This is a genomic window from Sphingobium sp. TomTYG73, assembly GCF_055394245.1.
This window is the reverse complement of the sequence record NZ_AP027339.1, coordinates 1060790-1174075: the sequence shown is the minus strand read 5'-3', so window position 1 is coordinate 1174075 and position 113286 is coordinate 1060790. Positions and strand designations below refer to the sequence as shown.

Here is a 113286-nt window from a genome sequence, read left to right as displayed (position 1 = left end):
GAAGCCCGCAAGCGCGGCAACAGCGTCTATTTCCCCGACCTCGTCGTCCCCATGCTGCCGCACCAGCTGTCCTCGGACATGTGCTCGCTACGCGCCGGACAGGACCGCGCAGCCATGGCCTGCCACCTCACCATCGACGCATCCGGCAAGGTCACCAATTGGCATTTCGCCCGCGCCATAATCCGCGTCGTCGCCGTCCTGGCCTATGAAGACGCCCAAGCGGCTATAGACGGCACATCTCCCCTCCCGCAGGCGGGAGGGGCCGGGGGTGGGCAAGGCGACACCTCACCAAATCAGCCCGACCTCCTGGAAGCCGCCCTAAAACCCCTCTGGTCCTGCTGGAAACTCCTACGCAAAGCCCGCGACAAGCGCGACCCGCTAGCCCTCGACCTCCCCGAACGCCGCGTCGTCCTCGATGAAAATGGCAAGATCGTCAGCGTCGCCGTCCGCGAACGGCTCGACGCGCATATGCTGATCGAAGATTATATGATCGCCGCCAACGTCGCCGCCGCCAAGGCGCTGGAAGGCAAGAAGGCCCCCGTCATGTATCGCGTCCACGAACCGCCCAGTCGTGACAAGCTGGTTGCGCTCAAGGAATATCTCGCGACCTTCGACATCGACTTCGCGCTGGGGCAGGTCATCAAGCCCTCAACCTTCAACCGCCTGATCGACCGCATCGGCGAGGCGGAGGAAAAGCCCCAGATCATGGAGCAAATCCTGCGCAGCCAGACCCAGGCCTATTACAGCCCCGCGAATATGGGCCATTTCGGCCTCGCGCTTGGCTCCTATGCGCATTTCACCTCGCCCATCCGCCGCTACGCCGACTTGCTGGTCCACCGCGCGCTCGTCGGCGGCTACAAGCTCGAACTCCCCGCGCCCAAGGGTGGCGTGCTGCCGGACCGCACCTCGCTCAGCGCCGACGATCATGAAAATATGGGCCGCGTCGGCGAGATGATCAGCCAGCATGAACGCCGCGCGATGGAGGCGGAGCGGGAGACGATCGACCGCTATGTCGCTGCCTTTCTCGCCGCTCATGTCGGCGAAATGGTCAACGCACGCATCACGGGCGTGCAGAATTTCGGCTTCTTCGCGACCGTCGAGGGGCTTGGCGGCGATGGCCTCGTCCCGGTGTCCACTATGGGCGACGAACGCTTCTTCTTCGACGAAGCAGGCCGCGCGCTGGAAGGCGTGGAGAGCGGCGACCGCTACACTGTCGGCCAGCATCTCCAGCTACGCCTTGCCGAAGCCGACCCGATCAACGGCTCCCTCCGCTTCGAACTCCCCGACGCCCCGCCGCAACGCCCCAGCTTCAAGAAGGACAGGACACGTCCCGGCGCGAAACGCGGCCGCCCCGCAAACATCCGGCACATGGGCGCAAAACGCGGCAAGCACCGCCGCTGAGACTTATTCCAATCCCTCTTCTGCGCACCACCTAACCCCGTTCGCCCTGAGCCTGTCGAAGGGCTTTCCTTTCTAAAAAGAAGTAGAACCGTTGGCTATCGCCGCCCTTCGGGTCGACAGGCTCAGGGCGAACGGAAATAGGAGGCGGTGCCAATCTCTAAAGCATAAACTTTAACTCAGCCGATCGATCGCCTCCGCACTCAACCCGCCCGGAATGACCATGATAGGGCAGGGCAACTTCCCCGCGTCCGCCCCCGCAAAGTGCGACACCAGCGCGCCCGGATGCCCGCTCGCCGCCGCCCCCAGCACCAATGCCGCGACATCGGGCATCTCATCCAGCGTCTCGCGCACCAGCGCCACCGCGTCACCCTGTCGCACGGTAATGCTCGGGCGAATACCGGACTCCTCGGTCAGCGTACCCGCCGCGCTGGTAACGAGCGCCTCGGCCCGCTGCCGCGCTTCATCCTCCATCGTCGCCTGTACCCCGCCCCACTGCACGAACTCGGCGGGCGGCACGAGCGCGAGGATGCGGATAGACCCCGCCGTCTTCGCCGCGCGCCGGGCCGCGAAACGCAGCGCCGTCTCCGCCTCCGGCGATTCGTCCACTACAACCAGATAAGTCCGCATAGCTGCCGCACCCCACGCCAAAATGGGCAGCTCGGTCTCCCGCTGCCTTCCTGTCTGAACCCATCTGGTAAATTATGAACCAGTCTGGTGAAATGTGGCGGATTATCGCCCAAGGCGCAAGGCGCACCCTTGACCCTCCCGCCCAAAGGGTCAAAACGGCTTCCAACGCTTACCCGCTCGCCCGGGAAAAGAAGAGAGGCCTTCACGCATGAGCAAGAAAATCCAGATGCCCGCCTTGTCTCCCACGATGGAAGAGGGGACGCTGGCTAAATGGCTGGTGAAGGAAGGCGACACCGTGTCGTCGGGCGATCTGCTCGCTGAGATCGAAACCGACAAGGCGACAATGGAATTTGAAGCCGTGGACGAGGGTAAGATCGCCAAGATCCTGGTCTCCGAAGGTTCCGAAGGCGTGAAGGTAGGCACGGTCATCGCTATCATCGCCGAAGAAGGCGAAGACCTCGCCCAGGCAGCCGAAGGCGACTCCGCTCCCGCCCCCAAACCAGCCGCCGCCGCGCCAAAGGCCGACCCCGTGCCCGCCAAGGCAGAAGCTCCCGCCCCCAAGGCGGAGACTGCACCCCAGTCCGGCGACCGCGTAAAGGCCAGCCCCCTGGCGCGCCGCATCGCCGAGGAAAAGGGCCTCGACCTCTCCAGCCTCACCGGCACCGGCCCCAACGGCCGCATCGTGAAGGCCGATCTGGAAGGCGCTTCGGCCAAGGCTCCCACCGCCGCCCCGGCTCCCACCGCCGCAGCCCCGGCCCCTGCACCGGCCGCAGCCGCGCAGGACTTCGGCATCCCGCACGAAGTCATCAAGCTCAGCGGCATGCGCAAGACCATCGCCCGCCGCCTCACCGAATCCAAGCAGCAGGTCCCGCACATCTACCTCACCGTCGATATTCAGCTCGACAAGCTGCTGAAGCTGCGCGGCGAACTCAACGCCGGTCTCGCCAGCCGCAATGTCAAGCTGTCCGTCAACGACCTCCTCATCAAGGCGCTTGGCGTCGCGCTCATCCAGGTGCCCGAATGCAACGTCCAGTTCGCAGGCGACCAGATGCTACAATTCAGCCGCGCCGACATCAGCGTTGCGGTATCGATCCCCGGTGGCCTCATCACCCCGATCGTGACCGGCGCGGACAGCAAGGGCGTCGCCGCCATCTCGAACGAGATGAAGGATCTCGCCACCCGCGCCAAGGACGGCAAGCTCAAGCCGGAAGAATATCAGGGCGGCACCGCCTCGCTGTCCAACATGGGCATGTTCGGCATCAAGCAGTTCGAAGCCGTCATCAACCCGCCCCAGGCCATGATCATGGCGATCGGCGCAGGCGAAAAGCGGCCCTTCGTCGTCGATGACTCGCTCCAGATCGCGACCGTCATGTCCGCCACTGGCAGCTTCGACCACCGCGCCATCGACGGCTCGGACGGTGCGCGCTTGATGAAGGTGTTCCGCGAACTGATCGAAAACCCCCTCGGCATGCTCGCCTGATGCGCGCCGCCGACGAGCCGCCGCCGGAGGAAAGCCCGGCGGTACGCGTCATCGCCATGCCCGCCGACACCAATCCCTATGGGGATATTTTCGGCGGCTGGCTGATGAGCCTCATGGACTCGGCAGCAGGCTCCGTCGCCGCGCGCCACAGCAAGGGCCGCGCCGTGACCATCGCCGTCGAAGGCATGACCTTCCTCCGCCCGGTAGTCGTCGGCGACGAAGTTTCGGTCTTCGCCAAGCTCGCTTCGGTCGGCCGCACGTCGATGAAGATCGATGTCGAAGCATGGCGCCGTACCCGCCACGACGACCGATCCTACCGCGTGACCCGCGCCACCTTCACCTTCGTGGCGATCGGAGAGGATCGCCAGCCCCGCACCGTCCCGCCCATGACGGCGGCTTCAGACAAGAGAGACTGAAATCCATGGCTGAAAATTACGACGTCATCGTTCTGGGCTCCGGCCCCGGCGGCTATGTCGCCGCGATCCGCGCGGCGCAGCTGGGCCTCAAGACCGCCATTGTCGAGCGTGAGAATCTCGGCGGCATCTGCCTCAACTGGGGCTGCATCCCGACCAAGGCGCTGCTGCGCTCGGCCGAAATCTTCCACTATATGCAACATGCGGGCGACTATGGTCTGGCCGCAGAAAAGATCAGCGCGGACATCGCCGCCGTCGTCAAACGCTCGCGCGGCGTCGCCAAGCAACTCAATCAGGGCGTCACGCACCTGATGAAAAAGAACAAGATCACCGTCCACATGGGCGACGGCAAGCTCACCGGAAAAGGCAAGCTCTCTGTCACCAAGGACGGCAAGACCGAGGAACTGACGGCGAAGAACATTATCCTCGCCACCGGCGCCCGCGCCCGCGACCTGCCCGGCACCCCTGCCGATGGCAAGCGCGTCTGGACCTACCGTCACGCTATGACCCCGCCCGAAATGCCGACCAAGCTGCTCGTCATCGGCTCCGGCGCGATCGGCATCGAATTTGCGAGCTTCTACAACGACATGGGCGCGGACGTCACCGTGGTCGAAATGATGGACCGCGTCGTGCCCGTAGAGGATGCGGACGTCTCCGCCTTCCTCGAAAAGGCCCTCAAAAAGCAGGGCATGACCATCCTGACCGGCGCAGGCGTCAGCGATATTCAGGTCGGCGCCAACGGCATCAAGGCGAAGCTGAAGGACAAGGCGGGCAAGGAAAGCGCCGCAGAATTCAGCCACATGATCGTCGCCATCGGTATCGTCCCCAACACCGAAAATATCGGCCTAAAGGAACTGGGCGTCGCCATCGACGATCGCGGCTTCCTCAAAACCGACGAGATGTGCCGCACCAACATCGAAGGCCTCTGGGCAATCGGCGACATCACCGCCCCACCATGGCTCGCGCACAAAGCCAGCCATGAAGGCGTGATCACCGCCGAAGCCATTGCGGGCAAGCATCCCCACGCGATGGACCCGCGCAACATCCCCGGATGCACCTATTGTCACCCGCAGATCGCCTCGGTCGGCCTCACCGAAGCCAAGGCGAAGGAAGCAGGCTATGAGGTAAAGGTCGGCATGTTCCCCTTCATCGGCAATGGCAAGGCGATCGCGCTCGGCGAAGCGGAAGGCTTCACCAAGACCGTGTTCGACGCCAAAACCGGCGAACTGCTGGGCGCCCACATGATCGGCGCCGAAGTCACGGAAATGATCCAGGGCTTCACCATCGGCAAGACGCTGGAAACGACCGAAGCGGAACTGATGCACACCGTCTTCCCGCATCCGACCATCTCGGAATCGATGCACGAAAGCGTGCTCGCCGCTTATGGACGCGCGCTCCATATCTGACCGCCGCTCGTGGCAAAGGGGCGCGGGGATATTTCTCCTCGCGCTCCTCGCCGTTCTGGCAATCGCGCTGCTCCAGCGATCCGGCTGGTTCGATCCACTGAACGTTGCTGCGATGAAGGCGGCGGGGGCGGGCAGGGCGGCCGCTCCGTGGGTCACGCCAGTCATGGTCGCGGCCTCGGTCATCGGCGACACGGTTGGGCGACTGCTCATCATGGCCGTCGTGGCGATCGCATTGCTCTACCGCCGACAACGCCATGCCGCCCAATGGCTAGCCCTCGTCACGGTCGGCGGCACCTTCCTCAACACCGGCCTCAAGCAGATTTTCGCCGCTCCGCGCCCCGACCTGCTGCCGCACATCGACATCGTGCATAGCTACAGCTTTCCCAGCGGCCATTCCGCCGGGACCATGATCCTGTTCGGCGCGCTGGCGATGCTGAGGCGTTTGGAACCCGGCGCCCCACCACCACCGTTCGCCCTGAGCTTGTCGAAGGGCTTTCCTTCCTCTTTAAGTAAGAAGAGGGCTTCGACAAGCTCAGCCCGAACGGGATCGTGGGTTTCACATGGAAGACACGACGCGTTACCCTACCTCACCGCCGCCCTCATCATCGCCCTAATCGGCACCAGCCGCGTCTGGCTAGGCGTGCACTGGCCGACCGACGTCCTCGCCGGCTGGATCGAGGGCCTGGGCTGGCTATGCCTCTGCCGCTACTGGCTACCAGCGGGGCGAGGGCAGGAGCAGCGCGTCGCTTAATCGCTCATGCGGCGGCATCCCATCGGCAGTGACGAAGCCATGCACCCAGAAGCTGTCATAGGCACTGCCCAGCGCAATCAGCAGCAACAGCAGCGCCGACCCTGCAAAGACCGGCCGCGCGGCTCGCAACCCCGCTTCCGGCATCATCGCCAGCAACACCAAAGGCAGCAGCGGCAGGAAATAGCGCCCCTGCGTCCCCTGCACATAATCGGCCCCCAGCGGCGTGCCCGTCAGATACATCGCCGTTTCGATCAGCAAAGCAGTGCCGCCCGCCACGGCCAGCCACCACAGCCTCTGCCCCGCACCGACCCGGGCGCCCGATCCACTCAAAACAGCCGCCGCCAACATAACACTCGCCAGCAGATAGGCGCCGAGCGGCAGCAATATCGCATTCCACCCGAAGCGCCCGACGATCTGCAACGCATAAACCGGCGACCGCTCGACAATGCTGGCCGCTAGAACATGGGCATAGGCAACAGGATCAGCCAGAATGACCGCCAGTTGCGCCCCAAGCGGCGCAGTCATGACATTCTCGCCGGTCTTGCGCGACACGATATGATAAAGCGCCTGACTGCCGCCGGACATCTTCATCCACAGAATGAAGGCCGCCGCTCCCAGCGCCATCGCGCCCAGCAGCAGCCAAGGTCGCATGTCCCGCCGATGCTGCGGCCATTGCAGCCCCACCGCCATCAGGGGCAGATACACCCCCTTCGCCAGCGCGAGCAGAGGCGCGGTAATCAGCAGCCCAGTTGACCGGCCCGAACTGCTACCCATTGCGGCAAGGCGCAAGGACAGCGCCAATCCCACAAAGCCCATCCCGTTGATGACGGCGTCGGGAGAGAGCGACCCCGTCTGATAGCAGAATGTCGGGAGCAATGCCGTCCCAAGCAACGCGCTTCGACCAAAGGGCATCAGGCCGAACGCCCCTACCAACAGCATGAGGCCGCCAAGCGCGTTGATCATCCGCCCCGCGTAGAAGCTCCCCATGCGCGGCAGGCCCAGCGCGTTACCCATCCTCAACCCGGCCGCCGAAGGCGCATAAAGCGTCGGTGCATAATTGGCGACGTTGGGAAAATCGGCAAAGGCAGTGCCCGGCCGCCCTGCGTCAGCCCTCCACGCCCGCTCCATCATCCCGCGATCAAAGCGCCGCGCCTCGCCCGTAACTTCGGTGGGAAAGTCGATCCCGTGCAGATCCAGCGCGGATCGCGGCAGCTCAGCCCCGATCTCCTCGCTCCGCTGCTCGGTCATGACCCGCCCATCCGCCAGCAGCAGCGCTTTCATATAATGCTGATTTTCGTCGGGTGCCTGAAAGGGGGGCGTAATCACCGCAAACGACAATGTAACGGCGCAGACCAGCGCCAGCAGCCAGCGCTCCAATCTCGTCACCGGCACGGCAATAGGCGAAAGCATCGCCCGCTCCGAAGAAATCGATAGTCTTTCGTGCCGCACAAGCCGCTCCACCACAAAACCCTCTCCCTCGGGGGAGAGGGCAGGGAGAGGGGGTGGCGCAACCCTCGTTGGACTCACACCCTCACCGAATTACTTCCACCGGAAAGCAACAAGGCGGGCGCAACCCTAACGGTCAGCTCTTAACATTTCCCAGCATTGCCCGCGCTTTTCCCAAGTTGCGCAGGCATCCCGCTCATTCGGCTTCATTTTCTTTTTCAACCGGAGGATGGAGCCGCAGCCGTGTCACCCGGCGTCCATCGCTGCTCACGATTTCCAGCTTCCAGCCGCTCTGTTCATGATCCAATATTTCGCCAGCTTCGGGCACTCGCCCCGCGATGACGAACGCCAAACCGCCTAGGGTGTCGACATCTTCCTCGACATCGGCCAGCCGCTCGTCAATCTCCTCGGCGACATCATCCAGCTCGGCGCGGGCGTCCGCTTCCCACAATCCGCCTTCCAGCGGAACGAGCAGGGCCTCGGGCGCATCATCATGCTCATCCTCGACATCGCCGACGATTTCCTCGACCAGATCCTCGAACGTCAGCAGGCCCTCGGTCCCGGAATATTCGTCTAGCACGATGGCCAGATGGGTCCGCTTGGCCCGCATCTCCGCCAGCAGGTCGAGCGCGCCCATGCTCTCGGGCACATAAAGCGGCTGACGGATCAACGGCTCCAGCGTATCCGGCACTGGGGACTTGCCCGCCAATATCGCAAAGGCGTCGCGAATGTGGACCATGCCGACGATGGTATCCAGTGTTTCGCGATAGACCGGAATGCGGCTGTGCCCCGCTTCGGCGAACAGCGCCGCCAGTTCGGCAAAGCTCGCCCGCTCCTCGATCGCGACGATGTCAGCGCGCGGCACGGCCACGTCATCGACCGTATGCTCGGAAAAATGCAGCAGGTTGCGAACCATCTGCCGCTCTATCGCGGACAGGTCCCCCTTTGCGGGTGCTGACGAGTCCTTGTCCTGCGCATCCTCATCATAATCGTCGAGCGCCTCTTCCAGCTCGCGCCGCAGGCTGGGGCTCTCCTCCTCACCGAACAGCAGCGACTTCAGGCCGCTCCATAAACCGCCCTCGTGACTACTACTGTCCGATTCCTTTGAACCGTTGCCGTCCTTCGGACTGCCTTCAGCCATCGTTCTTCCTATTGTCCTGTCAGGCGATCCCCATAGGGATCGGAAATGCCAAGGCTCAGCAACGACTGCGTCTCCAACGCCTCCATCGCCTCTGCCTCGGCATCCTCCATATGATCATATCCCAGCAAATGGAAAGTCCCATGGATGATCAGATGGGTGGCATGTTCGGACACCGATATGCCTTTTTCCGCCGCCTCGCTGGCACACACGCCCTCCGCCAGCACGATATCGCCCAGCAGAACCTCGCCATCGTCGGTGTTGCCGGTCCCTTCCAGCAGGTCGGACTGCACCATCGGGAATGACAGGACGTTGGTCGGCTTGTCCTTGTCCCGATAGGCGCGGTTTAGCTGATGCACCTCCTCGTCGCTGGTCAGCTTGACGGCGACCTCATACAGCGCCTGGTCCGTGGCGAAGGCCGCATAAGGGCTGTGGGTGATCGCCGCCACGACCGCCCGCTGCGCCAGCAACTCCCAATCCTCACCCGGCCAGCCTTCATCATGAAGGACCGCAACTTCAATCATCTATGTGCGCTCCACTACCCATTCACGCATCCGGCCCCTCATAAGCCTGCACGATCCGCCCCACGACCGGATGGCGCACGACGTCGCCGATCCCGAACGGCACGACGGAGATGCCATCCACTCCCTCCAGCCGGGCTACAGCGTCAGCCAGCCCCGAAATCCCCGGCTGAGGCAGATCGACCTGACGTGGATCGCCGCAGATCACCATCCGGCTCCCTTCGCCAAAGCGGGTGAGGAACATCTTCATCTGCGCGATGGTCGTGTTCTGCGCCTCGTCCAGCACGATGAAGGCGTTAGCCAGCGTCCGCCCGCGCATGAAGGCCAGTGGCGCGATTTCTATCTCCCCGCTAGCGATCCGCCGCTCCACCTGTTCGGCGGGCAGCGTGTCGTAGAGCGCGTCATAGATCGGCCGCAGATAAGGATCGACCTTCTCCTTCATGTCGCCGGGCAGGAAGCCCAGCCGCTCGCCCGCCTCGACCGCAGGGCGCGACAGGATCAGCCGGTCGACGCTGCCCGTGATCAGCTGGCTCACCGCCTGCGCGACCGCGAGGTAGGTCTTGCCGGTGCCTGCCGGACCCAGCGCGAAGATGATGTCGTTCCGCGTCAGCGCCTCCATATAGGTGACCTGCGTCGCGGAGCGCGGCACGATCGTCTTCTTGCGCGTGCGGATCATCACCTTCGGCGGTTCGGCGACATCGTGCCGGATGATGCCGTCCAGCATCGGTTCGGCCGACATGGCGATGACGGCCTCCACCGCGCCGCTGTCGATCTCCTGCCCAGCCACGATCCGGTTGTAGAGGCCCGTCATCACGTCCCGCGCCCGCGCCGCCGCTTCGGCATCGCCCTCGATCTGAAGCTTGTTGCCCCGCGCCGCGATATAGACGCCCAGCCGGTTTTCGATCGCCACCAGATTCTGGTCATATTGCCCGAACAGCGCGCCCAACAGGTGCGGCTTCTCGAAAGTCACTTCCAACCGCGCGCGTTCAGCAACGTCCACGCGATGATTTTGGTTCGGTTTCTTGGACATTCAGCAGCCTCCCTTTCCATCCGTCACAACCGCGCTGGCGGTTATCCATCTCCTGGTCTTCGATCCCGGTGGACAGGGTCGGAGATGGGTTCCTGCAGAAGCGGGAACGACGGGTTTTGGGTTCAAGCGGCTTTCCTCCTGCTGAGTTCGCCGGCCAGACTATTCGGACCGGCACTGATGATATCGACTTCGACCATGTCGCCGATGACAAGTTCGGGCGCTGTGACATGGACAGATTGCAACCACGGCGTCTTCCCGATCAACTGCCCGGCATGGCGCCCCTTGCGCTCCAGCAATATCTCGGTCTGCCGCCCAACGGTGGCGGCGTTGAAGTCCACCTGATGCCGGTTGATCACCGCCTGTAGCCGCGCCAGCCGCTCGTCCATCACCGCTGCGGCAATCTGCCCGCCCATGTCCGCCGCAGGCGTGCCGGGGCGGGGGCTGTATTTGAACGAATAGCATTGCGCATAGCGCACCTGCTCGACGATCTTCAACGTATCCTCAAACTCCGCATCCGTCTCGCCGGGGAAGCCCACGATGAAGTCGCCCGACAGCGCGATGTCGGGGCGCACCTGCCGCACCCGCTCGATGATCCGCAAATAGCTTTCCGCATCATGGCTGCGGTTCATCGCCTTCAATATGCGGTTGTTCCCCGACTGCACCGGCAGATGCAGGAAGGGCATCAGCTTCGCCTCTTCGCCATGCGCAGCGATCAGCCCATCACTCATGTCATTGGGATGGCTGGTCGTGTAGCGGATGCGCGCCAGCCCGCCAATCTTCGCCAATTCGCGCACAAGGCCATCCATGCCCTGCACCCGGCCCTTGTCATCCTCGCCAGCCCAGGCATTCACATTCTGCCCCAGCAGCGTGATTTCCCGCACGCCGCCATCCACCAGCGCCTTGGCTTCGTCCAGGATCGCGCCCCAAGTCCGGCTGATCTCCGCCCCGCGCGTATAGGGCACCACGCAATAGGTGCAGAACTTGTCGCACCCCTCCATGATCGTCAGGAAAGCGGTGGGCCGCGATTGCTTGGTACGACCGGGCAGGGCAGAGAATTTCGACGCCAGCGGCATGTCGGTATCGACCGCCTCTTCGCCCCGGCCAGCCTTTTCGATGAGGTCGGGCAGTCGATGATAGGCCTGAGGCCCCACCACAATATCGACAGTCTTCGCCCGGCGGCTGATCTCGCCGCCTTCCGCCTGCGCGACACAGCCAGCGACCGCGATCATCGGCCGCGTCCCATCCTCGCGGTTCAAGCGGCCAATGTCCGAATAGACCTTATCCACCGCCTTTTCGCGGATGTGGCAGGTGTTGAGGATGACCAGATCCGCCTCGGCTCCATCGGCCGCTGCGGTCATGCCCCGTTCGCCCAGCATCTCGGCCATGCGCTCGCCATCATAGACGTTCATCTGGCAGCCGAAGGATTTGACGTGGAATGTCGCTGGAGTCTTTGGGGCGTCGTTACGATTCATGCCGTCCACCTATACAGGGGCCACGACCGGAGTGAAAGGCGGCAGGTGCATCGCAATGCTCGCGGCGATCCTTTCGCGCGCCACTGCCGCTAACTGCTTGCGATCGGGGTAAAGCGCGGGGTCGAACGGCTCCAGAAAACGCAACGTGACGTTCAGCCTGCCGCGCCGTTCCAGCAGTCGCCGCACATTCTGTCCCGCCGGTTCGTCACTATGCCACGCAATCTCCGCCGTGGCCGCGCCATAGTCGATATGCACCGGCTGGATCATCACCGCCCGCGGTGGCGGCAGCAGAACCGCCAGCAGCGACGGCTTGAACGGCAGCAGGCCCTGCCCATCGCTGGTCGTCCCCTCTGGAAACAGCGCAACCGGCTGATGCCCCGCCAGGGCCGTGCGCAGCGCCTCAATCTGTCCGCCCAGCGCGCCCCGCCGATTCCGCGCCACGAACAGCGTATTATTCTGCGCCGCCAGCCACCCGACGATCGGCCAGCCCGCAATCCCGTCATGCGCGACGAAGGCAGCGCCGGTCGCACCGCCTAGCGCCAATATATCGACCCAGCTGACATGATTGGCGATGATGAAGCTGTCGCCGTGAAAGGGATGCCCCTCTACCCGCACCCGCGCGCCGACGGCCCTTGCCGCCATTCCCAGAAAACGGGGAGGCCAGGGGGAACGGGCACCAACGGCCCGCCATAACAGATGCGGGATCAGGCAAAGCAGCAGGCATGCCGCCAGAGCGCTCAGCCGATAGAGAAAGCGCAGCCGCCGCAAGGCTGTCAGTTCTTGCGATCCAACGATACGCCGTACAATTCCATGCGATGATCGACCAGCCGGAAACCCAGCTTTTCGGCGATCTGCTTCTGCAACTGTTCCAGTTCGGGATCGACGAACTCAATGACATTGCCGGTTTCAACATCGATCAGATGGTCGTGATGCGCCTCAGGCGCCGCCTCATAACGGGCGCGTCCATCGCCAAAGTCGTGCCGCTCCAAAATGCCGGCCTCTTCGAACAGGCGAACCGTGCGGTACACGGTCGCGATCGAAATGCCCGGATCGATGGCGGACGATCGCTTGTGCAGTTCCTCCACATCGGGATGGTCCACCGCGTCACTCAGCACCTGAGCGATCACGCGGCGCTGTTCGGTGATGCGCAGGCCCTTCTCATGGCAAAGGGCTTCTACATCGATCTTGCGGTTCATGCGGGCTCGCTCATTCAGGTGTGTCGGATAATCAGCGGAAATCTAGCGGCATAACCACCATTATAAAAGGGGCGCATGGCAAATGCGCCCCTCTCATCGCGGATCGGCCGCAGTTGCTGCTTATTTCGCGCGGGTGCGGCGGCGCTTTGTCCCAAGGCCGATCTTCTTCGCCAGCGAACGACGCTGTTCGGCATAGTTGGGTGCGACCATCGGATAGTCGGCGGGAAGGCCCCACTTTGCGCGATAATCGTCCGGCGTCATCTGATAATGGGTCATCAGGTGGCGCTTCAGCATCTTCAACTTCTTGCCGTCTTCCAGGCAGATAATATAGTCGGGCTTGATCGAAGAACGCACCGACACCGCTGGTTCCGGCTTCACTTCCGGGACGGCAACGGGCTTGGTCAGACCAGAAAGGGCGGCGTGAACGTTCTGGATGAGCGTCGAAACGTCAGACACGGCGACACTGTTGTTTGAAACATGTGCTGCAACAATGTCCGAAGTCAAAGTAATGAGCAGCTCGCTCTGGGCTGATTCGATTTCCATTTCTTTTATCCCGCGAATGCTGAATTGAGTGCGACCCGCCCAGGTGAATTCGTTTCAGGAGCGGTATGTCGGCGTTATACCCGGATACGCCGATTAGCAAGGGCGATCCAGTCTATCCCAGCATTTCTATACGAAAACTCAGGGCATCGTGAAGTTGTCCGTCGGCACCCCGGTAGTAACCGGGACGCCTATGCACATATTCGAACCCTGCTTTTTCATATAGTTTGATCGCTGTATTTGACGAACGGACTTCGAGATTCATCGACTTGATGCCTCGCCGTCGCGCCGTCTTCAAACTATCGACCAACAGTTCCCGGCCAATGCCCCGTCCGCGCCACGCCGGATGGACGGCCAGCAGCAGCAGTTCGCATTCGTCCAGCACCGACCGGACCAGCGCGAAACCCATCGCCGCCGCATCCACCCGCGCGATTGTCAGCCAGGTGCCCGGCATCATCATGACGCCGGAAAGCTGTGGCAGCGTCCATGCCTCGCCATAAGCGGGGTCGAATGCCTCCGCCATGACATCCATTGCGTCGGCCAGCGCGTTGCGCTCGCCATCCTCATATATGTCCAGCGTCAGGCCGGGGGTCATGAACGGCCCTGCTGCGGGGTAGGCTGCATCATGGGCTGCGCGTCGGCATCGCGGCAGTAAATGGGGGAGGGCGGAAGCGATGGTAGCGCCGCGATCAAAGGATAATCGGCGGAGTTGGGATAAAGGCTGACGGCCGTTCCATGGCCACGCGCGGTCACCAATGCTTCGGCGCCCGTGCCATATATCACCGGCTGCTCCAGCATCGTGGCAAGCGTCGCGATCGGGGTGGACGCGGGCTGGGTGATGGCGGTCAGGCCATCGGCTTCAAAACATTGCCAGAACAGTTCGCCATGCCCCCCCGTAATGGTGACCGCGATCGGCCCGCCATCCTGATGCTGATCCTGACCTTGGGCCGCCTTGGCCGCGATCAGCGACAGCGCGCAATAACCCTGTATGGGCAGCGACCATGCGAGGGCAAGCGCTCTAGCCGCCGCTATGCCGATGCGTACGCCAGTGAAGCTTCCGGGGCCAAGGTCCACCGCAATTGCGTTCGCCCGGCCGCCGTCGGGCAGGGCGGCTATCGCGGGCACCAGCGCTTCGGCATGGCCCCGGCCGACTATCTCATGGAAATGGCCTATTGCCTTGCCGTCCTCCATCAGCGCCACGGACAGCGCCTGCGTAGCGGTGTCGATGACGAGAGTGCGCAAGAAAATCCCCTGTGAAAACCGGCGTGGAAGCGGGCGGCCTAAGGCAAGCGGTTAGTCGATCGCGATCGTTTTGCCAAACGCCGCCGCGGCTATTTCAGACGGCGCGCACTTCCGTCACTTCCGGGACATAATGTTTGAGCAGTTGCTCAATCCCGTTCTTCAACGTGGCGCTTGAGGACGGGCAACCGGAACAGGCGCCCTGCATCCGCAGATAGACCGTCCCGCGATCAAAGCCGCGATAAACGATGTCGCCGCCGTCATTGGCGACGGCGGGGCGAACGCGTGTGTCGATCAGGTCGCGGATCTGCGCGACGATCTCCGCGTCGGCGGGATCATCGGTGAACTGCTCTTCCTCTTCGGGGATGAAGATTTCGCCCGCCGATCCGGGGGTGAACAGCGGCATGTTCGCCGAAAAATGCTCCAGCAGGATCGAAAGGATATCGGGCTTCACATCGCTCCACTGAGCGCCCGGCGCTATGGTGACGGAAATGAAGTCGCCGCCGAAAAACACGCCGGTCACGTCGCCAAGGCCAAAAAGGGCGTCGGCGAGCGGAGAGGCTTCCGCTTCCTCGGGCGTCGCGAAATCGCGCGTGCCCATGCCCATGACGACCCGGCCGGGGATGAACTTGACGGTTGCCGGATTTGGCGTTGGTTCGGTCTCAATCAGCATGGCCGCTATGTGGAGAGAAGCTTGCTCAAGATCAAGCTTCCTGACGGGCTTTTGGGGAACTTCGCCAGATGCTGGCGATTAAATGCATATCAGCATGAGCAGGAGACAGAGGGATGAGCACCGAATCCGATATCCGCCACCGTTTCTGGACCGAATTGTCGCAGAGCCCTTTTCTGATGATCGGTTTGCAGGGATCGCACGAACATAGTCTGCCGATGACGGCGCAGCTCGACCCCGGTGCCAACCATTGCTTCTGGTTCTACACCACCCGGGACAATCGTCTGGCGAAGGGCGGCCCGGCCATGGCGCAGTTTGCGGGGAAGGGCCATTATCTATTCGCCTGCATCGACGGCACTCTTGTGGAGGAAACCGACCCGGCGGTGATCGACCGCTACTGGACCCACGAAGTCGCGGCCTGGTATCCCGGCGGGCGGCAGGACCCCAATCTGCTCATGCTCCGCTTTGACCTCGGCCATGCGGAAATCTGGCGCGCGGACATGTCGCTGGGCGGCGTCTTCAAGCAATTGTTCGGCGGCGACGTGCGCGACGAAATGCGCGGCAAACATGTGGAAGTGTCGCTCTGAAATCTTCCTAAGGGCTTCGTTTCGGCGAAGCCCTTGCTTTTTTGCATGAATGAAAGCATATGCGGCGCAACGCAGCGGGCGGCCTTCATGGCCCATCAGCGATTGGCAGCGTGATCGTCCCGACCCTTGAGGGGTGACGGGGCCGGCCAATGAAAGTCTGCGCCAAGCTTTTGAGGCTTCCCTATTCACGCGGGTCGTTTCGCAACCCGCTTTGCGTCCAGTTGCGATTCGCAACCTATGGCGCCTGAGCCTTTTTAATTCGAGAGTTCATTCATGCAATTCACCGACCTTGGTCTCGCCGAGCCCATCCTGAAGGCGCTCGCCGCCAAGAATTACGCCAATCCCACGCCCATCCAGACGCAGGCGATTCCCGTCCTGCTTCAAGGCAAGGACCTGTGCGGCATCGCCCAGACCGGCACTGGCAAAACCGCCGCCTTCGCGCTGCCCAGCCTCGACCATTTCGCCCGCAATCCCAAGCCGACGCCGCTTCAGGGTTGCCGGATGCTGGTCCTGTCCCCCACCCGCGAACTCGCAGCCCAGATCGCGCAGAGCTTCCGCGACTATGGCCGCTTCCTTAAGCTGTCGGTCGAAGTCGTCTTCGGCGGCGTCCCCATCAACCGTCAGATCCGCGCGCTCGGCCGGGGTGTCGACATCGTCGTCGCCACGCCGGGCCGTCTCCTCGACCTGATCGACCAGCGCGCCTTCACCATCAAGGACACGGAAATCTTCGTCCTCGACGAAGCCGACCAGATGATGGACATGGGCTTCATCCACCCCTTGAAGCGCATCGCCAAGCTGCTTCCCAAGGAACGGCAGAACCTCTTCTTCTCCGCCACCATGCCCGGCGAGATCGAGGCGCTCGCCGCGCAATTCCTGAACAATCCGGTAAAGGTCAGCGTCGCACCGCAGTCCACCACGGCAGAGCGCGTCCGGCAGCAGGCGACCTTCGTCAATCAGGCGGAAAAGCAGGCGCTCCTCACTCTCACGGTTCGCAACGAGCCGATCGACCGCGCGCTGATCTTCACCCGCACCAAGCACGGCGCCGACCGCGTCGTCCGCTTCCTGGAAGGCGCGGGCATCCAGGCCGTCGCGATCCATGGCAATAAGAGCCAGGGCCAGCGCACGACAGCCCTTCAGGCATTCCGTCATGGCCATGTTAAGCTGCTCGTCGCCACCGACATCGCTGCGCGCGGCATTGACGTGTCGGGCGTGAGCCACGTCATCAATTTCGAGCTTCCCAATGTCCCCGAACAATATGTCCATCGCATCGGCCGCACCGCGCGGGCGGGCGCGGAAGGTATCGCGATCAGCTTCGTGGCTGATGATGAACGGCCCTATCTCAAGGCGATCGAGCGCACCGCAAAGGTGAAGCTCGAGATCGTGCCCTTGCCTGACAATTTCGTAGAAGCCGTCCGCAACCTCCCGAAGGCGGCGCCTCAGCGTAAAGGCCGCGAGCAAACGCCGGAACAGAAGACGCGCCGGGCCGATGGCCAGCGCCGCTATCAGGACCAGCAGAAGCAACAGCGCGGCACGGCCGAACGGGCTCACCGCCCCGATGGAGAGGCAAAGCCCGCGAAGAAGAACTTCCGTCGCAACCGGAGCGGAGTAGGCGCGCACAAGGGTGCTGTGCAAAAAACCAGCGGCCGTTAAATTTTCAGGCAGGATGGTGCCAGGTGGCGCCATCCTGCCCTCCTTCGTGAAACATGGCTGCTCTTTGTCAGTAGCCATTCAGAATTTTGGCTCTAGGCTACGGCGCCATGAGCTTTTTCCTCCGGCGTCCTGCCGTTTCGCTGTCCGTCATTGCGTTACTGCTTTCGGGCATTCCTGCTTCCCTGTCAGCCAGAACTGGCCCGGCCCCGGCAAAGTCGGCGTCGGCTACCAATGATACGCAGGCGCAGGTCAGGCCGTGGCTCTATGAAAATAGCGACGTGCCTATCGATCCGGCATGGCACTTCGGCACCTTGCCCAATGGCCTTCGCTATGCCGTTCGCCGCAATGGCGTTCCGCCGGGACAGGTTTCCGTCCGCTTGCGCATGGATGTCGGCGCCCTGATGGAGCAGCCCGATGAACAGGGCTATGCGCACTTCATGGAGCATCTGACCTTTCGCGGATCGCGCCATGTGCCCGATGGCGAGTCCAAACGAATATGGCAGCGGCTGGGCGTAACCTTCGGCAGCGACAGCAACGCCCAGACGACGCCCACCGGCACCACCTATGCGCTCGACCTTCCTCAGGCGACACCGGCGAGCCTTGGCGAGAGCATGAAAATTCTCGCGGGCATGATGGTCGACCCCAACATCGTGGACAGTGCCATTGAAGCGGAGCGGGCGGTAGTGCTGGCCGAACGGCGGGAAGGGGACGGGCCACAGATGCGCATCTCCGACGCAAGCCGCCGCCACTTCTTCGCTGGTCAGCTTCTGGCGGAGCGCAGTCCCATTGGCACGGTCGCCAGCCTCAATGCTGCCACTGCCGCGCGGATGGGGGCGTTTCATCAGCGCTGGTATCGCCCGGAAAATGCAGTGATCTCGATAGCGGGCGACATCGATCCCGCTGTAGCCGAGCAGATCATCAAGGATAATTTCGCATCATGGTCGGTGCCGGGGCAGGGGGCTGCGCTCCCGGATTTCGGTGAGCCGGATGCCCAAGCGCCTGCCACCAGCGTCGCGGTCGAGCCGGGCGCGCCAACGGGCCTGACCATGGCCTGGCTCCGTCCATGGAAGCCGCATGCCGATACCATCGTCTATAATCAGGACAAGCTGACCGACATGCTGGCGCTGCAGATCATCAGCCGCCGCCTCGAACAAGCAGCCCGCAGCGGCGGCAGTTTCATTCAGGCCAGCGTCGATCAGCAGGATGTCAGCCGATCGGCCGACGGGACCTTCGTCACCCTGGTCCCCACCGGCGAGAATTGGGAAAAGGCCTTGGGCGATGTCCGCGCGATTATCGAAGACGCGAAGGCGACCGCGCCGAGCCAGCTCGAAATTGACCGGGAATATGCCCAGATCGACACGGCACTCGCCATTCAGGTGGAGAATGCCGACACGGAAGCGGGCGCCAAGCAGGCAAGCGATCTGGTAAGCGCCGTCGATATCCGTGAGACAACCGTCAGCCCTCAAGCTGCGCTGGAGATATTCCGATCCGGCAAACCGGCGATGACGCCGCAGAAGATACTGGACTCCACGCGCCGCCTGTTTTCTGCCGGTGTGTTCCGAGCCCTCCTGATCACGGGCAAGCCGGTGCCGGGGATCGACGCCCGCCTGTCCGCTGCCCTTGCCGCGCCGGTGAAGGCTGCCACCAACGCCCGGTTGGCGGACAAGGCGATCACGATGGCGGACCTTCCCAAGCTCGGTCCTCCCGGGAAAGTGGTGTCGCGCGCACAGGTCGGATTGCCCGGCATGGAGAGCGTAACTTTTGCCAACGGGGTGAAACTCACCCTGTTCGCCAATAATGCTGAAACGGAAAAGGTGCGGATCAACGTCCGCTTCGGCCATGGACAGCTGGCATTTTCGCCTACGAAGGCAGCACCGGGCTGGGCCGCCAATTATGCTTTGGTGGCCAGCGGCATCGGCAAGCTGGGTCAGCGTGAGCTGGATGACCTGACGAATGGCCGCCGCATGGGAATGGATTTCTCAATCGACGATGATGCCTTCGAAATGCAGGCCGTCACTCGCCCGGCTGATTATCGGGATCAGCTGCAACTCTTCGCGACCAAATTGGCCGCGCCTGGCTGGGACCCCGCGCCGATCGCGCGGGTGAAGACAGGCACCGCCGTTGCTTATGACGCGATGGCACGGGCGCCGGATTCTGTGCTGGCACGCGATCTCAACTGGTTGTTGCATGACAAGGACGTTCGGTTTCGCACCCCTTCACGAAATGAGATAGAGGCGCTGACCCCGCAGGCGTTTCGCTCCACTTGGGAACCGCTGCTGGCTTCCGGCCCAATTGAAGTGCAGATTTTTGGGCAGGTGAAGCCCGAAGAGGCGATAGAGGCGGTGGCAGCCACTTTCGGAGCCATGCCCGCACGGCCGGATGTTCCGGTGCCCAACGCAAACAAGCTGATGCGCTTCCCCGCCCATGTCGCGACGCCGGTCATCCTACGGCACAAGGGCGACAAGGAGCAAGCTGCGGCGGTCATGGCCTGGCCAACCTCCGGGGGTTTCGGACTCATGAAGGAAGCGCGCCAGCTCGAAATCCTCACGCAAATCTTCAATGATCGCTTATTCGACCGGCTCCGATCGACGGAAGGGGCCGCCTATTCGCCGAGTGTGCAGAATAACTGGCCATTTTCATACGAAAGCGGCGGCTACATTCTGGTTACCAGCCAGGTGCGCCCCGACCGCATCAATTATTTCTACGGCGTCGTTAAGGATACGGCGGCTGACCTCGCCAAAAACCCGGTCAGCGAGGATGAGCTTCAGCGCGCTGTCGCGCCAATGCGCCAGCTGCTGATGCGGGCGAGCACAGGCAATGCCTTTTGGATGAACCAGATGGAGGGCGCGACCCAGAACCCCCAATATGTGCAGGCCATGCATACCATGGCGAAGGACATGCTGTCAGTGACTCCCGATCAGCTTCAGGCGCTTGCCGCCAAATATCTGATTCCGGGGAAGAGCTGGTCAGCTGTGGTGCTGCCAGAGGGGGTGGAGGCTCGCTGACGGCACGTCGTTTTTGAAGGCAAGCGGCAGGAAGCGAACATCGCGAAGGCGCATTATTCTTCAGCCTTTCCGAAGTTGGAAGGATAGGTCGTGACATTCGCCTTTGATATATTCCCGTCGCCGGTGGGCGATCTTACCATGGTCGCCAGCGGCGGGGGTTTGGCTGCCCTGTTATGGGAAAATGACGATCCCGTGCGCGTACGGGTGAGACCTGAGGCGAAGACCCCGGATCACCCACTGCTCCAGAAAACGTCGAAGCAATTGCGCGCCTATTTTTCAGGCAAACTCACCCGTTTCGACCTTCCGCTCGATTTTCAGGGAACGGATTTTCAGAAGCAGGTCTGGGCGGCCCTGCTTCGCATTCCGTTCGGGCAAGTGCGCAGCTATGGTCAGGTGGCAGCGGATATCGGCCGTCCCTCAGCCTCCCGCGCGGTCGGTGCCGCTAACGGCCGCAACCCGCTCTCCATCATTGCGCCCTGCCACAGGGTGATCGGATCGGCGGGGGCGCTGACCGGCTTCGCTGGCGGGTTGGAAGCCAAGCGATACCTGCTGGATCATGAGCAGGCTGTGCTGCGAACCGGAAGAGAATGGTGCACCCAAGTGGATTCGAACCACTGGCCTTTGCCTTCGGAGGGCAACGCTCTATCCAGCTGAGCTATGGGTGCGTGTCGCTTGGTGCGAAGCGCCGCTTAGCAAAGGGCAACTGCCGACGCCAGCACCAAAATCGCGACGCGCCGACTATTTGACCTTCTTCATGGGCTGGAACTTGCCAAGCCCGCAACTGGCACCGCGCATCAGATCGGGCGAACTGTACAGAACCGTGATGATATCCACGGAGCAGAGCTGCGACAGGCTCGTCTTATACATGAAACGCTTTTCGGAACCCAGGCTTGGGCAACTGTTCGGCAGCGTGTTCCGGTACACCTTATTGCCGTTGAGAATAAAATCGATCGTCTGATCATCGCGCACATCGGTCTGGCGGATCGAATTTATCTGGACGCAATCAACGGGCTTGCCAGCTGCGACCAGATTGTCGGGCCGCGTCTTGGCCGTTGCCGGGGCAACCAGGGACATGAGCGCCACGGCGACACCCAGACGAAGCGCCGGGGAAACAGGGACGAACATGATTGTCTCTCCTTATTGTCGTCACGGGTAACACGTCATCGAATGACGCGTTCCGTCTTTGCCCTAGCACAGCTTGACTGAACCGCATGATAATGGCGACCGTTCAGGTGATCGGCGTGGCTCCTTTGGGGGCAGGGGTCTTCGGCTTGTAGCGACAGAGGTCGGCGACGATGCAGCGCCAACATTCCGGCCGCCGCGCCTTACACACATAACGGCCATGAAGGATGAGCCAGTGGTGCGCATCGCGCCGAAACGGCCCGGGCACGCGCTTCTCCAGTTTCTGTTCAACCGCAAGCGGCGTCTTGCCGGGCGCGAGGCCAGTGCGATTGCCGACACGAAAAATATGGGTATCGACGGCGAAAGTCTCATGCCCGAAGGCCGTGTTCATCACTACATTTGCCGTTTTCCTGCCCACCCCCGGCAGCGTCGTGAGTATGTCACGATGCTGCGGGACTTCGCCGCCAAAATCGCGCACCAATATTTCGGACAGGGCGATAACATTCTTCGCCTTGGCATTGAACAAGCCGATCGTCTTGATGTGCTGCTTCAGGCCCTCTTCGCCAAGCTCCACCATCTCGGCGGGCGTTTCCACCTGCATGAAAAGCGCGCGCGTGGCCTTGTTGACGCCGACATCGGTTGCTTGGGCAGACAGGACAACCGCGACCAGAAGCTGATAGTCGTTGCCATATTCCAGTTCCGTTCGCGGCGCCGGATTGGCTTCCGCGAGACGGCTGAAGAAGTCGAAGATCTGCGCCTTGTTCATCGCAGGATCAAAGGCCGAGCACTGCCTTCATGTCATAGCGCCCGGCAGGCTGGCCGATCAGCCAGGCCGCACCCTTTACGGCGCCGCGTGCGAATATGACGCGGCTCTCCGCGCGATGGCTGAGTTCAATGCGCTCGCCATCGGTGGCGAAGATCACCTGATGATCGCCCGCAACCGACCCGCCCCGCAGTGCCGCGAACCCGATCGCACCCTGAGCCCGCGCCCCGGTAATGCCGTCGCGGCCCCTTTCGCTGCTGCTGGAAAGCTCGATGCCGCGGCCACGTGCCGCCGCCTCACCCAACAGAAGCGCGGTGCCCGACGGCGCATCAACCTTGTGCCGATGATGCATCTCGACGATTTCGATGTCCCAATCATCCCCGAGCCGGGCGGCAGCCTGTTCGACCAACGCCGATAACAGGTTTACGCCGAGGGAGGTGTTGCCCGTCTGGAGCACGGGGATCATCCGGGCCGCCTCATCGATGAGATTGTGATGAACCTGCTCGAGGCCGGTGGTGCCGATGAGGACCGGCTTCCTCGCCGCCACGCACGCATCAAGATGGGAGGAAAGAGCAGCCGGAACCGAAAAGTCGATCAGCACATCACTCCGTTCGGCCAGCGCCAGCGGATCGGATGTGATCGCAAGTCCCGGCAGAAGCTCTCCACTGCCTTCGCGATCGGTACCGCCACTGACGTTCAGCCCTGCTTCGATCGCGACCTGGGCGATCGTGCGTCCCATGCGGCCCGCTGCTCCAAAAAGTCCGATCTTCGTCATGATGGTGCTTGTCCCCGGAAATCCGCCCGTCCGATGCCAGAATGACCCCGACTTGTCATCTGGAAGCTGTAGCTTTTGGATTGAGCAGCAGACATGATGACAAGATGGACGACATCTTCGACATCGTCATTCTGACGGGCGCGGGAATCTCTGCCGAAAGCGGCCTTGCGACATTTCGGGGGCCTGATGGCTTGTGGGAAGGTCATCATGTGGAGGATGTCTGCACGCCAGAGGCGCTTGAGCGCAATGCGGCACTGGTGCATCGCTTCTATGACGAACGGCGCGCGAAGCTGCATGAAGTGGAGCCCAATGCGGCGCATCAGGCTTTGGCAGCCTTGGACGCGCAATGGCGAGGCGAGCTGCTCATCGTCACGCAGAATGTCGATGATCTTCACGAAAGGGCAGGTGCCCGCCGCCTGATACACATGCACGGCGAACTTCGATCGGCCCTCTGTGCCGCTTGTGGCAAGGGGGTGCCCTGGTCTGATCCCTTGCCTCCGGGCGCGCCGTGCGGAGCGTGCCGCAGTGCCAGCCTGCGTCCAGACATCGTGTTCTTCGGTGAAATGCCGTACCAGATGGATGTGATCGACGCGGCGCTGCGCCGGGCTGACCTATTCGTGTCGATCGGCACCTCCGGCGCGGTCTATCCGGCCGCAGGGTTTGTCCAGACGGCGCGGCATGCAGGCGCCCGGACGTTAGAGTTGAATCTGGAGCCTTCGGCGGGCAGCTTCTATTTCGAGGAAACTCGCATCGGTCTGGCCAGCGATCTCGTGCCTGATCTGGTACGGGAATTACTGGCCTAGATTCCGCAAGTGATGCCTCGGCGTCAGGCGGAGCGAAAGCGGAGCTCTCCGATTCGCGTTTCCTGATGATCGGCGTCATCGACTGTACAGACCGAGAAGATTGCGGCGATGATAAACAGGATTACGGCAACTCCAGCCGTGATCATGATATTGCGCGACAAGCGGCGCTGCGGCTCGCTAGCGATGAGCGCGATAGTCGGCAAATCGTTGTCAGCCGTCGCGCTCTTCAGCACTTCAGCGGATTCCCAAGCGGCCTCTGCCCTTGCGTAAGCTATTGCGTGCTGCGGGTCCGCTTCGATCCACGCGGAAAGTTCGGCTTCATCCTGAGCAGCCGGGTCGGTGTTAAGCCTTACCAACAGACGCGCAGCTTCCGCCTCGATTTCGTTCCTGCTGCTTGACCCTCGCCCCGACGCTTGCACGTTCGAAATCCGTTTCCTGACGTTCCGACCATGCCCGCATAACTATCGCGATGGCTTTGGCCAGATGTTTTTCAACCGTAGAAACGGACAAGGACATTTCTGCCGCTATTTCGATCATCGATCTTTCATGGATACGGCGCAGGACAAATACCCTCCGGCATTGCGGCGGAAGCGTTTCGACGATCGCTTCGATCTGCCGCAGGGCCTCGCGAGCATGAAGTTGAGCCTCGACACTGTTTTCGGCTTGCAGCAGTTCCAGGTCAGCGATCGTTTCGAAGCTGACCACCTTGTCGCGGCGGGCATTGTCGATGATCAGATTGCGGGCGATCGTGAACAGATAGGCGCGGCCTGTCGTCACATTGTTCCAATTGTCCGTGGCATAGGCACGGGCCATGACCTCGGCGACTATGTCGTCAAGCTCCAGGAAGGAAGGCAAAATCCTCCGAAGCCGACCCCGAAGTGCGGCCTCCTGTGGTAATATAACTGCCTTGAACCAATCTAATTTGGCGCGAACCCGATGCACGATGACCCCCTTGATGTCAGCCGCGCCTCTCCCGCTTTTCTTCTATCCGTCGTGGTTCAATCATGCTTGCAAGGGCCTGTCCAGCATAGGAGAGGGAGAAAATTTCTCGCCACTGCAAGAATAGACGCTGCTGATACACTCAATCCGGCGGCAATTCCGGGATGGACCGATCCGGCTGGTCAAAATCAGGCTGCGTCGGCACGAATTCGGGCGGTTCGCCCGCAGGAGTTTCATCAGGGGTAGAGGGGGGAGGCGACTCCGGGGGTGACTGCGGCTGAATCGTGTCAGGCGGGGGTACGCCGATCGGTTCCGGATCAGGCTGAGTGGCCATGTTTCTCTCCTTGTTTAAACGTTACGCCTGAGGCCCTGCGTGAGTTCCGGGCAAGTTATCCACAATTGCTTGCCTCCCCGGATGCTTTTCTCTATGCCGCGCCGACCGGCGGCCGATGCGGGCGTGGCGAAACTGGTAGACGCGCCAGATTTAGGTTCTGGTATCGCAAGATGTGGGGGTTCGAGTCCCTTCGCCCGCACCAGTGCGCCCGGCTTGTATCATGTCAGGCGCCACCTGAATTCAGCTGAAGAAAGCGTTTGAGAGAAGAGATGCAGACTGTCGAGACGTTGAACGAGGGCCTGAAGCGCGCCTACACCGTGACCATCACGTCGAAGGACATCGACGCCCGCGTGGAAAAGGAAGTGGCGGCGATCGCACCGCAGGTTCGTATGCCCGGCTTCCGCCCTGGCAAGGTGCCTGCCAACCTCGTCAAGAAAATGCATGGTGAATCGCTTCAGCGCGACGCCCTTAACAATTCGATCCAGGAAGGCATTCAGAAGCTGATCGCGGACAACAAGCTGCGTCCGGCGATGCAGCCTTCCGTGGAACTGGACGAACGCTTTGAATTCGGCAAGGACGCCGAGGTGAAGGTCGCGCTGGAAGTGCTTCCTGAAATCGCCGCGCCCAGCATCGAAGGTCTGAAGCTGGAGCGTCTGACCGTCGAAGTCGCTGATTCGCAGGTTGATGAAGCCGCTGGCCGCATCGCGACCCAGCAGGGCGCGCTGGAAGAGCATGCCGCTTCGCACAAGGCGAGGGACGGCGACACGCTGACCATCGATTTCGTCGGCAAGATCGACGGCGAAGCCTTTGAAGGCGGTTCGGCCGAAGATGTGAAGCTCAAGATTGGCTCCGGCCAGTTCATCCCCGGCTTCGAAGAGCAGCTGACCGGCGTCAAGAAGGGCGACGAAAAGACCATCACCGTCCCCTTCCCGGAGGATTATGGCGCGGCCCATCTCGCTGGCAAGGAAGCGACCTTTGACATCACCGTCAAGGCGATCCTGAACGCCGACAAGCCCAAGCTGGACGATGATTTCGCCAAGTCGCTGGGTCTGGAAGGTCTCGACAAGCTCAAGGAGCTGTTGAAGGGCCAGATCGAGCAGGAACATAATGGCCTCACCCGCACGCACATGAAGCGTAAGCTGCTCGACCAGCTTGCCGCTGCCCATGATTTCGACGTGCCGCCGAGCATGGTGGAAGCCGAGTTCGAACAGATCTGGGCGCAGCTTCAGCACGAAGCCAGCCATGAGGCGGACCCGGAAGCTGCTCTGAAGGAAATGGAAGCCGAGAAGGAAGACTATCGCGCGATCGCCGTTCGCCGCGTTCGCCTTGGTCTCCTCCTGTCCGAAATCGGTCAGGCAAATGGCGTGGCGGTTTCCGATCAGGAAATGAACCGCCTGATCATGCAGGCCGCTCAGCAGTACGGCCCACAGGATCGTGAGCGGTTCGTTCAATATGTCCGCCAGGACCCGATGGCCGCCGCTCAACTCCGCGCGCCGCTTTATGAAGACAAGGTCGTAGACTTCCTGTTCGGCAAGGCCGAAGTCACCGATCGCGCCGTCAGCCGCGAAGAGTTGGAAGCCGCGATCGAAGCAGAAGATGGCGATCTGAAGCCCCACGTGCACGGCCCGGGTTGCGGCCATGATCATCATGATCATGACGAAAAGCCCAAGGCGAAGAAGGCTGCTCCCAAGAAGAAGGCTGCGGACGCTGACGAAGCCGCGCCTGCGGCCGATGAAGCTCCGGCGAAAAAGGCTCCGGCCAAGAAGGCTGCCGCCAAGAAGGACGAGGCCGTGGCTGAAGAAGCTGCCGCTGAGGAAAAGCCAAAGGCCAAGAAGGCTCCGGCCAAGAAGGCTGCTGCCAAGGCTGAATAAGGATTGGGGTTGCCCGGCTGAGCGCTGATGTGCGCCGGGCCACTACCAAAACATGAAAAGCGTCCGTCTCCAGATGGAAGACGGGCGCTTTTCATTTAGCACTCGGCATGGCAGACGAAATGTTAATCCCGGCACGTCATGCCGCGATAAGTTCGGGTGAGGTTTGGGGCAGATGAAGGAATTTCCGGCAGTGGCAAGCGGGCAGGGGGCGGCAGGTCCGCGCATTGCCGTAATCCTGCCCTGCTATAATGAAGCAGGCGCGATCGTGAAGACGGTGCAGGATTTCCGCCGCGCACTGCCCGCCGCCGACATCTACGTCTTCGATAATAACAGCAGCGACGGCAGCGCTGAACTCGCCGCTGGAGCTGGCGCGATCGTTCGCCGCGTGACACAGCAGGGCAAGGGCCATGTCGTGCGCCGCATGTTCGCCGATGTGGATGCTGACATTTACGTCATGGCCGACGGTGATGCGACCTATGATGCCGCCGCCGCGCCCAGTCTCGTGGCCGCCATGTTGGAAGATAATCTCGACATGGTCGTTGGCGCACGCAAGAGCGAGGTGGAAGAAGCCTATCGCCGTGGCCATCGCTTCGGAAATTGGGCGCTCACCAGCCTGCTCAAGCAACTTTTCGGCCGTAGCTTCACCGATATATTGTCGGGCTATCGCGTCTTTTCACGCCGTTTCGTCAAGAGCTTCCCGGTCCTGTCCGCAGGCTTCGAGATCGAAACGGAAATCAGCGTTCATGCGCTGGAACTGGCGATGCCGGTTTCCGAAATCATGACTGCCTATGGCGCCCGGTTGGAAGGTTCGGTCAGCAAGCTGTCGACCTATCGCGACGGGTGGCGCATACTGCGAACGATCTTCACGCTCTACCGGATCGAGAAGCCGATCCTTTTCTTCGGCCTCATCGCCGCGTTGCTGGCGGCCGCCGCCGTCATTCTGGCGACGCCGTTGATCCTTACCTATCTCGATACCGGGCTTGTGCCACGCTTTCCGACCGCGATCCTCGTCACGGGGCTCATGATACTCGCCACGCTATCGGGCATGTGTGGGCTGATCCTCGACACCGTAGTGCGCGGACGCCGGGAAGTGCGGCGCCTTGCTTATCTGGCATTCCGTGCGCCTTCCGATTTCGAACCGCGCCGCTGAACTCGCGACCGGCGATCACAGGACCCCTTGAACCTGCCCGCTTTTGTGCCGATGTAGAGAGCGGGCAAAAATCACCCTGAAAGAGCAAAATGACCAATATCATGTCTGATCCCATGGCCGCGCTTGTTCCTATCGTCATCGAACAATCCAATCGCGGCGAACGCAGTTTTGACATTTTCTCCCGCCTGCTGCGTGAACGGATCATCTTCGTGACCGGTCAGGTTGAGGATCATATGGCCTCGCTCATCGTCGCTCAGCTCCTGTTCCTCGAGTCGGAAAATCCGAAGAAGGACATCTGGATGTACATCAATTCCCCCGGCGGCGTGGTGACCGCGGGCATGGCGATCCATGACACGATGAAATATATCCGGCCCCAGGTCGGCACTGTCTGCATCGGCCAGGCAGCATCCATGGGCAGCTTCTTGCTGGCAGCAGGTGAGCCGGGGAAGCGCATCGCGCTTTCCAACGCACGGATCATGGTGCATCAGCCGTCCGGCGGCGCCCAGGGCATGGCTTCGGACATCGAAATCCAGGCGAAGGAAATCCTCCGGATTCGCCGCCGTCTCAATGACCTGTATGTGCAATACACCGGCAAGTCGCTGGACGAGGTTGAGCGCGCGATGGACCGCGATACCTTCCTTGAGGCCGATGAGGCGAAGGCGTTCGGGCTGGTGGACGAGGTATTTGATCGCCGTCCAGCCGCACCCGAAACGACTGACAGCTAACATGGATCTTAATCGCGCGCGCCGTTTTCTCCCCTTGTGAAATCAGCGTGACGCGGTCTAGGATGATCCTAGGACCAGAATATCCCTCGCCGTCGCGGCTTTTCGCTTGGGGCAGGGAGGAAAGATTGGCGAATGACTAAGCTTACAGGCTCCGATTCCAAAAGCACGCTTTACTGCTCCTTCTGCGGCAAGTCGCAGCATGAGGTGCGTAAGCTGATCGCGGGGCCGACCGTCTTCATCTGCGACGAGTGCGTGGAACTGTGCAACGACATCATCCGCGAGGAGACCAAGGGCGGTCTCGTCGGCAAGAAGGATGGCGGTGTGCCGACCCCGCAGGAAATCTGCGATGTGCTGGACGATTATGTGATCGGCCAGAACCGGGCGAAGCGTGTCCTGTCGGTCGCCGTCCACAACCATTACAAGCGCCTCAATCACGGCACCAAGCCGGGTGAGGTCGAACTTGCCAAGTCGAACATCCTGCTCGTTGGCCCCACTGGCTGCGGCAAGACGCTGCTTGCCCAGACGCTGGCCAAGACGTTCGACGTGCCCTTCACCATGGCTGATGCTACGACCCTGACCGAGGCGGGTTATGTTGGTGAGGATGTGGAAAACATCATCCTTAAGCTGCTCCAATCGTCCGATTATAATGTCGAAAAAGCTCAGCGCGGCATCGTCTATATCGACGAGATCGACAAGATCAGCCGCAAGGCTGAAAACCCCTCGATCACTCGCGACGTATCGGGCGAGGGCGTTCAGCAGGCACTGCTGAAGCTGATGGAAGGCACCACTGCTTCGGTTCCTCCGCAGGGCGGTCGCAAACATCCGCAGCAGGAATTCCTTCAGGTCGATACGACCAACATCCTGTTCATCTGCGGCGGCGCCTTTGCCGGGCTGGAGCGGATCATTGGCGACCGTCTGGAAGCCAAGTCGATCGGGTTTGGCGCCTATGTCGCGGCCCCCGAAGAGCGCAAGACCGGCGAGCTGCTGCGTCAGTCTGAGCCGGAAGATTTGCTGAAATTCGGCCTGATTCCCGAGTTCGTCGGCCGTCTGCCGGTGATCGCGACACTGGAAGATCTCGACGTGACCGCATTGGTCAAGATTCTGGTCGAACCGAAGAACGCGCTGGTGAAGCAATATGGCAAGCTGTTCGACATGGAAAATGTCGAACTGAGCTTCACCGACGATGCCCTTACGGCGATCGCCAAGAAGGCGATCGAGCGGAAGACCGGCGCGCGCGGTCTGCGGTCAATCCTGGAATCGATCCTGCTCGACACGATGTTCGATCTGCCGTCGATGGAAGGCGTGGGCGAAGTCGTCGTCGACAAGGATGTCGTGGCTGGAACCAAGGAACCTATCCGGGTCTTCAGCGAAAAGGACAAACGCGCCGAAGACGCCGCCTGATCGCGGCGTTCTCTTAGGCGTTCAAAAGCCCCGCTGGATCGCTCCAGCGGGGCTTTTTGGTGGGTCGCGAAACAGGACGCCCTCTAGCCGTTTCGGTTATTCGCTGAATGGACTGTCGGCTATGACCAGAAGCTGACGTCGCTAGAATGGGCATTAGACCTATTGGATGAGCAGGGGCTCTGTTTCGGCTATCATGATTGCTCCCAATGCCATTTGCCCTTCACGCCTCCTGCAATTACCTCATCGATTACCTGCGCCTTCCAAACGATCCCAAGTTGAACGCCTAACGGATCTTCACCGATTCTACCCGAATATATGCCAAGAAAACCTGTGGCCTCGCCGATTATAGAATCGTCTCCAAACGCACCCGAGGGATTTGTTAAACCCCTCCGGACGTGAAGCACTGGCGAACCAGACATCCCCTTCCGTGTAGCAGTATCGAGCAACAGCTTCGGCAATCCTTCTAGATCGATGTCGCGTTCGGTTGCTATCGATGCCCTCTTCCAGATAGGAAAGTGACCGCCAGACATGTTGAAGGGAAAGCCCAGAACGAAGGCATCATCGCCTGCCGAGACATCAAAGCGATCCCAACGATGAAGATTTATCGGTGTAGTCGCGAACCCGTCGATCGAGAGAACTCGCAATGCTTCATCGTCCGGTACGGCACACAGCTGAAGCGCAGCTACATCGACCAATTCACGGTGTATGGGATGCACCAGCCAATTGGGTCCATTGTCAGAAGAAAGTGGCAGGCTCCATCCTCGTCGATACCACCTTCGCGCGCCTTGGGGATCGAGCGCCCAAACCCCAAGATTGAAGTCGATGTTTGTCGGCGTGAACGCCATATCCGAAAGGGCACAGTTCGCCGTGTAGTTCCAGCCTGTGAGATTGTGCATATTCGTTATTAGATACCAAACTCCACTGCTCTCCCAGATAAAGCCAGTGCCGTGAGCTTCAGCGGTTCGTGCGCCGCGCCCTCATCAGCACGAAACATGGTGATCGGTATCGACTGGTATGATTCATTGCGCGAAATTCGAACCCGCTTCATTCAGCCCCGCACCCCCAACGTTCCATTTGATCAGCACGCCAAATGCGAGGCAGCTACCATCGGATTTCTGGCGCGGCTTGAATCAATTAGCCGCCAATCATTACATAATGCGAGCGCAAGCTGGAAGTTAGGAGGATGCGCGACAGGCATGACACCCACTTCCGCCGAACTGACGTTTCTATGCGGAACGCCTGCTTTCCACCCAAGCACGACGCCCTCATTCACCGCACGCAACTATCCAAACCGTCCCGCTGCACCACCCCGATCCGGCTTGTGATGCTGTTGCCATATCGCCGGGTAAAGCCTTGCGGCGCAATCGCGCCCCTTTTCTTGGGCAATGGCAGCACGGCAGCAAGACGGGCCGCTTCCCCGCGCGTCAGCTTGCCCGCCCCATGGTGGAAATAGCGCATGGCACCAGCCTGCACGCCATAAGTCCCAATCCCCGTCTCCGCGACGTTCAGATACACCTCCATGATCCGCCGCTTGCCCCAAATCGCCTCGATCAAGACAGTAAACCAGGCTTCAAATCCCTTGCGGATGAAACCGCCACCCTGAAACAGGAACACGTTCTTCGCGGTTTGCTGGCTGATAGTCGATCCGCCGCGAATCCGTCCGCCACTGACATTGTGACGGAGGGCTTGCGCGATCGCGACCGCGTCGAAACCATGATGACTGCAAAAGCGGCTGTCTTCGCCCGCAATGGCCGCGCGCGCCATGTTCGGATCGATATCGTCCAGACCCACCCAATCCTTGGTGATGCCATTCGGATCGGCCAGCATCGTCAACGTCACGGGGGGCGGCACGAAGCGATAGAGCAGCACCAACAGCAATGAGAGCGCGACAAAGCCGCCCAATATCCGGATGACGAAGCCGGCCCAACGGAAGCGGCGGCGAGACGAAGCGGCGATGGTGGCACTCATTTGCTCGTTCGTAGCGCGATCCGTCGAGCATTCAAGTTGGCACGCACCGCCGAGCCAATCCGCCATAAATCGGTCGCTGCTAACGCCACAAAAAAAGCCCCGGATCACTCCGGGGCTTCCTAACTCATTGTAATGAGCGTCAGGCCAGTGCCAACCGCATCTTGCCCAGCTTGTCGCCAGCAATCCGCATCATGGCCTTTTGCAGCTTTTCAAAGGCGCGCACCTCGATCTGGCGAACACGCTCACGCGACACGCCGTAGACCTGGCTCAGTTCCTCGAGCGTCTTGGGCTCTTCGGCCAGACGCCGCTCGGCAAGGATATGCTTTTCACGATCGTTCAGATCATCCATCGCCTCGACCAGCATATCGTGACGCAGCGTCTTTTCCTGCTCATCCGCGACCAGCTCGTCTTGCAACGGGTCGGTGTCGGCCAGCCAATCCTGCCATTGCCCTTCGCCGTCCTCGCGCATCGGCACGTTGAGCGACGTGTCGCCGCCCATCGCCATGCGACGGTTCATGGAGACCACGTCTTCCTCGGTCACGCCCAGGTCGGTAGCGATCTTTTTGACGTCGTCGGGGTGAAGGTCGCCATCCTCGAACGCTTCGATGTTGTTCTTCATCCGGCGAAGGTTGAAGAACAGCTTCTTTTGCGCCGCAGTGGTGCCCATCTTCACCAGCGACCAGCTGCGAAGAATGAATTCCTGGATCGACGCGCGAATCCACCACATGGCGTAAGTGGCCAGGCGGAAACCGCGTTCCGGCTCAAACTTCTTCACGCCCTGCATCAGGCCGATATTGCCTTCGCTGATCAACTCGCTGACCGGCAGGCCATAGCCGCGATAACCCATGGCGATCTTCGCAACCAGGCGCAGGTGGGACGTCACCAGTTGCGCCGCCGCTTCGGGATCCTGATGTTCCGCGTAACGCTTGGCGAGCATATATTCCTGCTCAGGCGTCAGCAGCGGAAACTTGCGGATTTCCGACAGATAGCGGTTGAGGCTGGCTTCACCGCCCAGCGCTGGAACCGCGGGGACATTGCTTTTTGCAGCCATGTCGCTTCACCTTTCCCTTTCGTGCGCGGCGGGACCCAGAAGAGGCATCCGATGCGCCGTCGCAAACTTGTCAAAACCTATACGTGGAGCTCGCTTAACAGTTCCTGCATGTCGGCAGGCAGTGCGCTGTCAAAGCTAAGTTTTTGCCCCGTCACCGGATGTATGAACCCCAGCTGTTTCGCGTGCAATGCCTGCCTTCTGAAACGCATCGTTTCCAGTATCGTTTTGAAACCTTTTCTCTCTCTACTGTAAACCGGGTCGCCGATCAAGGGGTGACCCAGATGTGCCATATGAACGCGCACCTGATGGGTCCGTCCGGTTTCCAGCTTGCATTCCACCAATGCCGCGCCGCTCAGGCGCTCGATCGTACGATAATGGGTGACAGCATGCTTGCCACGTCCTTCGCGATGGACCGCCATTTTCTTGCGGTCCGTATCCGACCTTCCGATCCAAGTGTCGATCGTTCCAGCTGCCGGTTGGGGAAGCCCGTAGACGATCGCTGCATATAGCCGGTCGATGCTGTGCGCCTTGAACTGCTGTGCCAGCCCTTCATGCGCCCGGTCGGACTTCGCCACGACCAGAAGGCCGGACGTGTCCTTGTCGATCCGATGGACGATGCCGGGCCGAGCCACACCGCCAATGCCGGATAATTGCCCGCGACAATGATGCAGCAGTGCGTTGACCAGCGTCCCGTCCAGATTGCCAGCCGCCGGGTGGACCACCAGACCCGCTGGCTTGTCGACGACGATCAGGTGGGCATCCTCATGCACGATGGTCAGCGGAATATCCTGGGCGATCGCTTCGGCATCGGCGGGCGTTGGAATGCTGATCTTAAAAGTCTGACCATCGGCTACCTTCGCCGACGGGCTCAGCGTTCTTCCCGCGAGTGTCACTTGACCATCGACGATCAGGCTCTTCAATCGTTCGCGTGAAAGTTCCGGAACCAGTTCGGCAAGCGCCTTGTCCAGGCGAAGGCCATGCTGCGCTTCGCCTATCGTCGTCTCGATGATAGAATCCCCCGAACCCATTGGTTAAGCATGTAAGAATGATGGTCCGCATTTCAAGATTGCTGCTGGAACAGATCATGTCTCACGCGGCCAGCAGCGCTGACGAAGTCTGCGGGTTGCTGCTGGGGCATTTCGGCTGCATCACGCAAGCGCGTCCGGCAGAAAATGTCGCGCCTGATCCGGCACGGCATTTCGAACTTGATCCAGCGGCGCTCCTTGCCGCTCACAAGGCCGCGAGGGCGGGTGGGCCAGCCGTAATGGGCCATTATCACTCGCACCCTGGCGGTTGCCCTGAACCATCCGCCACGGATGCGGCCTGTGCGGCCCCCGATGGTAGCCTGTGGCTTATCATAGGCGGTGGGGAGGCGCGGCTTTGGATCGCAAGCATGGGGCGGTCGGAAAAGGTGACATTTTCCGAGGCAATGCTCGACATCATGTGAGGCAAAGGCGGCAGGCCGGGGTTGCATCATCTGGCCCGGCAGCGCATTAGCCTGTCATTCCTTCCAGTTATTTCCGGCGGCAGAACCCTTCATGACCAACCCGACCGACAGCATCGAATTTGCCAGCTTGCTTTGTTCGCGCCTGTGCCATGATCTGCTGAGCCCGGTCGGCGCCCTAAACAACGGTCTGGAGTTGATGGCGGATGAAACCGACCCGGAAATGCGCCAGCGTTGCCTCGATCTTCTGGCCGACAGCGCGAAAACTTCGGCCAATAAGCTGAAATTCTTCCGGCTTGCCTTCGGGTCGGCGGGCGGATTCGGCGACGCGGTGCCCACGCACGAAGCCCGCGTGGCGATTGAGGGCATGTTCGCGGCGGGCCGGGTCAAGGTCGGCTGGCTTGTAGACGACGACATGCTCGACAAGCTACCGGTCAAGGTGTTGCTGAACCTCGCCCTCATCGCGGGCGACGCACTGGTGCGCGGTGGCCAACTGGACATCGGCGCTGAAAAGCGGCCTGGCGTCACGGAAATCGTGGTCCGTGCCGAAGGTCCCAAGCTGGTGCTGGACCCCGATCTTCGCGCCGCTCTGGCAGGAACGCTCCCGGAAGACAGCCTCGCGTCACGCACAGCAGCCGCGTGGATGATCCGCAGCCTGGTGACGAGCGTGGGAGGGGAGGTCGCGCTATCCCCTGCCGGAGAGCCCGTGCTGCTCTTCGGGGCCTCTATCCCTGGATGAAGCTGTCCTGATCCGGCGCCGCCTGTTTAGGTGCGGATACTTCCCGACTGTTCTTCGGGTATGAAGAAGCGGTTCGGTCCTTGGTCTGCATCCGGGCCGAAGGGCTTCAGGCGGTTATCGAACGCCTTGTAACCCGCTGCCGCCATCAGCTGCATCACGGCGTCTTCCTGATTGGTCACTTCCACCATCAACTTGGGCCGATCGCGGGCCAGGCATTCGGTCATGCCGCTCAACGCCATCAGTTCCGCGCCCTCGATATCGATTTTCAGGAAGTCGGGCCTGATCATCCTCGACGCCACGAAGCTGTCGATGGTGGTCACATTCACTTGCATCTGGTTGTAATGCTGGTTTGAAAAGGCGTTCTGGTTATTCCTTTCCAGATTTTCATAATCCTGGATCAGGGACGAGTTCTGGCCCGACAGATTTTCGACGTAGAATGACGCCTGTCCTACCGTATCCCCGACAGCTTCCGGGATGATTTCCACCTGCGGGAATGACGCCACGTTGGCGGTCAGATAGCGGAGATTGTCGCGGCTGGGCTCGAAGACGAAGACATTGCCCTCACGACCGGTCAACTTCGCCAGGTAGATGCTGATATATCCGATGTGGGCGCCAGCTTCGATCACGGTGTCACCGGGCTGGATGAGCCGCGCAAGGCTGGACATCACACCACTTTCGCGCCCCCGGCCATGATACCAGTAGCCGCGGTGACGAAACAGATTGAGGCGTAGTTTCGCGCCGTCGACCCAATGATGAGAGATGGTTATATCTCGGGACGCGAGCCGCGGCAGGATCGCGAAAGCCGCACGCCGTAAGAAGCGATGGCGATGCAGGCCCATGGATCTAAGTGTGGGGATACCCGCCGACGGTTGCATGTTGGTCACGGCCTGCCTCCATTTTGGGTACGTTGATATCCCACATGGACGGCGCGGCAATCATCAATGAAGGCTTACTCATCATGGCTATCAGGTTGCGCAAATGTTTCTGATTTCGTTGGCCCAACCCAAAGAAAAAGCCCGGCCACTTGCGTGACCGAGCTTCTTTCTTGCCGGCAACCCGAAAAAATCAGGCGCTGTAGTACATGTCGAATTCGACCGGCGAGGGAGCCATTTCCCAGCGGTACACTTCGGGCCACTTCAGCTCGATATAGGCTTCGATCTGGTCCTTGGTGAACACGTCACCCTTCAGCAGGAACTCATAGTCGGCTTCCAGGCTGTTCAGCGCTTCACGCAGCGAACCGCAGACGGTCGGCACCTGGCTCAGTTCTTCCGGCGGCAGGTCATAGAGGTTCTTGTCCATCGCGGAACCCGGATGGATCTTGTTCTCGATGCCGTCCAGACCAGCCATCAGCAGCGCTGCGTAGCAGAGATAGGGGTTCGCCATCGCGTCGGGGAAGCGGAACTCAACGCGCTTTGCCTTCGAACCCGCGCCGTACGGAATACGGCAGGAGGCCGAGCGGTTGCGCGCCGAATAGGCCAGCAGAACCGGCGCTTCGAAGCCCGGCACCAGACGCTTGTAGCTATTGGTGGTCGGGTTGGTGAAGGCGTTCAGCGCCTTCGCGTGCTTGATGACGCCGCCGATGAAGTAGAGGCACATGTCGCTCAGGCCGGCATAGCCTTCGCCCGCGAACAGCGGCTTGCCGCCGTCCCAGATGGACATGTGCGTGTGCATGCCCGAACCATTATCCTGAGCGATCGGCTTGGGCATGAACGTCGCGGTCTTGCCATAGGCCTGGGCGACCATCTGCACGACATACTTGTAGATCTGCATGCGGTCGGCGGTCTGGACCAGCGTGCCGAAGGTCAGGCCGAGTTCGTGCTGGGCAGCGGCCACTTCATGGTGGTGCTTGTCGCAGGGCAGACCCATTTCGAGCATGGTGGTGACCATCTCGGCGCGGATGTCGGTGGCCGGATCGACCGGAGCGACGGGGAAATAGCCGCCCTTCGCGCGCGGACGGTGAGCAAGGTTGCCGCCCTCATATTCGCGGCCGGTGTTGGTCGGCAGTTCGATGTCGTCGATCTTGTAGAAGGACTCGTTATAGTCGTTGTTGAAGCGGACGTCGTCGAACATGAAGAATTCGGCTTCCGGGCCGACATAGACGGTGTCGCCGAAACCAGCCGACTTCACGAAGGCTTCCGCGCGCTTCGCGGTTGAGCGCGGGTCACGGGTGTAAAGTTCGCCGGTGTCGGGCTCGACGATGTCGCAGAACAGGATCAGCATCGGGGTGGCGCTGAAGGGATCGACATAGACGGCGTCTAGGTCCGGCTTCAGGATCATGTCCGACTCGTTGATCGCCTTCCAGCCTTCGATCGACGAACCGTCGAACATCAGGCCTTCGTTCAGCTCATCTTCGCCCAGGACCGAAGACACCATGGTCAGGTGCTGCCACTTGCCCTTGGGATCGGTGAAGCGCAGATCGACCCACTCGATCTCCTTCTCTTCGATCATCTTCAGGATGTCTTTTGGCGTGTTGGCCATGTGCGCTTGCCCTTCTTTCATATTTGCCCCCCCGAAGGGGTAGTGGATGTTGCAGTTCGTCAGCTCCTTTACGAAGCTGACGCGAAATCAAAATTGGTGGAGAATCAGATAGCGTCGCTGTCCCGCTCGCCGGTGCGGATGCGAACCGCGCCTTCGATCGCCGAGATGAATATCTTGCCATCGCCGATCCGCCCGGTTTGCGCGGCGGCGGAGATCGCCTCCACCACGCGGTCTGCCAAGGCGTCGTCCACGACCACCTCCAGCTTCACCTTGGGCAGGAAATCGACGACATATTCAGCGCCACGATACAGTTCGGTATGGCCCTTTTGACGGCCAAAGCCCTTGGCCTCCGTAACCGTGATGCCGGACACGCCCACTTCGTGGAGCGCTTCCTTCACCTCGTCGAGCTTGAACGGCTTGATGATCGCCTCGATCTTTTTCATCACTCTAATCCCAACTCAAACGCGCGCGCGATGACGAAGTGATCTTCGCCCTCATCATTTAAAAGCGACGATCTTCATGTCCCCGAGACATGCGCCGTGCCCTTCAACAATCAATTACCGTGCCAAACGGCGAATCGCTACGCCACGCTTTCGGCGATGCCGCAATCTTTGTCCATATTGCCTGATTTCAGGGCAATATTGTCCCACTGTGCCCGATTTTTAGGCAGTGTTTTTCAGCTCAATAGGGCGGTGTGTCGAGCCCGGCCGGGCTCTTCGTGAAAATCTCGCAGCCAGTTTCGGTAATCCCGATGCTATGTTCGAACTGCGCGGACAGCGTGCGATCACGCGTGACGGCGGTCCATCCGTCTTCCAGCATCTTCACGCCGGGCTTTCCGATGTTGATCATAGGTTCGATGGTGAAGAACATGCCGGGGCGCAGTTCCGGCCCAGCGCCCGGTCGGCCGATATGGACGACTTCGGGACTGTCGTGAAAAACGCGGCCCAAACCATGGCCGCAAAAATCGCGGACCACGCCATAGCGATGTTTTTCGGCGTGCTTCTGAATAGCATGGCCGATGTCGCCCAGATGGTTGCCGGGCTTTGCCTGTTCGATGCCCAGCATCAGGCATTCATAGGTCACTTCTACCAGCCGCCGTGCCTTGATGCTGGTCTCGCCGACAATGAACATCCGGCTGGTATCGCCGTGCCACCCATCGACCAGCGGCGTCACGTCGATATTCAGGATATCGCCATCCTTCAGCTTCATGTCGCCCGGGATGCCATGGCAAATGACATTGTTGAGCGAGATGCAGCAGCTGTGCGTATAGCCGCGATAGCCAAGGGTGGCTGGCACGCCGCCGCCGTCGAGTGTCATGCGCCGGACGATGTCGTCCAGTTCGCCCGTGGTCACGCCCGGCACCACATGCGGCACCAGCGCATCAAGGATTTCGGCAGCGAGCCGTCCCGCCTTGCGCATGCCTTCGAAACCAGCGGCGTCATACAATTTGATCGCGGTCGATCGCGAAATCGGCGCATCGGCCGTCATCGTCATATATTCGGTCATGTCCCGGTTATAGTCGGCGCAGCACGATATTGCGAGGCCCCGATCGTGTCGGGCTAGGCAGCCGACGCGTCAAACGCTATGGCCAGCCTCATGCCCGTAACCGAACGTATCTGGACCGCCGCGCTGATCGTGATCGGAGACGAGATTCTGTCCGGCCGAACCCAGGACAAGAATATCGCGCAGATCGCGTCCTGGCTGAATGTACAGGGAATCAGGCTGCGGGAAGTACGCGTGATCGCGGACGACAGCGACTCCATCGTTGAAGCGGTAAATGCGCTTCGGGTGCGCCACGATTATCTGTTCACCACCGGAGGCATCGGACCCACGCACGATGACATCACTGTCGATGCGATCGCTCGCGCCCTTGATGTCGATGTCGAAATTCATCCGCAGGCCCGCGCCATGCTCCAGGGCTATTATGAAACGCGGGGCGGGCTGACCGACGCCCGGCTGCGCATGGCCAGGGTGCCTGCCGGTTCCGATCTTATCGAAAACCGCATGTCCGGCGCGCCTGGCATTCGACATGGCAATATCTTCATCATGGCGGGTGTGCCGCACATCACGGCTGGCATGCTCGACATGCTGACCGGCACGTTGGAGGGCGGCCAACCCTTGCTGTCGGCGCAGATTGGCTGCTGGGTTGCTGAAAGCGAAATAGCCGACCTTCTCGCCGCGACGGAGCGCACGCATGAAGGCTGCCAGATCGGCAGCTATCCCTTCTTCCGGGATGGCCGGACGGGGGCAAACTTCGTCATCCGCTCAACCCGGGCCGCAGTGCTGGAGCAGTGCATTGCCGATTTGAGCGCTCGACTGGAGCAAGGCGGCTGGCCGGTCTTCGCTGGCGGCATCTGACACGGTTTCCTACCAGCAACTGGCTGGTTCCACGCCCATATGTGTCTGCTTAGCGGCAGGTTGCGTTGCATCAACTCAGTGCGAGACGCTATGCTGCGCTGCATCAATAGCTGGCTGGTTCCAGCTTTTGGATGTCGGGCTTCACGCTTGGGCATCCGATCCATGGCGAAAGGCTAAGCCCATCAGTCCCGCGCTCGCGGGATCGGCTTTTTGCGCCTTTTTCTCCGGATCGCTGCGCAAGGGGGAGCCGCTTGTTAAGGAGAATAGGTGATGCGGATCGTGATGACCGGATCGGGCTATGTTGGGCTGGTTTCGGGCGCATGCCTTGCCGACTTTGGGCATGATGTCGTCTGCGTAGACAAGGACGTAGCCAAGATCGAAGTGCTACGCGACGGCGGCGTGCCGATATACGAACCGGGGCTCGCCGACCTGATCGCGCGCAATGTGAAGGGAGGGCGCCTTACCTTCACCACGGACCTGGCGGCTTCGGTGGCGGAGGCGGACGTCGTCTTCATCGCCGTTGGCACGCCTGCGCGCCGGGGCGATGGTCACGCCGACCTTAGCTACGTCTATGATGCCGCTCGCGAAATCGCGTCCGCATTGCGTGGCTTTACGGTCGTCGTCACCAAATCGACTGTTCCCGTCGGAACAGGCGATGAAGTGGATCGCATCATCCGCGAAGCCAACCCGGCTGCGGAGTTTGCTGTCGCCTCCAACCCTGAATTCCTACGCGAAGGCGCGGCGATCCAGGATTTCAAGCGGCCTGATCGCATCGTCATCGGCATCGAGGATGATCGCGCCCGGCCTTTGATGGAGGAGGTGTATCGCCCGCTTTATCTGAACCAGGCACCGATTCAGTTTACCGGCCGACGCACCAGCGAGCTTATCAAATATGCCGCGAACGCCTTCCTTGCGATGAAGATCACCTACATCAACGAGATCGCGGAACTGTGCGAACATGTCGGCGCGGACGTTCAGCAGGTTGCGCGCGGCATCGGCCTCGACAACCGCATCGGCAGCAAGTTCCTCCATGCTGGTCCCGGCTATGGCGGCTCCTGCTTCCCGAAAGATACGCTGGCGCTGGTGAAAACGGCTGAAGACGCGGGCGCGCCGATCCGCCTCATCGAAACAACCGTTGCGATCAACGAAAGCCGCAAGCGTGCCATGGCCCGCAAAGTGGTCGCTGTGTGCAACGGTTCCGTTCGCGGCAAGACGATCGGCGTGCTGGGCTTGACCTTCAAGCCGAACACGGACGACATGCGGGACGCGCCATCACTCTCGATCATCCAGGCGTTGCAGGATGCGGGTGCCCAGGTCCGCGCCTATGATCCGGAAGGAATGGAGGCCGCTCGATCCATGCTGCGCGGTGTCGATTTCTGCGCCAATCCCTATGAGGCCGCCCAGGGCGCTGCGGCGGTGGTGATCGTCACCGAATGGGACGCGCTCCGTGCGCTCGACCTGCCGCGCCTGCGATGCGTGATGAGCGGTGAGGGCCTTGTCGATCTTCGCAACATCTACCGGGCCGCCGACGCGGAAGCGGCGGGCTTCTCCTATGTCAGCGTAGGCAGGGGCGCAGAACCGGAGCTTGAAACGCTCATCCAGGCAGCGGAATAAAGCTCACCTGTATCGGCTCATCGCAAATGCTCCAGCTTTGCGATGAGCCGTGCTTGACCGGAAGTTTTTGTTAATCTTCGTATAGGACCCTCAAGGGGCTAATAAGCGGGGGTTGCAAAAATGAATATCAAACTGACCGGCTCCATGTGTGGAGCCGGATTATCGCTTCTATGCGTCATGGCGGCGGGGGCCGCAACGATGTTATCGAGTGGATCGACATCGACTAACTTGCAGATGGGGTCAACCACGACTCTGCTCAGCAGTGGATCGACATCGACAACCACTTCGACAACTTCGCTATCGACCGATACCACTTCGACCGTTTCATCCAGCTTTTCCACATTCGATTTTGCCAATGGTACAAAGCTGCCGGACAAGTCGACCCTGTCGCTAGGCAATGCGACCGTCCATCCAGGCAGCGGCACTGCCTATGTGCCGGTAACGCTGGATCGTCCGACGCCAAACACCGTCATCGCGCGGGTCATTACCGTGAACGGGTCAGGCACGCTGCGCGCGCTGTCCGGCTACAACTACCAGACGGTAGATACTGTAGTGATCTTCCGCCCCGGCGATCCGCTCGTCCAAACGGTCGGTGTACCGATCAGCGGCCTCGCGGAGGGACAGCAGTTCCAGTTAAAGCTGCGGGAAGCGCCCTGGGGCGGCCTCCAGGGGCAGTCGCTCGCAACCATCACCGCGACCAGCGCCGTCGCGCCGACACCCAAGGCAACCGGCACTTTCCGCCAGCCCCGGACTTTCGCGGCAACAGGCACGCTCCAGTTCGAGCTGAAAAAGGAAACGCACAAGCGCTCGCCCGACGGCGGCTGGAATCGCTGGGCGACCTCGCTGTCTCATGGCCGTACCCAGGTTGCGAATGGCGAGACCGGCCTTTATCTCGATTCATCGCTGTTCCCCGGCATTGAAGGCCCGGTATATTGGGGCACACAGGGCCTTGTCCTGCACAGCCAGAAGCTGAAGTCGCCCATCTGGTATGAAGGCCAAAACTGGTATTATGGCGCATCGGTGCTGGATGGCCGCAACTTCACCGCTTCGCAGATCGGCTACGGCCAATATGAATGGGTGGCCCGGATGCCCAACCGCCGTGGGTCATGGCCCGCATTCTGGCTGATCTCCACCAGCGGATGGCCGCCCGAAATCGATATCTATGAAGGCTTCGGCTATCAAAGCTACTGGGACTTCGATCGTCATATCGCCCAGACCATTCATGGCGGCAAGGACGGCGTCCGCAGCTTCCAGCGGGGCGTCACGATCCAGGCTGAGCAGGCTTACGGCCTCAATGGCTTCGCCCAAGACTTCCACCGCTTCGCCGTCGATATTCAACGCGATTATATCACCTGGTTCGTGGACGGGGTCGAAACATATCAGTCGGTCAATCCCTTCCAGGGGCACCGCTGGTATCCGATCATGGACGTCGCGGTGAAGACCAGCGGCGCCTATGATGATGGCTCAGGAGACATGATTATCAAGAGCCTGCGCATCTACAGCGCGCCATAATGGCTATGGGCGCCGCCTGACAGGGCATAGAGGCGCCCCCAGCATTTGACCCACTGCCCGGCAACGTCCACGCGGCGGACGCCGGGCAGGATCAGTCCTGCAAGCCCTGCGGTGCGCAGCGTCAGTATGCCCAGCGTCCTACCCAACAGGGCAACCTGCGCAATGCGCCCTGGCCGCCGCTTCCGCCGCGCCAGCGTCTCGGTAAATCCGATCCGCCACATCCGTTTCAACACCCAGCTCAGCTTCGCCCGTTCCGGCGGCACCCATTCGCTGACGCGCGCATCGGGTGCCCAGGCGAACCGCGCGGCCGCTTCTCGCAACCGCGCAAGGAAATCCAGATCTTCACCCCCGCTGCTGTTGAAGCGCATATCGAACCACGGCCGTTGCACCATCTCCAGCGCCCTGCGGTTCACCAGCAGGTTATTGCTCGCCCACAACATGCCCGTCGCCCCCCATGCACGCTGCTCCGGCCGGAACACCAAAGTCTGATGCGCCCATCGTGGCGGCCCATCCTTGAAGTGAAAATCAACAGGCCCCGCGACCACATCGGCGCCCACCTGCGCCTGACAGGCAAGCAGCGCGTCGAGCCAGCCCGGCTGCGGCCACTCATCATCATCGATCATCGCAATGAACCGCATAGCGGGATCGGCCATCGCAGCATCACATATCGCATTGCGAACCGAGCAAAGCCCCGGCTCGACTACCGGCAATAGCGTGAGGGGCAAGGGATAGCCGCTATTCCGCAAAGCCTCCACGACAGCCGCGCCCTCTGCCGCGTTCCCGTCATTGTCGGCGACCAGCACCATGACATCCTGCCGCTGCACCATCTTTGCCAGCGTCTCCAGCAAGTGCCGCAATTCGGCTGGGCGCCGGAACGTCGGAACCGCAATCCATATCGGCTTGCCCATCATGGCGCCGCCGGTTCCAGCGCTGTGGGACGTTGCGGACGCCCCTTTTGCAGCCATTTGATGAACTGATGCCCTCGCACCTCGATCAGCAAATAGCTGACCCAGCAGATCAGCCAGGTGACGACCAGCATCCCAAGCACGAACAGCCAGTCCACCCCGACGATTCCATGCCGCTGCGCCACGCCCATTGCGCGCGCGGCGACGTCGCGCACCAGTGGATGCCAAAGATAGATGGAATAGCTGATCAGGCCTAGGTGAAAGCTTAGCCGATTAGCCATTACCGCGCGCGCGGCTGGCCCGTCATAATAGCAGCTCAGCACCAGCGCGGGCATCAGGCACACAACCAGCACGTCAGCTCCCGGCAACAGTAGCGCCAGCGCGATCAGACCGCAAACCGCCGCAAAGCCGCCTTTGCGACCAATCACGGCCTTGGACAAAGGATGATCCGCAACACGATATGTCAGCACGCCCAGCGAAAAGCCCGCAAGGCAGCGCAGCAGCGTCAGCACGCTGTCACTGTCATTGACGTCGAGCGGCCCGCTGGCCCCCAGTCCCGATGATGCCACGAACAGCAGCAATCCAATGCAGATCGCCGCCTGTGCCCATGCCCAGCGCGAAAAGGCAAGGATCGCGATCAGCGGATAGATGAGGTAGGCGGCGACTTCCGTGCTGACAGACCAGCTATTGCCTGCGATGGGCTGCGTTCCCCAACCCCAGCTCTGCACCATGAACAGGTTGCTGAGGATATTGGCCGGGTTCAACTCGATCGACTGATTGCCCGACACGTTGAGCAGGATGCGCAGCCCAAAGACCAATGTGACGATCAGGTGCAGCGGCCAGACCCGCGCCATGCGATTGATCAGGAAATCTACATAGCTCGCTCGGCTCAGATGCTTCACCACCCGGTCATGATAGCCATAGGAAATGACGAAGCCGCTCAGGATGAAGAACAGGTCGACCGCCAGATAGGCCCGCGAGAAAAGCGGGATCGCAAACTGCGAAAAGGCCGGTTGATGCGGGATGTGATAAAACAGGACGGAAACGGCTGCGACCCCGCGCAGGCCGGTGAGTGAGGCGACCCTCATGCCCGGTTCCTCCTTGCAGGCGGCGCCGCATCGAAGGCGCCAGCAATTGCGTCCCAAAATGGCTTCCGGGCCATTTTACCGTCAAAGGGTAGACCACGGGATAGCTGCCCGTCAGGCCATTTATATTCGGGATATTTGGACAGCCATGAATCTCTGTCCGACACACCCCAGCACAGGACTGATCCCATCGCCGGATTATCCAGCGCTACGTCGAGGAAAGCCTTGGCAAAGGCCGCAACCTCACGGTCGCGCTTGTCCGGATTGGGTGGCCCGCCCCGGTCGGCGATATCCAGTTCGGTGATCGCCAGCTTCAAACCATATCCGCTTAGCGTTTCCAGAAAATCGGCAAATTGCCGCTGATTGAACGGCTCCCTATAGGGTTTCAGATGCCCCTGAATGCCGATGGCATCCACAGGCACACCCCGGCTCATCAAACGATCGAGCAGCTTCAGCATGGCGGTTCGCCGCCGTTCGCAGCGCGGGGAGTTATGCTCCAGCCCATAGTCGCCTAGAAACAGCGTGGCCTCGCCATCGACTTCCCGCGCACGATGAAAGGCAAGGTCGATATATTGCTCGCCCATGGCTTTCATCCATAGATTCTCGGCGCGCATCCCGTCGGCTCGGCCCTGATTGGGCTCAAGTGTTTCATTGACCACGTCCCATTCGGAAATCCGGCCCGCGTAGCGCCGCATGGCAACGTCGATATAGCCGGTCATCAACTGTCGTTGCTGCGTATCGCTTGCCTGTTGCACCGCCGGTTCCAGCCAGGGCGGATTGGCCGTGTACCAGACCAATGTGTGTCCGCGCGCCCGCATCCCATGCGCTTGCGCAAAGTCGATGATCTGGTCAGCGCCGCTAAAGTCATATTTGCCGGGCTTGGGTTCGGTGGTTCCGCGCTTCAGTTCATATTCCTGCACCAGAATGTCGCATTCCCGCGCCACTGTTGCGCGATACGCGCTGTCTTCGCGCAGCAATCGCGATTTCACGGCCGCGCCGAAATAGCGCCTGGAAGCCTTGGCATGATCGGCCAATCCTTCGCGCGACACGACGCGCGCGGCGCCGGGCGGCATGGGAGAGCAGGCCGCCAGCGTCGCTGCCCCCGCCAGAAAATCCCGGCGCCTCACAGGCTTTGCCTCCGCCCGCTCAACAGTCGCGTGACATCGATCCAGCGGTCACAGATTTTGCGATAAACGCCGTCCGGCAGAACGATCTGCATCAGCACCGCGCCCGCCAGGCGCGGTCCATAGGCGCCATGGAACAATGCCGTCAGATAGTAGCGGATGGCCCGAAGCCGTTTGGTCGGCCAGATGCTCTTTGCTGCATGCCAACCCATATATCCCGAAAAAGCCCGCGCCGAGATATGGGGGCGCAGGTCCGCCAGCCAGGTCAGGCTGCCTACACTCCCCCGGATTTGCGACAGCCTGTCCTCTGCCTGACGGTCTGCCCAGATCGTACCGGGGCGACTGGCCATCACGAAACGCGCGCCCGCCAGCGACAACCGCAACGCGAAATCGGTGTCATCCCCGAACTTCACATCTTCGCGATAACGGACCTTTTCGGCGAGCGAACGGCTCAGCGCGACGCTGCTGGTCTGGATGAAGCCCCGATCGCACATCAGGTAACGATCGACCGGCTCATTCCTTTGTATGGCCCGCGGAGGCTTAAGGAAATTCCTTCCGCCGCCCCTGTCGGCCAGCACCTGCCCATAAGCGACGACATCGTCACTCTCCTCCAGCAGGGGCAGCAGGTCGGCAAGGTGATGCGGCAGGAAACGGTCATCGCAATCCAGAAAGGCGATGTAGCGCCCGCGTGCGCGATCGACACCGGCGTTGCGCGCCGCCGACGCACCCCGGTTCTGCTGGACGACGACGGTCAGGCGCGGGTCCTTGATCGCGCCCAGCGCCAGTTCGGTGCCGTCGGTCGATCCATCGACGACTACGATCACTTCGATCACCGCGATGCTCTGCTCCAGTGCGGAAAGCACCGCCGCCACGACCGCGTCGCGGCGTTGATAGGTAGGGATGACAACCGAAAAAAGCGGTTGCGCGACGGCAGCCTGAAGCTGCGATGGAGGTTGCCAGGCGCTCATCACGACCGCGCTCCGCCATGGGCGGGTTCGCCCTTGCCGAACCGAAGTACGAACAGGTTGACCAGCGAACGGTAGAGCGGCTTTGGAAGGTAGGATCGCAATATCTGCCGCGCGACCACCCGTGGCGGCACCCCTCCTGCGAACATGCCGATCACCAGATCGCGTAGCGCAGCGACGGGGCGCACGGGCGCCATGTGATAGGCCAGAACCGTCGCGCGATAGCCGCGCCGTGCTCGATCAGTGAGCATGTGACCGCAGCGATCGAGCCAGTCCAGCGAGGTTTCATAACCCCGGACATAGGATGTGCGGCCATCTTCCGTCGCGTCCAGCCACACCGTCAGCGGCTCGTCGATCATCTTGAACCGCGCGCCAGCGCCCTGCAACCTGACGCAGAAGTCGAGATCCTGTCCCTTCTTCAACGCTGGATCGAACAGCACCTGGCGGGCCATCTCGCTCGGCACGACCATGGTCGATGTCTGCATGAACTGGTTGGCGCAGAACAGATATTCGCCAACATCCTCGCCGTCCCGTATGCCGCGATCAGGCCTGATCCAGTAACGATCGACGCCCCGGTCCACCTTCATCCTGGAATAGAGGACCGTGCGGCCGTCATCATCCTTCAGCGCCTGCGCCATGATCGACAGCTTGCCCGGCAGGAAGAGGTCGTCGGAATCGAGGAAAGCGATATATCGGCCCCGCGCGGCCTTGATCCCATGATTGCGCGCGGCTCCACCCCCGGCATTATCCTGCCTGATATAGCGCACGCGCGGGTCGCCAATGGCTTCGATCACCGGCGCCGGATTATCGCGCGATCCATCATCGATCACGACGATTTCAAAATCCTGCCAGTCCTGCGCTCGCACCGACCGGATCGTGTCACCCACGATATCGGCCCGATTATAGAGCGGGATGACGACGGAGAAGAAGGGAGCAGCATCGCTCATGCGCCATGCACCTTTCGATATTCTTCGTAACGGAAGCCCGCGATGCCAGCGATCTTGCCGACGGCGCGGTAGAGCTTGCCCAGCCGCACAACGCGCTTGCCCCGGTCCAGAGTGGCCGCAGCGCCCAGCGTCCCGACCAGAAACCCGGCGGCGATGCGTGGCGCTTCGCCCACCAGAGTGCGTAGCCGCCCCCTGTGGAACCGCTCGACCATCATGTCGGTCATCCCCAGCCGATAGCCGCGCATCAGCAGCCATTTGGTAGTGACCCGGCTCGCCGGAATAAGCTCCGTCACCAGAGCCTCCTCCGACCAGGCAAAGCGAAAGCCCTTGCGCGCCATCCGGCTGAACAACTGCTTGTCCGACCCCCCGGTCAGCGCCATACGCTCATCGAACGGCCGTTCGCCCATATGGTGCAGCGCCTGCGCGGAGATCAGCACGTTGGCCGTGCTATCGACGAGCGCGACAGGCCCTGACGTCCCGCGCCGCTTGGCTTGCAACAAGGGATGCCGCGCGGCCCAGGGCGCAACCCGCGCGTCCATCTCCCGCGCTACGGCTCCCCCCACGACATCGGCATTCCAGCGCATGGCGGTATCCACCAGCGCATCGATCCAACCGGGCGAGGCGGCCTCGTCATCGTCCAGCATCGCGACATGCGTCACGCCCGGCCGTCCCAGCGCCCCCGCAACCAGAGCATTGCGTACCACGGGTATCCCCCGTTCAGCCACCAACCGCGCCTTGATCGGCCAGCGATAGCCTTGCGAAGCCAGCCGCTCGACCACGCCCATGCCCTCGGCCCGCGCGGCGTCATTGTCGGCGACCAGCACCTCCAGCTTGTGACGCGTTTCCAGCGCCGCAATCGACTCCAGCGTCCGCTGCAACCCTTGCGGCCGATTGCACGTCGGGATGCAGATAATAACCCTAGCCATCAACAGCCTCCGGGGAAGAAATGTGCCGCCGCTGCCATTGCGGGCGCGGCTTGGCCTTGAAAGTCGCGTGCGCGGTGGCGACCGCCGCGAGGAAGATCACCCAGACCTGCCGGTCCTTGTCGAAGAAGGAGGTCTCCAGCAGATTCTGGTACATGACGAACACCCAGATGGCGAAAGCCGGAACCATCAGATGCTGGTTCTCCTTGGTCGATCCGGTCAGGAACCAATAAGCGGGCAGGGCAAGAAAGCTCACCAGCAGCATGGCCAGTCCTAAAGGCCCGGTCGTCACCCAAATCTCCAGATATCCATCATGCGAATGCGCCGTCAGCATCTGGAATTGCTGGTTCAGATAATCATGCGCCGGGGAGTTTGCCCCCACCTGCCAGAAGCCCCCGAAACCCGCCCCCAGGAACGGATGATCGGCCAGATAGTCCAACGCCACGCGCCAGATCGACACGCGCCCGGTAAAGCTCGTCGGATCAGCGAACAGCCGTTCGATCGTCGGCTGATAGGCGATGTAGAGCGCCAGAAACCCGACCATCCCGAACCCGAGCATGATCAGCAGGATCGCCCGCTTTTGCGTATTGTCGCTCAGCGCCCGGTAGATGTTGCTGATCGCCAGCATGCCGATGCACAGCGCCAGCGACGTCTTGCTCTTCGTCCCGATCACGAAGACGAACGCCATGATCGCGAACAAAGCATAATACCATTTCCGGCGATCTACCCACGCATTGCCGCACACGATGAAGCACAACGCCATCACAGCGCCCGCGATATTCTTGTGAAAGAAGAACCCTCGCCACGCCCCAATCAAAGCCTTGTCGCTCTCGGTCGGCGGATGCACCGCTGCGGAGGTCAGCGGCATCGAAATCCAACATATGAGCAGCGAGGTAATCAACGCCCATCGCAGGGCGGTGAACAGCCGTTCCGGCCCGATCAGCGCCAATGCACAGAAGGTGATGTAGATCACGATGAACTGCTGCATCACCCGCTTGAAGGACACGAACGGATCGACGCCCCAGCTACAGGTGATCAGGAACCAGACCAGCATGATCGCCAGCGGCCAGAAGGTGAAACGGTATTTCAGCGGATGCTGACGGAATATCTGCACTCCCGTCAGCAGCAGCGCAAAGCCGATGAACAGCGCCTGCTTGAACAGGTCCGACCCGTCATTGTCCGCCGCCATCGCGACGAGCTCATCCTGCGTACGCGACGCGAAAGGCTGCTGGCCGATGAAGACCATCATCAGGAATATGAAGTAGAAAATCTGAGCGACCAGAACCACCCGACTTTCCCGCGATGCAGCAGGAGCGGGGAGGGAGGGCGCAAGGCCAGTGCGGTGCCATGTTGACGCCATGGGCTTTAGCCTTCCGCTCGCTGGCTCGCCCGCCATTTGCGGTCCAACTGCCAGATGCCCAACATCATCACCAGCTGCGACAGCACGACGCCAGCGATCGAGAAAATAGGCGCAACCGCCAGCGTCAGCAGCGTCACCGCCACAATGCCGACGCCACAACTGCGCAAGCTTTGATGGGCAAGCGGCCGGAACGCCTTGCGCGCCTGCGTCATGACGCTCATCGGCGTCTGCACGCACTGAACCAGCGAAAGCAGGGCGCACAGCCCCACCGCGATTGCGACCAACTGCCAATCAAGCGTCGGCTTCAGGATCAGTTGGGGAAAGATGAACAGCACGACCGCCGCCAGCGCGCACGTGCCCGCCCACAGGAACAGCAGCGCGCCCATGAAGACGCGCTCGGACGTGATCGCCGCGTCATGATCGCCGCGCGCCACGGCCCGGGTCATGCGCGGTCGTTCCAGCTGGGTAAGGGCAGTTATGCACACATTGACCGGCCGGAAGAACAGCATCCCCACCGCGACAGGCGCAAAGGCCGTCGGACCAGCGAGCAGCGTCACGATATAGCTATGCGCGTTGGATGTAGCTTCGGTCGACAGCACCCCCACCAACGTCCAGCCCGATTGCTCCCGCCACACGGGGCGATAGGCGCTCAGAGCCCTCGTCGGACGCATGCTGAAATGCCGCCGCAAATAGGAAAGGCCGAACGGCAGCAGCCCCGTGATGCTGGCCACCACCAACATCGCGCCGATACTCGCGAGGTCCGCACCCGTTCGGGAAGCCACCAGAAGTCCCGCGACGATCGTCCCGGCATAGGCAAGATCGGATCGCGCCGCCCGCGCGGGCCGATGATGCGCATAGGCATTGGATCGCCCGAACCACCGCACCAGGGACAAGGTGCCCGCCAGTCCGAACATCGCCGCCGCAGCAGTGGAAGCCGTCGCCCAGGCAATCGCCGCGCAGATCAAACCCTGACTGACCGCCAGCAACAGGTTCACCGGAAAGAAGAAGTCAAAGGACTGGTGATCGGTGTCGTCGTCCTGATTGACCGCGATCGTATAGGGCGTCGAAACCAGCGCGTTCGACAGGCTGTACCCGAACTGGATGATGACCAGCAGGAAGGCCAGCGTGCCGATTGCCGCCGTGCCCAGATGATGAATGGAAAACAGTTGCACGGCCAGATGACTGACCGACACGATCGCGGACGACAGGCTGGCCAAGCCGAAGCGCCCAAAGATGCTTCCAAGTTTCCGCACGCGCGTCTCCGGCGAGCCGGAGGACTCTTCCCCCTCCCGCAAGCGGGAGGGGGGGCGCTCCCTGTTTTCCCCCTCCCGCAAGCGCGAGGGGGTTAGGGGGTGGGCCTGCGCAACCACTGTCCCATCAGCCATGGCGATGCTTCCAGATCAGCCATAGCGCATGGGGATTGGTGGTGATGTAGCGCCAGGCCAACTGCCGGGGCCGTGTGACCATCCGGTGCAGCCACTCAAGCCCCGCATTCTGCATCCACATCGGCGCACGCGGATAGTCACCCGTCACATAGTTGAACAGGCCGCCGCAAGTGACGATCCACCCCGCCTTGATCCGGTGCCGGTTGCGGACGCAAAAGGACTGCTCGCGAGGCTTTCCCGTCCCGACCCACAGCACGTCCGGCGCCGCCGCGTTGATCTCCTCGATCAGCGCATCTTCCTCTTCCGCGCTCCAGAAGCCATTGCGCCGCCCGGCCAGCTTCAGGCCCGGCGTCGCATCGGTGATCCGCCGCGCACATTCGGCGTTCACCTTCTCTTCGCCGCCCAGCAGATAATAGCGGACATCGCCCGCGGCTGCCTGTGGTAGGCTGTCGATGAACATGTCGGTGGTGCTTGATCGGTCGGCGATCGGCGTGTTGCTGAACCAGCGTGACGCCATGACGATAATTTGCCCATCGGCGTGGATCAGGTCTGCCTGAGCCAGATCGGCGCGGAATCCCGCATCAAGAGCATTCATCGACAGCCCCTGTCCATTGCAGTCGAACACCAGCAACGGCGCTTCCTTCTGCATTCGGCGCAGCGGCGCTTCACGCACCATCTTCGTAATCAGGGCATCAAGCGAGAGGGTGGAAACCGGCACGCCGCCGACCAGCACGCTCTTGTCTTGCGGCTCGACGGAAGGAAAAGGCTGAGGGATTGCTCGCTCCGCGCTCATGCAATGACCGTCCCGGCGATCGGTACGCCCTGCCGGTCCAGATCGTCGATGATGCGGCGCAAATCGGCGATGGTGGTATCGCCACGCCGCGCCACGATGACCACGGCGTCAAAGCCCGCCAAAATGCTGCCAACCGGCGTCTGCTCGCCCTTGCGCTCGGCAAGGTAGAACAGCATCGATGTTTCCTTGAGGCCCCATCCATTGGCCGTGTCGGCCAGCGGGCCGCGTGTGATCAGGCTCGACGCACTGCCGGAAGCGCGCCCGGCGGTCATCAGCCACAATCCCTCGATCGCGGTCTTGGCGGCGGGTAGCAATGCCGCGCTGCCCATCAACTGTTCGGCGAGACCCGCCTTGTTCGCTACCCGGAACAGCCGGTCGAGCGACGGGTTGCCCATGTCGACGTCAATCAACATGGTCTGCCCGTCCATCTGCGCCAGTACGACGGCAAGGTTCGCGGCCATGACCGCGGCCTCATCCCCGGCATCAACGGACAGCACTGCCAGCCGTAGTGCGGATGGATCGCCCGCCTTCGCGGCTGACCGCATCTTCGCCCGGATCGTCCTTACCTTGGCTGCATAGGGACTTGCGGGGTCGAAGGCCGCGACCACCGCCGGGTCGATCCGCTCGTCACCCGCTGGCAACAGCGAAAACCCACCTGCCAGCGCCGCCAGCAGATTTGCCGCCTCGGTATCCAGCGCGCCCATCTCAACAGCCGCCTCGTGGAAGGCAAGGCCATGTTCGCGCGCATGCATGTCAACGCGGGTGACGTCGGATTCCGCCAGGAACCCATGATCCACCGCCAGCTTGGCAAAGCTCTGCTTGTCCCGCCCTCTGGGGCGTAGCGCAGCGATTCCGCCGCCGGGCATCAACTGGGGTGGGGCGCCTGCCGTGGAACGCAGTCTCATGCGGCCTCCTGCCGATTGAGGAACCAGCCGCCCCGGGTCGGGACGGGCAGCAGTTCGGTGATGACTTCAACTTCGGTCGCCTTTGCGACACCAGCGGCGGATCGAACGCGAGGCGTCAGGATCTCGGCGATCACGACTGCCGCCACCCCGCCGATCAGGCCCAGGGCGACCCCTGCGATCAGCCACAGCATCAGATTGGGCTTGGCTGGCAACAGCGGTACGGACGCTTCATCCAGCAGGCTGGCGTTGGGCTGCGAGATCTGGCTTTTCAGCGTGGCCTCGTTGAAGCGCTGCCGAACCGTATCGTAGGTCTGTCGTGCGGCATCCACGTCCCGTTGCATGACCATCAACTGGTCCTGCACGTCGGACATGCGGATCATGCGATCTTCCTGACCCGCCATGTTGGACTTAAGGTCGCCTTCACGGCGGTTTGCAGCGACGCTGTTCGCATTCACCGCGCCCGCCTGGCTCGATCGCGCGGACGCCAGCTTGGATTGCAGTTCCGACAATTGCGCGTTCGCCGCGACCATGCTTGGGTGGTTCGGACCCAGCGTCTTTGACAGCTCCGAAACACGGCCCGATTGGGTCGCGACCTGCTCCTGCAAATTCTGGACGATCAGCGATCCTTCAATGTCCGAAACGGAACCTGCGCCCGCCTTGGATCGCGCCGCCGCCGCCTCGGCCTGCGCCTGGGTCAGCTGATAGGACATGTTCTTCAGCTTCTCGGCTTCAAGATCCATGCGGTTGATGCCGATAATGTCATGCGCCCGCTGGAAATCGGACAGCCGTTTCTGCGCCAGTTCGTAGCGGCGGCGCACTTCCTGGGTCTGCTCGTCGAACCATTTGGCGGAACCGCGCGCGGGGGATGCGCGCAGTTCGACCTGTTCGCGCATGTATATCTGCGCGGCAAGGTTCGCGACCTTGGCCGCTACCGCCGGGTCGGCATCCAGATATTGCAGTTGCAGCACATTGCTCTGACGACCCGTCGTTACGGTCAGATTGGCCCGCACCCGGTCGGCGGCTTGCTGCACGCGCGCGTCGAGCGGAATGTCCTTGGGCAGGGCATCGACGAAACCGGCTTCCTTGGCGACGGCATTGATCACCTTGGCGGATCGGATGACATCGGTCTGCGTGCCTAGGATGCTATCCACCTCGACGCGAACGCCGGGCTGGTTGTTGGCATCCGTGGGGTCCGTCTGCGACAGGTCCAGCAGCAGCGAGGTTGTCGCCGCATATTGGCGCGGCTGGACGAAGGCCAGAATGGCGATGATGAGGAACAGCGCGCCGCCCAGCAGCGCCGCCGTCCGCCATCGCGCCTGTACGGCCGACAGCAGATCGATCGGGTTCATGGTCATAGCCCGTCAACTCCTCGCAACATGGCCCGCATCTCTTCGGCGGGGGTGGGGGCAGGGGGCGTCGCTGGCACCGGCTGCTTCGCCATCAACAACAGAAATTGGGGCGCCAGCGTGTCTTCGAACATGAACAGCTCGCCGCCGGGCATCGGCGTGAGCGCGGGCTCCAGCCGCCGCATTGCATCGGCCGCCTGACCTTCATTGATCGATCCGCCGCCGAGCACCTCATGGCCCAGCCGAACCAGCCGATCATAGGAAATGACCGACATCTGCGAAGCAGCCACGCCTGCCAGCGCGATCATCCGGCGGCTCGCCTTGGCTTCCCAAAGCACGCGGCGGAACAGCGCGTGGGTTGCGCCGCTCATCTCCGCCCAATCTTCGAGTGCAGACGCGAGGCCCTGCTCCACGTCGGCCAGCGTCATGCGCTCGCGTCCAGCTGACTCGGTGACGAGTGCCGCCTGCATGCCGAACAACCGCGCATGATAGGGCGACCCCATCGCCGCGCCCGCCAGCGCATCGAGCGCGTCGGGGTCAAGGCTCAGCCGCGCATTGTCCGCGCAGCTCATCAGCAGCCGTTCCAGCTCCAGCTTGGGGATCGGCGCGACCCGTTGCGGCGCGATATGCCGCCGCAATGATGGATGCGCCGCGATCAGCCCATCCACATCTCCCGCGATGCCCACCAGCACCACCTGAACCGGCGAATGAATGTCAGTCAGCAGCTTCAGCAGCGTTGCCACATCCGACTTTGCCTCATCCGACCGGACCCGATCATACTCATCCAGGATCAAAATCGTACGCTGCCGTACGTCTTCCACCAACAGGTTCGCCAACCGCGTTCCATCAATGGTTTCATTCATTAATTTCCGCGCTTTTTCCTGCCCAGCCGCACTCATCGGTAGCTCGCTGAGGAACGGCCGGAACAACGCATCGAAGTCAGCGTCGCCACTCGCCGATCCATAAAGCGCAACGCATCCGGCCTCATCCGCCAGATCGCCAAAAACCCGCGCCAACGAAGTCTTGCCCGACCCCCGCGTACCAAAAATGACCGCATGCTTCCGCTGAACGACGATCGCCTCGACCAGCTTCTCCAACTCGCTATTCCGTCCCGCCAGCCCGTGACGATCCGTCACCGGCATCGCCGTGCTGAAAGCGCTGTAGATGGAATCCCGCCGCAAGCTGATCGGCTTCAGGGGCGCGGCCATCGCTCCCATCGAAAGGGCGCGCGGCACGTCCGCCATCTCATCTTGCTGTTGCCGGAACCCCGGCGCCACGGGCGTGTCGAGCAGCAGCGGCTCAGCCATTGCCGAGCGCGGCCCACCATTGGGAGTCTCGGCACGTGCCGTGCTGCGGCGAAAAGACAGGAGCCAGTCCCGCATGCCGCTGGACCGATCCTGCGCGAAGCCATGATCGATTGTCGTCAAAACAGCTTCTCCCGGATGATGAGGACGTCCTCAGGCTGAACCGGATCATCCAGGTTCGCCTGTATTTCCTTGCCTCCCCGGCGTACTTTTATGCGCTTGGTAGAACCTGCGAGTGTTGGCCCTCCCGCCAGTGCGAGCGCTTGGCGGAAGCTCTGACCCGGCGCGAACGAGAAGGCGCCAGGCTGCTGCACCTGGCCGTAGACATAAACCTTCTCGGCTGGCGGGACGAACAAGATGTCCCCAGGCTTCAGCTGGCGACTGCCCCCGACAGCCATGTCGGCGAGCGAGATGCGGACGGCGCCGCTGCCATCGGCTGGCGTCAGGATGACGGCGTTAGCCCCGTCCTTCGTCGAGCCGCCAGCCTTGGCAAGCATCGACGCGACCGTATAATTGCGATCAAGCGGATAATTGCCCGCTTGGGGCACATTGCCCAGAACGGTCACGAAGCGGCTGACATAGTTGCTCACCTCGACGTTGACCGAAGGATTGGCGAGGAAGCCTCCGCTCGCGTAACTGGCCGCGATTGCCTGAGCCAGTTGCGACGTCGTCTTGCCCCGCGCCTGAATCGGGCCGATCAAGGCGAGTGTAACGGTGCCGTCTTCCTTGATGCGGGTCGTGGATGACAGGTCTGGTTGACCGAAGATCGCAATCCTCACTTCGTCGTCCGGCCCCAATTGATAGCCTGCATCAGCTTGGGGCTTAGTCGACGGCGTCGCGGTAGTGACCGCCATTTCGGCCGTCTGCGCGCCAACGGGTGCTGCCCCGGCGACTGCAAGGAAGATCGAGAAGCTGGTCAGGAGAGCCTCTGCATTCACAGTTCATGCTCCTTTATGTTCGAGGTCAAAATCGGATCGCCGTGCCCAGTGTCACCTGGGTCCCGCTATATTCGGCCACATCCGTATCGGTGCGCCGCTTGTAGCGTTGCGCATCGAGCGAGATGTCGACGCGATCCGACAATTTGCGTTTCAGCATTGCTCCGAACCGCTGGTTGCGGTCAGCGGTTATGGAAAATGGCCGCAAAGCCGCGTCCTGGCGGAACCTGCGCCGCTCCAGTTCGCCGTAGAGTCCGGCAGAGGTGAGTTCCGAAATGGCGAATTCGCCCTCCAGTCGATATCTGGTCCGGATGGCAAAACCACTGGCTATGAGGCTGTCGTTAACAATGCTGCGCTCTGTCGTCGCTGTGAGTTTGAGCCGGGGAACGATGCTGGTCGAAATACTCACATCCCAGCCTGGGCCATCATAATTGCCAACGGCTGCCGAATCGCTGCTCACATCCAGCCAGCGCACCTCGGCATCAAGTTGTGTGATCGGCGACACCTGACGTTTGAACCGCAGGCCATAACTGTTGGTTCGATTTTCGATGCCAAGCTTGTTCCGATCGCTGTTCACGCGCTCGTAAAAGGCGGTCAGCGTACCCAGGCTCGGCATGTTATAGCCGATCCCGGCAACAAATGTGTCGCTGGTCTGATCCGCATAATCGAAGGCGTTATCGTTGCGGGTCATGTCGCGACGGTAGGATGCCACTGGGAACAGGCCCGGACGCTCGCAACTCAGGTCTGCGCCAAAAGTGGTGAACCGCTGCAGATTTTCCGTCTGCTGATTGATGTCGCCATAATCGGCACGCTGTTGCCTGTAAGATGCAACTGGCGTGATGGAACAGGTCGCGCCAAAACGAATGACTGCCTTCGCTTCGGCGTCGAGGCGCAATTTGCTGCGCTGCCCTTCCGAAATAAACTGATCATAGCCGACCCGGCCTCTCAGCAGCAGGTCATGTCGTCCTATCGGCTTCCCATAAGTCAGTTCAGCCCAAGGCGTTACGATGATGTCGTCGGTGGGATTCTCCAGCCGATCATCCACACGATAAACATTGTCGTCATATAGAAGGTCGACGCCAGCCGTCGCATGGAGGCCCATCGTCTTGAGCCGTGAAGCGTCATCGACCGTAGCCGTCTGAGCGCTGACGGGACAGGGCAGAGCAGTGAGCGCAGCACAGCTTATGGCTGCGGCAACCACCCGCGTGACCGGAGAAAGATCATGGCTTGCAGGCGCGTTAAAGCGCCTCCAAAAATGTAGAGTGTAAGTGATAACCAAATGTGCAACCCTTTATTGCATTGCAGCAATAAGGGCATGCTAGGCGCCTTTGCGCGCAAAACGAACCTCTTAACATGCAGCTTGTCGCGACTATGCCACGCTTCGTTTCATCGTGAAAACGAGCGATCATCGGCGCTTTGTTGCGGTTGAGGGCTGTTAATCTGCCAGCAAGGTATCAAACCGGACGCTGTTCATCTGGCAGCAAGATTAAGCTGAGTCTTGGTCAGACCAAATACCAGATGATCGAACAGGTTGCAGCTGCGAAGGTGACGATCCCTGCCCAACGGGACAGAATTTCGACGCCGCGATCGGCGCGATCCGCGAAGGATGAGTACACCAGTTTGGGCGCACAATCCTTGTTGCTATCAAAGGAAGAATGTTGCGCAACGGCAACCGGCGCAAGATCGTCTGCCACGTGATTTGTCCGCCCTGTTCGAGATAGCAGACATATCCTATTTTACGCTTAACAAATAGTTCACGTAAGCGCCGATCGTCACTCATTCCGTCGCAAATTCAATGAGGTGGTGCAAAAATCCTACGTAGAGGGCGATACCGCCTGCCCTTCAGTAGGCGTTGCGATGAATCAGGACGTTGAATGTACCGATCAGGATAGCGATGTCGCGCATCAGGCTCCAGCCGTGGAGATATTCCAGGTCAGCCTCTACCCGATTTAGAATGTCTCGGCGCGTCTCGGTAGCGCCACGGAATCCGCGGATTTGAGCAAGACCCGTGATGCCCGGCTTTAGTGCGTGGCGATGCCAATATTGGCGGTCGACTTGCCAGAATAGCTGTTCTTCCGCTGTCGAGCCCAGAGCGTGAGGACGCGGTCCCACCAGGCTCATCTCGCCTAGCAGAACATTGATCAGTTGAGGCAGTTCATCGATGCTGGTTTTGCGGATGAACGCACCTACTCGAGTGATGCGATCATCATCCCGTCGTGTGGATGAGGCGCCAGCGGCATCACATTGTTCAACGCGCATGCTTCGGAACTTCAGAATGTGGAACAGTCGATTTCCGCGGCCGATACGTTCTTGTTTGAAGAAGATGGGGCCGGGTGAATCGAGCCGGATCGCGATCGCGATCGCAACCAGCAAAGGTGCCAGTGCGATCAGCAGCGGGACCGTGATGGCAATATCCAAAAGCCGCTTTTGCGCGCGGTTTGCGAGATTCAGAGGACCGCGCGCCACGACGAGAGTGGAAACGCCGCGATATGTTTGCACAGCCAAGGGCGCCATCGAATCCAGTTCCGGTACGATGATCTCGCCCAGGATATTGCCGCCCTTGAGCATTTGAGCCCAATCCGTCTTGCGATCGGCAGGACAGGATATGACCACTCGGTCGAAGTCGCGCAGCAAGGTGCCTAGTCTGTGCAACATATAAGGATCGTCTAGGTCTGCCTTGATGCCTGCACCTTCCGCATCGACAATCACCATGCCGCTGACATCTTCAGGAATCATGCCTCCATCGATGATCATCAGTTGTGCGAACAAATTGTCGCTGAAATGTCTCCGCACCATGCGAACGATGACCAGGCGCTGCATAACCAACAGAGTCGCACTGCAAAGAATGCCCGCCGAAATGCCCAGCCGCGAAAGATGACCGGTCGCCTTCAGCGAGAAAACCGTGAGCAGGAAGATCAGCAGCGTCCCAGCCAGCGCAAGCGATGCATTGCGCAAGCTGGGCGTTAATTGAGTCAGGCAGACGGGATTGAATGCCTGATTGTGGAAGGCGACGATCCCGTAGACGATCATGCCTCCGCCAAGTGGTTGCCATAGCCCCGAAAAGAGTAAGGGCACGCCAGCCGCGCGCAAGCCAAGACCAAAGCCAGTTGCGAGAGCGGCCATGTCCGCTGCCACGAGCAAGAGGCACAGCCAAAGCCTTACGTTCCGCTGAACGGCGGATGTTGTAGGCTGGCGACCGGGAAACCCCTCGATCGCCAGATCGATTTTCGACATCTGCAACCCTTTTCGTGTCCTGACGTCAACTACGCTTCATCCTGAAGGACGAATGTGTGCATCAGGCATCCGCTGCCTTGTGATTATGTTGCGGAGCAGCAGGACATAATTGCATCGGGCTGGCAATCATTGCTGGGACGCTCGGATGCTCTTTTCCGATGATCCGTTAGGATGGGAAGGTACGGCGCCCCACATCTGCGACGACCCGAAATTCAATGGCCGAAATGTGCAAGCGAAAATTTACCGCACTTACGAAGCGCTTATTCGAATCAGTCCGTCATTTTCGCGAATCAGGCAGCGAACCACCAGCCGAGAAGGACAAGAGTTCCAGCCAAGGCGATCGGTCCCGCCCAACGCGATAAAAACTGCACGCTCGCCTCGGCGCTTTCATGGGTGAACAGCCCCGCGCGATGATGAGGTTCTGCGGGGCGGCTCCGAACGGCCGTATCGTGACGCGGCCCCGACTGAAGTTCTGCCCCGTCGGAAGTCTCATCCTGAGGTTGAGGTGACAGGTCGATCATCTGCAATAGCCCCAATGCGATACGCCCCTCACAAATAGAACTTTTGATGTAAAAAAGAAGAGCTTTCTACTCGATTTGTAAATTTTGGTGAGCGAATTCCGCATCATTTTGGGGCGTGCGGCACATTAACTGAGCAGTTCGAGACTCGCTGTTAAATCATGGCGCGTCCGACATCCAATTTGTCGGATGCGTCGTCCACTTCGGGGGCACGGCAGACCTTGTCGCGCCGTTTCAATTTCTCGCCCCAGCGCCCAAATCAGCTTTCCACAAAGCATGGCAAGTCTGCCAAAACGTTTTTCCGCTACGGCGAATTGAACCAAAATGGTGGTTTAGCCATTGTTAAGAAAAGAAATTTTTCGCACTAGTCGCACGTAGCTGATACTTAAGGGATCGGCGAGAAAGAGGAACAGGTCAGGTGGCGCATATCCTGGTCGCAGACGATGACGATCTGCTGGGCGAACTGGTCCGGTTCAAGCTTGAAGCGGCAGGTCACGATGTGACAATCAGGCAAGATGGCGCATCTGCGCTGCGGGAAGCGCGAGGAGGGGAATACGACCTAATCGTGCTTGATGCCATGATGCCGGTAATGTCCGGTCCCGATGTACTCAGAGCTTTAGCAGAAGAGCGACCTGGGATGCCGGTTGTCATGCTTACCTCGCGGAAGGCGCAGGCCGACATATTGGCGGCGCTGACTTCGGGCGCTCGTGACTATTTAACGAAACCGTTCATCCCGGATGAACTTGTCGTGCGCGTAAACGCCATCCTGAAATCTGCGAGGCCTGTTCAATGAGCCTGCTCGCTCTGGCGATTGCAGCGGCAGCCGTCACGCAGGATGGCGCGATTGTTCCGCAGCGCATTGAGTTGATCGCACAAGCACGGGCAGCCTTGGCACGGCAAGACTTCGCCGCCGCAATTGGCACGCTGGAGCAGGCGGATGCCGCCAATCCAAATGACGCGGAAATCTTGCGCATGCTTGGCAGTGCCTATGCGTTTGACAAACGCTATCCGCAGGCGATCTCAGCGCTCCGTCGGGCAGAACTGCTGGCACCAGAAGATCTCGACATTCGTGCTGCGCTGGCGCGCGCTTATCTGTGGTCTGGTGACCGGGCAGCGGCAAAGCGGGAGCTTGTCGCCATGGAGCAGCGCTCTCCAGCAAACGCTGACGCTGTTGCCATCAGGCGTCAATTGGACGCTCGCGATGCTGTCAGTGCCGCGCCGACGTACTGGGGCTTGGCGGCCACGCAGAACGTTTCCCGCGTGTCCTTTGCCAATCGGCCCAGCCAAACCTGGTATGATACGAATGTCGCTCTTTTCGGCGCCATTGACTCCAATACGTCTGCAGCCTTGACCGTGGAAAGAGAAGACCGGCGATCATTTGCTGACACCCGCCTGGAAACCCGCATCGACCATCGGTTTGGCAACACGCTTCGGACCTTCCTCGCTTTAGCCGTGACGCCGAATGCGAATTTCCGGGAAAAATGGGGCGTGGCAGCCGGAGTGGAGGCGGACATTGCCTCATTTGCTACGGTGCTGGCTGATTTGCGGCATGCGGAATATCGCGATGCGTCGGTCACCGTCTTTCAACCCGGGGTTCGGCTTGCAGCGCAAAAGTTGGGACTGGCTGCCACCGTCCGGATGATCAACCTGTGGGATGAAGATGGCACCCACCGGTGGGGCGTGTCGGGCCGAATGGATCGCACCTTCTCGGGCGGGGCAACACTCTATGTCGGAGCAGCCACCTATCCCGATACGGAAGCAGGGATAACCCGGCAGGTTCATTCCCTGTTCGCGGGCGTGACGGTGCCGATCGCTGACAAGGTCTCACTTCGGGCAGGGGTCGACTATGACCGCCGTCGCGCTACCTACAGGCGAACAGGTGGGACGCTAGGTCTTCAGGTCAGGTTCTGATCGTGCCGGGCTTCCCCATCGCCGATCATGTTGCCCGGATCGCCATATTCATATCCGTCTACGGGGCGCTGGCGATGGCCGCCTGGCTGCTTTTCCTGGTGATGCGCCGTGATCGAAAGGAGCGCGCCAGTATCGCCAGGGCGGAATTGACCCGCGTCCTGACGAGGGAAATCATGGGGGCTGGCCAGAATATCGCCGCGTCGCCCGCTTTCCAGCTCGCCCGCCCTGCTGGAAGGCTGGCGGCGATCAGCCGGATTGTTCAACTACTCAGGGGTGAAGACCGAGAGCGGCTTGTTGCCTTGGTGGAGGAACAAGGGTTGCTCAAGCAGGCGTTGCTGGCGGCAAGGCGGTCCCGGCCGAGGCGGCAGATCGACGCCCTGCGACTACTCGGCAGCATAGGAGGAGGGCAGGCGATCGATATGCTCTACCTTGTGCTGCGGGAGGATCCGAAGCTCGACACCCGGTTGGAGGCCGCGTCGTTGCTTGCTCGGTTGGATGCCTTGCCTCCGCCGAATGAGTTGATTGACCACCTGGACCTGCGAAGCGCGCAAATCACGCCGCTGCATCGAACCTTGTTTAGGTTGATCGCTGCACGCCATCCGTCCGAACTATTCAGCTTGGCTCAGTCCGCCGATTTGCCGCCAGCGGTGCGGGCACTGGTGATTGACGCCCTTGGGTGGACGGAGGATTTCTCTGCGCTTCCACTATTGGAAGCTGCCGCCGCCGATACCCATGCGCCGGTCCGTCTGGCCGCATTGGATTCGGCGGCCAGATTGGGGCACCCCGGCAGCGCCAAATGGATATTGCCGCTTTTGAACGACCCCGTGCCTCCCGTCCGTGCCAGAGCTATCCGCGCCTGTCAGTTGATGAGGCTGAACAGCAGCCTGCCTGCTATCGCGGAACTGCGCAAAGATCCTTCGCCCTGGGTACGCCTTCGCGCGCAGCAGGCTCAACAGGTGCTGGGGACTGCCTGATGGGGGTGGGTTCTATATCCTCGACGTTGGAAAACATCGGGCTGAACGCCATGATTGCGATAGGCGTCCTGTGCTTTCTGGTCGTGACCGTCCGCAATCTCGTTTCGACCATCCAGTTGCTGCTTGCTGCGCGAGTCTTTGCCACGCGTGTCAGACCTGCTCAGCGATCCTATGACCTTTGGTCTCGCTATGCCGACCTTGCCCTCCCCGTGTCTGTGATCGCACCCTGCTTCAATGAAGAGTTGTCGATCGCAGACAGCGCGCGCGCCTTGCTGGCTCTGGAATATCCGGACCATGAAGTGATATTGGTCAATGATGGGTCCAACGACGCAACCTTGTCCGTCCTGATTCAGGAGTTCGATCTACGCCCGATTGAACGAGAACAATTGGCGGTACTCCAGAAAACTCGCATTTTGGGCATCTATGGTTCTGCGCGCTATCCGAACCTCATCCTAATCGACAAGGAAAATGGGCGGAAGGCGGATGCAGTAAACGCCGGATTGGGCTTTGCCGCCGCGCCGCTGGTTTGCGTCATCGATGCCGATTCCATTATTGAGCCTGATGGCTTGCTGCGCGCTGCCGAGCCTTTCATGACAGATGACGGTTCGTTGATGGCAGTAGGCGGAGCAATTCGCATCGCGAACGGATCAATTGTCGAAGGCGGGCATGTTCGTCAGATTCGACTGCCGCAGCGCTGGTTGCCGCGCTATCAGATATTGGAATATCTTCGAGCCTTTCTGACAGCCCGCATCGCCAATGCGCGGCTGGATATGCTGATGCTGATTTCCGGAGCCTTTGGCATATTCCGGCGGGCGCCGCTGGTGGAAATAGGTGGGTACCGGCACGACACGGTCGGTGAGGATCTGGAAGTCGTCACGCGTATCCATCGCCGGATGCGGGAGCAGAAGCGATCCTATCGCATTGCCTTCGTTCCTGAAGTAGTATGCTGGACCGATGCGCCCGAAAGCTGGCGAGGACTGCGTAACCAGCGCGCCCGGTGGGAGCAGGGCGCGCTGGAGACGATTGTCGAGCATCGGCATATGCTGTTCAACCCGCGATACGGCCGTATCGGTCTGATCGGAATGCCATTGATCGTGATAGAAGATGTGCTCGGACCGCCTTGCGAACTGTTCGGCTACCTTCTCATCCCTATCCTTTACTTTTTGGGGATCGGATCGGGCACGGTCGTGCTTGCCTTCTTCTCTTTGACGGTGCTGTTCGGAACCGCGCTCAGTCTTGGAACCCTGGCGCTTGAGGAAATGCAGCTCAGACGCACGCCGAGTGCCCGCGACCTTTTCATGATCGGCGTCGCTGCCGTTGTTGAAAATCTGGGATATCGCCAGGTGAATTTGGCCTTCCGGACTTACGGCATGTGGCGTTTCTACAGAAAGGACAATCGTTGGGCCGCCGCAGGGAGGGCGGGATTCTCCAGAGGATGAGCGTTGTTCCGGGCGAGGGCGGATTTTCGAATGCGCCAGTGCCACGGCTCAGCCTTTCGGTTGGACCCGGTTACCAGACGGGTCGTCGCAGCGCTCTTCTGCTCGCGTAGAGGCATCGGCAGGGCGAGATCAGCTTTTCCCTCCCGCAAAAGATTGCCTCGTTTCGATGAAATTGCCCCGGTTTTTCTCGTCCTCTGCTTTTGACATGGCCATCGACCTTGGCACCGTTAACACGGTTATCCATGTCCGCGACCGGGGGATCGTCCTCAATGAGCCGTCGGTCATTGCGATCGAGACCCGGCAGGGGTTCCGTCGCGTAAAGGTCGTGGGCAATGAAGCCAAGCTGATGATGGGGAAGACGCCCGCCAACATTCAGGCGATCCGGCCTCTGCGCGATGGCGTCATCGCGGACATCGATGTCGCCGAACAGATGATCAAGCATTTCATCGACAAGGCGCTGAACGGCAGCCGCTTTGGTCGGCGGCACGAGGTTGTCGTGTGCGTTCCGTCTGGGTCGACCATGGTGGAACGGCGCGCGCTACGCGACGCCGCCGCCAATGCCGGGGCCGCCCACGTCCAATTGATCGAGGAACCGATGGCGGCGGCGATCGGCGCGGGATTGCCGGTTACGGAACCGCGCGGCGCGATGGTGGTCGACATCGGCGGCGGAACAACGGAAGTCGCAGTCCTGTCGCTGCGCGGGATCGCCTACAGCAATTCGGCGCGGGTCGGCGGGGACCGGATGGACGATGCGATCGCATCGCATATCCGGCGCAACCACAACCTGCTGATCGGCGAAGCAACGTCCGAACGGGTGAAGTGTGAACTCGGCGCGGCGACGCTACCCGATGGCGAAGGACGGCGGATAGTGGTCAAGGGCCGCGATCTGGTAAATGGTCGCCCTGCCGAAATGACGATCAGCGAGGCGGAAATCGTGGACGCGCTCGCCGAACCTGTCGGACAGATCAAGATGGCGGTCAGGACGGCACTGGAAAAGACCGCGCCGGAACTGGCAGCCGACATCATCGAGGAAGGCATCACCCTCACAGGCGGCGGCGCGCTGCTGCGGCGACTGGACCAGGCGCTGATGGAGGAAACCGGCTTGCCAGTGAAGGTCGCGGAAATGCCGCTGATGTGCGTGGCAATGGGAGCGGGCAAGGCTCTGGAAGATCCCGCCTATCAGGGCGTTCTGGCCATTTCCTGATCGTCCGGGGAATCTAGGCACTGAGGCGCGGAGGATGGTGGCTCAGATGGCCCCGCCCAACAGGGTGGGCCATCGAGCAATATCGTTTCCGATGATGTCGTGCCCAGATCGTCACGATGGAGCGCAGTGTGCCCTCCTCGATGCCGATCATGTCCCAGCTTCCTTCCTTGGGTTTGGGTCAGCGGGCTTTGCGGGGCGCCATGACCGTATTGCTTGATCGTGTACCCTCGCTGACCGAACGGCTCGGTCACCCCCTCGTCCGGGCCACCTCCGCACCGCGATGGACGGAGCGGAGCTTGAGCAGGTCCTGCCGCGCCACAATGCCGATGACCCTGCTCGATGCGGGCTCAACGATCGGGATGCGGCCGATGCCTGCGTCGACCATCATGTCCGCGATGCGGCTGATCGGGTCACTCGGCGTGCCATAGGGCTGCGATGCATCGGACAAGACTTCCGCGAGCGTCGCTTGCACAGGCGCGCCGTCCACCTGCCAGCGCAGCGCATCAGAACGGGAAACAAGGCCTATGAGCCGCCCTTCCTTGTCCACCACCGGGTAACTGCGATGGACGGCCTGCCCCGCAAAGAAGGCAATGACCGCACCAATGGACATTGTCCCCCCCAACGTCTGCGGTTCTCGCGTCATCACTTGCCCTGCCTGAAGGAAGTCGAACGGATCAACGGTATATTCCTGAAGCACATGCCGCCCGCGCCGTGCGATCTTCTCGGTCAGTATCGAGCGCCGCATCAGCAGTACGCTCACCGCATAGGCTCCCACCGACGCCGCAATCGTCAGCGGCAGCATCGCGAAATCCCCAGTTAGCTCCGCCGCGAACAAAGCGGCGGTCAGCGGCGCGCGCATTGCCCCGCTCATCGTCCCGGCCATCCCGGCCATTGCCCACAGCGCGCTCCCGCCCGGCAGATATTGGCCCAGCAAAAAGCCCAACGCTCCGCCCAACATCAAGAGCGGCGCCAGCACGCCACCCGATGTGCCCGATCCTAGCGCGATCAGCCACACCGCCGCCTTAACCACCAGCAGCGCCAGCGCCACTCGCACCGCCAACGACCCGTCCAGCAGCCCCCTGATACTCTCATAGCCCGCGCCCAGCACGTGCGCATCCACCAGTCCACCGATACCGACGGCGAGCCCCCCGATCGCTGGCCACCACATCCAGTGGACGGGTAGACGCCCGAACATATCCTCGATCCGATAGAGCAGCGCAGACAGCAACGTCGCCTGCACCCCTGCGATTGCCCCCATGCCCAGTGCGATTCCGATCAGCGCTGGCGTCAGTTCCACCGCATGATGCACGGGAAAGAGCGGCCCGCTTTCGATCAGCACTGGCCGCCACAGCAGTGAGATCAGCACTGCAATAACCACTGGCACGAAGCTGCGCGGCTTCCACTCGAACAGCAGAACCTCAACGGCGAGCAGGATGGCGGCCATTGGCGTGCCGAAGATCGCTGTCATACCCGCCGCCGCGCCCGCGACCAGAAGAGTTTTGCGCTCCGCCGCGCTCAGATGAAAGAGTTGAGCGAATAGAGACCCGATCGCTCCGCCGGTCATGATAATCGGCCCCTCGGCGCCGAACGGGCCGCCGCTGCCGATGGAAATGGCAGAGGAGAGGGGCTTCAGCACCGCGACCTTGGGCGACAAGCGGCTTTCGCCATAGAGGATCGCCTCGATCGCTTCTGGAATGCCGTGCCCCCGAATCTTCTCCGACCCGTAACGCGCCATCACGCCCACGATCAGGCTGCCTATGACCGGAACCGCGATGACGCCGATCCCTAGCGTGTTGTCCGTGATCGCAGCAGGCGCGGCAGAGAGACGGCCAAACCAGAAGAGATTAGTCGCCACCGCAATCGCCCGAAGCAGCAGCCATGCGCCCAGCGCACCGCCCGTCCCCACGATCAGTGCGGCGGCGGCCAGCATAATCATGCGTAGGTTGGCGCTATGATCGGCGAGAAGGCTTTGCGATGGAGAGGAGGTCGATGATGTCATGCGGGGAGCAACTATATCGCACTGCGATATTTATCAATGCCCCTTGGCACGCTATGATGTTGCATGGCCGATCAGTTGACCGACAATGACTATGCGGCCCTTGCCGATTTCCGCTTCTCCCTGCGGCAGTTTCAGGCGTTCAGCGAAAGGGAGGCGGCGCAGTGCGGTCTGACGCCCCAGCAGCATCAAGCTCTCCTCGCGATCCGCGCCGCACCACGGGGCAGGGCGACGGTAGGGCATGTCGCGGAACGACTGATCCTGAAACCCCATAGCGCGACCGGACTTATCGACCGACTGGAGGCGCTGGGCCTGGTACGGCGGCGTTTATCGGAGCAGGATCGCCGGCAGGCGCTGCTCGAACTGACTGAGCAGGCGCATGGGATACTCACCACACTCAGCGCTGCGCATCGGCAGGAAATTGGGCGACTGCGGCCGCTGTTGATGGAGTTATTGGAAAGGGTTGCAGTTTAGGGGAAAGTCTTGCGCGCTTCGCGTAAATTCTACGCGTAACGCGTGACTTCGTCATTTTTGGAATGGCATCGTGCAGCCGCAGCCCGCTTCTGTGAAGCGAAATCCGGTCGCGGCATCCGGGACGTGGAAGCCCTCACCGCATGTCCATTAGAACAAGGCGCGGCAACGCCATGGCGGGATGAAATGCTGCATTTTCCAGGAAAAAATGGTGGACGCACTAGGGCTCGAACCTAGGACCCGCTGATTAAGAGTCAGCTGCTCTACCAACTGAGCTATGCGTCCACACTCGCTTTCGGATCGCTCCGTTTGGAGCCTCGCCTTGGCGTGGCCGGGCGGTTAGCATTATCCTCCGGCTTTGCAAACAGTAAATCACCGCAGTGCGGAAAATTTTGCGTCGCGGCTGCTTTTAGCCCCAATTTCCGGGCCGTCTCCTGCCCCGTCGGCTGGAGCGGTCAATGGCCATGATGATCCCGATGCACAGCATGACGGTCAACATGGACGACCCGCCATAGGACATGAAGGGCAGGGGAATGCCGACGACAGGTGCCAGGCCCATCACCATCATGAGGTTGATCGCGACATAGAAAAAGATCGTCGTGGTCAGGCCCGCCGCGACCAGCCGCGCATATTTGTCGTTCGCGCGCAGCGATACGCCGATACCCCACCGGAAGAGCAGCAGGAACGCGCCGATCAGGAAGATCCCGCCGACGAGACCCCATTCCTCCGCCATGGTGGCGAAGACGAAGTCGGTATGCCCCTCTGGAAGATAGTCGAGGTGGCTCTGGGTCCCCTTCAGGAAGCCTTTGCCCCAGATGCCGCCCGACCCGATTGCGATCTTCGACTGGCTGATATGGTAGCCAGCGCCCAGCGGATCGCTTTCCGGGTCCATGAAGATGAGCACGCGCTTTTGCTGATAGTCGTGCAGGAAACTGAAGGCGATCGGGATGATCGCCGCCATCACCAGGCCTGATCCCACGAACAGGCGCAGCGGCAATCCAGCCAGGAACATGACTGTCACGCCGCCCGCCGCGATCATCGTTGCTGTCCCCAGGTCCGGTTGTACAAGAACCAACGCCCATGGCACCCCGATGAGGACGAGTGCGGGCCATATCGCCGTCCAACGGCGGATTTCGCCTACCGGAAGCAAAGCATAAAAACGCGCGACTGCCAGCACGATCATCGGCTTCATGAATTCCGATGGCTGCAATTGCATGAAGCCAAGGTTGATCCACCGCTGACTGCCGCCCGCAACGCCGCCGATCAGTTCGACAAGCACCAGCGAGATCAGAATGGCGCCGTAGGCCGGAAAGGCGAAGCGCGCGAAAAGCTCCAGCGGCACCCGGCTTATGGTGAAGGCCATCACCGAAAAGATAATGAACCGCACGCCCTGGTTGATCGCCCACGGCGTGATGCTGCCGCTCGCCGCGCTGTAGAGCACGAGCGTGCCGAACCCCGCGATGGCGATCAGGATCGCGAGTACGCGCCAGGGGAATTCCGTCAGCGGCTGAGGAACGATGCCCATCAGTCGGCCACCGTGTCGGAGCCGGGCGGCGGCGGCGCATCATCTTCCGCCGCGGGCGACGGCGACGCCGGGGCGGCCGCGTTGAAGGAATTCGTTGCCTGGGCGGCATTGGCGGCCTCTGGCGGCGCCTCGCCCTTTTCGATCGCCTTGGCGAGGCGGAACGCGGCCATCTGGCGGGCCATTCGCTCGGCGGGTGGACCGCCCCAGCCTTTTTCCAGCGTCTCCAGCTTTTCTATCGCCTTCGCCTGATCAAAAAGGAAAGACATGGTGTCGCTGGCGATCATCGGCGCGTCTTCCACTCTGTTGGTATGGCCGCCATGTTCGATGATGCATGCTATCGCGTAGCGGGGATTGTCGAACGGCGCGAAGCCCTGGAACAGGGCGTGATCGCGTAGCTTAAAGGGCAGGGAGGCGTTGCCGCGCACGCCGCCTGCGCGCTCTGACATGGTGATGCGCCGGACCTGTGCCGTACCGGTCTTTCCTGCCATGAGGACGCCGGGAATGCTCATCCGCGCCGCGCCGCCGGTGCCGCCACCATTGACGACGGCGCTCATGGCATCACGGATAGTGACAAGATGTTGCTCCGCAACCCCGACGGGAGCCGGTTCCGGCCTATGAGCGCCATGGATGAAATTGGGCATCAACTGACGGCCGGTAGCCAGACGTGCCGCCATGACCGCCATCTGGAGCGGATTGATGAGCATATAGCCCTGGCCGATCGTGGCATTCACCGTATCGTAGACCTGCCATTTCTGCCCATATTTTTTTAGCTTCCATGCAGGGTCCGGCACTGTGCCATAGCTTTGGCTGGGGAAGGGCAGGGAAAATTTCTGACCCATGCCGACACGATGCGCCATGCTGGCAATGCGGTCCATCCCGATCCGCTGGGCCATCTGGTAGAAATATATGTCGCAGCTCTGCGCAATGGCGCCGCGCATGTCGAGCGCCCCATGCCCGCGCTTTTTGTGGCAGTGGAACAATGTGTTCCCCACTCTGATCGCTCCGGGGCAGTTCACGCGGTCGGCAGGAGAGATGCCCGCTTCCAGAAGGGCGAGCGCGACCATCGGCTTTACCGTCGATCCGGGCGGATACAGGCCTTGCAACGTCTTGTTGCGAAGAGGAATATGATCGTCGCTGGACAGCATTTGCCATTCCAGATGGCTGATACCATCGGAAAAGCTGTTGGGATCGAAACTGGGCATGGAAGCCATGGCCAGCACGTCACCATTCCGGCAATCGATGACGACGACCGACCCACTCTGTGTGGCCAGCCGCCGTCCCGCATATTCCTGCAACCCTGCATCGATCGTCAATTTGATGGATTGACCGGGTGCGTCGGGCCGGGTGGTCAGTTCCCGCACGATCTTGCCCCGCGCCGTAACTTCGACCCGCTTCGCGCCGGGCTTACCCGTCAGTTCCCTGTCGAACGATTTTTCGAGCCCGTCCTTACCCACCTTGAAGCCGGGCGTGATCAGCAGCGGGTCCCTGCGTTCCTCAAAATCCTTGGCTGATGCCGCACCTACATAGCCCAGCAGATGACCCACGGTCGCACCAGCGGGATAGTAGCGCGAAAAGCCTTGGCTGGGCGCAACCCCCGGCAGGTCGGGCAGACGGACGCTGACGGCCGCGAACTGATCATAGGTAAGCTTTTCGGCCACCTGCACGGGGCGGAAGCCGGGTGCCTTTTCCAGTTCCGTCTGGATGCGCTCCACCTCATCGGGGGGTAGCGAGAGAAGCTGCGTCAGGCTGCGGATCGTGCCTTCCGGATCGGTCACGCGTTCGGGGATCAGATCGACGCGAAAGTCCGTCCGGTTATTGGCCAGCGCGCGGCCGTTCCGGTCCAATATCCAGCCACGACGCGGCGGAATCAGAGTCAGGTTAACCCGATTACTTTCAGAGAGGAGATTATATTTCTCGTTTTCAGCGACGCTGATCCAGCCCATGCGGCCGATCAGCATGGCGCCCATTCCTGCCTGCAGCCCGCCTACCACCATTGCCCGTCGGGTGAAGGTGAAGGACAAGGATGCTTCGTTAACGGTCTTACGCTTGAGCTTGGGCAGCTTCATGCCATCACGCGCCAGCGATCGATCCGGGCGCATTGCCGCACCACGAAAGGGAAGAGCAGGATCGTCCAGAGCATTTGTGGCGCGACCAATTCCGGCTTGATGTTTCCTCCGCCGGTAATCCGCGCAAAGAACAGGCCACCGGCGATGCAGAAGATAATGGCTGCCGCCGCGATTAGCCAGTCCTGCCGATAGCTGCGCCACACCATGCGATGTTCAACCGCGTCGATGCCGATTAACATCATGGTCCACAGGAACATCGCCGATCCGATCGGCTGCCCGCTCATGATGTCGTCGAACAGGCCGAGCGGAACGCCGATCCAGACGCGCCACAATTCCGGCCGCAGCAACCGCCATGATAGCAGCAGCAGCAGGCCGAAGGGCGGCATGACCGGCGCTTGTGCGATAACCGGCAGGACCGTGATGGACGATCCGAGCATGACCGTGATGACCGGCGTCCCTGTCAGCCGAAAATTGGACGGGGTGCGGCCCAGCTTGGGAACATGCTGGAGGTGTGGGTCGATCATGGCGCGCTGGCGTTCGCCGCCGCTTCTGCTGGTGCCGCTTCAGGCATAGTGGGGCTACCGCGCGTCACGACCTCTTCAAAAGAGCGTTCGACCACCACCGCATCTACCTTCGCCGGATTGGCGAGCGGCACACCGTAGGCGATCTCGCCTGCTATGCGCACGACAACCGCAACCGGAATATTGGGTTGATAAATACCGCCGACACCTGATGTGACGAGGATGTCGCCGGGGCTGAACGGATTTCGGCCCGCCGCCAGCGAACGGATTTCGACGGTGCCATCTCCCAGCCCGGTTGAGATAGCTGCCACGCTGTCCGTAGCGCGGCGAACCGGCACGATGTTGCTGCTGTCGGTCAGCAGCAACACATCAGCCGTATTGGGCGTCACGCTGTGGATGCGGCCCACCAGGCCCTCGGACGCGCGCACGGGCATGCCGGGGCGGACGCCTTGCCACCGGCCGGCGTTCAGGCGGGCGAAACGGCGAGCGCTGGAGGAAGAGGAGGATATGAGCCGCGCCGTGAGCAGATCGCTCTGATCTTCATCGACCAGTTTCAACAGCTTCTTGAGGCGCAGATTTTCTTGCGCGATCGCCTTTGCCTCGATGATGCGGTTGCGATCCGCATCCACCTGATGGCGCAGGGCGATATTCTGTGATCCGGCGCGCCAATAGGCGGTCAGCACATCGTCGAGCGAACTTGCCCCGCTCACCATGTTGCGCAGGCCGAGCGACGCGGGGCGGGAGATTTCCGCCGTAACCATACGGATCGCCGCGAATCCTGTGGGATCGAAAATTGCCACGGCGATCAGCAGCAAGCCAGCAGCCGCACCCGTCACCGCCACAACATAGCTGGCAAACAGGCTGTACTGCGCCTTGCGGTTATGGCCGGGACGTCGGCTGGATGGCCGCGCCATGCAGTGGTCCCCCTGACCTTAAGCGGTCTGCAGCACGCCTCGGAAGATCGGGTCCTCCATCGCGCGGCCGGTGCCGATGGCAACACAGGTCAGCGGATCTTCGGCGATCGTGACGGGCAGGCCAGTCTCGTCGCGCAATTCATCGTCCAGGCCCTTCAGCAGCGCGCCGCCGCCAGTCAGAACGATCCCCTGATCGACAATGTCCGCCGCCAGTTCCGGCGCAGTATTTTCCAGAGCGATCCGGACACCCTCAACGATGGTGCTGATCGGTTCCGCCAGCGCGTCGGCGATCTGCCCCTGGTTGATCGAGATTTCCTTGGGAACCCCGTTCACCAGGTCGCGACCCTTGATGTGGATGGTTTCGCCCACGCCGTCTTCGGGGGGCTGAGCCACGCCGAACTGCTTCTTGATGCGCTCGGCGGTGGCCTCACCGATCAGAAGATTGTGGTGGCGGCGGACGAACGAAACGATCGCTTCGTCCATCTTGTCACCGCCGACGCGTACGGAAGTGGTGTAGGCAAGACCGCGAAGAGAAAGCACCGCTACTTCGGTGGTGCCGCCGCCAATGTCCACGACCATCGAACCGATCGGCTCGGTCACCGGCATGTCAGCGCCGATCGCGGCGGCCATCGGTTCCTCGATCAGGAAGACCTGGCTCGCGCCCGCATTGCTCGCCGCATCGCGAATCGCGCGGCGTTCGACGCTTGTGGAGCCTGACGGCACGCAGATCACGATCTCAGGGAAGCGCCAGGGGCGCGACTTGCCGCCATGCACCTTCGTGATGAAGTGCTTGATCATCTGTTCGGCGACATCGATGTCGGCGATCACACCATCACGCAGCGGTCGGATCGCCTCGATCGAATCAGGCGTCTTGCCCATCATCAATTTGGCATCGTCGCCCACGGCCTTAACCCGTTTCACGCCGTTCAGTGTCTCCACCGCCACGACCGATGGCTCATTCAGTACAATCCCGCGGCCCCGCACATAGACGACGGTGTTCGCCGTGCCGAGATCGATAGCCATATCCTGGGAGGAGAGTTTGAAAAGTCGCGAAAAGATCGACATGCTTGTTCCTGTTCAGCCCGCCCGTCCCGGCGACGCGAACCGGGGCGTTCGGAGGTCCCTGCCACGTTCCGCCGCCCCTGTCATCATTCCGTGTGATGAGGCAAAATTTTCGGGGGCAACGGCTCGCGGAAAGCGCTCGCTTGGGCTAGTCACTAATCAATGTCAATACGCCGCCTGCCCGAACATCTGGTCAACCGTATCGCTGCCGGTGAAGTGGTCGAAAGACCCGCCAGCGCGCTCAAGGAAATCGTTGAAAATGCGCTGGATGCCGGGGCAAGCCGCATTTTCATAAGGTTAGGCGGCGGCGGGCTCGACCGTATCGAGGTCAGCGACGATGGCTGCGGCATGGCGCCTGACGAGATCGCACTGGCGCTGGAGCGGCATGCGACCTCAAAATTGCCAGACGATGCGATCGAAAATGTATCGACCTTAGGCTTTCGTGGGGAAGCACTGCCATCCATCGCCAGTGTCGCCCGGCTTTCCATCGACAGTCGGCCCAAGGGCCAGGATGGCTGGAACCGCACTGTCGATAATGGCGCGCTACTGTCGGAGGGACCCGCTGCCCTGCCGCCGGGAACCCGCGTGACCGTCGAGCAACTCTTTGCGCGGGTGCCGGCCCGCCGCAAATTCCTGCGCTCGGCCAAGGCGGAATATGCCGCCTGCCTCGATATCGTCCGCCGCCTGGCCATGGCCCATCCGTCCGTTGCCTTCACCATGGAGCATGACGGCCGTCGAGCCGTCGCCGTGCAGGCAGGAGAAGCGCGAGAGGAACGGGTGGCAGCGCTCACCGACCGAGCGCTGGCCGAGAATCATGTGATCGTCTCGCTCGAACGCGAAGGCGTCCGCTTGTCAGGCGTTGCCTCGCTGCCAACCTATAATCGGGGCGTGGGAGACCATCAGTTCCTCTTCGTGAACGGCCGCCCGGTTCGCGATCGCCTGCTGATAGGAGCGGTGCGCGGTGCTTATGCGGATATGCTGGCGCGCGACCGGCATCCCGTGGTGGCTCTGTTCCTCGACGTTCCGCCACTTGAGGTGGACGTCAATGTCCATCCGGCAAAGACGGAAGTGCGTTTTCGTGACCCGGCGATGATCCGGGGCATGATCGTTTCAGGCGTACGGCGCGCACTCGATGCGGAAGGGTTCCGATCCGTGCAGCAGGCCGACCCGGCGAGCCTTTCCGCCTGGAGGGCAGAGCCTGTGTCGCCCACCCCCATCAATGCGCTCCCCATCTTCGAAGCTGCGTCAGCATCCTACACGCCCCCCGCCGCAGCATTCGCTGATCGCCGCCCTTCCTTCTTCGCCCCTCCGCCGCAAGCGCGTGCGGAACCCGCTGCCGCCCCTGCGCCGGAAGGAACCAGCTTCCCGCTTGGCGTGGCGCGTGGGCAGGTTGCCCGCACCTATATCATCGCTGAAGCTGAGGACGGGCTTGTGATCGTCGATCAGCACGCCGCGCATGAGCGCCTGACGCTCGAACGCATGCGCCGCGCGATGGAGGGGCAGGGCGTCGCCGCGCAGGCGTTGCTGCTGCCCGAAGTAGTCGAACTGGACGAGCCCGCCTGCGACCGCCTCGAAACGCGTATCGATGAGTTGCGCGACTTCGGCCTGGAACTGGAGCGGTTTGGTCCTTCCGCCATGCTCGTGCGCGCGGTCCCCGCAATGCTGGGGCAGGGCGACGTGCAGGGGCTAGTCACCGACCTCGCCGATGATCTGGCCGCCTATGACGAGGCGCTGTCGTTGAAGGAACGGCTCGATCTGGTGGCGGCGACGATGGCATGCCACGGATCGGTGCGCGCCGGTCGTGTGCTGAGCGTCACGGAAATGAACGCGCTGCTGCGGGAGATGGAAATCACGCCACGCAGCGGCCAGTGCAACCACGGCCGTCCGACCTGGGTGAAGCTGGGTCATGGCGACATCGAGAAGCTGTTCGGGAGGAAATGACCATGCGCATGATCGCCTGCTTGGCTGCCTTGAGCCTGTCCGCGCCCGCCCTTGCCGCAAAGCAGGGCGCTGATCCATGCCGCAATGCGCCGCTTCCCCCTGAACCATGGACGAGTTGGAACCAGAGCGGCGCGGAGACAGCGGCGGGCGAAGCGGCTTCCGCGCCTCGACTGATCCTCGGCAAGCCCATCGTCGCAACCTTGCGCCCTTCACCGCAGGTCCAATATGCCGTGAAGCCCCGGCGTCAGCAGCCTAAAAGCTATGGCGGCCTCTTCAGCCTGGCGATCAAGGCACCTGCACGGGTGGGCATAGGCCTGTCCGGTTCCGCGTGGGTCGATATTGTCACTGGCCGCAGCGCAGTCGCCTCTGCCGCCCATGGTCACGGCGCCGCATGTTCGGGCATTGCGAAGATCGTCTGGTTCGATCTGCCGCAGGGCTTGCACCTCGTTCAACTGTCGAACTCGTCAGCCAGCCAGATCCGCCTGATGGCTGCGGATGCTCTCGCCAACCAGCCGCTGCCGCCAAAGCGCGACAAATAGGCTGCCGATCCGGTCAGTTCGGACGGGTGCGGAACATCGTGATCGGCATCAGCGTCATGACCGGTTCGTCATGCTGGTTGAAGATCGTCACCTTGCTCTTGATGATGCCCATCTCCGGCCTGCTGCGCGAGGCCTTCTTTTCCACAACCTCTGATGCGCCCCGCAGCGTGTCGCCCGGTCTGACCGGCCGCAACCAGCGCAGTTCATCTATGCCCATGGCACCCAGGCTTGCATCCTGATGTCCACCAGCCTGCATTTTCGCGACGAACATCTTCATGAACAGCGCAGTGGTGTGCCATCCGCTGGCCGACAGGCTGCCAAAATGCGTTTCTGCTGCAGCTTCGTCTGAAAGGTGAAAGGGCTGGGCGTCAAATTCAGCGGCGAAGGCAATGATCTCGTCCCGGCTGACGGTGATTGAACCGAACTCCAGCTTGCTGCCAACTTCCACATCTTCGAAATAGACAATCTCGCTCATGATCCAGCACCTTTCATGTTGCAGACGATCTAGGCGGGCCTTACGTTTACGTCAATGTCAGGATGGCGCGATCCATTGTCGCAGCATCCGCCACAGCTCTGCCTTCTTGTCGCGGGATAGGATGGCGTTAGCGCCACTGCTGGATGGCAGGTCGATTAAGGACAGCCCCGTGTCAGCGCCGATCTGACGGCGGCCATGCACAGACGCCGTCTTGCCGTTGAAGGCAATCGCCCGCAGCGCAGGCAGGCGCGCGATAAAGGCGCCTAAATCCCGAAGTTCCGCGCCACGGATCGCGCTGTCGAGGCTGCCTTCCCGGTCTGCGCTCTCGATCACGTCCCACAAACCAACGCCTCGCCCACGCAAACGCTTCAGCCGCATAGCGTAGGGAAGGGGGCGCAAATCCTCGTCCAGCACATCGCCCATCAGCGACCAGAAAGCGTTGCCGCGATGGGCATAATATTCGCCCTGTCTGATCGAGGCATCACCCGGAAGGCTGCCAAGGATCAGCAACGTCGTGCGTTCATCGACGCTCGGTGGAAAGGCGGCCTTGCGCTGGGCCGGAATCTGGCCGGGCCGCAGCGTCACGGCGTCAGACGTTGAAGCGGAACAGCATGATGTCGCCGTCCTGCGTCACATAATCCTTGCCTTCGGACCGCCACTTGCCTGCTTCCTTGGCTCCGGCCTCGCCATTGAACTGGACATAGTCGGCATAGGCTATGGTTTCGGCGCGGATGAAGCCCTTTTCGAAATCCGTATGGATCGCGCCCGCCGCCTGGGGCGCCTTGGACCCCTTGGTCACGGTCCAGGCGCGTGCTTCCTTCGGTCCCACCGTGAAGAAGGTGATGAGTCCCAGCAATTCATAACCCGCGCGGATGATGCGGGGGAGGCCTGCTTCGGTCAGGCCCAGAGCTTCCAGATATTCGGCGCGCTCCTCGACCGGCATGGTGATGAGTTCGGCTTCGATCGCGGCCGATACGATGACCGCCTTCGCGCCCTCTGCCGCAGCCTTCTCGAACACACGAACGGAATGGGCATTGCCCTCCGCCGCCGCTTCTTCTTCGACATTGCAGACATAGAGGACTGGCTTGGCGGTCAGCAACTGGGCCTGCTGGAAGATGCGGGCCTCCTCGTCATCGGCGGGCTGCGTCAGCCGCGCGGGCTTGCCGTCGCGCAGCAGGTCCAGCGCCTTGCCCAGCACGGACGCCGCCACCTTGGCTTCCTTGTCGCCTTGCGCCGCCTTCTTGACGAAGTTTGGTACGCGCTTTTCAAGCGATTCCAAGTCCGCCAGCATCAACTCAGTCTCGACGGTCTCCGCGTCGGCGATGGGATCGACCTTGCCCTCGACATGGGTGATGTCGCCATCTTCGAAGCAGCGCAGGACGTGGACGATGGCGTCCGTCTCGCGGATGTTGGCGAGGAACTGGTTGCCCAGCCCTTCGCCCTTGGAAGCGCCGCGAACCAAGCCTGCAATATCGACGAAGGACAGCTGCGTTTCGATGATCTTGGCGCTGCCGCCAATCTTGGCGATGGTCTGAAGCCGGTCGTCGGGCACGGCGACGCGGCCTTCATTGGGCTCGATCGTGCAGAAGGGATAGTTCGCCGCCTGCGCCGCCTGCGTTTCAGTCAGCGCATTGAACAGGGTGGACTTGCCCACATTGGGAAGCCCGACGATACCGCAACGAAAACCCATGGAACTGCCTTCACGTCAAAATGATGGCCGGGCCGATAGCCTGTTCCGCGTCCGAAGGCCAGCCTGTGCTCAGCGGCGGAAGAAGAGGGTAATCGATGCGACATGGTTCATGCGCTGGTTCCCGCCCCGCTGATTGATCAACTGGTTGAGATAGCCGATCTCGGCCGTCGACTTGCCCATCAGCTTGACCTCCGCGCCGACGAAGCTGCGCAACTGGTCGAAGCCCGCTCTCTGCCCCCAATCCGTGCTGTTGAGAGCGGCAAATCCTTCCGCATAGACCAGCGCATTGACGGCTTGACTGTCAGGTTTCAGCGGCTTTTCATAGCGGAGCATCTCCCGCAGCCGCCATCCCATGCCGCTGCCATCCGAACGCCAGCGTTGCTCCAGCCGCGTACGGGACGACAGTTCGCCGTCCCATGGCTTGGCGATCGTCCAGCTGATCTGCTGAAAACTGCGCTCTTCATTGACGTCGCGCCCGCCTTGCGACGGCAGGACGATATGCGCATAGCCCTGATAGACGGACAGCGCTGGCGACAGCTTCCATCCCACCGCACCGCGCAGGAGAGTCTGGTCGGCCCGTGAGACGCCATTGCCGAACCGAGGCTGGATCTCGGCGAAATAGATGAGGTCGCCGCTGACCGGCCCCATGGCAGTCAGATTGAGCCAGACCTGCTTATCTTCGGCCGTCGCCGCACGCGCAGTAGCGCCGGTTACGAGGGTGCAGGCGGCTAAAAATGCGGGGAAAGAACGAGCAATAGTGCGGGAGCGAAACATGGCGCGTCCCTAGCCTTTCGCTCTTGCCGCCCCATGTCCCTCAGATAACTTTTTATGTCTGTCAGGTGATCACGCTCGGCCGGTCCATGCTGGTAAATCCAGCGATATCTGCGATTTCTTGCGCGGCCTGGACCAGCGGCGCGAGGGCATCGGCGGTTTCCATGCCAAGGTTGCCGTCATGATCCACATAGCGTTCAATATAGACGCGCAAGGTAGCGCCTTCGGTGCCGGTGCCGGAGAGACGGAACACGATGCGCGATCCATCTTCGAACAGGATGCGGATACCCTGATTGTGGCTGACGGACTGGTCGGTAGGATCAGTATAGGCGAAATCATCCGCGCTCTTCACCGTTCCGCCGCTATTGGAGGTGCCGGGCAGGGTGGATAGCTTGCCCCGCAGCGCAGCCATCAGCGCGTCGGCGCGGTCCTTGGCGATGGCTTCATAGTCATGGCGCGCATAATAGTTGCGGCCGTAGGTGGCCCAATGCGCCTGCATGATCTCCGACACGCTTTGCCTGCGGGCCGCCAGGATGTTGAGCCACAGCAGTACGGCCCAGATGCCGTCCTTTTCCCGGACATGGTCCGAACCCGTGCCCGCGCTTTCCTCGCCGCAGATCGTCGCCATGCCCGCGTCCAGCAGATTGCCGAAAAATTTCCATCCGGTTGGCGTCTCGTAAAGCGGTATACCCAGCTTTTCCGCGACACGATCGGCAGCGCCGCTGGTCGGCATGGACCGCGCAATGCCCTTGAGGCCTTTTGCATAGCCCGGTGCGAGATGCGCGTTGGCCGCCAGTACCGCGAGCGAGTCCGATGGCGTCACATAGCAGTTACGGCCGATGATCAGGTTTCGATCTCCATCCCCGTCCGACGCCGCGCCGAAGTCGGGCGTGCTTTCACCCATCATGCGGTCATACAATTCCTTTGCGTGGACGAGGTTCGGGTCGGGGTGGTGATGGCCAAAGTCGGGCAGGGGTGTGCCGTTGCGTACGGTTCCCGATGGCGCGCCCAAACGCCGCTCGAAAATCTCTGTGGCATAAGGGCCGGTGACTGCGCTCATCGCGTCAAAGGAGAGGGTGAAGCCTTCGGCGATCATCTCCCGAATGGCTGAAAAGTCGAACAATTGCTCCATCAGATCGGCATAAGCGGCAACCGGGTCGACCACTTCGACCGTCATTCCGCCAAGCTGGGCCTTGCCGATGGTGTCGATATCGATGTCGTCTGCATCGACTATCCGATAGCTGTCGATCGTGAGCGTGCGGGCGTGAATGGCGTCCGTCACTTTCTCCGGCGCGGGGCCGCCATTGCCCACATTATATTTGATGCCGAAATCCTCGTCCGGGCCTCCGGGATTATGGCTGGCCGACAGAACCAGACCGCCGAACGCGCCCGACGATCGGATCAGGTGCGATGCCGCAGGGGTCGACAATATGCCGCCTTGCCCAACCAGCACCCGGCCAAAGCCATTTGCCGCCGCCATCTTGAGCACGATCTGGATGACTTCGCGGTTGAGATACCGCCCGTCGCCGCCGACCACCAGAGTCTGTCCTCCGAAGTCGGCCAGGCTGTCGAACACCGACTGCACGAAGTTGGCGGCGTAATGCGGCTGTTGAAAGACGCGGACCTTTTTGCGCAGGCCGGAAGTGCCCGGCTTCTGGTCATTGAAAGGCTTTGTTGAGACGGTCAGTATCACCTGTATCCCTTTGGGAAGTGGAGCAGGCGTCTTCTATGGCCCGGCAATGCTGCACTGCGCAATCCATTCCCCTGATTTTACCGTACGGACAGGGCGGCGGAACGGACTTTCACTTATTAGCGCATCTTCTGCGGATCAGTCCGCCAGCCTGAGCGCAACCTCATTCATGAAGCGTGCGTCGTCGCCCTTGGCCAGCCATTCGGCTTCCGCGCCGATCGCGCCCAGCATGTCGGCCAGCGCATCCATCTCACTTTTGTGATAATTGCCAAGCACATAGCCATGCACTCGGTCCTTGTGCCCCGGATGCCCAATGCCGATCCGCACGCGCCGGAAGTCCGGCCCGATGTGCGCGTCGGTCGACCGCAGGCCGTTATGCCCGGCGTTGCCACCGCCGCGCTTCACCTTCACCTTCATCGGCGCAAGGTCGAGTTCGTCGTGAAAGACCGTCACGTCCTCCGGCGCCAGCTTGTAGAAACGCATCGCGTCCCCGACTGACCGACCACTTTCGTTCATGAAGGTGGCGGGCTTCAGCAGGATGATCTTCTCAGGTCCGATGCGGCCCTCCTGCACCCATCCCTGAAACTGCTTTTTGGGCGGGGAGAAGCGGTGCATGTCGGCGATGACGTCGGCCGCCATGAAGCCGACATTATGCCGGTGCATCGCATATTGGGTGCCCGGATTGCCCAGCCCGACCCAGATCTGCATCCCATGTCTCCAAACAAAGCGAACCCCCGTTCGCCTGAACCCGCCGAAGGACCTCTCTTCTCTTTCAAGGAAAAGCAAAGGGCTTTGACAGGCTCAGCCCGAACGGGGGTGAGCAAACCGGTAATCGGTAAGCCGGGGTGAAAGGCTTATTCGCCTTCCGCCGGAGTTTCGTTGTCGCCCTCGGCGCTCTTCATGGCGGAAGGAGCAACGATGGTCGCGACGGTGAAGTCGTTCTCATCATGCGCAGCCTTCGCGCCCTTGGGCAGCTTCACCGAGCCGATGTGGATCGATTCGCCCACGTCGAGACCCGTCAGGTCGACAACGACGTCGTCGGGGATTTCGGCCGCATCGACGATCAGTTCGATCTCGTGCGCGACGATGTTGAGCACGCCGCCCTTCTTCAGGCCGGGCGAGGCATCTTCATTGTCGAAGCGAACCGGCACGTTGACGTGGACGGTGGCATGTTCCGAAACGCGCAGGAAGTCGGCGTGCAGCGGGCGATCGCTCACGGGATGGAAGGCGACGTCCTTGGGCAGGGTACGAACCTGCTTGCCGCCAACCTCGACCATGACGACCGAGTTGAAGAAGTGGCCGGTGCCGAGCAGCTTGTTGAGGAGCTTTTCCTCGACGTGGATCGACTGGGGTTCTTCGTTGTTACCATAGATGACGGCGGGTACGCGGCCCTCACGGCGGAGAGCGCGGGAGGCTCCCTTGCCTGCCCGATCGCGTGCCTCTGCCGACAGCGTAAGCTGCTCGCTCATTGCGTGTCTCCAAAAGCTGATATGTCAAAACTTCCCGCAACGCCTCCAGGGATGACCATCACGGGAAGGCGGCCCTGTAGCAGAAAGGCGGGCAAAGGCAAGGGCGCGGCGCTATTGCACCCGCGTCACCTTGTAGCCACGCGCCTCAATCAAGCTGATGAGATTGTGCCGCCCGGTAAGATGCCCCGTGCCCACAGCGATGAAGGGGCGCCCCTTCAACTTCGTGATAGCTGCGCTCCAGTCCCGATTGCGGGAAACCAACACCGCCTTTTCAACCACCGGGTCGGGCTGTTCTCCACCCTGATCCTCCCGCGCGATCGCGGCCATGTCACCCTTCAGCCAGGCATGAAGAATGCGCTCATACAGCGCCTTCATCCCCTTGGCCTCCATTACAGTCTGGGTCAGAAGCTGACGTTGCGAACCCTCGGGCAAGGTATCAAAGGCGCCAAATTGCCGCGCCACCGTCTCCAGTCCCCCGATCGGCTTGCCCGCTTCCTGAAACGCGGCGATCAGGACCGGCTCGACGCCCGCGCTGGCGCTTAGGTGCAGCGACTGCTGCGCCGCCGCCGAAAGCAGCATCGCGGCCGCCCAGCTTTCATATCCGGACAGAAGCTGCATATTAGCGCCTCCCTCGCCAGCAATCCGCCGAAGCTCATCCCGCTTGTCCGCAGGCACACGGGCCTCGAGCGTGGGGAGATCGGGGCTGCGGCCCATCTTCTCGAACAGCGCCCTCGTTCGCGTCTCGTCCTGAATTTCCGCGGTTTCGAGCACCAACTGGTCCGAAGCGTCCATCGCCTGCTCAATCTTGCCGGTTCGCCAGCCGACCCCCTTGGGCAGCACATGAATGGTTCCGAACAGCCATCCATCGACCCCATGCCCCTGCACCCGCCACAGGGCAGGCCCGCCGCCCTCCGGAGGAGAAACCGGCTCCGGCCCGCACGCCGCGATCATCAGCAGCGCGCACAGGCCCAGCCATCGCAGCAAGTTCACTCGGCGACCCTGGCCGATGCGACGTTCATTCCCTTCAACTGCTCTTGCACGCTACCCTTGCCCGCCAGATGCCCGGCACCGACGGCGATGAACACCGTTCCCGGCCGCGCCAGCCGTTCCTTGATCCACTTGGCCCAATTCATGTTCCGCTGAAGCAGCAGAACCTGAGCCAGTTCCGGCGTCGCTTCGAGCGATTCGTTCATTTCAGCGGCCAGCTTGTCTGGATCGCCCTCCTGCCAATGCGCGATCAGGCTGGAGAACTCCTTGTCCATGTCCGGCAGGCCCTCAACGGTAGCGTTCAGGAACTTCACCTGACTGTCCATCGGCAGCCCGGCAAAATAGCCCAATTGCTGCTCTACTGTCTCCAGAGCGCCTATCTTCTTGCCCGCAGCCTTTGCTGCTGACGTCAGTGTCTTCTCCGCGCCAAGGTCCGCTTCGTATCCCAGTTTTTCGAGCGGCTTCACCGCCAGCGCCATGCCAGCCATCCAGGGGTTGAACGGCTCGAACATCTGCCAGGGCAGGCCGTTCGCTGCCATCGCCGTCTGATATTTGCCCCGCATGTCGGCATCCAGACGATCCGACAGCTTCACCCCGTCACGCGCCAGGCCCGTTTGCGCCATGGAAGCAGCCATCGCCTGCGGATTCTCTGGCTCGACAATCTCCAGAACCAGCTCGTCCGACCCATCAAAGGCCCGCTTGATGCCGCCCTTGAACCACTCAGTTCCCGGTTTCAGCACATGAACCGTGCCAAAGAGATAGATCGTCGTATCCTCATCCTTCACCTGCCATAGGGCGGGCGTCACATAGGCGGCCCTTGCCGCTGGCGGACGAGCGTTGGCCTGCGGTTCCTGAGTGCAGCCGCTTAGCAGCAGCAAGCCTGCAACCATCAAGCGCGAAAGCGACCATTTCATACCGGCTATCGATCCATTGCGAAGAGTTTCGCCATATCCATGCGGGGCAGGGGGCGTTTGGGCAAGCGGATTAACCGCCTTTAAGCCCGCTTTTCCTTGACCCAAAAGCCCTCCTGCGCCAAGGCGCGCGCGATCAAACCGTCATTTTCGCAAGGGACCGTCCGTGGCGACAGGAAAGCCGCTCTCCTTTCAGGACCTGATCCTGACCCTGCACGCCTATTGGGGAAAGCAGGGCTGTGTCATCCTGCAACCCTATGACATGGAGGTCGGCGCGGGCACGTTCCACCCCGCCACCACCTTGCGCAGCCTTGGCCCGGACGCCTGGAATGCCGCCTATGTGCAGCCCAGCCGCCGCCCGACCGACGGTCGCTATGGCGAAAACCCCAATCGCCTCCAGCATTATTACCAATATCAGGTGATCATGAAGCCGTCCCCGGCGAACCTTCAGGAGCTGTATCTGGGGTCGTTGGTCGAGATCGGCATCGATCCGCTGATCCACGACATTCGCTTCGTTGAGGATGACTGGGAAAGCCCGACGCTCGGCGCCTGGGGTCTTGGCTGGGAAGTCTGGTGCGATGGCATGGAAGTTACCCAGTTCACCTATTTCCAGCAGATGGGCGGCTTCGACTGCAAGCCGGTCGCGGGCGAGCTAACCTACGGCCTCGAACGCCTCGCCATGTATATTCAGGGCGTGGACAGCGTCTATGACCTGAAGTTCAATGACGCAGGCGTCACCTATGGCGATGTGTTCCTCGCCAACGAACAACAGATGTCGAAATGGAATTTCGAGATCGCCGACACTGAAAAGTTGTTCCGCTGGTTCAAGGATGCCGAAGCCGAGTGCAAGGCGTCGCTGGAGGCTGGCGTCCCGCTCGCCGCCTATGATCAGGCAATCAAGGCAAGCCACGTCTTCAACCTGCTCCAGGCCCGCGGCGTCATCTCCGTCCAGGAACGCGCCAGCTACATCGGCCGCGTCCGCGACCTTGCGAAAGGCTCCTGCGAAAAGTGGATGGAAGTAAACGGGTGGGCCGCATGATGCAGATGTTCAACACCGTCATCCCAGCGCAAGCTGGGATCTCATGCCCCACGCGCTACATCATTCGGCATCAGACCCCATCCTCCTCTAACGCTGCGGAGAAAATCGCATGACCGATTTCCTCCTCGAACTCCGCTGCGAAGAAATCCCGGCCCGGATGCAGCTCAAGGCATCCGAAGACCTCGCCCGCTTGTTCAATGAGCACGTGGGAGCATTGAACCTTACTCCGGGGAAAGTGACGACTTATGTAACTCCCCGGCGGCTCGCGCTAATTGCTCATGATCTTCCAAATCAGACAGAAGCTGTCAGTGTTGAATTTAAGGGACCGCGTACGAGTGCTCCCGAGCAAGCACTTGAGGGCTTTCTGAGGAAAATTGGCATCAGTCGCGATAAAATAGAAGATCGTGATGGGACTTGGTTTGCTGTCGCTACATCTCCCATGCGAAGCACCGCCGAGGTCCTCGCCGAAGCCGTCCCGGCCGTCGTCCGCGCCTTCCCCTGGCCCAAGTCCATGCGCTGGGGCACAGCCTCGCAGACAACCGAAAGCCTCCGCTGGGTTCGCCCGTTGCAGGGCATCGTCGCGATCCTCGGCGAAGACCTTGTCGATATCGAGATCGAAGGCACGCGCAGCGGCTACGCCACGCTCGGCCACCGTTTCCACCACCCCGGCGAAATCACCATCGGCGGCGCGCACGACTATGTCGAAAAGCTGCGCGCCTGCCATGTGATCGTCAGCCATCAGGAACGTCAGTCGATCATCGAGGTAAAGGCGAACGAAGCCGCCGCCGCGAAGGGCTACACCGTGATCGAGGACAAGGGCCTCATCGCGGAGAATGCTGGCCTGACCGAATGGCCGGTGCCCTTGCTCGGCGATTTCGACCCAGCCTTCCTCGAGGTGCCACCTGAAGTAATCCAGCTAACCCTACGGATAAATCAGAAATATTTCGTGCTGCGTGACGGCGCGGGCAAGCTTGCGCCCGCCTTCATCTGCACGGCCAATATCGAAGCTAAGGACGGCGGCGAAGCCATCATCGCAGGCAACCGCAAGGTCCTCGCCGCGCGCTTGTCCGACGCCCGCTTCTTCTGGGAACAGGACCGCAAGACGAGGCTCGAGGACCACGCCAAGAAGCTCGAACGCATCACCTTCCACGAAAAGCTAGGCACCGTCGCCGACAAGGTCAACCGCGTAGGCAAGCTTGCCCGCTGGTTCGTAGAACAAGGTATCGTCACAGCAAAGTCTCCCCTCCCGCAAGCGGGAGGGGCCGGGGGTGGGCAAGTCCCAACGACCGAGCAACTCGCAGACCTAGCCGAACAAGCCGCCCGCCTCGCCAAAGCTGACCTCGTCACCGAAATGGTCGGCGAGTTCCCCGAACTCCAAGGCATCATGGGCGGCTACTACGCCCGCGCCGAAGGGCTGCCGGATGCCGTGGCCGACGCCATCCGCGATCATTACAAGCCGGTTGGGCAGGGGGATGAGGTGCCAACCGCGCCCGTAACGATTGCTGTTTCTCTGGCTGATAAGCTCGATACGATCGTTGCTTTCTTCGCCATTGATGAAAAGCCGACAGGCTCAAAGGATCCATTTGCTCTTCGGCGCGCCGCTCTAGGCGTCCTTTCCCTGCTCCTGATCAATGGGTTGAGAACAGGCTTGCAGTCGCCTCTATTGAAAGCCATCGGCGCAGTGGAAGAGATTGATGCGGTTGAGGATATATCTGCCGCAGCGGAGCAATTTAAAGGCGCGCCTTTTGCTTTTGGCAATGCGCTGTGGCCTCTTGTGCTGGATTTCTTCGCCGACCGCCTAAAAGTCCAGCAAAAGGAAGCAGGCGTCCGTCACGACCTGATCGACGCCGTATTCGCCCTCGGCGGAGAGGACGATCTCGTCCGCCTGCTCGCCCGCGTGAAGGCCCTCCAATCCTTCATCGCCACCGACGACGGCACGAACCTCCTCGCCGGATACAAGCGCGCCGCCAACATCCTGAAGAAGGAAGGCGTGGAGACCGCCGAAAAGGTCGAACTGACCTACACCCCCGAACCAGCCGAAGCCGATCTCATCGCCGCCCTCGACACCGCCGAACCCCGCGCCACAGCAGCTGTCACGGCGGAAGATTTCGAAGGCGCGATGGCCGCACTCGCAACATTGCGCGCGCCGATCGACGCCTTCTTCGACAAGGTCACCGTGAACGACGCTGATCCGGCCAAGCGGTCGGCTCGCCTCGCGCTGCTGGCGCGGGTGCGGGACGCCGTGCATGCGGTCGCCGACTTCTCGAAAATTGCAGGATAGTTCAGAAAAGTCCGACGCTTCACGGCGATAGAGGATAGAGAAGAACAAAGGATCATCGTAAAAGCGGGTGCGTTCATCGCCCCGCCTGTTGTAGGAAAGTTGCTGCAACGCACAAATACACGGCAATCAGTGCAGGGAGAGCCGGGACTATGTTGACAATGGAAGAGGCCAGCATGAGCACGACCGCGACGCGTTATGTCTATCGTTTCGGCGGCGGCGTCGATGATGGTGGCAAGGGTAACAAGAATCTCCTCGGCGGCAAGGGCGCCAATCTGGACGGCATGGCCGCCATCGGCCTGCCGGTGCCTCCGGGCTTCACCATCACGACCGAGATGTGCACCCGCTATTATGAAGATGGCGGCGTATTCCCGGACAGCCTGAAGGCGGAAGTCGCGAACGGCATCGCCCATATCGAAGGCGTAACCGGCAAGAAGTTCGGCGACGCGGCCGACCCGCTGCTCGTCTCCGTCCGCTCCGGGGCTCGCATTTCCATGCCGGGCATGATGGACACGGTCCTCAACCTTGGCCTCAACGACGAAACCGTGGTCGGCCTCGCCACTGCGAGCGGCGACGAGCGTTTCGCCTGGGACAGCTACCGCCGTTTCATCCAGATGTATTCCGACGTGGTGCTGGAACTCGACCATGGCGCGTTCGAGGAAGCCCTCGAAATCGCCAAGGAAGATCAGGGCTACACGCTCGATACGCAGATGACCGCCGACGACTGGAAGGCGCTCGTGGCCGAGTATAAGGCCCTTGTTTCAAAGCTCTGGAACAAGCCTTTCCCGCAGGACGTAAACGACCAGCTGTGGGGCGCAATCAGCGCCGTGTTCGGCAGCTGGCAGGCCGACCGCGCCAAGGTCTATCGCCGCCTGAACTCCATTCCGCACGATTGGGGAACCGCCGTAAACGTGCAGGCGATGGTGTTCGGCAATATGGGCGACACCTCGGCCACCGGCGTCGCCTTCACCCGCGACCCGGCGACCGGCGAGAACGCTTACTACGGCGAATATCTGATCAACGCCCAGGGCGAGGACGTGGTGGCGGGCATCCGCACCCCGCAATATCTGACCCTTCAGGCACGCGAGCGGGCAGGGGCCAAGCCGCTGTCGATGGAAGAGGCGATGCCGGAAACCTATGCCGAACTGGCGCGGGTGTTCCAGATCCTCGAAACCCATTATCGCGACATGCAGGACATTGAGTTCACGGTGCAGCAGGGCAAGCTCTGGATGCTCCAGACCCGCTCGGGCAAGCGCACCGCCAAGGCCGCGCTCAAGATCGCCGTCGATATGGCGACCGAGGGCCTGATCACCGAGCAGGAAGCCGTCGCCCGCGTCGATCCCGCCGCGCTCGACCAGCTTCTCCACCCGACGCTAGACCCCAAGGCGCCCCGCGATGTGCTGACCAAGGGCCTGCCTGCCTCGCCGGGCGCGGCCTCGGGCGCGATCGTGTTCGATGCCGACACCGCCGAACGCCGCAATGAGCTGGGCGATTCCGTCATACTCGTTCGGGTAGAAACCAGCCCGGAAGACATTCACGGCATGCACGCGGCGAAGGGCATCCTGACCGCGCGCGGTGGCATGACGTCACACGCCGCCGTAGTGGCGCGCGGCATGGGCCGCCCCTGTGTTTCCGGCGCGGGCAGCCTGTCGATCGACAACGCCGCCAAGACTCTGCGCATCGAGGGCCGCACCCTCAAGGAAGGCGACATCCTTACCATCGACGGCTCGACCGGCGAGGTGATGGCGGGCGAAGTCCCGACCGTGCAGCCCGAACTGGCGGGCGATTTCGGCGTCCTGATGGCATGGGCCGACAAGGTCCGCCGCTTGCGTGTCCGCGCCAACGCTGAAACCCCCCAGGACTGCCAGGTCGCGCGTGAGTTCGGCGCGGAGGGCGTCGGCCTCTGCCGTACCGAACATATGTTCTTCGACGCCGCCCGTATCACCGCCGTCCGCGAGATGATCCTCGCCGACAGTGAAAAGGGCCGCCGCGTCGCCCTCGACAAGCTGCTCCCGGAGCAGCGCGACGACTTCGCGCAAATCTTCATGGTCATGGCGGGCCTGCCCGTCACCATCCGCCTGCTCGACCCGCCGCTTCACGAATTCCTGCCGCATGGCGAAGCGGAGTTCGAGGAAGTGGCCAAGGCCGCAGGCGTCGGCGTCGATGCGCTCAAGCGCCGCGCCGCCGAACTGCACGAGTTCAACCCGATGCTCGGTCATCGTGGTTGCCGTCTGGGCGTCACTTACCCCGAAATCTACGAGATGCAGGCCCGCGCCATCTTCGAGGCGGCGCTGCTCGTCAAGCAGCGCAGCGGCGAGGCGCCGATCCCGGAAATCATGATCCCGCTCGTCGCCACCAAAAAGGAGCTGGAGCTGATGAAGGCGATCGTCGATCGCGTCGCCAGCGAAGTGTTCGCGGAGCAGGGCGCATCGGTGGAATATCTCGTCGGCACCATGATCGAACTGCCGCGCGCTGCGCTGAAGGCAGGTGAGATCGCCGAAGTGGGCGAATTCTTCTCCTTCGGCACCAACGACCTCACCCAAACCACCATCGGCATCAGCCGCGATGATGCGGGCCGGTTCCTGACGCAATATGTGGACAAGGGCATCTTCGCCCGCGACCCGTTCGTCAGCATCGATGTTGAGGGCGTGGGCCAACTCATCGAACTGGCCGCCGAACGCGGCCGCGCGACCCGTCCGGGGATCAAACTCGGTATCTGCGGCGAACATGGCGGCGATCCGGCCTCCATTGCCTTCTGCGAGGCTACCGGTCTCGATTATGTCTCGGCCTCGCCCTACCGCGTACCGATTGCCCGCTTGGCCGCCGCTCAGGCTGCATTGGCAAAGAAGTAAGGATCCAGCCCCTCCCGCAACCGTGGGAGGGGCACCCGGACCTTGTTACGCCTCCAGGTAGCGCCGCTCATGCTCGCGCACCTTGCCCGCTTCGAGCAGCCGCGCCTGCAGGCGCCATTCCTCGCGTTCGATGGTCCCTGGCTCTCGCCCCAGTTTTGATTCCAGCGCAGCCTGCTCCTCACGATCAATCGATCCGAGCTGCGCATAGCTGTGATAGCCTGCAGCCTTTAACTCAGCAGCGTCTTTCGCCGAAATTCCTCTGATCCGCGTCAGGTCATTTCGTTCGCCGGAAATATCTCCAGCCTCCGCTCTACGGTCAGAAGCAACAGCGGCGATCCGCGCATCACGCTCCTTAATCGTTTCACGATGAGCCAACCTCTCATCACGCCACAGCCGCTTATATTTTCCCCGACCGCTGATCATCAGGCCGATCACCAATCCAATAGCCAGCGCGATCACGAGCAGCGAAATCTCGTTCAAAGTGAAAGCCATGCTTCGCCTCCTTGCCCCTGTTCGCAACGAGCCAGCGCTGCAAAAAGTTGCGCTGGCGAAACTGCCGAGCGGACGCCGTAAAAAAACTGAAAAAAGGGGGTTGCTCAATCTCCCGCCCCCCTCTATCTGCCGCTCCACAACGCGCCCGTAGCTCAGCTGGATAGAGCATCAGACTACGAATCTGAGGGTCGGACGTTCGAATCGTTCCGGGCGCACCATTTTCTTTTCACGGAAAATCAGTGACTTATAAGGCGCCCCTGTGGGATTGCTTTAGCTGTTCCTGTTTACGTGGTTTCAGATGATGCAGGGATTTCGCAGGCCCCTGTATATCCAGCGCTAGTTAAGCACGATCGCGATCTTTCAGCCGCGGTTGGCGATCCTGATCATCGCATCGATATCAACATGTCGTTCCAGTTGCTCTGCAATGTCGTCCAGCGCCCGATCGACCGATGCGGAATAATCCACGCCTTCAGAATGAACGCCGATCGAGGCCATTAATCCGGCGCGAGCGCCTGTGCTGGCAAACAGGCCATGGACATAGGTGCCCGATACAAGGCCATCGGCGCTGATCGCGCCATCGACCCGCCCATCGTCCAATCGAGCGAAGGGATGCGCACAGTCCGGCCCTTCGGTAGAGCCGAGATGCATTTCATACCCCTGGAAACTCTGCGCCCAGGCCGTGCCCGCCACTCTTTCCAGCGACTTAGTGCCCGTCAGCCGCGTTTCGATGTCGAGCAGGCCCAGCCCCTCGATGCTGCCGGGTTCACCCTCAATTCCATCCGGATCAGAGATGCGCTTACCAAGCATCTGATAACCACCGCAAATTCCCAATATAGGCTTGCCCTGACGATGATGTGAAAGGATGTCGATGTCCCAACCTTCGGCTCGCATTGCGCGCAGGTCGGCGATCGTCGCCTTGGATCCCGGCAGGATGATCAGGCTGGCTTCGGCTGGAATGGGCTGGCCGGGCGGCACCATCACAAGTGTCACCTCTGGTTCCAGCTTGAATGGGTCCAGATCGTCGAAATTCGCGATGCGGGGCAGGATAGGGCAGGCGATGACGATGCGCTTGCCACCCCCGCCGCTCGGCCGTTCCAGCACGACCGCATCCTCGCTGGGCAACCGTGCGGTAGCGGTAAGCCATGGCACCACGCCAAATCCCCGCCAGCCCGATAATTGCTCGATCTGCCGATAACCGTCTTCGAACAAGGCCGGGTCGCCCCGGAACTTGTTGATCAGGAACCCCCGTATCATCGCCGCGTCCGCCGGATCGATGACAGCTTTCGTGCCTGCGATCGTAGCGATCACGCCGCCCCGGTCTATGTCGCCGACCAGTATGACCGGCACGTTGGCGGCGCGCGCGAACCCCATGTTCGCGATGTCCCCGTCCCGCAGGTTGATTTCCGCTGGAGAGCCAGCCCCCTCGACCACGACGATATCGCATTGCTGCTGTAGTCGGTCGTAGCTTGCCAACACCGCGTCCAATAGTTCGGCACGAGCCGTCCGGAAGTTACCGGCGTTCAGCGCGCCGCGAACCTTCCCATGGACCACCAACTGCGATGTACGATCCGCCTGCGGCTTCAGCAGTACGGGGTTCATGTCGCTGTGTGGCTCTACGCCAGCGGCCAGCGCCTGCAGAGCCTGCGCCCTGCCAATCTCTCCGCCATCGATGGTGACGGCTGCGTTGTTCGACATATTCTGCGGCTTGAATGGGCGCACACTGTAGCCCCGACGCACCAGCGCCCGGCACAATCCCGCGACGAGTACCGACTTTCCAACGTCGGACCCTGTTCCCTGAAGCATGATAGCGGCCATGATGCCGCTCCTGCATGGCTGTCCGTCGCCGGTCAACCGCCGCTTTGCGGAAGGCAATTATTCAGAAGATGAGGCGCCGCCGCATCTCAACGGCATCGATGATCATCCCGCCTGCCATGAACACCGATCCGGTGCATGCCAGGGCGAGCAATTGTCCGCCGAAACCGGGATATTGCTGGAGATAGACGATGCCGCGCTCGGTGGCGCCCAGCGCGAGCGCATAGATGACCAGGAACGCCTCGAACTTCGTCTTGATCGTAAAGAGGCGCTTGATCCGTTCCATCGTCCCACTCGAGCTGTGACTTGCTCTAGGGAATTAAGTCGCCCGAAAGCTGCAAATGGTCAACAAGCATTAACCACGATTGTTCGATCTGGGCGATCAGCCGGGTGTCGGCCAGATCGGCGGGCACGATCCGCTCAGGCCAATAGCGCTCGATTATACTGGCGATCTCATCCAGCTTCGTCTCGTTCACCAGGAACCGGGGATCGACATTGGCAGGATCAGCCACGACTCTCAGCCTCAGACAGGCCGGGCCACCGCCATTCGCCATGGATTGCCGCACATTCACGGTGATCAACTCGCGAATGGGGCCGTTGCCCGCGACCAGATTTTCCAGCCAGTTCCAGACACTCGCAACCCCCTTGGCCTCGGCAGGCAGGATCAGCGCCATGCGGCCATCCGGCAGTGTCACCAGTTGCGCATTGAACAGATAGCTTTGGATGGCGTCGGCCAGGCTGACGGCCTCCGCTGGCACCTCAATGATCTGGACGGCGGGCAACATGGCGCGCAGTTGTTCGTAGAAACGCGCCTTGTCGGCGAAGGCCTGCTCATGGGTGAAAAGCACGGTTTCGTTGGCAACGGCCACGACGTCATTGTGAAAGGCGCCAGCCGCTATCGCCTCCTCGGACTGCATGACGAACAATGTGCGTGCCGGATCAAGGCCATGGAGCCGCGCGACGGCTTTGCTGGCCTCCACATGCTGACGGGCGGGGTAGGGGCCGCCGGATTGGCCATAGACGAATATCTCGACGCCCCGATCCGCATGGCTGTCACACAGTCGCATGTGATTGGCCGCGCCTTCATCGCCATAGGGCGCGGGGATAGGGGGATGAATCGCAAAGGCATCCTTGTCGGAGAAGGCGACCTGCAACTGGGCCAGTGTCTGCTGCCACTCATGGCTTCGGTGCGGCATGGTGACGAGGTTAGCTATAGTCAGGTGCGTGCGTCCGTCGGCCGTATCGGGGCCGGGCGACACGGTCGCCGCGTTCGCCGCCCACATGGAGGACGCGGACATCGCCGCCGCCCGGATATGGGGCTCAGCCTCGCCGATATTTGTGCCCAAGGCGCTTAGCCATCGCCCGTCCGGCCGCCACTGGGGCAGGAATATACCCTGTACTAGTCCCAGGCGCAGGTTCGCGTGCATCTTCTCGATGCCTTCCAACGCCGCGGCCCGGGGATATGACGTCGTTCCCGCGCTTCCTGCCGATGCCAGGTTTCCCAGGCTAAGCCCCGCATAATTGTGGCTTGGCCCGATCAAGCCGTCGAAGTTGATTTCCCTGACCGTCATGCGCGGGACACCATCATGAACTGCTGCCCGGGTTCCAGTCCCAGCCGTTCGGCGCTTTGCCGATCAAGCGACAGGTTATCGCCGTCTTCCTTGACCATTGCATATGCGCAACGAAAATCCGCGCGTTCTCCGGTGGCCACCAGCTGTCTTTCTCCTCCACCGTCATGAACGGCGGACAGGATCACATCCTGCGCATGGGATATGGTTTGCAGTGCGTCTATCTGTCCCACCATCGTCGGGCCGCCGTCGAATATGTCGATATATCCCGGATTCGTAAAACCCTCCGTCTCCAGCATCCGCATGGCAGCGCGGCCATTGGGATGGGGCAGGCCGATCACCGCTTTTGCGCTGTCGCTCAGCATCGCTGTGTAGATGGGTGTCTTGGGCATCAGGTCCGCGATGAACTGATTGCCATGGATCGCATTGAATTCATCCGCTTCCTGAAAGGTCATGCCGAAGAAGCGCCCCGCAAGCCCATCCCAGAAAGGCGAGCCTCCTGCCTCATCGATCACGCCGCGCAGCTCGGCTATCACCCGGTCTCCGAAGCGTTCGCGATGACTGCGGATATAGAGATAACGGCTGCGGGCGAGCAGCAGGCCCAGGCCCTCAGCACGCTCTCGTGGATGCAGAAAGAGGCCGCCGACCTCCGTCGAGCCTTCCAGATCAGTGACGAGCGACAGCATCTCCGCCCGGAATGTGCGGGACAATTCCCGGCTATGCTGGGTCAGGACGCCCAGGCGATAGGAATAGAAGGGCCAGCTTTGCCCTACCTTGCTGAAAATCTGACAAGTACCACGAACTTGTCCCGTGGTGCAGTTTTCAAGCACCATCAGGATAAGCTCATCCTCCACCCCTCCACTCTCCCGAGCGAGCGCCATCTCGGTCCGGACCAGCTTCTGCTCCAGCGCCCTCCGGTCAGCAGGCAGGTTGGTAAATCCGCCCCCCGTTATTTTCGCTAATTCATACAGGGTTTGCAGATCATCCGCCCGCGCAGTCCGCATGACAAAGCTCAAACTATCTTCTCCTGTGGAAATTTGCCCTCCGCAATCCGCAGCAGGGTGAGCGCGGAAAGTTGCGCGCGTTCGGCAAGGCTTTCGACGATCAAATATTCCTCGTCACTATGAATGGCACCGCCCCGAACGCCCATCGTGTCCACCACAGGCACGCCGCACGCCGCAATGTTGTTGCCATCACAAACGCCTCCTGTGTCCCGCCAATTCACGGCCAAGCCCAGCTCGGCGCCACATTTCCTGACCAACTGGAAGAGGGCAGCAGCTTTTCCGTCGAGAGGTTTAGGCGGACGGCCGAAGCCCCCGTGAACTTTCAAGCTCACATCATGATCGCGAGCAACGTCGCGTATGGAATTACTGATGAGCCGCTTTGCGCTCTCCTCAGCCTCCGCAGTCTGGGGTCGGAAATTCACCCGCAGGATCGCTCGGTCGGGCACAACGTTATTGGGGGAGCCTCCATCTATCCGCGCGGGATTGCAGGTAAAGCCAGCGCCGCTCCCCGCTTTAAGTTTGAGGGCGAGATCGGCTGCTGCGAGCAGAGCGTTGCGGCCCTCTTCCGGGTTGCGCCCGGCGTGGGCGCTCCGGCCACTGACTATGAAGGAGAAATTCCCGCTACCCGGTCGCGCACCCGCGAACGTGCCATCGGGAAGCGCCGGTTCATAGGTCAGCGCTGCAACTTTCCCCTTCGCGGCTATCATGAGAAGGTCTGCCGAAGAAGGACTGCCAACTTCCTCATCGCTGTTTATGACGACGTCATAACCGATCCGGGTGGCGGCCGATGCCCCCTCGAACGCTCCGAGTGCCGATAGCATGACGGCGAGGCCGCCTTTCATATCGGCTACGCCGGGACCATTCAGACTGCCGGGATCGGTCCATCGAAGCGACTGGAATCCATGATCCGCCGGAAAGACCGTGTCCATATGTCCGGTCAGGAGCAGCCTGATAGCAGCGTCGGGTCGCACGGAAAGCAGCACATGCTGCCCATGTTCGACCAGTTGAACGCGCCCTTCGGAATCAACGGCATCCACTTTCGCGCCTTCGATCAGGCGAATGTCGCCGGGTAGCGTGGAGAATGCATCTGCCAGCATCGAAGCAGTCGTCGCCACACCGGGAAGGTTGCGCGATCCGCTATTAATAGCCGCCCATTTCTGAACCTGATCCAGCATCGGGGCGGCTGCGGCGCGATCCAGTATTTCGCGGTCTGACGACGAAAGGCCGTTCATGCGCTGGAGCTTATCAGACGAAGTTGATAGCCTCCAGCCTTGCGATACCGCTATTTATTCCCGATCGCGCTAGCGGGCCGAAAGGATCAGTGATCCGGTCAGATGAGAGCCTTGAATTCCTGCAAAATGTCCCGGTACAGCTTCCGCTTGAACGGAACGATCACGTCAGGAAGGGCTTCCGGCTCGATCCATTTCCACTCTGAGAATTCGGCATCATCAGTAGCGATGTTGATATCCTCGTCGCTGCCGAGGAAGCGCGCGAGGAACCATATCTGGCGCTGACCGCGATATTTGCCGCCCCATAGCTTTCCGACAAGCTCAGGCGGCAAGTCGTAAAAATGTTCGTCCCGCGCCTTCGCGATGATCTCTACATGATGCTGCCCGATGCCGGTTTCCTCGCCCAGTTCGCGCAGGGCGGCAGTCCTTTCCTCCTCCCCATGATCGATTCCACCCTGAGGCATTTGCCAAGCTTCCACTTGGCTATCGATCCGCTGGCCGACAAAGACCTTGCCATCCATGCTAACGAGCATCACGCCGACGCAGGGCCGATACGCGAGTTCCGAATCATTTGGCGCCGATGCCATGATGTCCCCTGATCATTGTCCTGGCCGCAAGCCATTGGCCCGCTTTGTGCAGTGCAATGATAAAGGGCGAAGCAGCGGCCGTCCATGCGCTAAAACGCCCAGCACCATATCCGGACAGCTTTTCGCGTCGAAATGGGAGAGGGGATTGGAAGCTCGGCCTGGCAATGGCAAAGCTGGCTAATGTCCAATCCCGTGATCCTTTGGTTTCGCCAAGACCTCCGCTTATCTGATCAAGCAGCTCTGGCGGCGGCAGTGAAGGAAGGGCCGGTGATCCCGGTCTATATCCTGGACGATACATCCCCAAAGCAATGGAAGATGGGCAGCGCGCAGCGATGGTGGCTTCATCACAGCCTGAAATCCCTGGACGACCGCCTTCGTCGCAAAGGGTCTCGCCTCATCCTGCGCAAAGGGGAGAGCGCCGAGCAGCTAGAGAGGCTCGCCCGTGAAACCGGTGCCAAGCAAGTGCATGCACTTGCTCATTATGAGCCATGGTGGCGGAATGCCGAAAGGGCAGCAGCGAAGGAGATCGATCTTCAGCTTCATGACGGTATGCTGTTGTTGCCGCCGGGGAGTGTCCGCACGTCGGGCGGCAATCTTTATCAGATATACACGCCGTTCGCCCGGGCAATGATGCTTCACATGCCACCGGCCGAACCTGTCGCGACCCCGTCGAGGATCGACGCGCCAGCAAAATGGCCCGCGAGCGATTCGCTCGACGATTGGGAACTATGCCCTCGTCATCCCGACTGGGCAGCAGCTTTTGCCGAGGACTGGTCGCCTGGTGAAGCTGGAGCACGCCAACGCGTCGCCTCCTTTCTCGAAGAGGCGGATAATTATGATGTGGCGCGTAACCTTCCATCCGTGGAAGGAACTTCGCGGCTTTCTCCTCATCTCCATTTCGGCGAAGTCTCTCCCGCCTATGTCTGGCATCGGGTGAGCGAGGCGGCGGCAGATGCGGCCACCTTTCTTAAGGAACTGATCTGGCGGGACTATGCGCATACGCAGATTTGGGCATTGCCGACCTATGGGTCACAAAACGCCCGCTCCGATTTCGATCGGTTTGCTTGGCGCAGCTTGCGCGAAGCAGTCGATGATTTTGCCGCCTGGAAAACAGGACGAACGGGCTACCCGATAGTGGATGCCGGTATGCGCCAGCTTTGGACGACCGGATGGATGCACAACCGGGTTCGCATGATCGCCGCGAGCTTCCTCATCAAACATCTTCTGATAGATTGGCGACACGGGGCGCAATGGTTCTGGGACACATTGGTGGACGCGGATTACGCCAACAATAGCGTGAATTGGCAATGGGTGGCGGGCAGTGGCGTTGACGCAAACCTGTTTTCCCGGATCATGGCACCGCTAACCCAGTCTCCAAAATTCGAAGCGGGTGATTATATCAGGCAATGGGTGCCCGAATTGGCTCATCTCGATGACACGGCGATTCACGATCCTGAAGCCTATGATGCACGACCGGCCTCATATCCTGCCAAGCGCGTTGGTCATCGCGAGGCACGCGAACGCGCGCTTGCAACCTACCGACAAAGCAGGGCCTAAGGACGGACGCATGGACGAGGGAACAGGGGTGAAGGGATGAACGCGATCGATCCCGGGCATGGCAGACGAGCGCCGACCGTGCGGCGCCTGGACGGGGAAAATACGCGCGGATGGGCGTCGCGCTTGGTCGCCCCTCACTTCCACCGTTTGCTGGACCATATCGATTCGGGCCTTCTGAAAGGAAGGCTTGAGGCCACGCTGCCGGATGGAACCGCGAGAATATTGGGGGGGCGTGGAACGGGGCCGGTCTGCGAAGTCCGGCTGGTCCGCTGGCGCGCTTTGTTGCGGCTGGTCGTCGGGGGATCGGCTGGATGGTATCGGGCATGGGCTGCTGGTGAATGGAGTAGTCCGGACCCGGTCCCCTTGTTCGAGTTGTTCATGGCGAACGCCGCGACACTGGGTAATGTGGCTCGCCCAAATGGCCCGGCCCGATGGATTGCCCGGTTCGGGCATTGGGTGCGTCGCAACGACCGGAAGGGGTCACGTCGTAACATCGCCTATCATTATGATCTTGGAAACGACTTCTACCGCCTATGGCTGGACCGGGACATGCATTATTCCAGTGCTTTGTTCCGTGATCCCGATGACCGGATCGAGAGCCTTGAACGAGCGCAACAACGCAAGGTGGACGCCATCCTCGACCGGCTCGACCTCAAGGAAGGCAGCGCACTGCTTGAGATAGGCTGCGGGTGGGGAGGTTTGGCTGAGCAGGCGCTGCAACGTTGCGCCATCCGCTATTACGGACTGACCCTGTCGACCGAGCAGGCCGACTATGCGCGAGATCGGCTTGGTGCTGGCGCAAGCATCCTGCTGACGGATTATCGGGACGCTCAAGGACAGTATGACGCGATCGCAAGCGTCGAAATGGTCGAAGCGGTGGGGCAGGAATATTGGCCCGCTTATGTCGCTGCCATAGAGCGGCTGCTGAAACCCGGCGGGAAGGCGGCAATCCAATATATCCTCATCGACGACGCCATATTCGAGAAATATGCGCGGAGCGCCGATTTCATCCAGACTTACATTTTCCCCGGCGGAATGCTGCTGTCCGAAAGCCGCTTCAGGGCTTTGGCGGAAGCCAATGGGCTGGAATGGAGGGAGGTACGCCATTTTGGCGTCCACTATGCAGAAACTCTTCGGCGCTGGCGGGAAAGGTTCGACCGAGCCGTCGACCGCGGTCTTTTACCTCCCAGCTTCGACCAGCATTTCGTCGCGCTCTGGCGCTATTATCTGATGTATTGCGAAGGCGGCTTTCGCGGCGGCACGATCGATGTCGCTCAGGTAACGCTGGTCAAGCCGGGCTAAGATCAATCCAAACGCTGGTGATAGCCGTTTGGCCGATCCGAAAGGACGAGATCAGCTATGGCTTGGCCCACGACCTCGGGGTCTTTCACCGTCGCGGGATCTTCTCCCGGATAGGCTCTGGCGCGCATCGCCGTCCGGGTCGCGCCCGGGTCAACGATATGAGTGCGTATGGCCGAGATATTTTTCACTTCCTCGCCATACGTGCTTACGAGCGTTTCGAGCGCTGCCTTCGACGCGCCATAGGCACCCCAATAAGCGCGCGGCGCGGTAGCGACCGATGATGTGATAGCAATGACGCGCGCGTCGGAACTTGCGCGGAGCATTCTGTCGAAAGCTGCGATCAAAGCCTGTGGTGCTGCTATGTTCAGCGTCAGCAGTCGAGCGAATTCCTTCACGTCGATCGCGGGCACTGCAGCCAGGCTGCCGAGGGTCGCTGCGTTCAGAACTAGAATATCCAGCGCCTCCCACCGGCCCGAAACCGCCTGAGCAAGCCGCCCGATGCTTTCGCCATCGACAAGGTCGAGCGGCGCTATGGTGGCGCTGCCTCCGGCGCCGTGGATATATTCTTCTACCTCCTCAAGACCACCGGCAGTTCTGGCTGTCAGAATGACATGAGCACCAGCAGCGCCAAGTGCCTTGGCAGTGGCGGCGCCGATACCACGGCTCGCGCCGGTCACCAGGGCAAGCTTACCGGAAAGAGGAAGAGTGGACATGAAGCATCCTGTTCGCCCTTACGGATGGATAGGGCCGGTTTAGTGGAAAAGGTAGTGGCTGCCCATGACCGGGCAGCCATTCAGAAATGACCTATCGATCAGACGACCCGTTCAGCGAGCAATTCAAGCTGGTTCTTCACCACGACGTCGTCCTGATCGGTGAGCGTGGTCGGATAGTCGCCGGTAAAGCAGGCGTCGCAATATTGAGGGCGGATGTCGGCCCGTTTCGTTTCGCCCAGCGCCTTGTAGAGGCCGTCGATCGAAATGAAGGAAAGGCTGTCGGCATGGATGAAGTCCTGCATGCCGCCAATGTCCAGGCGATGAGCCAGCAACTTCGTGCGTTCCGGCGTATCGACGCCGTAGAAGCAGCTATGTTTTGTTGGCGGGCTGGCAATGCGCATATGCACTTCCTTGGCGCCTGCCTCGCGCATCATTTGCACGATTTTGAGGCTGGTCGTTCCCCGCACGATCGAATCATCGATAAGAACGACGCGCTTCCCGGCGATTAGGGCGCGATTGGCATTATGCTTGAGCTTGACGCCAAGGTGGCGGACCTTGTCGCCTGGCTGGATGAAGGTCCGTCCGATATAGTGGGAACGGATGATGCCCAGTTCGAAGGGAAGCCCTGACTGCTGGGCATAGCCGATGGCTGCAGGCACGCCGCTGTCGGGAACGGGAATAACCAGGTCGGCATCGACAGGATTTTCGATTGCCAATTGAGCGCCGATCGCCTTGCGAACCGAATAGACGCTTGAACCATCCACGATCGAATCGGGGCGGCTGAAATAGACATGTTCGAAAATGCAGGGGCGCGGATGCACATCGCCGAAGGGGCGATGGCTGCGCATCTCCCCATCATGAGTGACGATGACTAGCTCACCCGGATCGATGGAGCGAATATGGTCGGCGCCTACTACGTCAAAGGCGACGGTTTCCGACGCGAAAATGGTGGCGTCGCCCAATTTCCCCATGACCAGCGGCCGGATGCCCAGCGGGTCGCGGCACGCGATCATGCCCTCGGGTGTAGTCACGATCAGCGAATAGGCGCCCTCGATCTGCTTGAGCGCATCGATGAACTTGTCGAGCAGAGTCCGATAGGTCGAAGTCGCGACCAGATGGATTATCACTTCGGTGTCGGAGGTCGACTGAAAGATTGAGCCGCGACGAATCAGCTCGCGGCGGAGCTTCATCGCATTGGAGATATTGCCGTTATGCGCGATGGCGAAGCCGCCGGAGTTAAGCTCGGCATAGAGGGGCTGTACGTTGCGGAGGGACGTTTCGCCCGTGGTCGAGTAACGGACGTGCCCGGATGCCGTGTGGCCCGGCAGGCCGCGAATCACTTCATCGCGGTCGAAATTGCCCGCCACATGCCCCATGGCGCGGTGGGTATGGAAATCGTGACCGTCCCAGCTGGTGATGCCGGCGGCCTCCTGTCCACGGTGTTGAAGCGCATGAAGGCCAAGCGCGACGATCGCCGAAGCGGTCTCGGCTTGAATGACGCCGAAAATGCCGCATTCTTCACGCAGCTTGTCGTCGTCGAACGGGTTTGTCGTAAACATGGGTGCGAGCGGATCCATAGCCGATGCTGTGCGCCTAAAAATGGCTGCTGCGCGCGCATATAGTGGTTCGATCCTGATTTGTCGCCTGTCTGAAACAAAAAAGGCTGTTTGGGCGGCCGTGGCAGCGACATTATGTACTGTGCGTAACAGAAAAAGGGCCACTGGCTTTGCGCGTTCGGCGCAGCTAAAGAGCCTGTCCAAATGCATCGCTTCGCCAATCCTGCCCGTTTCCTGAAGATCGCTCGGCCGCTGACCACTTGGCTGTTCTGGCCAGGTTTCGTTCTGCTTCTGGTGGGTGCGGGCTGCGGGCTGTTCATCACCCCGGCTGACTATCTCCAGGGCGAGACGGTTCGCATACTCTATATCCATGTGCCCGCGGCATGGCTTGGAATGGCCGGATGGACAGGAATTGCGGTGGCGGCGCTGATGCAGTTGGTCTGGCGGCATCCGCTGGCCGCTGTTGCTGGACGAGCGATTGCGGTCCCAGGCGCGCTGTTTACGGCTATTTGCCTTGCGACAGGGTCCATTTGGGGACGCCCCACCTGGGGGACATGGTGGGAGTGGGACGGGCGGATGACGTCCATGCTCGTGCTCCTTTTCCTTTATCTTGGATATATAGCGCTGGCGAATGCCAGTGCGCGTCAGGAACAGGGCGGCGTCAGCGCAGCTACAGCCATTTTCGGCTTGGTAGGCGCGGTCAATATACCGATCATAAATCGCTCCGTCGTGTGGTGGAACAGTCTCCATCAGGGACCTAGCATCACGATGCGCGGGTCGAGTATCGACACCTCGATTCTCTGGCCGCTGGGGCTTACCCTTATCGGTTTTTCCCTTTTGTTCGGGGCGATCGTGTTGATGCGGATGCGCACGATATTGGCGCGCAACAAGGTGGAAGCGCGCATGCAGCGGCTGGCGCGGGGATAATGGCATGAACCAATGGGCTTTCGTCGTCGGCGCTTATGTGCTGACCTTTTCGGGCACCTTGGCCCTCTGCCTTGCATGCTGGCGCTCCATGCGTGATGCAGAGTCGGCTGCACAAAGATTGTCAGACCGGCCATGAAAGCGAAGCATCAGCGCCTCATTCTAGCGATCGTCGCATTGTTCGCCTTGATCGGTGCGGGTTTGCTCGCGGCATCGGCATTGCGTGACGAAGCCGCCTATTTCTATGCGCCCGCCGACGTTCGCGCCAAAGGGGTCGAACCGGGCAAGTCCATTCGTCTGGGCGGCATGGTGGTGAAAGGCAGTCTCAAGCGAGCCGCCGACGGCGTGACCATGCATTTTGACGTGACCGACGGAAAAGCGACCGTTCCTGCTGTTTTCAGGGGCATAGCTCCCGATTTGTTCAAGGAAGGATCGGGCGTGGTTGCGGAAGGATCGTTCGATGGCACGGGCACTTTTATCGCCACCAACCTGCTGGCCAAGCATGATGAACGGTACATGCCTCGGGAACTCGAAGGCATTCAGTATAATGAGACGACCCACGAGATGAAGGCAGGCCAGTGAACGTTGTTAGGGTGGCCATAGGGCGGGAACGAGCGGAGAAGGCGGCATGATCGCCGAAGCGGGCTTGGCCGCGCTATGGCTTGCGGCGGCGCTGGCGTTTCTACAACTGAGCCTGGTGGCTTTCGGGCTGGCGGGAAAAAAGAGCGAATTGCTACAGGCTGTCCGACCAGTAGCCGTCGCCCAAGGCGCTCTCACCGCCATTGCCTTTGTGGCGCTGATAACGCTTTTCATGCGATCGGACATGTCGGTGCTATTGGTCGCCACCAACAGCCATTCCATGAAGCCGTGGCTTTACAAGTTCGCGGGAACTTGGGGCAACCATGAAGGCTCTATGCTGCTCTGGGTAACGGTCATGGGCGTCGCGGGGTCTGCCGTTGCCCTGTTTGAACGGGCGCTACGGCGGGACACGCATATGGCGACGCTGGGCGGTCAAGCGGCTATCAGTCTGGGGTTTTATGCCTTCCTGCTCTTCGCATCCAACCCCTTCGCGCGGATCACTCCTCCCGCAGCGGATGGTCAAGGACTCAATCCTCTGTTGCAGGATCCCGGCCTCGCGTTCCATCCGCCGACCCTTTATCTTGGATATGTCGGCCTCTCCGTCGCCTTCTCCTTTGCCATTGGCGCGCTGCTGACGCGGCGGGTTGATGCAGATTTCGCTAAGGCGATGCGTCCTTGGGTGCTGGCAGCATGGATACTTCTGACTCTCGGAATCACGGCTGGCAGCTACTGGGCCTATTATGAGCTGGGCTGGGGAGGCTGGTGGTTCTGGGATCCGGTGGAAAACGCTTCGTTGATGCCTTGGCTCGCGGCCACGGCCTTGCTGCACAGCGTGACCGTGCTCGCTACGCGCGATGCGTTACGGGCCTGGACAGTGATGCTGGCCGTCATCGCTTTTTCGATGTCGATGGTTGGGACCTTCCTGGTCCGCTCGGGCATATTGACGAGTGTCCACGCCTTCGCCGTTGACCCGGAACGAGGCAGCTTCATCCTGATCCTCCTGGGCCTTTATATCGGAGGCGCGCTGGCTTTGTTCGGATGGCGGGTCGGGGCGGTTCGTGAAGGCGCGCCGTTCGAGCTTGTCAGCCGCGAAACCATGCTGGTGATCAACAATCTGCTGCTGACGGTGATACTGGGCCTGGTGCTGATCGGCACCCTCTATCCGCTGCTGACCGAGGCGTTCGGGCATAAGGTATCGGTTGGTGCTCCTTATTTCGACAGGATAGCTGGCCCGATTGCGCTCATCCTGATGATCGTCATGGTGGCGGGACCATTGACCCGCTGGCGCCGGGACAAGCTGGCAGAGGTTGCCGGGCGCATGATGATTCCGGCAGTCATCGCCTTGATCGCTCTTGCCGTCATGGCAATGCTCGCCTGGGGACGGATTGGCGTGCTGCCGTTCCTTGGGCTGGTCATCGCCTTGGCCGTTGCAGCGGGCAGCGTCGCCCCGTTGTGGAAGCGCAACTTGCGCCGTACGCCGCTGTTTACCTGGGGCATGGTCATCGCTCACCTCGGATGCGCTGTCAGCCTCGCGGGCATGGCTTGCGATTCTGCGTTTACCGTTGAAAAGCTGGCGGCCGTCCGCCCCGGCGACGTCGTCGAAGCTGCCGATTGGAAACTCCGCCTGGTGCAGATTTCGCCGATCGCCGGAGACAATTGGACAGCCTTACAGGCTGACATGGAGGCGAGCCGGGGGAATGAGGCACCGGTTGCCCTGCATCCACAATCTCGTTTCTTCCCTTCTCCCCCCACGACCACCACTGAAGCGGCCCTGCTGACCCGCTGGAACGGCCAGCTTTATGTGGTGCTCGGCCAAGAGGCGACCGAGGGACGTTGGCAACTTCGGGTCTGGTGGAAGCCCTTTGTCACGCTGATCTGGTTTGGCGGCGGGCTGATTGCCCTTGGTGGCGCATTGGCATTGGTAGGGCGCGAGCGCCGAGGATGGCTTCTTAAATGGCGCAGCAGGACGCTTGCGACATGAAGAAGCTCTTGATTTGGCTACCTCTTGTGTTCTTTGCGGGTTTCTTCATCCTGTTTGCGAGCGGCTTGCTTAAGCCGGACGACCGGGTCATCACCTCCAAGCTCGTCGGCAAGACATTGCCCGAATTCACCTTGCCAGCAGCGGCCAGCGATCGCCCCGCCTTGGCCAGCGCGGAACTGGCAACGGGCAAGCCCCGGCTGTTGAACATCTTCGCCAGTTGGTGCGTGCCGTGCGCTGCGGAAGCTCCGCAGCTTATGGCGCTGAAGCGAGCAGGTGTGGAAATTGACGGGGTCGCGATCCGTGATGCCCGGTCTGATGTCGACCGCTTCCTTCAGCGCTATGGCAATCCATACAGTCGTATCGGCCTTGATGCGCGCAGCAGCGTGCAGATCGCGATTGGCTCCTCCGGCGTGCCGGAAAGCTTCATCATCGATGGAAAGGGGCGCATCGCCTACCAGCATGTCGGTGACATAAGGGCGGATGACATCCCGATGATTCTCCAGCGTTTGGAGGCTGCGCGATGAAATGGCTGCTGACATTGCTTGCATTGCTGATGAGTTCGCCAGTGCTGGCGCAGTCGGCGCTTCCTCCGGCTCCCTATGCAGACCGGCAAATCGATGATCCAGCGCTCGAACGGAAGGCGAAGGCGCTGATGGAGACGATTCGCTGCCTCACTTGCCAGAGCCAATCTATCGCTGACAGCAACGCCAGTCTGGCAGGTGATATGCGTTCCCAGATCAGGGAGCGGATCATGGCGGGGGAACAACCCGAGCATATCCGGAGCTGGCTCATTGAACGCTATGGCGATTGGGTAAGTTATGAGCCTACGGCGGACCCGGTTCTTTGGCCGCTTTGGGGGGCGCCATTATTGCTGATCGGCCTTGGGTTGTTGCTTGCGCGCGGACGGATCAAGCGGGGGGGACCGCGATGACAGGATGGGTCATAGCAGCTGCGTTAGCTATTTGCCTGATGGCGCTTCTGGTAGCCGTTGGACGCATTCCGCGCGTTTCATGGGAGCTGACGGCTGCCGCTCTGCTACTCGGCCTTGCCGGTTATGCGTGGCAAGGAAATCCTGGCTTGGCGGGAGCGCCCAGAAATGCTGCTGCTTCAACCGGCAAGCAGTTTGATGAACAAGTCGCCCAACTGCGCCGCGGCATGGCGGAACGCTATGGTCCGGCAGGGCAATGGTTGATGCTCTCAGACGGCCTTGGCAGGCAGGGCAAGACGAAGGAATCGGCGAACGTGTTGCTCGCCGGGATCAAACAATCGCCGGGTGATCCCAACCTGTGGTTGGGTCTGGGCAACGCGCTTGTGGCACATGCGGGAGGCGTGGTGTCGCCGAGCGCTGACTTTGCTTACCGGCGCGCCATGTCGCTTGACCCACAAGCGCCTGCTCCGCCCTATTTCTACGGCCTGGCTCTCGTTCGAGCGGGCCAGTTGCAGGCCGCCCGCGATCTTTGGGCGCCTTTGGCTGCAAGGGCGCCTGAAGGCTCGAAAATCAAGGCGGAACTGGAGCTTAACATTGAGCGTATCGACGCGATGCTGGCTGACAGCGCGCCTGCGGTTCAATGACATGGCTCGTCAATTGCGCTGCTCAGGGAGGCGTGATAGGGCGCGCGCCATCCTTGTGAGTTAAGCGGGATTGTCCCCGTGCGCATGCCTTGGCTTGAGTGTCGTATGATCATGACCATCTGGCGTTTCCTTCATGGCTGATCAATTGGCGAGCGCCGTCGCGAATGCGCAGGACGACGAGTCCGAAGGACATAGCCACGCGGGCCAGAAAGCGACGGCCAAGCTTGTCGTCGGGGCGATTGGCATCGTGTTCGGCGACATCGGCACCAGTCCGCTCTACGCTTTTCGTGAAACTTTCGCGGGCCATCATCATCTGGCACTCGATCCCGATCACATTCTTGGCGTTATCAGCCTGATGTTCTGGTCGATGATGCTGGTCGTGACGCTGAAATATGTCTCGATCATCATGCGCGCCGACAACAAGGGCGAGGGAGGCAGCTTAGCGCTACTCGCGCTGATCAACGGGCAAACGAAGACTCAGCGATGGTCGCGCGGTATCGTTCTTTTGGGGGTGTTCGCGACGTCACTCTTCTATGGCGATTCCATGATCACCCCCGCGGTGTCAGTGTTGTCGGCGGTGGAAGGCCTCGCCGTTTATAACTCTGAACTGGCGCCCGCGATTCTACCTGCCGCAGTGATCATATTGGTGTGCCTGTTTTGGATTCAGGGCTTTGGGACCAATCGCGTCGCTGCCCTATTCGGCCCCATCATGCTGGTGTATTTCGTCACGATCGCGGCCCTGGGCATCATCAGCATAATCGAGACGCCTGGCATTCTCCTAGCGTTCAATCCCTATTGGGCGTTCATGTTCTTCATGACCGATCCGTTGCCGGCCTTCCTCGCCTTGGGCGCGGTCGTCCTTGCGGTGACCGGGGCGGAAGCGCTGTATGCCGATATGGGTCATTTCGGGCGCAGCCCGATCCGCGTGTCCTGGCTTTGCTTCGTCCTGCCGGCATTGATGATGAACTATATGGGGCAGGGGGCTCTGCTGTTCCGCGAAGGCGCGGCTGCGCTCCACAGCCCCTTCTATCATCTGGCACCCCAATGGGCGCAGTTGCCTCTGATCGGCCTCGCGACTCTGGCAGCGATAATCGCCAGCCAGGCAGTCATTTCCGGCGCCTTTTCAGTGACGCAGCAGGCGATCCAACTGGGCTTCATGCCCCGCTTGCGGATCGCGCATACCAGTGCCTCGACTGCGGGGCAGATATATATCCCCCTTATCAATTGGGGATTGATGGTGATGGTCATCCTGCTGGTACTGGTGTTCCAGACATCATCCAATCTGACTGCCGCCTATGGCATCGCCGTCACCGGAGCGATGTTCATCGACAATCTGCTGCTGACCGTGCTGCTGTACAGGCTGTGGAAGTGGCGCTGGTATTATTCCGCACCCTTGCTTGCGGTATTCTTCATTGTGGACGGCGCATATCTCGCGGCCAATTTTACCAAGGTGCCGGATGGCGGCTGGTTCCCGCTGCTGATCGGGTTCGTCGTATTCACGCTGCTGACCACATGGTCGCGGGGGCGTCGGTTGGTACAGGATCGCTTGCGCGAAGGCGCAATGCCGATCCCTGTGTTCGTGGCCTCGGCCGCCAACAGCGCTGTGCGCGTTCCTGGGACGGCCGTGTTCATGACGTCCACGCCAAACGGCGTTCCCCATGCCTTGCTTCACAACCTGAAACACAACAAGGTGTTGCATGAGCGGGTCATCCTGTTGACGGTGAAGATCAAGGACGTTCCAGTCGTTGAGGATGATGGCCGATGCAGGCTGGAGGATCTCGGGAAGGGGTTCTTCCGCCTTGTTCTGGAATATGGGTTCATGCAGGAACCGGACGTTCCAGCGGCCCTTAAGAATGTCACCGGATGTGGTCAGGCATTTAGGATGATGGAGACCAGTTTCTTCCTGGCACGCCAGACCCTGTTGCCGTCTGCCAATCCAGGAATGCCGTTGTGGCGAGAAAAAATCTTCGCCTGGATGCTGCGGAACGCGGAAAGCGCGATGGAGTTCTTCCGCCTGCCCACCAACCGCGTGGTCGAACTGGGTAGCCAGGTAGAGATTTGAGATGCAAAAAGGGCGCGACCTTCAGGCCGCGCCCCATGACCATCCGATCAGGCTGCGTCGCGATCCTTGTTGATATCGACCAGCTGCCCGCCATTCACAGCGATCTTCTTTGGCTTCATCGCTTCAGGAATTTCGCGGACGAGTTCGATCGTCAGCAGGCCGTCCGCAAGATCGGCTTTTTCCACCCGCACGAAGTCGGCCAGCTCGAAACGCCGCTCGAAACTGCGATTGGCGATGCCGACATGCAGGAATTTGGAGCGATCAGAGTTCGGGCTATCTTCCTTGCGTCCGACAACCTGCAACAGATTTTGTTGAGCAGTGATGTCGATCTCGTCAGGCCGAAAGCCCGCCACCGCAAGCGTAACTCGATATCGGTCCTCCGAAAGACGCTCGATATTGAAAGGGGGATAGTTGTCGCCCTGCTGCAGGCGGGCATTGTTTTCGATCAGATCGAAAAGTCGGTCAAAACCCACGGTGGAGCGGCGATAGGGGGTAAGGTCAAAACCACGCATGTCATAATCTCCATCAGAGCAAAATGATCATACCGGACCCATGCTGGCGTCCGGCGATACGATGCGCGACCCCATCAGGCGGCCGTGCGTCGTTGATATGGTTGAACGAAATCGGGTTTCAAGAGGCCTGTGTCGGCCGGAATCAAAAGTGCCCGGATCGTGTTTCCACGATCCGGGCACTAATGGACGATTGCTCGTCTCCCCCTTGGTCTGCCTCAACCACTTCTCAGCCCCCTAAGCTTGAAGCGGGAAGCAGTATCCCTGAACCACGGCCATTAACCTGTGCTTCGATGACTTTGCTATGGCTCCGAAGGCCCGCTGTCACGGGCTATTTCCGTACGGGAAGATTTTAGCTTCACGCCTGTGGCTGAGGTGCAACAATCTGCGATGCTTGCCGTTAGTGGAGACCCTGCTAGACGGGCAGTAATTAACATCACGCAAAGGGCCGTTCGCGCCACCATGATCTTGTCACGCTACGAACGTATGATTGCCAAGCGCTATCTGCTGCCTGGGAAGGGGGAGGGATTCATTTTCCTCGTTGCTGGGATAAGCCTCGCCGCTGTGATGTTGGGGGTGGCCGCGCTCATCATCGTGATGAGTGTGATGAACGGGTTCCGCGCTGAGTTGTTCGACAAAATTGTGGGACTGAATGGCCATGCGGTGGTGCAGGGCTATGGTGGACGGTTGCCCGATTGGCGATCCATATTGAAAGAAGCAAAGGCGACGCCCGGCGTAACCAGCGCAACGCCGCTTATCGAACAGCCACTGCTCGGCAGCTTTCAGGGACGGGTCGAAGCGGTCCTCGTCCGAGGCATGACCGTCAAGGACATCCGGAACAATGCGACACTGAAGGCGAAGGTGCTGGCAGGGAGCATGGATAACCTCACCGCCAACGCAGGCAAGGTTGGCATAGGATCGCGACTGGCTGAAAATCTGGGCCTACAGCTTGGCGACAGCATCACCATAATCAATCCCGCAGGGCGATCGACGCCGTTCGGCACTGTGCCGCGCCAGATATCCTATCAGGTGGCGGCGATCTTTGAGGTGGGTGTCTACGACTACGACAAGGCGTTCGTCGTGATGCCGGTGGAAGATGCGCAGACCCTATTGTTGCTCGGCGACGTGGTCGGCATGATCGAGATCGAGACTGTGGACGCTGATCGGGTGGGAACGATCTTGGAACCGCTGGCTGGAAAGGTTGCCGGTCGGGCTGTCGTGACCGATTGGCGCCAGATGAACGCCTCCCTCTTTGAAGCACTGGCCGTTGAACGGGTCGCGATGTTCGTGGTGCTTTCGATCATCGTGCTGGTCGCGGTTTTCAACATCCTTTCCTCGCTGATCATGCTGGTGCGAGCGAAAACGCGTGACATTGCGATCTTGCGAACAATGGGCGCAAGTCGGGTTGGGCTCGTCAAGATATTCATGACCGTGGGCGTGACCATCGGATCGTTGGGCATGGTGGCCGGGATGGTGCTGGGCTTCACCTTCCTCTTTTTCCGGCAGAGTGTGGTGAACGCGATCCAGTTCATGACCGGGCAGAATTTGTGGGATCCCTCGATCCGTTTTCTGACCGAACTGCCGGCCAAGCCAGATCCCATCGAAATCACGATCATCTGCTTGATGGCGTTGATTTTCAGTTTCCTTGCTACGCTCTATCCAGCCTTCAAGGCTGCCAATACCGATCCCGTTCAGGTGCTGCGCTATGAATGACATATTGAAGGTTGCGGGCCTGAAGCGCAGCTTCACTCAAGGAGGGGTCACGA

At 61.1% G+C, this 113286-nt stretch carries 108 protein-coding genes, 4 tRNA genes and 2 pseudogenes (2 of these 114 only partly in view); 43 read left to right on the top strand and 71 right to left on the bottom strand.

The features are described 5' to 3' along the window. On the top strand, window positions 1–1401 hold the 3' portion of the coding sequence (gene rnr, locus ACZ5TH_RS05900; RefSeq protein WP_464794943.1) for a ribonuclease R. It extends 951 nt beyond the left edge of the window; the window shows 1401 of its 2352 coding nt (coding positions 952–2352); its start codon lies off the left edge, out of view; the stop codon is at window positions 1399–1401. Window positions 1402–1572: 171 nt separating this feature from the next. Here the strand turns inward: rnr and ACZ5TH_RS05895 are convergent, their stop codons facing one another. Beyond that, on the bottom strand, window positions 1573–2028 hold the full coding sequence (locus ACZ5TH_RS05895; RefSeq protein ID WP_460985984.1) for a universal stress protein: 456 nt from the start codon (window positions 2026–2028) through the stop codon (window positions 1573–1575). 208 nt (window positions 2029–2236) lie between these two features. Between ACZ5TH_RS05895 and ACZ5TH_RS05890 the strand changes: the two genes are divergently transcribed. From ACZ5TH_RS05890 to ACZ5TH_RS05875, 4 genes are read left to right on the top strand one after another with little or no spacing between them, the layout of a single operon-like run. Next, entirely contained in the window at window positions 2237–3508 is a 1272-nt protein-coding gene (locus ACZ5TH_RS05890) for a pyruvate dehydrogenase complex dihydrolipoamide acetyltransferase (RefSeq protein ID WP_464794942.1), read from the top strand. Then, window positions 3508–3924: an acyl-CoA thioesterase gene (locus ACZ5TH_RS05885; protein WP_449473104.1), complete on the top strand. Its 417-nt coding sequence runs from the start codon at window positions 3508–3510 to the stop codon at window positions 3922–3924. The genes ACZ5TH_RS05890 and ACZ5TH_RS05885 overlap by 1 nt, the downstream gene beginning before the upstream one ends. Before the next feature lie 5 nt (window positions 3925–3929). Next, window positions 3930–5327, top strand: a complete 1398-nt coding sequence (lpdA, locus tag ACZ5TH_RS05880; RefSeq protein ID WP_464794941.1) for a dihydrolipoyl dehydrogenase — start codon at window positions 3930–3932, stop codon at window positions 5325–5327. Then, a complete protein-coding gene (locus ACZ5TH_RS05875; RefSeq protein ID WP_464794940.1) occupies window positions 5305–6078 on the top strand; it encodes a phosphatase PAP2 family protein in 774 nt (257 codons plus the stop codon). Before lpdA ends, ACZ5TH_RS05875 begins: the two co-directional genes overlap by 23 nt. Here ACZ5TH_RS05875 and ACZ5TH_RS05870 read toward each other — a convergent pair. The 11 genes from ACZ5TH_RS05870 to ACZ5TH_RS05820 form a co-directional block, all read right to left on the bottom strand. Continuing rightward, on the bottom strand, window positions 6040–7488 hold the full coding sequence (locus ACZ5TH_RS05870) for a DUF2142 domain-containing protein (protein ID WP_464794939.1): 1449 nt from the start codon (window positions 7486–7488) through the stop codon (window positions 6040–6042). The genes ACZ5TH_RS05875 and ACZ5TH_RS05870 overlap by 39 nt on opposite strands. Window positions 7489–7720: 232 nt before the next feature. Beyond that, window positions 7721–8665 (bottom strand): hemolysin family protein, encoded by a 945-nt coding sequence (locus ACZ5TH_RS05865; protein ID WP_464794938.1) that lies wholly within the window; start codon window positions 8663–8665, stop codon window positions 7721–7723. Window positions 8666–8673: 8 nt separating this feature from the next. After that, complete coding sequence (gene ybeY / locus ACZ5TH_RS05860; RefSeq protein ID WP_464794937.1) at window positions 8674–9186, bottom strand: rRNA maturation RNase YbeY; 513 nt, start codon at window positions 9184–9186, stop codon at window positions 8674–8676. A 22-nt stretch (window positions 9187–9208) separates the two neighbouring features. Continuing rightward, window positions 9209–10213: a PhoH family protein gene (locus ACZ5TH_RS05855; RefSeq protein WP_464772444.1), complete on the bottom strand. Its 1005-nt coding sequence runs from the start codon at window positions 10211–10213 to the stop codon at window positions 9209–9211. A gap of 122 nt (window positions 10214–10335) precedes the next feature. Further along, on the bottom strand, window positions 10336–11685 hold the full coding sequence (miaB, locus tag ACZ5TH_RS05850; RefSeq protein ID WP_464794936.1) for a tRNA (N6-isopentenyl adenosine(37)-C2)-methylthiotransferase MiaB: 1350 nt from the start codon (window positions 11683–11685) through the stop codon (window positions 10336–10338). 9 nt (window positions 11686–11694) lie between these two features. Next, window positions 11695–12327: a lysophospholipid acyltransferase family protein gene (locus tag ACZ5TH_RS05845; RefSeq protein WP_464794935.1), complete on the bottom strand. Its 633-nt coding sequence runs from the start codon at window positions 12325–12327 to the stop codon at window positions 11695–11697. 131 nt (window positions 12328–12458) lie between these two features. Then, window positions 12459–12881: a Fur family transcriptional regulator gene (locus ACZ5TH_RS05840; protein WP_196225926.1), complete on the bottom strand. Its 423-nt coding sequence runs from the start codon at window positions 12879–12881 to the stop codon at window positions 12459–12461. A gap of 120 nt (window positions 12882–13001) precedes the next feature. Further along, entirely contained in the window at window positions 13002–13424 is a 423-nt protein-coding gene (locus tag ACZ5TH_RS05835) for a Ros/MucR family transcriptional regulator (RefSeq protein ID WP_449473088.1), read from the bottom strand. A gap of 112 nt (window positions 13425–13536) precedes the next feature. Then, entirely contained in the window at window positions 13537–14016 is a 480-nt protein-coding gene (rimI, locus tag ACZ5TH_RS05830; RefSeq protein WP_449473086.1) for a ribosomal protein S18-alanine N-acetyltransferase, read from the bottom strand. Then, complete coding sequence (gene tsaB, locus ACZ5TH_RS05825) at window positions 14013–14663, bottom strand: tRNA (adenosine(37)-N6)-threonylcarbamoyltransferase complex dimerization subunit type 1 TsaB (RefSeq protein WP_464794934.1); 651 nt, start codon at window positions 14661–14663, stop codon at window positions 14013–14015. Before tsaB ends, rimI begins: the two co-directional genes overlap by 4 nt. A gap of 94 nt (window positions 14664–14757) precedes the next feature. Next, a complete protein-coding gene (locus tag ACZ5TH_RS05820; RefSeq protein WP_460985972.1) occupies window positions 14758–15333 on the bottom strand; it encodes a NifU family protein in 576 nt (191 codons plus the stop codon). Between the two features lie 113 nt (window positions 15334–15446). On the opposite strand from ACZ5TH_RS05820, the gene ACZ5TH_RS05815 reads away from it, so the two are divergent. The 4 genes and pseudogenes from ACZ5TH_RS05815 to ACZ5TH_RS05800 form a co-directional block, all read left to right on the top strand. After that, window positions 15447–15917: a pyridoxamine 5'-phosphate oxidase family protein gene (locus ACZ5TH_RS05815; protein WP_449473081.1), complete on the top strand. Its 471-nt coding sequence runs from the start codon at window positions 15447–15449 to the stop codon at window positions 15915–15917. 273 nt (window positions 15918–16190) lie between these two features. Then, window positions 16191–17567 (top strand): DEAD/DEAH box helicase, encoded by a 1377-nt coding sequence (locus tag ACZ5TH_RS05810; RefSeq protein WP_449473079.1) that lies wholly within the window; start codon window positions 16191–16193, stop codon window positions 17565–17567. A 107-nt stretch (window positions 17568–17674) separates the two neighbouring features. After that, window positions 17675–20572: a M16 family metallopeptidase gene (locus ACZ5TH_RS05805; RefSeq protein ID WP_464794933.1), complete on the top strand. Its 2898-nt coding sequence runs from the start codon at window positions 17675–17677 to the stop codon at window positions 20570–20572. A 90-nt stretch (window positions 20573–20662) separates the two neighbouring features. After that, window positions 20663–21139 (top strand): annotated as a pseudogene (locus tag ACZ5TH_RS05800) (methylated-DNA--[protein]-cysteine S-methyltransferase); the annotation flags it as partial. Window positions 21140–21160: 21 nt separating this feature from the next. Here ACZ5TH_RS05800 and ACZ5TH_RS05795 read toward each other — a convergent pair. From ACZ5TH_RS05795 to dapB, 4 genes are all read right to left on the bottom strand, one after another. Continuing rightward, window positions 21161–21237, bottom strand: a tRNA-Arg gene (locus ACZ5TH_RS05795). A gap of 73 nt (window positions 21238–21310) precedes the next feature. Next, window positions 21311–21697, bottom strand: coding sequence for a hypothetical protein (locus tag ACZ5TH_RS05790; protein WP_464794932.1), 387 nt, complete (start codon window positions 21695–21697; stop codon window positions 21311–21313). Between the two features lie 103 nt (window positions 21698–21800). Next, on the bottom strand, window positions 21801–22460 hold the full coding sequence (gene nth / locus ACZ5TH_RS05785) for an endonuclease III (RefSeq protein WP_464794931.1): 660 nt from the start codon (window positions 22458–22460) through the stop codon (window positions 21801–21803). 7 nt (window positions 22461–22467) lie between these two features. Then, window positions 22468–23232, bottom strand: coding sequence for a 4-hydroxy-tetrahydrodipicolinate reductase (gene dapB, locus ACZ5TH_RS05780; RefSeq protein ID WP_464794930.1), 765 nt, complete (start codon window positions 23230–23232; stop codon window positions 22468–22470). A 104-nt stretch (window positions 23233–23336) separates the two neighbouring features. Between dapB and ACZ5TH_RS05775 the strand changes: the two genes are divergently transcribed. Continuing rightward, the gene (locus tag ACZ5TH_RS05775) at window positions 23337–24035 is read left to right on the top strand and encodes an NAD-dependent deacylase (RefSeq protein ID WP_464794929.1); all 699 of its coding nucleotides are present in this window, start codon (window positions 23337–23339) and stop codon (window positions 24033–24035) included. A gap of 23 nt (window positions 24036–24058) precedes the next feature. Here the strand turns inward: ACZ5TH_RS05775 and ACZ5TH_RS05770 are convergent, their stop codons facing one another. From ACZ5TH_RS05770 to ACZ5TH_RS05755, 4 genes and pseudogenes are all read right to left on the bottom strand, one after another. Beyond that, window positions 24059–24268: a hypothetical protein gene (locus tag ACZ5TH_RS05770; protein ID WP_464795123.1), complete on the bottom strand. Its 210-nt coding sequence runs from the start codon at window positions 24266–24268 to the stop codon at window positions 24059–24061. A 75-nt stretch (window positions 24269–24343) separates the two neighbouring features. Next, a pseudogene (locus ACZ5TH_RS05765) lies at window positions 24344–24391 on the bottom strand (hypothetical protein); the annotation flags it as partial. Then, complete coding sequence (locus ACZ5TH_RS05760) at window positions 24378–24977, bottom strand: sigma-70 family RNA polymerase sigma factor (RefSeq protein WP_464794928.1); 600 nt, start codon at window positions 24975–24977, stop codon at window positions 24378–24380. The pseudogene ACZ5TH_RS05765 and the gene ACZ5TH_RS05760, both read right to left, overlap by 14 nt. Window positions 24978–25116: 139 nt before the next feature. Beyond that, entirely contained in the window at window positions 25117–25308 is a 192-nt protein-coding gene (locus tag ACZ5TH_RS05755) for a hypothetical protein (RefSeq protein ID WP_460985963.1), read from the bottom strand. Between the two features lie 117 nt (window positions 25309–25425). Between ACZ5TH_RS05755 and ACZ5TH_RS05750 the strand changes: the two genes are divergently transcribed. The 5 genes from ACZ5TH_RS05750 (at window position 25426) to clpX (ending at window position 30455) form a co-directional block, all read left to right on the top strand. Further along, window positions 25426–25510 (top strand) — tRNA-Leu (locus ACZ5TH_RS05750). Window positions 25511–25577: 67 nt separating this feature from the next. Beyond that, a complete protein-coding gene (gene tig, locus ACZ5TH_RS05745) occupies window positions 25578–27179 on the top strand; it encodes a trigger factor (RefSeq protein ID WP_464794927.1) in 1602 nt (533 codons plus the stop codon). A gap of 172 nt (window positions 27180–27351) precedes the next feature. Beyond that, window positions 27352–28329: a glycosyltransferase family 2 protein gene (locus tag ACZ5TH_RS05740; RefSeq protein ID WP_464794926.1), complete on the top strand. Its 978-nt coding sequence runs from the start codon at window positions 27352–27354 to the stop codon at window positions 28327–28329. An 89-nt stretch (window positions 28330–28418) separates the two neighbouring features. Then, window positions 28419–29054: an ATP-dependent Clp endopeptidase proteolytic subunit ClpP gene (gene clpP, locus ACZ5TH_RS05735; RefSeq protein WP_449473060.1), complete on the top strand. Its 636-nt coding sequence runs from the start codon at window positions 28419–28421 to the stop codon at window positions 29052–29054. Between the two features lie 132 nt (window positions 29055–29186). Then, complete coding sequence (gene clpX / locus ACZ5TH_RS05730) at window positions 29187–30455, top strand: ATP-dependent Clp protease ATP-binding subunit ClpX (protein ID WP_464794925.1); 1269 nt, start codon at window positions 29187–29189, stop codon at window positions 30453–30455. Window positions 30456–30646: 191 nt separating this feature from the next. Here the strand turns inward: clpX and ACZ5TH_RS05725 are convergent, their stop codons facing one another. From ACZ5TH_RS05725 to ACZ5TH_RS05710, 4 genes are all read right to left on the bottom strand, one after another. Then, the gene (locus ACZ5TH_RS05725) at window positions 30647–31351 is read right to left on the bottom strand and encodes a hypothetical protein (protein WP_464794924.1); all 705 of its coding nucleotides are present in this window, start codon (window positions 31349–31351) and stop codon (window positions 30647–30649) included. Window positions 31352–31724: 373 nt separating this feature from the next. Next, window positions 31725–32423 (bottom strand): monofunctional biosynthetic peptidoglycan transglycosylase, encoded by a 699-nt coding sequence (gene mtgA / locus ACZ5TH_RS05720; RefSeq protein WP_464794923.1) that lies wholly within the window; start codon window positions 32421–32423, stop codon window positions 31725–31727. 139 nt (window positions 32424–32562) lie between these two features. Then, window positions 32563–33474 carry an RNA polymerase sigma factor RpoH gene (gene rpoH, locus ACZ5TH_RS05715; RefSeq protein ID WP_464794922.1) on the bottom strand — a complete coding sequence of 304 codons (912 nt, stop codon included), beginning with the start codon at window positions 33472–33474 and terminating at the stop codon, window positions 32563–32565. A 77-nt stretch (window positions 33475–33551) separates the two neighbouring features. Continuing rightward, the gene (locus ACZ5TH_RS05710) at window positions 33552–34502 is read right to left on the bottom strand and encodes an RluA family pseudouridine synthase (RefSeq protein ID WP_464794921.1); all 951 of its coding nucleotides are present in this window, start codon (window positions 34500–34502) and stop codon (window positions 33552–33554) included. Between the two features lie 17 nt (window positions 34503–34519). Here ACZ5TH_RS05710 and ACZ5TH_RS05705 point away from each other — a divergent pair, with 17 nt between their 5' ends. After that, a complete protein-coding gene (locus ACZ5TH_RS05705) occupies window positions 34520–34921 on the top strand; it encodes a M67 family metallopeptidase (RefSeq protein ID WP_464794920.1) in 402 nt (133 codons plus the stop codon). A 91-nt stretch (window positions 34922–35012) separates the two neighbouring features. After that, a complete protein-coding gene (locus ACZ5TH_RS05700) occupies window positions 35013–35657 on the top strand; it encodes a histidine phosphotransferase family protein (RefSeq protein ID WP_464794919.1) in 645 nt (214 codons plus the stop codon). Window positions 35658–35683: 26 nt separating this feature from the next. On the opposite strand, the gene ACZ5TH_RS05695 is transcribed toward ACZ5TH_RS05700, so the two are convergent. The 4 genes from ACZ5TH_RS05695 to map form a co-directional block, all read right to left on the bottom strand. After that, complete coding sequence (locus tag ACZ5TH_RS05695; RefSeq protein ID WP_464794918.1) at window positions 35684–36496, bottom strand: FkbM family methyltransferase; 813 nt, start codon at window positions 36494–36496, stop codon at window positions 35684–35686. A 226-nt stretch (window positions 36497–36722) separates the two neighbouring features. Beyond that, window positions 36723–38135, bottom strand: a complete 1413-nt coding sequence (glnA, locus tag ACZ5TH_RS05690) for a type I glutamate--ammonia ligase (RefSeq protein WP_464795068.1) — start codon at window positions 38133–38135, stop codon at window positions 36723–36725. A 104-nt stretch (window positions 38136–38239) separates the two neighbouring features. Continuing rightward, window positions 38240–38578 (bottom strand): P-II family nitrogen regulator, encoded by a 339-nt coding sequence (locus ACZ5TH_RS05685; RefSeq protein WP_196225956.1) that lies wholly within the window; start codon window positions 38576–38578, stop codon window positions 38240–38242. Between the two features lie 238 nt (window positions 38579–38816). Continuing rightward, window positions 38817–39641, bottom strand: a complete 825-nt coding sequence (map, locus tag ACZ5TH_RS05680) for a type I methionyl aminopeptidase (RefSeq protein ID WP_464794917.1) — start codon at window positions 39639–39641, stop codon at window positions 38817–38819. 78 nt (window positions 39642–39719) lie between these two features. Between map and ACZ5TH_RS05675 the strand changes: the two genes are divergently transcribed. The 3 genes from ACZ5TH_RS05675 (at window position 39720) to ACZ5TH_RS05665 (ending at window position 43619) form a co-directional block, all read left to right on the top strand. Beyond that, window positions 39720–40493: a competence/damage-inducible protein A gene (locus tag ACZ5TH_RS05675; protein ID WP_464794916.1), complete on the top strand. Its 774-nt coding sequence runs from the start codon at window positions 39720–39722 to the stop codon at window positions 40491–40493. A 270-nt stretch (window positions 40494–40763) separates the two neighbouring features. Beyond that, a complete protein-coding gene (locus ACZ5TH_RS05670) occupies window positions 40764–42107 on the top strand; it encodes a UDP-glucose dehydrogenase family protein (RefSeq protein WP_464794915.1) in 1344 nt (447 codons plus the stop codon). Window positions 42108–42227: 120 nt separating this feature from the next. Continuing rightward, complete coding sequence (locus tag ACZ5TH_RS05665; RefSeq protein ID WP_464794914.1) at window positions 42228–43619, top strand: glycoside hydrolase family 16 protein; 1392 nt, start codon at window positions 42228–42230, stop codon at window positions 43617–43619. Here the strand turns inward: ACZ5TH_RS05665 and ACZ5TH_RS05660 are convergent. From ACZ5TH_RS05660 to ACZ5TH_RS05580, 17 genes are all read right to left on the bottom strand, one after another. Continuing rightward, the gene (locus ACZ5TH_RS05660; RefSeq protein ID WP_464794913.1) at window positions 43604–44530 is read right to left on the bottom strand and encodes a glycosyltransferase family 2 protein; all 927 of its coding nucleotides are present in this window, start codon (window positions 44528–44530) and stop codon (window positions 43604–43606) included. The genes ACZ5TH_RS05665 and ACZ5TH_RS05660 overlap by 16 nt on opposite strands. Next, window positions 44527–45612, bottom strand: a complete 1086-nt coding sequence (locus ACZ5TH_RS05655; protein ID WP_464794912.1) for an acyltransferase family protein — start codon at window positions 45610–45612, stop codon at window positions 44527–44529. Before ACZ5TH_RS05655 ends, ACZ5TH_RS05660 begins: the two co-directional genes overlap by 4 nt. After that, window positions 45609–46736, bottom strand: a complete 1128-nt coding sequence (locus ACZ5TH_RS05650) for an endo-1,4-beta-xylanase (protein ID WP_460985952.1) — start codon at window positions 46734–46736, stop codon at window positions 45609–45611. The genes ACZ5TH_RS05655 and ACZ5TH_RS05650 overlap by 4 nt, the downstream gene beginning before the upstream one ends. Beyond that, window positions 46733–47701 carry a glycosyltransferase family 2 protein gene (locus ACZ5TH_RS05645; RefSeq protein WP_464794911.1) on the bottom strand — a complete coding sequence of 323 codons (969 nt, stop codon included), beginning with the start codon at window positions 47699–47701 and terminating at the stop codon, window positions 46733–46735. The genes ACZ5TH_RS05650 and ACZ5TH_RS05645 overlap by 4 nt, the downstream gene beginning before the upstream one ends. Next, complete coding sequence (locus tag ACZ5TH_RS05640) at window positions 47701–48645, bottom strand: glycosyltransferase family 2 protein (protein ID WP_464794910.1); 945 nt, start codon at window positions 48643–48645, stop codon at window positions 47701–47703. Before ACZ5TH_RS05640 ends, ACZ5TH_RS05645 begins: the two co-directional genes overlap by 1 nt. After that, complete coding sequence (locus tag ACZ5TH_RS05635; RefSeq protein ID WP_464794909.1) at window positions 48642–49571, bottom strand: glycosyltransferase family 2 protein; 930 nt, start codon at window positions 49569–49571, stop codon at window positions 48642–48644. The genes ACZ5TH_RS05640 and ACZ5TH_RS05635 overlap by 4 nt, the downstream gene beginning before the upstream one ends. Next, entirely contained in the window at window positions 49564–50928 is a 1365-nt protein-coding gene (locus tag ACZ5TH_RS05630; protein WP_464794908.1) for an O-antigen ligase family protein, read from the bottom strand. Before ACZ5TH_RS05630 ends, ACZ5TH_RS05635 begins: the two co-directional genes overlap by 8 nt. A gap of 5 nt (window positions 50929–50933) precedes the next feature. Next, the gene (locus tag ACZ5TH_RS05625; protein ID WP_464794907.1) at window positions 50934–52181 is read right to left on the bottom strand and encodes a polysaccharide biosynthesis protein; all 1248 of its coding nucleotides are present in this window, start codon (window positions 52179–52181) and stop codon (window positions 50934–50936) included. Between the two features lie 124 nt (window positions 52182–52305). Continuing rightward, entirely contained in the window at window positions 52306–53106 is an 801-nt protein-coding gene (locus tag ACZ5TH_RS05620) for a WecB/TagA/CpsF family glycosyltransferase (RefSeq protein WP_464794906.1), read from the bottom strand. Continuing rightward, window positions 53103–54011 (bottom strand): P-loop NTPase family protein, encoded by a 909-nt coding sequence (locus tag ACZ5TH_RS05615; RefSeq protein ID WP_464794905.1) that lies wholly within the window; start codon window positions 54009–54011, stop codon window positions 53103–53105. Before ACZ5TH_RS05615 ends, ACZ5TH_RS05620 begins: the two co-directional genes overlap by 4 nt. Continuing rightward, window positions 54008–55366 carry a GNVR domain-containing protein gene (locus tag ACZ5TH_RS05610; protein WP_464794904.1) on the bottom strand — a complete coding sequence of 453 codons (1359 nt, stop codon included), beginning with the start codon at window positions 55364–55366 and terminating at the stop codon, window positions 54008–54010. Before ACZ5TH_RS05610 ends, ACZ5TH_RS05615 begins: the two co-directional genes overlap by 4 nt. Next, window positions 55363–56784: an ATP-binding protein gene (locus ACZ5TH_RS05605; protein WP_464794903.1), complete on the bottom strand. Its 1422-nt coding sequence runs from the start codon at window positions 56782–56784 to the stop codon at window positions 55363–55365. The genes ACZ5TH_RS05610 and ACZ5TH_RS05605 overlap by 4 nt, the downstream gene beginning before the upstream one ends. Further along, window positions 56781–57599 (bottom strand): polysaccharide biosynthesis/export family protein, encoded by an 819-nt coding sequence (locus ACZ5TH_RS05600; protein WP_464794902.1) that lies wholly within the window; start codon window positions 57597–57599, stop codon window positions 56781–56783. Before ACZ5TH_RS05600 ends, ACZ5TH_RS05605 begins: the two co-directional genes overlap by 4 nt. A gap of 25 nt (window positions 57600–57624) precedes the next feature. Then, complete coding sequence (locus tag ACZ5TH_RS05595) at window positions 57625–58698, bottom strand: hypothetical protein (protein WP_464794901.1); 1074 nt, start codon at window positions 58696–58698, stop codon at window positions 57625–57627. 400 nt (window positions 58699–59098) lie between these two features. Beyond that, window positions 59099–59290, bottom strand: a complete 192-nt coding sequence (locus ACZ5TH_RS05590; RefSeq protein WP_464794900.1) for a hypothetical protein — start codon at window positions 59288–59290, stop codon at window positions 59099–59101. A 148-nt stretch (window positions 59291–59438) separates the two neighbouring features. Beyond that, a complete protein-coding gene (locus ACZ5TH_RS05585; protein WP_464794899.1) occupies window positions 59439–60830 on the bottom strand; it encodes a sugar transferase in 1392 nt (463 codons plus the stop codon). A 290-nt stretch (window positions 60831–61120) separates the two neighbouring features. Beyond that, window positions 61121–61351 (bottom strand): hypothetical protein, encoded by a 231-nt coding sequence (locus ACZ5TH_RS05580; RefSeq protein ID WP_464794898.1) that lies wholly within the window; start codon window positions 61349–61351, stop codon window positions 61121–61123. A 415-nt stretch (window positions 61352–61766) separates the two neighbouring features. On the opposite strand from ACZ5TH_RS05580, the gene ACZ5TH_RS05575 reads away from it, so the two are divergent. The 5 genes from ACZ5TH_RS05575 (at window position 61767) to ACZ5TH_RS05555 (ending at window position 66876) form a co-directional block, all read left to right on the top strand. Next, window positions 61767–62141, top strand: coding sequence for a response regulator transcription factor (locus ACZ5TH_RS05575; RefSeq protein WP_449473018.1), 375 nt, complete (start codon window positions 61767–61769; stop codon window positions 62139–62141). Next, window positions 62138–63259, top strand: coding sequence for a YaiO family outer membrane beta-barrel protein (locus tag ACZ5TH_RS05570; RefSeq protein ID WP_464794897.1), 1122 nt, complete (start codon window positions 62138–62140; stop codon window positions 63257–63259). Before ACZ5TH_RS05575 ends, ACZ5TH_RS05570 begins: the two co-directional genes overlap by 4 nt. Before the next feature lie 2 nt (window positions 63260–63261). After that, window positions 63262–64233 (top strand): HEAT repeat domain-containing protein, encoded by a 972-nt coding sequence (locus ACZ5TH_RS05565; RefSeq protein WP_464794896.1) that lies wholly within the window; start codon window positions 63262–63264, stop codon window positions 64231–64233. A gap of 50 nt (window positions 64234–64283) precedes the next feature. Further along, entirely contained in the window at window positions 64284–65672 is a 1389-nt protein-coding gene (locus tag ACZ5TH_RS05560) for a glycosyltransferase family 2 protein (RefSeq protein ID WP_464794895.1), read from the top strand. Between the two features lie 166 nt (window positions 65673–65838). Then, the gene (locus ACZ5TH_RS05555) at window positions 65839–66876 is read left to right on the top strand and encodes a rod shape-determining protein (protein WP_460985936.1); all 1038 of its coding nucleotides are present in this window, start codon (window positions 65839–65841) and stop codon (window positions 66874–66876) included. A 247-nt stretch (window positions 66877–67123) separates the two neighbouring features. Here ACZ5TH_RS05555 and ACZ5TH_RS05550 read toward each other — a convergent pair whose 3' ends face one another. Then, complete coding sequence (locus ACZ5TH_RS05550; RefSeq protein WP_464794894.1) at window positions 67124–68875, bottom strand: chloride channel protein; 1752 nt, start codon at window positions 68873–68875, stop codon at window positions 67124–67126. Between the two features lie 63 nt (window positions 68876–68938). On the opposite strand from ACZ5TH_RS05550, the gene ACZ5TH_RS05545 reads away from it, so the two are divergent. After that, a complete protein-coding gene (locus ACZ5TH_RS05545; RefSeq protein ID WP_464794893.1) occupies window positions 68939–69346 on the top strand; it encodes a MarR family winged helix-turn-helix transcriptional regulator in 408 nt (135 codons plus the stop codon). A gap of 206 nt (window positions 69347–69552) precedes the next feature. Here ACZ5TH_RS05545 and ACZ5TH_RS05540 read toward each other — a convergent pair. From ACZ5TH_RS05540 to ACZ5TH_RS05515, 6 genes are all read right to left on the bottom strand, one after another. Further along, window positions 69553–69628, bottom strand: a tRNA-Lys gene (locus ACZ5TH_RS05540). Between the two features lie 124 nt (window positions 69629–69752). Then, entirely contained in the window at window positions 69753–70868 is a 1116-nt protein-coding gene (rodA, locus tag ACZ5TH_RS05535) for a rod shape-determining protein RodA (protein ID WP_464794892.1), read from the bottom strand. Then, window positions 70868–72934, bottom strand: coding sequence for a penicillin-binding protein 2 (gene mrdA, locus ACZ5TH_RS05530; protein WP_464795067.1), 2067 nt, complete (start codon window positions 72932–72934; stop codon window positions 70868–70870). The genes rodA and mrdA overlap by 1 nt, the downstream gene beginning before the upstream one ends. Beyond that, the gene (gene mreD / locus ACZ5TH_RS05525; protein ID WP_464772402.1) at window positions 72931–73458 is read right to left on the bottom strand and encodes a rod shape-determining protein MreD; all 528 of its coding nucleotides are present in this window, start codon (window positions 73456–73458) and stop codon (window positions 72931–72933) included. The genes mrdA and mreD overlap by 4 nt, the downstream gene beginning before the upstream one ends. After that, window positions 73455–74369: a rod shape-determining protein MreC gene (gene mreC / locus ACZ5TH_RS05520; RefSeq protein WP_464772401.1), complete on the bottom strand. Its 915-nt coding sequence runs from the start codon at window positions 74367–74369 to the stop codon at window positions 73455–73457. The genes mreD and mreC overlap by 4 nt, the downstream gene beginning before the upstream one ends. Before the next feature lie 18 nt (window positions 74370–74387). Next, window positions 74388–75434 carry a rod shape-determining protein gene (locus ACZ5TH_RS05515; protein ID WP_007685698.1) on the bottom strand — a complete coding sequence of 349 codons (1047 nt, stop codon included), beginning with the start codon at window positions 75432–75434 and terminating at the stop codon, window positions 74388–74390. 159 nt (window positions 75435–75593) lie between these two features. Between ACZ5TH_RS05515 and mutL the strand changes: the two genes are divergently transcribed. Next, window positions 75594–77372, top strand: a complete 1779-nt coding sequence (mutL, locus tag ACZ5TH_RS05510) for a DNA mismatch repair endonuclease MutL (RefSeq protein ID WP_464794891.1) — start codon at window positions 75594–75596, stop codon at window positions 77370–77372. Beyond that, window positions 77369–77911 (top strand): hypothetical protein, encoded by a 543-nt coding sequence (locus ACZ5TH_RS05505; protein ID WP_464794890.1) that lies wholly within the window; start codon window positions 77369–77371, stop codon window positions 77909–77911. Before mutL ends, ACZ5TH_RS05505 begins: the two co-directional genes overlap by 4 nt. 13 nt (window positions 77912–77924) lie before the next feature. Here the strand turns inward: ACZ5TH_RS05505 and ACZ5TH_RS05500 are convergent, their stop codons facing one another. The 9 genes from ACZ5TH_RS05500 to ACZ5TH_RS05460 all read right to left on the bottom strand — a co-directional run bounded on the left by ACZ5TH_RS05500 (window position 77925) and on the right by ACZ5TH_RS05460 (window position 85907). Next, the gene (locus ACZ5TH_RS05500) at window positions 77925–78386 is read right to left on the bottom strand and encodes a MaoC family dehydratase (RefSeq protein ID WP_449472530.1); all 462 of its coding nucleotides are present in this window, start codon (window positions 78384–78386) and stop codon (window positions 77925–77927) included. 57 nt (window positions 78387–78443) lie between these two features. Next, entirely contained in the window at window positions 78444–78971 is a 528-nt protein-coding gene (locus tag ACZ5TH_RS05495; RefSeq protein WP_464794889.1) for a DNA-deoxyinosine glycosylase, read from the bottom strand. Window positions 78972–78975: 4 nt separating this feature from the next. Further along, entirely contained in the window at window positions 78976–80076 is a 1101-nt protein-coding gene (ychF, locus tag ACZ5TH_RS05490) for a redox-regulated ATPase YchF (RefSeq protein WP_464794888.1), read from the bottom strand. A 69-nt stretch (window positions 80077–80145) separates the two neighbouring features. Then, window positions 80146–80850: a DUF2490 domain-containing protein gene (locus tag ACZ5TH_RS05485; RefSeq protein WP_464794887.1), complete on the bottom strand. Its 705-nt coding sequence runs from the start codon at window positions 80848–80850 to the stop codon at window positions 80146–80148. A 61-nt stretch (window positions 80851–80911) separates the two neighbouring features. After that, a complete protein-coding gene (locus tag ACZ5TH_RS05480; RefSeq protein WP_464794886.1) occupies window positions 80912–82540 on the bottom strand; it encodes an alpha-D-glucose phosphate-specific phosphoglucomutase in 1629 nt (542 codons plus the stop codon). Window positions 82541–82675: 135 nt separating this feature from the next. Then, window positions 82676–83245, bottom strand: a complete 570-nt coding sequence (gene pth, locus ACZ5TH_RS05475; protein ID WP_464794885.1) for an aminoacyl-tRNA hydrolase — start codon at window positions 83243–83245, stop codon at window positions 82676–82678. Between the two features lie 146 nt (window positions 83246–83391). Next, complete coding sequence (locus ACZ5TH_RS05470) at window positions 83392–84006, bottom strand: 50S ribosomal protein L25/general stress protein Ctc (RefSeq protein WP_464794884.1); 615 nt, start codon at window positions 84004–84006, stop codon at window positions 83392–83394. 111 nt (window positions 84007–84117) lie between these two features. After that, the gene (locus ACZ5TH_RS05465; RefSeq protein ID WP_464795066.1) at window positions 84118–84957 is read right to left on the bottom strand and encodes a TraB/GumN family protein; all 840 of its coding nucleotides are present in this window, start codon (window positions 84955–84957) and stop codon (window positions 84118–84120) included. Between the two features lie 35 nt (window positions 84958–84992). Then, window positions 84993–85907, bottom strand: coding sequence for a TraB/GumN family protein (locus ACZ5TH_RS05460; RefSeq protein ID WP_464794883.1), 915 nt, complete (start codon window positions 85905–85907; stop codon window positions 84993–84995). Between the two features lie 163 nt (window positions 85908–86070). Between ACZ5TH_RS05460 and ACZ5TH_RS05455 the strand changes: the two genes are divergently transcribed. The 3 genes from ACZ5TH_RS05455 to ppdK all read left to right on the top strand — a co-directional run bounded on the left by ACZ5TH_RS05455 (window position 86071) and on the right by ppdK (window position 92073). Next, window positions 86071–86943 carry a glycine--tRNA ligase subunit alpha gene (locus tag ACZ5TH_RS05455; protein WP_464794882.1) on the top strand — a complete coding sequence of 291 codons (873 nt, stop codon included), beginning with the start codon at window positions 86071–86073 and terminating at the stop codon, window positions 86941–86943. Window positions 86944–87052: 109 nt separating this feature from the next. After that, window positions 87053–89224: a glycine--tRNA ligase subunit beta gene (gene glyS / locus ACZ5TH_RS05450; protein ID WP_464794881.1), complete on the top strand. Its 2172-nt coding sequence runs from the start codon at window positions 87053–87055 to the stop codon at window positions 89222–89224. 149 nt (window positions 89225–89373) lie between these two features. After that, complete coding sequence (gene ppdK, locus ACZ5TH_RS05445; protein ID WP_464794880.1) at window positions 89374–92073, top strand: pyruvate, phosphate dikinase; 2700 nt, start codon at window positions 89374–89376, stop codon at window positions 92071–92073. 45 nt (window positions 92074–92118) lie between these two features. On the opposite strand, the gene ACZ5TH_RS05440 is transcribed toward ppdK, so the two are convergent. Next, complete coding sequence (locus ACZ5TH_RS05440; protein WP_464794879.1) at window positions 92119–92565, bottom strand: hypothetical protein; 447 nt, start codon at window positions 92563–92565, stop codon at window positions 92119–92121. A gap of 141 nt (window positions 92566–92706) precedes the next feature. On the opposite strand from ACZ5TH_RS05440, the gene ACZ5TH_RS05435 reads away from it, so the two are divergent. Next, window positions 92707–92783, top strand: a tRNA-Arg gene (locus ACZ5TH_RS05435). A 142-nt stretch (window positions 92784–92925) separates the two neighbouring features. Here the strand turns inward: ACZ5TH_RS05435 and ACZ5TH_RS05430 are convergent. From ACZ5TH_RS05430 to ACZ5TH_RS05405, 6 genes are all read right to left on the bottom strand, one after another. After that, window positions 92926–94380, bottom strand: a complete 1455-nt coding sequence (locus ACZ5TH_RS05430; protein ID WP_464794878.1) for a cobyric acid synthase — start codon at window positions 94378–94380, stop codon at window positions 92926–92928. A 61-nt stretch (window positions 94381–94441) separates the two neighbouring features. Continuing rightward, entirely contained in the window at window positions 94442–94663 is a 222-nt protein-coding gene (locus ACZ5TH_RS05425; protein ID WP_449472509.1) for a hypothetical protein, read from the bottom strand. 25 nt (window positions 94664–94688) lie between these two features. Further along, window positions 94689–95948, bottom strand: a complete 1260-nt coding sequence (locus ACZ5TH_RS05420; RefSeq protein WP_464794877.1) for an N-succinylarginine dihydrolase — start codon at window positions 95946–95948, stop codon at window positions 94689–94691. After that, on the bottom strand, window positions 95945–96961 hold the full coding sequence (locus ACZ5TH_RS05415; RefSeq protein ID WP_464794876.1) for an arginine N-succinyltransferase: 1017 nt from the start codon (window positions 96959–96961) through the stop codon (window positions 95945–95947). Before ACZ5TH_RS05415 ends, ACZ5TH_RS05420 begins: the two co-directional genes overlap by 4 nt. Continuing rightward, window positions 96958–98181, bottom strand: a complete 1224-nt coding sequence (locus tag ACZ5TH_RS05410) for a hydrolase (protein ID WP_464794875.1) — start codon at window positions 98179–98181, stop codon at window positions 96958–96960. The genes ACZ5TH_RS05415 and ACZ5TH_RS05410 overlap by 4 nt, the downstream gene beginning before the upstream one ends. Window positions 98182–98279: 98 nt before the next feature. Next, complete coding sequence (locus ACZ5TH_RS05405; RefSeq protein WP_464792082.1) at window positions 98280–98765, bottom strand: RNA pyrophosphohydrolase; 486 nt, start codon at window positions 98763–98765, stop codon at window positions 98280–98282. Between the two features lie 180 nt (window positions 98766–98945). On the opposite strand from ACZ5TH_RS05405, the gene ACZ5TH_RS05400 reads away from it, so the two are divergent. Together ACZ5TH_RS05400 and ACZ5TH_RS05395 are read left to right on the top strand one after the other, a co-directional pair. Further along, window positions 98946–100322, top strand: coding sequence for a cryptochrome/photolyase family protein (locus tag ACZ5TH_RS05400; RefSeq protein WP_464794874.1), 1377 nt, complete (start codon window positions 98946–98948; stop codon window positions 100320–100322). A 36-nt stretch (window positions 100323–100358) separates the two neighbouring features. Beyond that, on the top strand, window positions 100359–101624 hold the full coding sequence (locus ACZ5TH_RS05395) for a class I SAM-dependent methyltransferase (protein WP_464794873.1): 1266 nt from the start codon (window positions 100359–100361) through the stop codon (window positions 101622–101624). A 2-nt stretch (window positions 101625–101626) separates the two neighbouring features. On the opposite strand, the gene ACZ5TH_RS05390 is transcribed toward ACZ5TH_RS05395, so the two are convergent. Then, entirely contained in the window at window positions 101627–102337 is a 711-nt protein-coding gene (locus tag ACZ5TH_RS05390; protein WP_464772383.1) for an SDR family NAD(P)-dependent oxidoreductase, read from the bottom strand. Between the two features lie 98 nt (window positions 102338–102435). Beyond that, window positions 102436–103914 (bottom strand): amidophosphoribosyltransferase, encoded by a 1479-nt coding sequence (gene purF / locus ACZ5TH_RS05385; protein WP_449472500.1) that lies wholly within the window; start codon window positions 103912–103914, stop codon window positions 102436–102438. Between the two features lie 183 nt (window positions 103915–104097). On the opposite strand from purF, the gene ccmC reads away from it, so the two are divergent. The 7 genes from ccmC (at window position 104098) to ACZ5TH_RS05350 (ending at window position 111011) form a co-directional block, all read left to right on the top strand. Then, window positions 104098–104820 carry a heme ABC transporter permease CcmC gene (gene ccmC, locus ACZ5TH_RS05380; protein WP_464794872.1) on the top strand — a complete coding sequence of 241 codons (723 nt, stop codon included), beginning with the start codon at window positions 104098–104100 and terminating at the stop codon, window positions 104818–104820. Between the two features lie 132 nt (window positions 104821–104952). Continuing rightward, window positions 104953–105399, top strand: a complete 447-nt coding sequence (gene ccmE / locus ACZ5TH_RS05375) for a cytochrome c maturation protein CcmE (protein WP_464794871.1) — start codon at window positions 104953–104955, stop codon at window positions 105397–105399. 46 nt (window positions 105400–105445) lie between these two features. Beyond that, a complete protein-coding gene (locus ACZ5TH_RS05370) occupies window positions 105446–107377 on the top strand; it encodes a heme lyase CcmF/NrfE family subunit (RefSeq protein WP_464772381.1) in 1932 nt (643 codons plus the stop codon). Next, entirely contained in the window at window positions 107374–107901 is a 528-nt protein-coding gene (locus tag ACZ5TH_RS05365) for a DsbE family thiol:disulfide interchange protein (protein ID WP_464794870.1), read from the top strand. Before ACZ5TH_RS05370 ends, ACZ5TH_RS05365 begins: the two co-directional genes overlap by 4 nt. Continuing rightward, window positions 107898–108308, top strand: a complete 411-nt coding sequence (locus ACZ5TH_RS05360; protein WP_449472478.1) for a cytochrome c-type biogenesis protein — start codon at window positions 107898–107900, stop codon at window positions 108306–108308. Before ACZ5TH_RS05365 ends, ACZ5TH_RS05360 begins: the two co-directional genes overlap by 4 nt. Continuing rightward, on the top strand, window positions 108305–108949 hold the full coding sequence (locus tag ACZ5TH_RS05355; RefSeq protein WP_449472476.1) for a tetratricopeptide repeat protein: 645 nt from the start codon (window positions 108305–108307) through the stop codon (window positions 108947–108949). Before ACZ5TH_RS05360 ends, ACZ5TH_RS05355 begins: the two co-directional genes overlap by 4 nt. A gap of 133 nt (window positions 108950–109082) precedes the next feature. Beyond that, window positions 109083–111011, top strand: coding sequence for a potassium transporter Kup (locus ACZ5TH_RS05350; RefSeq protein WP_464794869.1), 1929 nt, complete (start codon window positions 109083–109085; stop codon window positions 111009–111011). 47 nt (window positions 111012–111058) lie between these two features. Here ACZ5TH_RS05350 and ACZ5TH_RS05345 read toward each other — a convergent pair whose 3' ends face one another. Continuing rightward, the gene (locus ACZ5TH_RS05345; protein ID WP_196226014.1) at window positions 111059–111523 is read right to left on the bottom strand and encodes an Hsp20 family protein; all 465 of its coding nucleotides are present in this window, start codon (window positions 111521–111523) and stop codon (window positions 111059–111061) included. Window positions 111524–111982: 459 nt separating this feature from the next. Between ACZ5TH_RS05345 and ACZ5TH_RS05340 the strand changes: the two genes are divergently transcribed. Next, window positions 111983–113233, top strand: coding sequence for a lipoprotein-releasing ABC transporter permease subunit (locus tag ACZ5TH_RS05340; protein WP_196226015.1), 1251 nt, complete (start codon window positions 111983–111985; stop codon window positions 113231–113233). Next, window positions 113226–113286, top strand: the beginning of a protein-coding gene (locus tag ACZ5TH_RS05335) for an ABC transporter ATP-binding protein (RefSeq protein WP_464794868.1). The gene runs 629 nt beyond the window's last position; only the first 61 of its 690 coding nucleotides appear in the window; the start codon lies at window positions 113226–113228; the stop codon falls past the right edge of the window. The genes ACZ5TH_RS05340 and ACZ5TH_RS05335 overlap by 8 nt, the downstream gene beginning before the upstream one ends.

Bases quoted from the DNA above. Each gene is read 5' to 3' on its own strand.
- ACZ5TH_RS05895 (WP_460985984.1), bottom strand. From the start codon at position 2,028: ATGCGGACTTATCTGGTTGTAGTGGACGAATCGCCGGAGGCGGAGACG.
- ACZ5TH_RS05890 (WP_464794942.1), top strand. From the start codon at position 2,237: ATGAGCAAGAAAATCCAGATGCCCGCCTTGTCTCCCACGATGGAAGAG.
- ACZ5TH_RS05885 (WP_449473104.1), top strand. From the start codon at position 3,508: ATGCGCGCCGCCGACGAGCCGCCGCCGGAGGAAAGCCCGGCGGTACGC.
- lpdA (WP_464794941.1), top strand. From the start codon at position 3,930: ATGGCTGAAAATTACGACGTCATCGTTCTGGGCTCCGGCCCCGGCGGC.
- ACZ5TH_RS05875 (WP_464794940.1), top strand. From the start codon at position 5,305: ATGGACGCGCGCTCCATATCTGACCGCCGCTCGTGGCAAAGGGGCGCG.
- ACZ5TH_RS05870 (WP_464794939.1), bottom strand. From the start codon at position 7,488: ATGCTTTCGCCTATTGCCGTGCCGGTGACGAGATTGGAGCGCTGGCTG.
- ACZ5TH_RS05865 (WP_464794938.1), bottom strand. From the start codon at position 8,665: ATGGCTGAAGGCAGTCCGAAGGACGGCAACGGTTCAAAGGAATCGGAC.
- ybeY (WP_464794937.1), bottom strand. From the start codon at position 9,186: ATGATTGAAGTTGCGGTCCTTCATGATGAAGGCTGGCCGGGTGAGGAT.
- ACZ5TH_RS05855 (WP_464772444.1), bottom strand. From the start codon at position 10,213: ATGTCCAAGAAACCGAACCAAAATCATCGCGTGGACGTTGCTGAACGC.
- miaB (WP_464794936.1), bottom strand. From the start codon at position 11,685: ATGAATCGTAACGACGCCCCAAAGACTCCAGCGACATTCCACGTCAAA.
- ACZ5TH_RS05845 (WP_464794935.1), bottom strand. From the start codon at position 12,327: ATGGCGGCAAGGGCCGTCGGCGCGCGGGTGCGGGTAGAGGGGCATCCC.
- ACZ5TH_RS05840 (WP_196225926.1), bottom strand. From the start codon at position 12,881: ATGAACCGCAAGATCGATGTAGAAGCCCTTTGCCATGAGAAGGGCCTG.
- ACZ5TH_RS05835 (WP_449473088.1), bottom strand. From the start codon at position 13,424: ATGGAAATCGAATCAGCCCAGAGCGAGCTGCTCATTACTTTGACTTCG.
- rimI (WP_449473086.1), bottom strand. From the start codon at position 14,016: ATGACCCCCGGCCTGACGCTGGACATATATGAGGATGGCGAGCGCAAC.
- ACZ5TH_RS05820 (WP_460985972.1), bottom strand. From the start codon at position 15,333: ATGCTGATTGAGACCGAACCAACGCCAAATCCGGCAACCGTCAAGTTC.
- ACZ5TH_RS05815 (WP_449473081.1), top strand. From the start codon at position 15,447: ATGAGCACCGAATCCGATATCCGCCACCGTTTCTGGACCGAATTGTCG.
- ACZ5TH_RS05810 (WP_449473079.1), top strand. From the start codon at position 16,191: ATGCAATTCACCGACCTTGGTCTCGCCGAGCCCATCCTGAAGGCGCTC.
- ACZ5TH_RS05805 (WP_464794933.1), top strand. From the start codon at position 17,675: ATGAGCTTTTTCCTCCGGCGTCCTGCCGTTTCGCTGTCCGTCATTGCG.
- ACZ5TH_RS05790 (WP_464794932.1), bottom strand. From the start codon at position 21,697: ATGTTCGTCCCTGTTTCCCCGGCGCTTCGTCTGGGTGTCGCCGTGGCG.
- nth (WP_464794931.1), bottom strand. From the start codon at position 22,460: ATGAACAAGGCGCAGATCTTCGACTTCTTCAGCCGTCTCGCGGAAGCC.
- dapB (WP_464794930.1), bottom strand. From the start codon at position 23,232: ATGACGAAGATCGGACTTTTTGGAGCAGCGGGCCGCATGGGACGCACG.
- ACZ5TH_RS05775 (WP_464794929.1), top strand. From the start codon at position 23,337: ATGGACGACATCTTCGACATCGTCATTCTGACGGGCGCGGGAATCTCT.
- ACZ5TH_RS05755 (WP_460985963.1), bottom strand. From the start codon at position 25,308: ATGGCCACTCAGCCTGATCCGGAACCGATCGGCGTACCCCCGCCTGAC.
- tig (WP_464794927.1), top strand. From the start codon at position 25,578: ATGCAGACTGTCGAGACGTTGAACGAGGGCCTGAAGCGCGCCTACACC.
- ACZ5TH_RS05740 (WP_464794926.1), top strand. From the start codon at position 27,352: ATGAAGGAATTTCCGGCAGTGGCAAGCGGGCAGGGGGCGGCAGGTCCG.
- clpP (WP_449473060.1), top strand. From the start codon at position 28,419: ATGACCAATATCATGTCTGATCCCATGGCCGCGCTTGTTCCTATCGTC.
- clpX (WP_464794925.1), top strand. From the start codon at position 29,187: ATGACTAAGCTTACAGGCTCCGATTCCAAAAGCACGCTTTACTGCTCC.
- ACZ5TH_RS05725 (WP_464794924.1), bottom strand. From the start codon at position 31,351: ATGCACAATCTCACAGGCTGGAACTACACGGCGAACTGTGCCCTTTCG.
- mtgA (WP_464794923.1), bottom strand. From the start codon at position 32,423: ATGAGTGCCACCATCGCCGCTTCGTCTCGCCGCCGCTTCCGTTGGGCC.
- rpoH (WP_464794922.1), bottom strand. From the start codon at position 33,474: ATGGCTGCAAAAAGCAATGTCCCCGCGGTTCCAGCGCTGGGCGGTGAA.
- ACZ5TH_RS05710 (WP_464794921.1), bottom strand. From the start codon at position 34,502: ATGGGTTCGGGGGATTCTATCATCGAGACGACGATAGGCGAAGCGCAG.
- ACZ5TH_RS05705 (WP_464794920.1), top strand. From the start codon at position 34,520: ATGATGGTCCGCATTTCAAGATTGCTGCTGGAACAGATCATGTCTCAC.
- ACZ5TH_RS05700 (WP_464794919.1), top strand. From the start codon at position 35,013: ATGACCAACCCGACCGACAGCATCGAATTTGCCAGCTTGCTTTGTTCG.
- ACZ5TH_RS05695 (WP_464794918.1), bottom strand. From the start codon at position 36,496: ATGGGCCTGCATCGCCATCGCTTCTTACGGCGTGCGGCTTTCGCGATC.
- glnA (WP_464795068.1), bottom strand. From the start codon at position 38,135: ATGGCCAACACGCCAAAAGACATCCTGAAGATGATCGAAGAGAAGGAG.
- ACZ5TH_RS05685 (WP_196225956.1), bottom strand. From the start codon at position 38,578: ATGAAAAAGATCGAGGCGATCATCAAGCCGTTCAAGCTCGACGAGGTG.
- map (WP_464794917.1), bottom strand. From the start codon at position 39,641: ATGACCGAATATATGACGATGACGGCCGATGCGCCGATTTCGCGATCG.
- ACZ5TH_RS05675 (WP_464794916.1), top strand. From the start codon at position 39,720: ATGGCCAGCCTCATGCCCGTAACCGAACGTATCTGGACCGCCGCGCTG.
- ACZ5TH_RS05670 (WP_464794915.1), top strand. From the start codon at position 40,764: ATGCGGATCGTGATGACCGGATCGGGCTATGTTGGGCTGGTTTCGGGC.
- ACZ5TH_RS05665 (WP_464794914.1), top strand. From the start codon at position 42,228: ATGAATATCAAACTGACCGGCTCCATGTGTGGAGCCGGATTATCGCTT.
- ACZ5TH_RS05660 (WP_464794913.1), bottom strand. From the start codon at position 44,530: ATGATGGGCAAGCCGATATGGATTGCGGTTCCGACGTTCCGGCGCCCA.
- ACZ5TH_RS05655 (WP_464794912.1), bottom strand. From the start codon at position 45,612: ATGAGGGTCGCCTCACTCACCGGCCTGCGCGGGGTCGCAGCCGTTTCC.
- ACZ5TH_RS05645 (WP_464794911.1), bottom strand. From the start codon at position 47,701: ATGAGCGCCTGGCAACCTCCATCGCAGCTTCAGGCTGCCGTCGCGCAA.
- ACZ5TH_RS05640 (WP_464794910.1), bottom strand. From the start codon at position 48,645: ATGAGCGATGCTGCTCCCTTCTTCTCCGTCGTCATCCCGCTCTATAAT.
- ACZ5TH_RS05635 (WP_464794909.1), bottom strand. From the start codon at position 49,571: ATGGCTAGGGTTATTATCTGCATCCCGACGTGCAATCGGCCGCAAGGG.
- ACZ5TH_RS05630 (WP_464794908.1), bottom strand. From the start codon at position 50,928: ATGGCGTCAACATGGCACCGCACTGGCCTTGCGCCCTCCCTCCCCGCT.
- ACZ5TH_RS05620 (WP_464794906.1), bottom strand. From the start codon at position 53,106: ATGAGCGCGGAGCGAGCAATCCCTCAGCCTTTTCCTTCCGTCGAGCCG.
- ACZ5TH_RS05615 (WP_464794905.1), bottom strand. From the start codon at position 54,011: ATGAGACTGCGTTCCACGGCAGGCGCCCCACCCCAGTTGATGCCCGGC.
- ACZ5TH_RS05610 (WP_464794904.1), bottom strand. From the start codon at position 55,366: ATGACCATGAACCCGATCGATCTGCTGTCGGCCGTACAGGCGCGATGG.
- ACZ5TH_RS05595 (WP_464794901.1), bottom strand. From the start codon at position 58,698: ATGGGCCTCCATGCGACGGCTGGCGTCGACCTTCTATATGACGACAAT.
- ACZ5TH_RS05585 (WP_464794899.1), bottom strand. From the start codon at position 60,830: ATGTCGAAAATCGATCTGGCGATCGAGGGGTTTCCCGGTCGCCAGCCT.
- ACZ5TH_RS05580 (WP_464794898.1), bottom strand. From the start codon at position 61,351: ATGATCGACCTGTCACCTCAACCTCAGGATGAGACTTCCGACGGGGCA.
- ACZ5TH_RS05570 (WP_464794897.1), top strand. From the start codon at position 62,138: ATGAGCCTGCTCGCTCTGGCGATTGCAGCGGCAGCCGTCACGCAGGAT.
- ACZ5TH_RS05560 (WP_464794895.1), top strand. From the start codon at position 64,284: ATGATTGCGATAGGCGTCCTGTGCTTTCTGGTCGTGACCGTCCGCAAT.
- ACZ5TH_RS05555 (WP_460985936.1), top strand. From the start codon at position 65,839: ATGAAATTGCCCCGGTTTTTCTCGTCCTCTGCTTTTGACATGGCCATC.
- ACZ5TH_RS05550 (WP_464794894.1), bottom strand. From the start codon at position 68,875: ATGACATCATCGACCTCCTCTCCATCGCAAAGCCTTCTCGCCGATCAT.
- ACZ5TH_RS05545 (WP_464794893.1), top strand. From the start codon at position 68,939: ATGGCCGATCAGTTGACCGACAATGACTATGCGGCCCTTGCCGATTTC.
- rodA (WP_464794892.1), bottom strand. From the start codon at position 70,868: ATGGGCATCGTTCCTCAGCCGCTGACGGAATTCCCCTGGCGCGTACTC.
- mrdA (WP_464795067.1), bottom strand. From the start codon at position 72,934: ATGAAGCTGCCCAAGCTCAAGCGTAAGACCGTTAACGAAGCATCCTTG.
- mreD (WP_464772402.1), bottom strand. From the start codon at position 73,458: ATGATCGACCCACACCTCCAGCATGTTCCCAAGCTGGGCCGCACCCCG.
- mreC (WP_464772401.1), bottom strand. From the start codon at position 74,369: ATGGCGCGGCCATCCAGCCGACGTCCCGGCCATAACCGCAAGGCGCAG.
- ACZ5TH_RS05515 (WP_007685698.1), bottom strand. From the start codon at position 75,434: ATGTCGATCTTTTCGCGACTTTTCAAACTCTCCTCCCAGGATATGGCT.
- mutL (WP_464794891.1), top strand. From the start codon at position 75,594: ATGTCAATACGCCGCCTGCCCGAACATCTGGTCAACCGTATCGCTGCC.
- ACZ5TH_RS05505 (WP_464794890.1), top strand. From the start codon at position 77,369: ATGACCATGCGCATGATCGCCTGCTTGGCTGCCTTGAGCCTGTCCGCG.
- ACZ5TH_RS05500 (WP_449472530.1), bottom strand. From the start codon at position 78,386: ATGAGCGAGATTGTCTATTTCGAAGATGTGGAAGTTGGCAGCAAGCTG.
- ychF (WP_464794888.1), bottom strand. From the start codon at position 80,076: ATGGGTTTTCGTTGCGGTATCGTCGGGCTTCCCAATGTGGGCAAGTCC.
- ACZ5TH_RS05485 (WP_464794887.1), bottom strand. From the start codon at position 80,850: ATGTTTCGCTCCCGCACTATTGCTCGTTCTTTCCCCGCATTTTTAGCC.
- pth (WP_464794885.1), bottom strand. From the start codon at position 83,245: ATGCAGATCTGGGTCGGGCTGGGCAATCCGGGCACCCAATATGCGATG.
- ACZ5TH_RS05470 (WP_464794884.1), bottom strand. From the start codon at position 84,006: ATGAGCGAGCAGCTTACGCTGTCGGCAGAGGCACGCGATCGGGCAGGC.
- ACZ5TH_RS05465 (WP_464795066.1), bottom strand. From the start codon at position 84,957: ATGATCGCGGCGTGCGGGCCGGAGCCGGTTTCTCCTCCGGAGGGCGGC.
- ACZ5TH_RS05460 (WP_464794883.1), bottom strand. From the start codon at position 85,907: ATGAAATGGTCGCTTTCGCGCTTGATGGTTGCAGGCTTGCTGCTGCTA.
- glyS (WP_464794881.1), top strand. From the start codon at position 87,053: ATGACCGATTTCCTCCTCGAACTCCGCTGCGAAGAAATCCCGGCCCGG.
- ppdK (WP_464794880.1), top strand. From the start codon at position 89,374: ATGTTGACAATGGAAGAGGCCAGCATGAGCACGACCGCGACGCGTTAT.
- ACZ5TH_RS05440 (WP_464794879.1), bottom strand. From the start codon at position 92,565: ATGGCTTTCACTTTGAACGAGATTTCGCTGCTCGTGATCGCGCTGGCT.
- ACZ5TH_RS05430 (WP_464794878.1), bottom strand. From the start codon at position 94,380: ATGGCCGCTATCATGCTTCAGGGAACAGGGTCCGACGTTGGAAAGTCG.
- ACZ5TH_RS05425 (WP_449472509.1), bottom strand. From the start codon at position 94,663: ATGGAACGGATCAAGCGCCTCTTTACGATCAAGACGAAGTTCGAGGCG.
- ACZ5TH_RS05420 (WP_464794877.1), bottom strand. From the start codon at position 95,948: ATGACGGTCAGGGAAATCAACTTCGACGGCTTGATCGGGCCAAGCCAC.
- ACZ5TH_RS05410 (WP_464794875.1), bottom strand. From the start codon at position 98,181: ATGAACGGCCTTTCGTCGTCAGACCGCGAAATACTGGATCGCGCCGCA.
- ACZ5TH_RS05405 (WP_464792082.1), bottom strand. From the start codon at position 98,765: ATGGCATCGGCGCCAAATGATTCGGAACTCGCGTATCGGCCCTGCGTC.
- ACZ5TH_RS05400 (WP_464794874.1), top strand. From the start codon at position 98,946: ATGTCCAATCCCGTGATCCTTTGGTTTCGCCAAGACCTCCGCTTATCT.
- ACZ5TH_RS05395 (WP_464794873.1), top strand. From the start codon at position 100,359: ATGAACGCGATCGATCCCGGGCATGGCAGACGAGCGCCGACCGTGCGG.
- ACZ5TH_RS05390 (WP_464772383.1), bottom strand. From the start codon at position 102,337: ATGTCCACTCTTCCTCTTTCCGGTAAGCTTGCCCTGGTGACCGGCGCG.
- purF (WP_449472500.1), bottom strand. From the start codon at position 103,914: ATGGATCCGCTCGCACCCATGTTTACGACAAACCCGTTCGACGACGAC.
- ccmC (WP_464794872.1), top strand. From the start codon at position 104,098: ATGCATCGCTTCGCCAATCCTGCCCGTTTCCTGAAGATCGCTCGGCCG.
- ccmE (WP_464794871.1), top strand. From the start codon at position 104,953: ATGAAAGCGAAGCATCAGCGCCTCATTCTAGCGATCGTCGCATTGTTC.
- ACZ5TH_RS05370 (WP_464772381.1), top strand. From the start codon at position 105,446: ATGATCGCCGAAGCGGGCTTGGCCGCGCTATGGCTTGCGGCGGCGCTG.
- ACZ5TH_RS05365 (WP_464794870.1), top strand. From the start codon at position 107,374: ATGAAGAAGCTCTTGATTTGGCTACCTCTTGTGTTCTTTGCGGGTTTC.
- ACZ5TH_RS05360 (WP_449472478.1), top strand. From the start codon at position 107,898: ATGAAATGGCTGCTGACATTGCTTGCATTGCTGATGAGTTCGCCAGTG.
- ACZ5TH_RS05355 (WP_449472476.1), top strand. From the start codon at position 108,305: ATGACAGGATGGGTCATAGCAGCTGCGTTAGCTATTTGCCTGATGGCG.
- ACZ5TH_RS05350 (WP_464794869.1), top strand. From the start codon at position 109,083: ATGGCTGATCAATTGGCGAGCGCCGTCGCGAATGCGCAGGACGACGAG.
- ACZ5TH_RS05345 (WP_196226014.1), bottom strand. From the start codon at position 111,523: ATGCGTGGTTTTGACCTTACCCCCTATCGCCGCTCCACCGTGGGTTTT.
- ACZ5TH_RS05340 (WP_196226015.1), top strand. From the start codon at position 111,983: ATGATCTTGTCACGCTACGAACGTATGATTGCCAAGCGCTATCTGCTG.